This is a genomic window from Saccharothrix sp. BKS2 (genome assembly GCF_047689505.1).
GTDB classification, from domain to species: domain Bacteria; phylum Actinomycetota; class Actinomycetes; order Mycobacteriales; family Pseudonocardiaceae; genus Actinosynnema; species Actinosynnema lopnurensis.
This window is the reverse complement of sequence record NZ_JAUQOL010000017.1, coordinates 1-110,933: the sequence shown is the minus strand read 5'-3', so window position 1 is coordinate 110,933 and position 110,933 is coordinate 1. Positions and strand designations below refer to the sequence as shown.

Below are 110,933 nucleotides of genomic sequence, written 5' to 3'. Positions count from 1 at the left end.
CACGACCGCGTCCGCGGCGGCGCGCAGCGGCGACACCGCGCGCGAGGAGTCGTGGGCGTCGCGGCGCTGGACGTCGGCCAGCGTGGCGCCCAGGTCCACCTGGCGGCCGGCCGCGGCGTCCTGCTTGGCGCGGCGGCGGGCGCGGGCCTCGGCGTCGGCGGTGATGTAGACCTTGAGCGGGGCGTCGGGCGCGACGACGGTGCCGATGTCGCGGCCCTCGACCACGATGCCGCCGACCTCGTCGAGGGCGTCGGCGATGATCCGCTGCTGCTGGGCGACCACGAGCGCGCGCACCTCGGGGACGGCCGAGACCGCCGACACCGCGAGGGTGACCTCGGGGCCGCGGATCTCGGCGCCGACGTCCTCGCCGTCCAGGTGCGTGGTGGAGCGGTCGGGGCCGGTGCCCTGGACCACCCCGGCGGCGCGGGCGACCTCGGTGGCGCGGTCGGTGTCGGCCGGGTCGACGCCGGCGCGCAGCACGGCCAGGGTCACCGCGCGGTACATCGCGCCGGTGTCCAGGTAGCGCGCGCCGAGGCCGGCCGCGAGCCGGCGCGCGACGGAGGACTTGCCGGTGCCGGACGGCCCGTCGAGGGCCACCACGCCACGCAGCTCACCGTGTGCCACGGGTTGTCCTCCTCAACGCGACTGCGGTCGTCAACCCCGCAATTGTGCCCGGTGCGGGCGGTCACACCCGAACCCGGGTCGTCCCAGGTCCGCCAGCAGCAGGCCGCTGCGCGGCTTCGGCGTGAAGTAGGTGCTCTTGCGCGGCATCCGACCCCCGGCCGCGTGCACGGCGAGCACGTCGCCCAGCGGCACCGGGGCGATCAGCACGACGAAGTCCGCGCCCGGCACGACCTCGTCGGTGACCGGTCGCACGCGCGGGGCGCCGAGCCCCAGCGCCCCGGCCAGCAGCACCGACTCCACGGCCGCGTGGTCCACCCCGCCGGGCGGCAGCGACACGGCCACCGCGCCGTCCCGGCCGACCGCGACCACCACCCCCGACGACGGGCGGGCGTCCCGGGGCGCCGGGGCCACGGCCAGCCCGCGCGCCCGCCACGCGGCCGCCGCGTCGGCCACCGCCAGCCCGGTGCCCGCCACGGCCCGGTGGATGGGGCCCACGCGCAGGTCCGGTCCCGCCGTGACCAGCGCCAGCAGGCCGGGCGTGCCGGCCGCGGCGGCCACCCGGTGGTTGCCGTCGGCGACCACCAGCGGGTGCTCGCCCGCGGCGGCCAGCAGCGCGTCCTGCCGCTCGCCCGGCCCGACCAGCCACAGCCGGTGCCGCCGCCCGCCCGGGTCGACCACCGAGGCGGCGGGCTCGTCGTCCACCCCGGCCACCAGCCGGGTCAGCGACACCTCCCGCCCCACGGGCACCAGCAGCGCCGCGCTGGTCGCGCACCCCAGGCCGGCCAGCACGCGGGCCCGCTCGGCGACCACCTCGGGGTAGACGTCCTCGGTGTGGCCGACCGCGGCCGGGTCCGCCACGCACAGCAGGCCGTAGGCGGTGCCGTCCGGGCCGTCCACCCGGTAGGGGGCCACCACGTCGCGCACCTCGCGGTAGGCGGTGGCGCGCAGGCGCGCCAGGTCGGCCAGCGCCCGCGGCAGCGCGTCCACCAGCGACAGCCCCTCCGCCAGCGCCTGGGGGGTGCGGTGCGGGTGCTGCACGGCCAGCAGGGTGCCGGGGCGGGCGCGGGCCAGCGCCGCGACGACCCGCTCGGGTTCGGCGAACTCGTCCACGTCGGGACCCGGCACCCGGTCCCGCACCACCCAACCCCGGCGAACCGGACCAACCCGTACGACCATCCGACTAGACTCCCGCTCGTGAACGTCGAGGTGACGCCGCTTCCGGGGATCGGCACCCGGCAGGACTTCATGATCCGCGCCGGCCGCCGCATGGGTGTCATCACCCACCGCGACGGCAAGTTCGAGCTGATCGTCTCCCGGAAGGACGACCCGGACGACTGCATGGCGTCCATAGCGATGACCTCCGCGGAGGCCGCCACCCTGGCGGGCCTGCTCGGCGGTCCGCAGCTGGTCGCGCACCTCCAGGAGCAGCACCGCGACGTCGCGGGCATCTCCACGCAGCAGTTCCCGGTCGTGCCCGGCTCCCGGTTCGACGGCAGCCCGCTGTCCGAGACCGAGCTGCGCACCCGCACCGGCGCGTCGATCGTGGCCGTGGTGCGCGCGAACGGCGTGCACCCCTCGCCGCGCCCGGACTTCGTCTTCGCGGGCGGCGACCAGGTCGTGGTCGTGGGCACCGCGGATGGCCTGGCGGCCGCCGGCGAACTGCTGGGCGGTGGCTGAGCACCTTGCACAGCACAGCAACCGCGCTCATCCAGCTCGGCGCGGTCTTCTTCGGGCTGGGCCTGCTCGGCAAGATGGCGTGGCGGATCGGCATCTCACCCATCCCGCTCTACCTGATCGGCGGCCTCGCGTTCGGCGAGGGCGGTCTGATCCCCCTGCACGGCATCGAGGAGTTCGCGCACCTCTCCAGCGAGATCGGCGTGGTCCTCCTGCTGCTCCTGCTCGGCCTGGAGTACTCGGCGGCCGAGCTGATGACCGGCCTGAAGCGGTCGTGGATGGCCGGCGTCCTGGACATCGTGCTCAACGCGACGCCCGGCGTGATCGCCGCGCTGGTGCTGGGCTGGGGCCCGGTCGGCGCGCTCGCGATGGGCGGCGTCACCTACATCTCCTCGTCCGGGATCATCGCCAAGGTGCTCGGCGACCTCGGCCGGCTGGGCAACCGGGAGACCCCGGTGGTGCTGTCCGTGCTGGTGTTCGAGGACCTGGCGATGGCGGTCTACCTGCCGATCCTGACCGCGGTGCTGGCGGGCGTCAGCTTCGTGGGCGGGATGACCGCGGTGGGCATCTCGCTGGCCGCGATCACGGTGGTGCTGGTGATCGCGCTGAAGTTCGGCCGGTACGTGTCGGCGCTGGTGGACAGCCCCGACCCCGAGGTGTTCCTGCTCAAGGTGCTGGGCGCGGCGCTGCTGGTGGCGGGCCTGGCCTCGCAGCTCCAGGTGTCGGCGGCGGTCGGCGCGTTCCTGCTGGGCATCGCGATCTCCGGGTCCACGGCGGAGAACGCCACCCGGATGCTGGAGCCGCTGCGGGACCTGTTCGCGGCGATGTTCTTCGTGGTGTTCGGCCTCAACACCGACCCGGCGTCGATCCCGCCGGTGCTGGGGCTGGCGGTGGCGCTGGCGGTGGTGACCACGGCGACCAAGGTGGCGACCGGCTGGTGGGCCGCGAGGTGGCAGGGCATCGGCCGGATGGGCCGGGCGCGGGCGGGCGCGGCGCTGGTGGCGCGCGGCGAGTTCTCCATCGTCATCGCCTCGCTCACGGTGGCCTCCGGCGCCGTGGACGGGCGGCTGGCGGCGCTGGCCACGGCGTACGTGCTGCTCATGGCGGTGCTGGGTCCGGTGGCGGCCCGCGTGGTCGAGCCCCTGGCGAACTTCACCCGAAAGCGTGAGGCTGAACCGACCCCGGCCTGACCTGTATCCACCGGCCGGCCGGCCCCTCCACCACGGCGTGCGGACCACGCCCGCGCAGGTCCAACCCGTACGGGTGCTTGAGCGCGGGCGTGGTCCGGGGTTACACCTGACAGCCGCCACACCCCGGAGGGGGTCGTCATGTCACAGCCAACGGGTACCGAGACCACGGGGCGCTACCTGGTGCTCCTGGAGGACAGGTCGGTCGCGGCCGGCGCGGTGGAGATGAACCGGGTCGCCGGCATCTCCGCGGCCAGCACCGCGGACCACCCCACGGCGGCGGACCTCGCCGCCGCGGACGGCATGATCTTCCAGGACCTGGGCGTCGCGGTGGTCGACGCGACGCCGGAGCAGGTCGCGCGGCTCTCCCGGGCCGCCGAGGCGTCCGGCCCGATCAGCGTGGTCGAGGCCGAGCGCGTCGTGCAGGCCTACACGACCACCGAGGGGACCGCCGCCGCGGTCGACGAGGGCGTGTTCACCTGGGGCCTCCAGGCGGTGGGCGCCAACCTCTGCGCGGCCACCGGCAGGGGCGTCCGGCTGGCCGTGCTCGACACCGGGTTCACCACCGCGCACGCCGACTACGCGAGCCGCACGGTGGTCACCCAGTCGTTCATCAAGGGCGAGACCGTCGACGACGCGCACGGCCACGGCACGCACTGCGTCGGCAGCGCGGCGGGCCCGCGCAAGCCCGCCGCCGGCCCCGGCTACGGCGTCGCCCACGAGGTCGAGATCTACGCGGGCAAGGTGCTGTCCAACGCGGGCTTCGGCTCGGACAGCGGCATCCTGGCGGGCATCGAGTGGGCCATCTCCAACGGGTGCGCGGTCATCTCGATGTCGCTGGGCGCGGCCGTGCGGCCGGGCACGCCGTACTCGCAGGTCTTCGAGCAGGCCGCCACCCGCGCCCTGGCCCGGGGCGCGCTCATCATCGCCGCCGCGGGCAACGAGAGCCGGCGGCCGGGCTCGGTCAACCCGGTCGGCCACCCGGCCAACTGCCCGTCGATCCTGTCGGTCGGCGCCGTCGACGTGGACCGCGCCATCGCGCCGTTCTCCTGCGGCACGGTCGACACCATCGGCCAGGTCGACCTGGTCGGACCTGGTGTCGACGTCTACTCGTCGTGGAACAAGGACGAGGGCGCCGGCATGTACAAGCGCATCCAGGGCACCAGCATGGCCACGCCGCACGTGGCGGGCGTGGCCGCGCTCATCGCGGAGAGGTACGGCGCCCGCGGTTGGGAGCTGTGGGCGAGGCTGGTGCAGTCCGGTCGCCGCCTGGGGTTGCCTTCCACGGATGTGGGTGGAGGATTGGTGCAGGCTCCCTGACGGCACCGACGGAGGCGACCGTGGCAGGTTTTCGGCACAGGGTGGTCGTCTCGGTCGCCGACGACGGGCTGGCGGACCTGCCGGCCGTCGTCTCGGCCCTGCGCGAGGCCGGCATGGAGGTCGACGACGTGATGGAGTCGCTGGGCGTGGTCACCGGGTCGGTGCCCGGCCCGGCGGCCGGGGCGGGCGGCGCGCTGGGCGCCGTACCCGGGGTGGCCTCGGTGGAGCTGGAGCGCGAGGTCGGCCTGCCGCCCGGTGAGTGAGCGGCGGTCCCGGGCGCGGGAAAGCGGGTACGGGAAGGCGGGCGCGAGGAAGGCGGGCGCAGGAACGCGGGCACGGGAACGCGGGCGGGAAAGGCGGGCGGTCCCGGCGAGGGGCCGCCGGCCGACCCGCCCGGCCGGCGCTACGCCCCCGGCACCGGCTGCTCCCGGCGCGCCAGGTGGCACACCGCCGCCAGCCTCAGCGTCGTCCAGTCCGCGTTGGGCCAGTCCACGCGGGCGGGCTGCCGCCAGCCGTGCGACGCCGCGCCGTCCAGCACGCCCCTGGCGTACCCGGCCAGCAGCACCGCCTCGTGCGCCACGGCCGACACGCCGTGCGCCAGGATGTCGCGCACCGCCGCGCCGTGCTGGTCGACGGCGGCCAGCACCCCCGGCACCGGCGCGGTCGCGAGACCGAGTTCGTCGCTCAACCGGTCCAGGAACCGACGAGCGGAGAAGTCCCTCCACACGCTCACAAGGCGGACACCCTACGCTGTGCGGGGCACTCGACCCAAAGTCGAACAGGTGTTCTAAGATCACGCCGGGTCGAGCCGGATGCGCAGAGAGGAACCACAGGATCGTGCAGGCGGACACGCTCGCAGAACAGGAAGTGAAGGTGGACGCAGCGGCGCCCGCCGCCGCGCCCGTGCAGGAGCAGGAGGTCGCACCCGTGCCGCAGGAGCAGCAGCCCGAGGCCAAGGAGCAGCCCGAGGTCAGGGAGCCCGAGGTCAGGGAGCCCGAGGTCAGGGGCGAGGAGACCGAGGCCAAGCCCGCGAAGCGGCCGAAGTCGACCGCGAAGAAGACCCGCACGGTCGAGCTGACGCTGACCGTGACGGGCACCGCGGACGGCGAGTGGCAGGCCGACCTGGTGCACGGCACCAAGCGGGTCGTGCAGGGCCTGTCCATCTCGGCCGCCGCCGTGGCGCGGGCGGCCAAGGAGCTGCACGACGACATCGCGGGCGGCATCGAGGAGGTCATCGAGACGGCCCGCGCCCAGCACCGCACCCGCATGGAGGAGCTGGAGGCCGAGCTGGCCAAGGTCAAGGCGGCCCTGGCCGAGCTCAGCGACGAGGACTGACGTGCCGACGGGGCCGGTCCGACCGGCCGGCCCCCACCGGGACCGGGACCTCAGCGCGACGGGTCCAGCACCAGCTTGCCGGTGGTGCGGCGGGCCCGCAGGTCCTCGTGCGCCCGGCGCACCTCGGACAGCCCGTACTCGCCGCCCGGCACGGCGCGCAGGTCACCGGCCAGGACCAGGTCGAACAGCTCGGTCATGGCCCGGTGCACGACCCGGCCGGGCAGCCTGAACGCGTGCGGCAGCCACATGCCCGCCACCGCCGCGGAGCGCGCCAGCAGCTTGCCGGGCGGCACGGGCGTCGGCTGCTGCCTGCTCGCCATGCCGTAGAACGCGAGCCGCCCGAACGGCGCCAGCGCGGCCAGGCTCTGGTCGGTCACCGCGCCGCCGGTCATGTCCAGCACGACGTCCACCCGGCGCCCGTCGTTGGCCGCGCGCAACGCCTCGGTCATGTCCGGCGCGGTGGAGTCGACCGCGACGTCCGCGCCCAGCTCCAGCGCCAGCTCGCGCTTCTCCTCGCTGCTCGCGGTGGCGATGACCCGCCCCGCGCCCCACCGCTTGGCCAGCTGCACGGCCAGCGTCCCGACCCCGCCGGCGGCGGCGTGCACGACGACGCTCTCCCCCGGCTCCAGGTGGGCGCTCCGGCGCAGCAGCAGCCACGCCGTGGCGCCCTGCACGACCATGCTCAGCGCGGTCAGGTCGTCCACCCCGTCCGGCACGTCGAACGAGGTCGCCCCGGGCACCACCGCCTTCTGCGCGTACCCGCCGCCGCCGGCGGTCAGGGCGACGACGCGCCGCGGGCCCACCCGACCGACGACCTCGCCGCCGGGCACGAGCGGCAGCTCCATCTTCGCCAGGTACGAGTTCTCGGCCTGATGAGTATCAGCAAAATTCAGGCCCGCGCGGTCGACCTCGACGAGGAGTTCGCCCGGACCGGCGACGGGGTCGGGCAGCTCGACCTCGGTCAGCACCTCGGGGCCGCCGAACTCGGTGATCTGGATGGCTCGCACGGTGGTTCAGCTCTCCTCGTTGGTCAGGGCGTCGTGGCGGAGGGTGACGCGCTCGCCGGAGGCGGTGCGCGGACCGGGCGGGTTGGGGAACCGGAACGGCGCGCTGGGCCTGCCGGCCTGCACGAACCAGCATTCACCCGGCTGCCCGGAGCGCAACACGGACACGAAGGCGTCGACCACGTCGTCCACGCCCAGCACGGGCATCCCGGCCGACTCCAGGGTGTCCCTGAAGCCGGAGATGATGCCGGTGTCGGCGAACGACGGGCAGACCGCGTTGACCGTGACGCCCTCGGCCGCGAGCAGCGGGCCCAGCCCGCGCACCAGGCCGACGACGGCGGCTTTGTTGGCCCCGTAGAGGGGGTCCATCGGCATGGGCATGAGCCCTGCCATGCTGGCGGTGGCCACGATCCGCCCGCCGCGCTCGCGCAGCGCGGGCAGGGCGGCGTGGACGCCGTACACCACACCGTCGAGGTTGATGCCCATGACGTCGCGGTACCGCCCGGGGTCGAAGTCGTCGCCGAGGCCGAAGCCGGTGCCGATGCCCGCGTTCAGCACGGCGAGGTCCAGGCCGCCGAACCGCGACACGGCCAGCTCCACGGCGGCCGCGGACGCCGCGGGGTCGCGGACGTCGCAGCGGGTGTACGCGCCGCCGACCTCGTCGGCCACGGCCGCACCGCGCTCGTCGTCCACGTCGGCGACCACGACGGACGCGCCGCCGGCGGCCAGTCGGCGCGCGAGCCCCGCCCCGATCCCGTTCGCACCCCCGGTGACCAGCGCGACCTTGCCGGCGAACTCCACAGCGCCTCCCCTGGTTGACATTCCGACCAGTCGGTATGCTTCCCTCGCCCCGCCCCTGGCGTCAAGGGAACGCCGCCGGGTAGGTTACTAAGCGGTTGCTTAGGTCGTCGGCGGCGTCCGCGACCCGGGTCCGCGGCTCGTGCTCGCGGGGCGAGCCAGGGACGAAGCTCGTACATCGCAGATCAAGGAGGACTGACGTGGCCGAGACCGACAAGCGGGTGGCGATCGTCACCGGGGCCGCGCGGGGCATCGGCGCCGCCGTGGCCACGCGGCTCGCCGAGGACGGCTTCGCCGTCGCGGTGCTGGACCTCGACGAGGGCAACTGCGCCGAGACCGTCGAGACGATCCGGGCGGCCGGTGGCACGGCCCTCGCGGTGGGCGTGGACGTCGGCGACAGCGCCGGGGTCGAGGCGGCGGTCCAGCGGGTGGCCGACGAGCTGGGCGCGCCGACCGTGCTGGTCAACAATGCGGGCGTGCTGCGGGACAACCTGCTGTTCAAGATGACCGACGAGGACTGGGACGTCGTGATGGACGTCCACCTGCGCGGGTCGTTCCTGATGAGCCGGGCCGTGCAGGCGCACCAGACCAAGGCGGGCTGGGGCCGGATCGTGAACCTGTCCAGCACCTCCGCGCTGGGCAACCGGGGCCAGGCGAACTACTCCGCCGCCAAGGCCGGCCTCCAGGGCTTCACCAAGACGCTGGCGATCGAGCTGGGCAAGTTCGGCGTCACGGTCAACGCGATCGCGCCGGGCTTCATCGCCACCGACATGACCGCCGCCACCGCCGCCCGCGTGGGCGTCGACTTCGAGGACTTCAAGAAGGGCGCGGCGGCCGCCATCCCGGTCAACCGAGTGGGCACGCCCGAGGACATCGCGCACACGGCCTCGTTCCTGGTGAGCGAGGGGGCCGGGTTCGTGTCCGGTCAGGTCGTCTACGTCGCCGGCGGACCGAGGGACTGAGGACCATGCGGACCTTCGAGAACCTCGACGAGTTCGCCGCCGCCGCGGGCGAGCACCTCGGCTTCGGCGGGTGGCACGAGATCACCCAGGAGGAGATCGGCCTGTTCGCCGACGCCACCGGCGACCACCAGTGGATCCACCTCGACCTGGAGAAGGCGGCCGCGGGCCCGTTCGGCGCGCCCGTCGCGCACGGGTACCTGACGCTGTCGCTGATCCCCCTGCTGGTGCGCGACGTCTACACCGTGCGGGGCCTGCGGATGGCCGTCAACTACGGCCTGAACAAGGTCCGCTTCCCCACCCCCGTGGTCGTCGGCTCGCGGGTGCGCGCGGGGGTGGAGCTGGTCGAGGTGACCGCGGCGGCGCAGGGCAGCCAGTCCGTGGCGCGGGTGACCGTCGAGATCGACGGCAACCCCAAGCCCGCCTGCGTGGCCGAGACCGTGACGCTGCTGATCACCTAGCCGCCGACCACCCGGCCGCCGACCACCCGGCGCTGACCGCCCGACCGCCCGACCCCTAGCGGAACCGCCGGGCCAGGTCCTCCAGCCTGGCCCGGTACCCCGCCCGCGCCGCCTCGTCGCCGGGCGACATGTTGTCCCGCTCGCGGCGGTGGCCGACCTCGCCGTCGAGCTGCTCGCGCAGGACGTCGAACTGGCCGAGGTGGCGGTTGGTCTCGGCGATCACGTGCACGAGGACCAGGTGCAGCGTCGGGTGCCGCCGCTCCTCGCCCCACCACGGGACGTCGGCCCGCGCGTCGAGGTCCAGCCCCTCGACGGTGGCGTCCGCGTGCGCCCAGGCCCGCCGGTAGAAGGCGACGACGTCCTCGCGGGACTCGTCGGCCGTCGCCCACATGTCGGAGTCGGGCTCGTCGTCGTCGTAGGACAGGGGGTCGGGGAACGGGCGGTCGAACACCTCGCCGAAGTACCCGGTCTCGACGATCGCCAGGTGCTTGACCACGCCGAGCAGGTTGGTGCCGGTCGGCGTGAGCGGGCGCCGCACGTCGTACTCCGACAGCCCCTCCAGCTTCCACAGCACGGTCTCGCGGGCGGTGCGCAGGTAGTGCAGCAGGTCGGCCCGGGGGTCGGTCACCGGCTCTCCTCGACGGGTCGCAGGGATGTGAGCAGCAGGTCCGCGAAGTGCCGGCCGACCTGCTCGGCCGACAGCGGTCCGTCGGCGCTGTACCACTGTCCCAGGTGGTGCACCGAGCCGAAGAAGTAGTGCACGGTCAGGTCCGCGGGCACGTCGGCGCGGAACACCCCGGTCCGCTGCCCCTCCTCCACCAGCGCCCGGAACCGCTCGTGGTAGCGGCGGCGCTCCACCCGCATCTCGCGCCGCTTGTCCTCGGCCAGGTGGTCGGCCGAGCGGAAGTACACGCGCGCCTGGTCGAAGTTGTCCACCGAGGTGACCACCACGTCCACCGCGGCCGCGCGCAGCCGTTCCGCGACCGGGGTCGGGCCGGCCGCGATCCGCTCCAGCCGCTCGGTCTGCATCCGCAGCAGCCTGCCGTAGATCTCGTAGAGCAGGTCGTCCTTGGAGCCGAAGTAGTGGTACATGGCGCCCTTGGTGACGCCGGCCAGGTCCACGACCTCCTGCACCGCGACCCGGTCGTAACCCTTGGCGGCGAACAACCGCGTCGCGGCCTCCACCAGCCGCTCCGGTACCGATGCCATGGTCCAAGCATCGCACGCGGGGCTCGGCCGAACACCGCGGTGGGCGGGACGGGCGGTCCTCCCGGGCCGCCCGGACCCCGCCGCCGGCACCGCTCAGCCGCCCAGCGCCACGCCGCCGTCGACGACGAACGTCGCGCCGGTGGTGTAGCCGCCCGCCGGCGAGGCCAGGAACACCACGGCCGCGGCCAGCTCCTCCGGGTCGCCGATCCGGCCCAGCGGCAGCCGGGCGAGGTGCGCGTCCAGGTAGCCCTCCGGGTAGTCGTCGGTCATCTCGGAGGCGAAGTAGCCGGGCGCGATCGCGTTGACCCGGATGCCCTTGCGGCCGGTCCACTGCGCGGCCAGGTCGCGGGTCAGGCCGAGCAGGCCGGCCTTGGACGCCGAGTAGGCCGCCTGCGGCAGGCCGCCGGAGACCAGGCCCAGCACGCTGGAGACGTTGACGATCGAGCCGCCGCCGGTCATCACCGCGGCCGCGGCCTGCGCCATCCAGTACGCGCCGTTGAGGTTGACCTCCACCACGCCGCGGAACTGCTCGGGCGTCTCGCGCGAGGCGGGCACGGCCGAGGCGACGCCCGCGTTGTTCACCAGCACCGACACCCGCCCGAACGCGGCGGCGGCGCGGGCGACCTCGCGGCAGTCCTCGGGCCGCGCCACGTCGGCCGGCACGACCAGGGCGCGGCGGCCCGCCCCCTCGACCAGCGCGGCGGTGTCCTGGAGCCGGTCGGCGCGGCGCGCGGCGAGCACGACGTCGGCGCCCGCCTCGGCCAGGCCCTTGGCGAAGGCCACGCCGAGCCCGGAGGACGCGCCGGTGACGATCGCGACCTGCCCGTCGAGCCGGAACCGGTCGAGGATGCCCATCAGGAGAGCCTTTCCAGGATGATCGCCATGCCCTGCCCGCCGCCGACGCACATGGTCTCCAGGCCGAACTGCGCGTCACGGGCGCGCATGCCGTTGATCAGGGTGGTCATGATGCGGGCGCCGGTGGCGCCGAACGGGTGGCCGAGCGCGATCGCCCCGCCGTGCACGTTGAGCCGGTCCGGGTCGATGCCGAGCGCGCGTTGGCTGGCCAGCACCTGCACGGCGAACGCCTCGTTGATCTCGACCAGGTCGATGTCGCCGATCGACAGGCCCGCGTGGGCCAGGGCCTGCCGGGTGGCGTCGACCGGGCCGAGGCCCATGACCTCCGGGCTCAGGCCGGAGACGCCGGTGGCGACGATGCGCGCCAGCGGGGTCAGGCCGAGCTCGGCCGCCCTGGTGTCGCTCAGGACGACCACGGCGGCCGCGCCGTCGTTGAGGGGGCAGCAGTTGCCGGGTGTGACCGTCCCCTGTGGACGGAATGAGGGCTTGAGCGCGGCGACCGCGTCGTGGGTGACGCCGGCGCGCGGGCCGTCGTCGGTGTCGACCACCGTGCCGTCGGGCAGGGTCACCGGGGTGATCTCGCGCGCGTAGAAGCCGTCGGCGATGGCCTTCTCCGCCAGGTTCTGCGAGCGCACGGCGAACTCGTCCTGCTCGCGGCGGCCGATGCCGAGCAGCGTGGCGACGTTCTCGGCGGTCTGCCCCATGGCGATGTAGTAGTCGGGCGGCTCGCCGTCCTCGCGCGGGTCGCGCCAGGTCGCGTTGTCCGCCGCGGTGCGCTCGGTGCGGGCGCGGGCGGCGTCGAACAGGGGGTTGAGGTGCGGGTGCCCGTGGCGGTAGCGCGAGACGCACTCCACGCCCGCGCTGACGAACGCGTGCCCCTCGCCCGCCTTGACCGCGTGGAAGGCCATCCGCGCGGTCTGCACCGACGAGGCGCAGAACCGGTTGACCGTGGTGCCGGGCACGGTGTCCAGGCCGAGCTGGACGGCGACGCGGCGGGCCACGTTCTGGCCGTGCTCGTCCTGGGGTTCGGCGCAGCCCAGGTGCAGGTCGGTGATCCCGGCCGGGTCGAGCCCCGGGACCTGGTCCAGGGCCGCCCCGACCACCTGGGCGGCCAGGTCGTCCGGGCGCAGGTCGACCAGCGACCCCTTGCGGGCGCGGCCGATGGGGGAACGCGCGGTGGCCACGACGACGGCCTCGGGCATCTGCTCTCCTCCGCTCTGCGGTCCGCGGTCCCTCACAGCTCCAGGTCGCGGCCGATGAGTTCCTTCATGATCTCGTTGGAACCGGCCCAGATCTTGGTGACGCGGGCGTCCACCCAGGCGCGGGCCACGCGGTACTCGGTCATGTAGCCGTAGCCGCCGTGCAGCTGCACGCAGGCGTCGAGCACGTCGTTCTGGACCTCGGCGCTCCAGTACTTCGCCTTGGCCGCGTCGGTGGCGGTCAGCTCGCCGCGGGTGTGCGCCTCGGTGCACCGGTCCACGAACGCCTGGGTCACGTCGATCTTGGTGACCAGCTCGGCCAGCAGGAACTTGTTGTGCTGGAAGGAACCGATGGCCTGGCCGAACGCCTTGCGCTCCTTGACGTAGGCGATCGTCTCCTCGAGGATCTGCCCGGCGTGGGCCAGGTTCGCGATCGAGGAGCCCAGGCGCTCCTGCGGCAGGCGCTGCATCATGTGGACGAAGCCCTGGTCGACCTCGCCGATCACGTTCCCGTCCGGGACGCGGACGTCGGTGAAGAACAGCTCGGCGGTGTCGGACTCGGGCTGGCCGACCTTGTCCAGCTTGCGCCCGCGCTCGAAGCCCGCCATGCCGGTCTCGACGGCGAACAGGGTGATGCCGCGGGCCTTCTTCTCCGGGCTGGTGCGGGCGGCGACCACGACGAGATCGGCGGAGAAGCCGTTGGTGATGAAGGTCTTGGAGCCGTTGAGGACCCAGTCGCCGTCCCGCCGCACGGCGGTGCTCCTGAGCGCGGCGAGGTCGGAGCCGCCGGACGGCTCGGTCATGCCGATGGCGGTGACCAGCTCGCCCGAGCAGAAGCGCGGCAGCCAGCGCCGCTTCTGCTCCTCGGTGCACAGGTCGACCAGGTAGGGGGCCACGACGTCGTAGTGGATGCCCAGGCACGAGGACATGGCCGCGCTGACCTTGGACAGCTCCTCGCCGAGGACGGCGTTGAAGCGGTAGTCGCCCGCGCCGCCGCCGCCGTGCTCCTCGGGGACCTCCAGGCCGAGCAGCCCCTGGCGGCCCGCTTCGAGCCAGACCTCGCGGTCGATGTGGCGCTGCTCGATGAACCGGTCGTGGTGGGGCTTGAGGGTGCGGTCGACGAACGCCCGCACGCTCTCGCGGAACGCTTCGTGGTCGGGTCCCAACAGCGAGCGACGCACCTCTCCAGCCTCCATACTAAGCGGTTGCTTAGTCGCCAGACTGCGGTATCGTCCGTGCTCGTGTCAAGGCGCGACGAGTTCGACCGGCTGGATTCGACCTGGTCGTCGGTGACCCCGCCGGCCGCGCGCCGGATGCTCATCGCGGCCGCCGCCGCGTTCTCGGTGCGCGGGTACCACGCCACCACCACCCGGGACATCGCGGCGCAGGCCGGCATGTCGCCCGCCGCCGTCTACATCCACTACCGGTCCAAAGAGGAACTGCTGTTCCAGATCTCCCGGATCGGGCACACCACCTCGCTGGCGCTGCTGACCTCGGTCGCCGGGGACGACCCCGCGACGCGGCTGGCGTCGGCGGTGCGGGCGTTCGCGTCGTGGCACGCGGAGTACCACGTGACCGCGCGGGTGGTGCAGTACGAGCTGAGCGCGTTGACGCCCGAGCACCTGGCCGAGGTCGTCGAGGTGCGGCGGCGCATCGAGGGCGCGGTGCGGGACATGGTCGAGGCCGGCGTGGCGGCGGGGGTGTTCGACGTGCCCGACGTGCGGGGCGCGACGCTGGCGGTGCTGTCGCTGTGCATCGACGTGGCCCGGTGGTTCCACCCGGACCGGGGGCGGACGCCGGCGCAGATCGGGGACCTGTACGCCGACCTGGTGCTGCGGATGGTCGGCGCCGAGACCGCGCGCTGAAGCGCCCCGCCCGGCCCGGGTGCTCGGGCCGGGCACTCAGGCCGGGTCGCTCAGGCCGGGTCGCTCAGGCCGGGTCGCTCAGGTCGGGCGCTCAGCTCGGGTGTTCGGCCCGGGTCGCTCAGGCCGTCACCCAGCCCCGCTCCCGGGCCGGGTCCGAGCCCGCCCAGTGGTCCCCCACCGGCCACATCACCGGGATGCCCAGGTTCGCCAGGCCGTCGAGCACCCGGTCACCGGGCCGGTCCGGGAACACCACCACGTCGTCGCCCCCGGTCTCGGTGTGCGTGCGCACCAGCCGGGCCACCCACTTCACCGAGGCGTTCGGCTCCGCGAACGGCGGGTCGACCAGGAACGCCCGCCGCCGCCCGCCCGCGTCCCCGGCCCGCAGGACCACGTGGCCGTCGCCGGAGTGGTAGTCCGGGATGAGGTCGCGGGTCAGGAACACCTCGACGAAGTTGAACGCGAGCACCTGGAGCGCCGAGGTGTTCGCCTGCCGGAGCGCGCGCTCGACGTCGTCGACCGACTCCTCCCGCACCACCGGGCCGAGCAGCTCGTGCGCGTGCCGCAGGAAGGCGTCCGGCCGCATGGTGAACAGCCGCACCCCGGCCACCTCGCGCAGCTCCTCGTACAGCTCGGGCCGGGGTCCCCGGGCGTTGCCGTGCTCGTCGAGGCGCCACCAGCCCTCGGCGGTCTCGCCGGTGACGAGCAGGACGTCCCGCCCGCGCCGCGCGGCCTCCGCGAGGACCTGCCGCCACACCAGGTAGTCGCCCTCCCCGCCGGGCGGGACCCGGTCGCGGTCGCGCCCGGCGGCCTCCGCCAGCGCCGCGCGGTGCTCCTCCGGCGGCAGCGGGTCGCCGACGCGGCCGAAGAGCAGCCCGTCGAGGTCGGCGACCACCGGGTCCTCCTCGGTGTCCACCGCCGCCTCCTGGCGGGTGGCCTCGGTCAGGCGCGCCACCACGTGCTCGTGGGCGTCCCGGAGGACCCGCTCCAGCACGGGCAGCTCCTCGGGCCCGAGCGACACCCGGTCCGCCCAGGACCGCAGGCCGCGCACCGCCTGCTCCTCGGCCTTGCGCAGCGCCCTCGCGGCCCGCGCGGTCGCCTGCTCCGCCTCGCTCAGGGCCGCCTCGCGGCGGCGCCAGAAGTCGGCCAGCACCTGGTGCGGCACCCACAGCCGGCCGCGGGTGCGCCGGAGGGCGCCCAGGAGGTCGGACCGGGCCTGCGGGGTGCAGCGGTAGAGGCTGAGGAGGGTGTCGGTGTCGAGCACGACCAGGCCGCGCGCGAGCAGGTCGCGGTGGTGGTCGGGACGGGCGGTGCGGTAGGCGCCGAAGCCGTCGAGGATGCCCCTCGACTCGGCTGACGACTCATCGGCCATCCGGGAATTGTCGTACCCCGCCGGTAACGTGAAAGCAGGGGTCCCCCTGCGCGGGGGACGCCTGTCCGTCAGCGGCCCCCACCGCCCCGGGACGGGTGCGGCGCGGCCTCACCCGCCCCCACCCGGTCGACGCAGACCAGCGCCATCTCCGCGAGCAGCGGCAGCACCAGCAGGACACCGCCCAGCGCCTGGCGCAGGTCCAGGTCGACGTCCTCCTCGGCGTACAGCTCGTCGATGCCGAAGTCCTCCCAGACCCGGACCGCGGTGGTCCACAGGTCGGGGTGGGCGGGCGACATCGTCCAGACCAGGTACCCGAACACCCCCAGGTAGGCCCGCATCACCGACGTGGGGTGGCCGACCTGGTACATCCCCGTCTCCACGTCGGCCCCGTAGCCCCAGGCCAGCGGGATCAGCCGGTGCGCCCGCGCGAAGCGCTCGGCTTCCGGGCCCTGGACCGGCACCTCCACCACCAGCCCGCACTCCACCAGCGCGTCCACGATCGGGGCCGCGTCGTCGACCCCCAGCTGCTCCCGCGCCGTCCGCTCGACGGCCCGCCTGGTCGGCGGCTGCCCGTTCTCGCTCGTGCCGTGCGTGGTCAGGGTCCACACGGCGAACTCCAGGGCGCTGACCGGGAGCAGGTCGTGGTCGACCCGGATCCGCTGGGTGTCCTCCTCCTCGTCGTCCGCCAGCGGCATCCACCCCGACGGCTGCCCGACGGGCAGCAGGACCCTGGCGTTGCCCTGGAGCAGCGCCAGGCTGCGCCGGTTCTTCTCCTCCAGCGAGGAGGCCAGGACCAGGGCGGGGTCCGGTCCGGACGTCGGGGGTCGGTCCGCCATGTGCTCCCGGCCGATGGGCAGCGGTGACCAGCGCGTCGATCGCGGTCCCCCGTCGGCCCCCGACCCGCCGAGCTCGCCCAGCTGCTCTTGGGCCTGGGCCCAGGTCCTGGTCGCCGCGACCGGGGCCTGGTCGGCGTGCATGACGTCGTGCAGGTTGCGCAGCGCGGTCGCCAGCTCGATGAGGTGCGCGTCCGGGTCGCGGCGGGCCAGCTCCGAGAAGCACTGGACCGCCTCGCGCGCGGTCAGCGCGGCGGCCCGCTCCTGCCCCACCTCGGCCTGCAACGCGGCCAGGTTGTTGAGCGCGCCCGCCAGGCCGAGCGTGTTGGCGGCGGAGTCCCGCTTCACCGCCTCGCGACCGGCCCGCACGGCCTCCTCCGCGGCGGCCAGCGCCTGCTCGACCTCGCCGAGCAGGGTGTGGCAGCGGGCCAGGGTGGTGCAGATCGACGACATCTTCGGCTCCAGCACGCCGGGCATGTGGGGCGCCAACCGGCGCGCCAGGTCCAGCGCCTCCTGCCCCGCCTCGACGGCTTCGGCGACCTCGTCGGTGTCGCTGAGGAAGAACGCGACGTGCGCGCCGGCGTCGATCACGGCGAGCTGGTTCTCCAGCCGGAAAATGCCGCGCTGGACGGAGCGCTCGATGACCCACATCCACACCATCGCGGCCAGCGCGCTGGTGACCGGGTGCCCGCGCGACGCCAGGAAGCCGCGCGCGGCCTGCGCGGACGTCGGCGAGACCAGGAACTGCTCCGCGGTCCGGTACAGCACGTCGAGCCCGACGCCGTCCAGCGCCCCCTCGGCGAGGGCGCAGAGCTCCACCGGGTCCGGCAGCGCGGTGGCGACCGCCACCACCGCGGGCAGGAAGGCCGCGGGGTTGTCCGCCAGCAACGACGCGAGCAGGTCCAGCGCCGGACGCAGCGCGGCGGCGTCGGGTTCCGGGGTGAACAGCCCGGCGGCGCGGGCGATCACCGTCACCGGCTGCACGGCCCGGTCGGCGTCGAGCGGGGCGGTCACGGCCCGGATCACCGCCGCGGCACCGCCGGCCAGCAGATCCGCCAGCAGCGTCTCGCCCAGCCGGTCGGGTTGCAGGCTCGCCCAGAACCGCGTCGCTTCCGCGTGGGGGTCCGGGTACACCTCGGCCAGCAGGTGGGCCACCCGTGCCAGCTCGTCGGGGTTCCGCCCGGCGAGGGCGGGCAGCGCCGCGATCGCCGCCGCGGCCCGCCCGGCGTCCCCGACCGGGACCAGGGTGGGGACGAGCAGCACCTGGCGGACGACCTCCCCGTGCACGTCGCGGAGCAGGCCCCGGCTGGTCGCCAGGCCCGTCCACACCTTCAGCTCGTGGTTGAGCAGGCCGCGCAGCGGGTCCCGCAGCACCAGGTCCCCGGCGAGGGGAGGGTGGCCGTGCTCGCGCTCGTAGAGGACCGCGCCCAGGGCGAGCACGTGGAGGTTGAGCACGGTCTCGTGCTGCCGGGCGTGGTCGAGCACCCCGCCGGGGACCGGGCCGTCCTGTCCCAGGACGTGCCGGCGGAACCCCCGGTAGGCGGTCTCGACCAGGTGGCGCGGGTCGGCGCTGTCGGCGAGGTTGCCCAGGCGCAGCGGGTCGGGCGCGAAGATGCCCTCGGTGGTCTGGGTCGGCAGGTCCGTCCACCAGGTGCCCGGCGCGCGGGACAGCAGCAGCACCCGCACCAGCGGGCCGCCGAACCGGGCGAGCGCGTCGAACAGGCCCGGCAGCAGGTCGAGCTGCGCCTCGGCCTGGTCCACCGCGATGAACACCCGGTCGTGGCGCAGCGCCTCCGGCGGGCTGCCCCGCAGGAGCCGCGGGTGGTCGCCGGACTCGGGGAGGAGCCCGGCCACCCAGCCCTCCCCGGCCAGCCGGGCGCTCAGCTCGACCGCCAGCCGGGTCTTGCCCGTGCCGCCCGGCCCGTGCACCAGCAGCACGGCGGGAGCGGTGTCGTCGCGGGCCCACTCCAGCAGGGCGTCGAACTCCGGGCGGGCCTGGAACTCGACGACCCCGCGGTGCGGGTCGAGCCACGCCGAGGGCGCCCGGGGCGCCCCGCGCGGCGCCGGGCGCTCGAACAGGCCCTCCGCCACCTCGGCCCGCCGGGTGGCCAGGGTCCACCACTCGCCGCGGGTGGCGCGGTTGCCCTCGACGTCGATCTCGGGCAGCCGGGCCAGCTCCGACACGGGCACGATCCAGCCGCCCTCCGACGCGTGCCGGTCCCGGGACGCCTTGACCACGCCGCACACCCGGCGCGTGGACTCGTCGACCACCGGCGACCCGCTCAGGCCCGCCGGCAGCCAGTCGCCGGCCAGGCGCAGGTAGTCGCCGGACGGTCCGGCCACGTGCAGGCGCGCGACGTGCCCGCCGACGCCGGAGGGCGTGCCGGCCGCGAACCCGACGACCTCGACGGGCGTCCCGTTGGCGGGCGGGTCGTCGCCGAGCCACACCACCTCGTGGTCCACCGGTTCGGCCAGGTCGAGCACGGCGATGTCGGGCAGCGGGTAGTAGTCGCCCCGGCCCGCGCCGGCCGGCACCCGGCACCGCACGACCGCGGGCACCTCCCGGCCCCCGAAGACGACCGAGACGCCGGCGGGCGGGACCACGTGCGCGCAGGTGACCAGGCGGTTCGGCGCGACGAAGAACCCGGTGCCGCGGAAGGCCCCGCCGGCGCGCACCTGCGCCACGCACCGCCGGACGACCCCCGCGAAGTCAGTCATCGCCGTCGTCCCACTCCAGCCTGACCACCAGGCTCGCCTCGCCCGAAGCCTCGGCGACGAAGCTGAACAGCTTCCCGGCCTTCAGGCCGAACTTGAGGCCGAAGTCCAGCCCCACCCGGCTCGGCCTGCGTGGCAGCGCCGCGGTCACCGCGCCGCTGACCCAGGTCGCGATCGCGGTGATCTGGTCCTGGAGCGCCGCGGCGTTCGCCACGAGGTCCTGCGCCGAGACGTCACCCCCGGCGGGCACGGACAGTTCGACGTGCACGACCCGGTCCCCCACGACGACCGGCACGATCTCGGTGGTGCGCACCCGGACACCTCCCGATCAACGAGTGGCCACCACTGGAGACTGGCCCCGTCGAGGGGGGTGCGCAAGGAGGTTCGGGCAGCTGCCGCGGTCAGCGGACGGGTCTCACTCGATGGAGTGATTCTCGCGGTCGGGAAGGGGCTCGCCCGCGAAGCCGGCGCCGCGCGACCGAGCCCCGCTCAGGCCCGGCCCCGCTCAGGCCCGGCCCCGCTCAGGCCCGGCCCCGCTCAGGCCCGGCCTCGCTCAGGCCCGGCCTCGCTCACCTCGGTCCGCTCACCTCGGTCCGCCCGGGTGGGTCCGCACAGGTGGGTCCACCCGGGTCGATCCGCCGGTCGGCGAACCGGTCCGGTTCGCCGACCGGCCCGCTAGCGGACCGACCTCTTGCCGTAGAAGCCGGCCACGAGGCTCACGCCGACCGCCGCGATGAGCACCTGCACGATGATCTCGATCCAGTCGATGCCCCGCGTGTCCTCGACGCCGAACGCCCTGGCCACGAACGTGCCCAGGAAGGCGGCCACGATGCCGACCACGAGGGTCAGCCACAGCGGGATGGCCTGCCTGCCCGGCGCGACGAGCTTGCCGAGCAGCCCGATGACGAGCCCCACCACCAGGGCGCTGATCACACCGCCGATGCCCATGACGCCTCCCGCGGTCCGTCCACCTCGTCGGGGCCCGCGCACCGCCGGGGCCCCGACGTCCATCCTCCCACCGAACACCCCGGCGGCCGCTCGCTCAACCCACGTCACCGGGTTCGGTTCACCCGACTCGGTGAACCTCCGGGGACGACCGCCCTACAGGCCGTAACCGCCGAAGGAGCGCCGGCCCGCCACCTTCTCCATCCACTGGTGCAGCAGCGCCGCCCAGTCGGAGCGCAGCACCTCGTCGTGGGACATCGCGAAGTGCCCGAACGTGTCGCCGCCCGCGCGCAGCAGGCCGCCGCGGCGGTCGGCCTCCAGCACCACGTACAGGTGGTGCGGGTCGGTGACGAAGGTCAGCTCCAGCTGGCTGATCTTGGCCAGGAACTGCTGCGGGGGCAGGAACTCGATCTCCTGGTAGAACGGCAGCTGCTGCGGCACGCCGTGGATGCGCCCCTGCTCGGAGTCGGCCCGCTGGAAGCGGAAGCCGAGCGCGCCGAACGCGTTGAGCACGTGCTCCTGCGAGCGGGTGGGGTGCACGTTGAACAGGTCGAGGTCGCCGGGGTCGACCGCGCCGCGGACCTCCAGCTCGGTGCGCAGGCCCATGGTCATCCCGCGCAGGACCTGCCCGTGGACCACGGTCAGCGGCGTCTCCAGCGGCACCGGGAACTGGAACGGCAGCGACAGGTCCTGGCCGGGGCCGACGCCGATGCCCCGGCCGACGACGACCTGGGCGAACTCCACGTCGCGGCGGTACTCGTTGTCGCCGCTCTCCACCTCGACCTTGGTGACCAGCGACAGCTTGACGTGGTCGATGTCGACGGCGTGGTCGCCGCCGGCGATGCGGACCTCGCCGGTCAGCACCTCACCCGGCCGGACGTTCGGGTTGGTCAGCACCGTGTCGACCGTGGGACCGCCGACCCCGAACGCGCGCAACATCCTCTTGAAAACCACGGTGGTGCCTCCTGAACCGCTCCGGCGATCACGCCCTGGGACCCGAATGTCGTAATGACGCGTCGCCGGGTGAATCGGTTGCCCCTGGACGAACGCCAAGCCAGGTGCCAGTATGCGACCGGCGTCACATACTAAGCGGTCGCTCAGGAGGTTGTCGTGCCCACGCTGCTCGTCGCCAACCGGGGGGAGGTCGCCGTCCGCGTCCTGCGCGCCGCCGCCGACCTGGGGTGGGGCTCGGTCGCACTCGTCACCGACGCCGACGACGCGCACGCCCGGTTCGCCGACCGCGCGGTGCGGCTGCCCGACGCGCGGTCCTACCTGGACGTGGACGCGGTGCTCGCCGCCGCGGGCGGGTGCGACCTGGTGCACCCCGGCTACGGGTTCCTGGCCGAGGACGCGCGCTTCGCGCGGCGGTGCGCCGAGGCCGGGCTGACCTTCGTCGGGCCGCCGCCCGAGGTGCTGGAGCTGCTGGGCGACAAGCGGCGGGCGCGCGAGCTGGCCGCCGGGGTGGGCGTGCCGGTCCTGGCGGGCGCCGAGGACGGGTTCGAGGAGTTCTTCCGCGCGCACGGCGCCGTGGTGGTCAAGGCCGCGGCGGGCGGCGGCGGCAAGGGCATACGGGTGGTGCGGCACCTCGCGGACCTCGCGGCCGCCGTGCGGCGGTGCCGGTCCGAGGCGCTGGCGGCGTTCGGCGACGACGCGGTGTACGTCGAGGAGCTGGTGGAGCCCGCCCGGCACGTCGAGGTGCAGCTGGTCGGCACCACCGTGCTCGGGGACCGCGACTGCTCGCTCCAGTCCCGGCACCAGAAGCTGGTCGAGATCGCGCCCGCGCCGCACCTGTCCCCCGACCTGCGGGCGGCGCTGCACGGCGCGGCGGCCGCGATCGCCCGCGCCGTCCGCTACACCGGTCTGGGCACGGTGGAGTTCCTGGTCCGGCCGGACGGGCGGTTCGCGTTCCTGGAGGCCAACCCCCGGCTCCAGGTCGAGCACACGGTCACCGAGCAGGTCACCGGCCTGGACCTGGTGCGCGCCCAGCTGCTGCTGGCCACCGAGGTCGAACCGGACCTGGCGCACACCCCGCGCGGCTGGGCGGCGCAGCTGCGGGTGAGCCTGACCTCGACCGGCCGGCTGTCGGTGTTCGTCCCGCCGACCGGACCGGGCGTGCGGGTGGACACGCACGCGTCGACCGGCTACCGCGCGGGCCTGGGCTTCGACCCGCTGCTGGCCAAGGTCGTGGTGCACGCCGACGACCCGGGCACGCTGCTCAAGCGGGCGCGGCGGGCGCTGGACGAGTTCACCGTGGACGGGGCGAGGACCAACCTCCCGTTCCTGCGCGGGCTCCTGGACCACCCGGACGTGTGGCGGGCGACCACCGGCCTGGTGGACTCGCTGCCGCGCGAGGACACCGGGGCGCGCGCTCCCGTGCGGGGCACGGTGGTGGCCGTCGAGGACGGCGCGGTCGTCGTCGAGGCGATGAAGATGCAGCACGTCGTGCCGGTCGGGGACGGGCGCGTGCTGGTGTCGGTCGGGGACACCGTCGCCGAGGGCGCGCTGCTGGCCGAGGGCGTGGACGTGGCGGTCGAGGAGAAGGCCGTCGAGGTCGACCTGGACGAGGTGCGCCCGGACCTGGCGGAGGCGTTGGCGCGGCACGACTTCGCCCGGCCCGGGGCGGAGGCGCGGCGGCACGCGGCCGGGCGGCGCACGGCCCGGGAGAACATCGCCGACCTGTGCGCCGACTTCGTCGAGTACGGCGGGCTGGCCATCGCCGCGCAGCGCGGGCGGCGGTCGCTGGACGAGCTGGTCGAGCGCACCCCCGCGGACGGGCTGGTGGCGGGCGTCGGGCGGGTCAACGGCGAGCGGGTCGTGGCCCTGTCCTACGACTACACGGTGCTCGCCGGCACGCAGGGCATCCGCAACCACGCCAAGAAGGACCGGATGTTCGAACTGGCCGAGCGCCAGGGGCTGCCCGTGGTGCTGTTCGCCGAGGGCGGCGGCGGGCGGCCGGGCGACACCGACCACGGCGGCGTCAGCAGGCTGGACTGCGCGGCGTTCCACCTGTTCGCCAGGCTGTCCGGGCTGGTGCCGCTGGTGGGCGTGGCCTCGGGGCGGTGCTTCGCGGGCAACGCGGTGCTGCTGGGCACCTGCGACGTGGTCATCGCGACCCGCGACGCCACCATCGGCATGGGCGGGCCGGCCATGATCGAGGGCGGCGGGCTCGGCGTGTTCCGGCCCGAGGAGGTCGGGCCGGTCGACGTGCAGGTGCCCAACGGCGTGGTCGACGTGCTGGTGGCCGACGACGCCGAGGCCGTCGCGGTGGCGCGGAAGTACCTGTCGTACTTCCAGGGGCCGGCAGGGGCGTGGGAGTGCGCCGACCAGCGGGTGCTGCGGCACGCCGTGCCGGAGAACCGGGTGCGCGCCTACGACGTGCGGACCGTGGTGGAGGCGCTGGCGGACACCGGGTCCGTGCTGGAGCTGCGGCCGTCGTTCGGGCGCGGGGTCGTCACCGCCCTGGCGCGCGTCGAGGGCGAGCCGCTGGGGATCCTCGCCAACGACCCGGCGGTGCTGGGCGGCGCCATCGACTCCGACGCGGCGGACAAGGCCGCCCGGTTCCTGCGGCTGTGCGACGCGTTCGACCTGCCGGTGCTGTCGCTGTGCGACACGCCGGGGTTCATGGTCGGGCCGGACGCCGAGCGCACGGCCACCGTGCGGCACCTGACCCGGCTGCTCGTGGCGGGCGCGAACCTGGACGTGCCGTTCGGGTTCGTGGCGCTGCGCAAGGCGTACGGGCTGGGCGCGCAGGCGATGGCGGCGGGCAGCCTCAAGGCGCCCCGGTTCGCCGTGGCGTGGCCCAGCGGCGAGTTCGGCCCGATGGGGCTGGAGGGCGCGGTGCGCCTGGGCTACCGGCGGGAGCTGGACGCCATCGACGACCCGGAGCAGCGCCGCGAGGCGTTCGAGGCGATGGTCGCCGCCGCCCACGAGCACGGCAAGGCGCTCAACGTGGCCTCCGCGTTCGAGATCGACGACGTCATCGACCCGGCCGACACCCGGCACTGGGTCACCTCGCAGCTCACCTGCGGGCCCAGGCCCGCCCGTACCGGCAAGAAGCGTCCGTTCCTGGACACCTGGTGAAGGGAAAACCATGGTCACGACCGCCCCGCCCGACCAGCGCCGCACGCTGCGCAAGCTCATGGCCGCCGGGCTCGTCGGCTCCTCGCTGGAGTGGTACGACTTCTTCATCTACGCCACCGCCGCCGCGCTGGTGTTCCCGAAGCTGTTCTTCCCGGGGGCGACGCCGCTGGTCGGGCTGCTGCTGTCGTTCAGCACGTTCTGGGCCGGCTTCGTCGCCCGGCCGCTCGGCGGGCTGGTGTTCGGGCACGTCGGCGACCGGTACGGCCGCAAGCCCGCGCTGGTGACGTGCCTGGCGCTGATGGCGGGTGCGACGTTCCTGATCGGGCTGCTGCCGACCAGCGCGTCCATCGGCGTGGCGGCGCCCGTGCTGCTGGTGGCGCTGCGGTTCCTCCAGGGCATCGCGGTCGGCGGGCAGTGGGGCGGGGTGGTGCTGCTGCTGACCGAGAGCGCCGGGCCCGGACGGCGGGGGTTCGCCGGGACGTTCGGGCAGGCCGGGGTGCCGCTGGGGGTCATCCTGGGCAACGTGTCGTTCCTGCTGACCGGGGCCCTGCTGCCGGCCGCGTCGTTCGCCTCGTGGGGGTGGCGGGTGCCGTTCCTGGCGAGCGCGCTGCTGTTCCCGGTGGTGCTGTTCATCCAGCTGAAGGTCGAGGACAGCCCGGTGTTCCGGGAGATCAAGGAGCGTCGCGGGGAGGCGCCGGTCGCGCCGCTGTCGGAGGTGCTGCGCACCCACCGGCGGCCGGTGCTGCTGGGGGCGGGGCTGATGTTCGCGTCGAACGCGGTGTTCTACGTGAGCATCGCCGGCGTGCTCGACTACGCGACCCGGGAGCTGGGGCTGGCGCGCAACCCGGTGCTGGTGGTGACGCTGCTGTCGTCGCTGCTGTCCGTGCCGGTGATCCTGCTGGCCGGGCGCTGGTCGGACCGCCACGGCCGGCGGCCGCTGATCGTCGTCGGGGCGGTGGCGATGGTGGTGTGGGCGTTCCCCTACTTCTGGCTGGTCGACACGGCGTCGCTGGGGATGCTGTTCGTGGCGCTGACGGTGTCGGGGATCGGGTCGAGCCTGGTGTACGGGCCGGTGGCGGCGTACCTGGCGGAGCTGTTCGAGCCGCACGTGCGGTACTCGGGGGCGTCGCTGGCGTACCAGCTGGCGTCGATCCTGGTGAGCGGTGGGACGCCGTTCATCATGACGGCGCTGCTGGTGGCGACCGGGACCTCCCTGTCGGTGTCGGCGTTCCTGCTGGTGATGGGGCTGGTGACGTTGGCCTCGGTGCTGGGGTTGCCGGAAACGCACCGACCCGGGGTCGAAGCCTGAACGAGGGCGCGCGGAGGGGTGTCCTCGCACGAGGGCGCCCCCCGGTCACGGTGCGCACCCGGGGTGCGGTGTGCCGGGAGGACGCCAGTCGACGATCACCGCACCGCCGTGGTGGGTCGTTCGCAGGCCGGACGGGTCCGTTCGGTGGTGCCTGTGCGCCCGGCCGACCAAGATCAACGCAGCTCACCCGAGTGAACGGTCAACCGGGTGACGTGCGGAACGTTGCGCGCTTGCCGTACGTTGCCGTGCCGTGACCACTCTCCTGGGACGGTTCAAGCAGCGGCTGCGCCGGTTCGCGCAGAAGCCCGGCTCCGCCGACCTCACGCCCTACCGCAAGCTCCTCGACGAGGTGAACGAGCGGGCGGCGCGCGTGAAAGAGCTGAGCGACGAGGAGTTGACCGCGGCGGCCGCCGAGCTGCGCGGGAAGTCCGAGTTCGGCCGTCCCGAGCTGGTCGAGGTCTGCGCGCTCGGGCGCGAGGCCGCGGACCGGGCACTGGGCCTGCGGCCGTTCGACGTGCAGGTCCTCGGCGCGCTCGGACTGCTCGAAGGGCACGTCGTGGAGATGGCGACCGGTGAGGGCAAGACGCTCTCCGGCGCCATCGCCGCCGCCGGCTTCGCGCTGCGCGGCGACCACGTGCACGTCGTCTCGGTCAACGACTACCTCGCCCAGCGCGACGCCGAGTGGATGGGTCCGCTCTACCGGCTGCTGGGCGTGAGCGTCGGCTGGATCGACCAGAGCTCCAAGCCCGAGGAGCGCCGCGCCGCCTACCAGGCCGAGGTCACCTACGCCTCGGTCAGCGAGATCGGCTTCGACGTGCTGCGCGACCGGCTGGCCACCGACGTGGCCGACCTGGTCGTGCCCCAGCCACGCGTCGCGCTGGTCGACGAGGCCGACTCGGTGCTGGTCGACGAGGCGCGCGTGCCGCTGGTGCTGGCGGGCTCCACGGCCGGCCCGGCGGTCGACCCGGCGCTGGCCGACCTGGTCAAGCGCCTGCGCCGCGACCTGCACTTCGAGATCGACGACGAGGAGCGCAACGTCTACCTGACCGGCGCGGGCAGCGAGCTGGTCGAGCGCGCCCTCGGCGGCATCGACCTGTACTCCGACGAGCACGTCTCCACCACGCTGTCCAAGGTCAACGTGGCCCTGCACGCGCAGGTCCTGCTGCACCGCGACGTCGACTACATCGTCCGCGACGGCAAGGTGCACCTGATCAACGACACGCGCGGCCGGATCGCGAAGCTCCAGCGCTGGCCCGACGGCCTCCAGGCGGCGGTCGAGGCCAAGGAGAACGTGGCGACCACGGACGCGGGCGAGGTGCTGGACTCCATCACCGTCCAGGCCCTGCTCAACCGCTACCCGACGGTGTGCGGCATGACCGGCACCGCGGTGGCCGTGGCCGAGCAGCTGCGCGACTTCTACCAGCTGGAAGTGCTGGTCATCCCGCCGAACGTGCCGACGATCCGCGAGGACGAGGCGCCCCGCCTGTACGCGACGGTGGAGCAGAAGGAAGCGGCGATCGTCGCGGAGATCAAGGAGGTCCACGCCACGGGCCGCCCGATCCTCGTCGGCACGCTGGACGTGGCCGAGTCCGAGCGGCTGTCCCGCAAGCTGTCCGAGGCGGGCCTGGAGTGCGTGGTCCTCAACGCCAAGAACGACGCCGAGGAGGCGGCGATCATCGCCGACGCGGGCTCGTTCGAGCGGGTCACCGTGTCGACCCAGATGGCGGGCCGCGGCACCGACATCCGGCTGGGCGGGCACGACTCGACCGACCACGAGCGCATCGCCGAGCTGGGCGGCCTGTACGTCATCGGCACCGGGCGGCACTCCAGCAGCCGGCTGGACGACCAGCTGCGCGGCCGCGCCGGCCGGCAGGGCGACCCGGGCGGCTCGGTGTTCTTCTCCTCCCTCCAGGACGAGCTGGTCACGCAGTACGTGCCCGACCACGAGGAGCCCGCCGAGGTGGCCGAGGACGGCCGGGTGGCCGACGAGGGCACGCTGCACACCGTGGAGCACGGCCAGCGCGTGGCCGAGGGCGTGCACCTGGAGATCCACCGCAACACGTGGCGGTACAACAAGCTGATCGAGCACCAGCGCCAGCTGGTCCTGGAGTTCCGGGACAACCTGCTGCGCACCGACGCCGCCTGGCACGAGCTGGCCAAGCGCAGCCCGGAGCGCGCCGAGGAGCTGGCGGAGCTGGACGAGGAGATCAAGGTGAAGGCGGCGCGGCTGATCGCGCTGCACCACCTCGACCAGCGGTGGAGCGACCACCTGGTGTTCCTGACCGACCTGCGGGAGGGCATCCACCTGCGGGCGCTGGCCCGGCAGAACCCGCTGGACGAGTTCCACCGCGAGGCGATCCCGGCCTACCACAAGATCGTGCCGGACGCGTGGGAGGAGGCGGAGGAGACCTTCGCCAAGGTCGAGATCGACGAGGAGGGGGCGCACCTGGAGGCGGCGGGTGTGCACCGGCCGAACACGACGTGGACCTACCTGGTCAACGACAACCCGTTCTCGTCCGGGCTGGAGGAGACGTTCAAGAGCCTGGTGAAGATGGTCCGCCGCCGCTGAGGGGCGGCGCGGGGACCGACAGAGCGCGGGGACCGACAGGGGCGGGAACCGACAGGGCGCGGGGATCGACAGGGCGCGGGGATCGACAGGGCGCGGGGATCGACAGGGCGCGGGTTCCGCGGTGGGCACACCGCCGCGGGGCTCGCGCCTCCTGCTTCCCCGGCCCGGCTTTCCCACTTCCCCGGCCCGGCTTTCCCACTTCCCCGATCCGGCCTTCCCGCTTCCCGGTCCCGCCGCCGGTGGACCGACCCGGCGAGCCCGCTGCGGGCGGGACTCGCGAGGCACCCCGGCACGGGGTTCGGTGCGGGCTGGGGAGCCTCCCCAGCCCGCGGCGACCTAGTTGAGCGGTGCGGTCACCTTCGGGTTGTGGACCGGCTCGGCCTGGCGGGGCACCTTGGCCGATCTCGGCATCCGCTGCGCCACCGCCTGCTCGGTGAGCACGCGGATCTCCGCCAGGATGTCCAGGTGCTGCTGGGAGGGTGGCGGCCCCACGAGGTTGGAGTGGTCGTACGCGGTGCGCTCAGCCCGCCTGACGAGGTTCTGGATGCGCTGGATCAGGTCCCACTCCTGGTCTGTGCGCTTCGAGCGCCGTTGCTCTGTCACCCCGGAAGCAGACACCTCACGCCGGGTGAACGTAAATCACCTGGAGGTGCGAACTTCACTGCGTCAAGTCAGCTACCCCGACCAGCGCACCCAAAACGCCACGATCGTGCGACAGAAGCCCACTCAGGACGCCTGTGCGCCCCATCCCGGCCCAGCACAACCGGCTTCGGACCGAAGTGCACCGCCGGCATCAGCCGCTCGGGCGTGACCCACAACGGTGACGCGGACCGTTCTGACTCGCCGTTACCGCACCCACCCCACCCGGGTGGCGGCTCTCACCACAGCGGGAGACCGCAGCATGGCGGTGCGAACCATTACCGCGCACCGCGAACCGCCTTACGGTGCCTCGGGTGACCATCGCCGTTCCGCTGATCGCAGCGCTCCTCGCCACCACGGTGCAGGCGGTCCCCGCGCACGCGACGGGGTGCGGTCCCCTGCGCGTCCCCGGCGCCGAGCGCCAGGAGCTGACCCGCCTGGACGACCTGTCCACCGCGGGCGGGCGCACCGACCCCGCCGACTGGGCCGGGCTCACCCCGGCCGACCTCCCCGCGCCCACCCCCGTGGCGGGCGCCCAGCTCGACGGCTACTTCCCCGACACCTCCACCGGCAACACCAACCACGGCTGGGCGCACGACTCGCAGTTCGTCATCCGCCTGCCCGAGCGCTGGAACGGCGGCCTCGTCGTCACCGGCTCCCCCGGCGTCCGCGAGCAGTACGCCAACGACCGCGCCATCAGCGATTTCGTGCTGGCCCGCGGCTACGCCTTCGCGGCCACCGACAAGGGCAACACCGGCGTGGACTTCCACCGCGACGGCCGCCGCCCCGGCGACGCGATCGCCGAGTGGAACTCCCGGGTCACCCAGCTGACCAGGGCGGCCAGGGCGGTCGTGGCGCAGCGCTACTGCCGGCCGCCGGCGCGGACCATCGCCACCGGCCTGTCCAACGGCGGCTACCTGGTGCGCTGGCAGCTGGAGAACCACCCCGAGCTGTACGACGGGGGCGTCGACTGGGAGGGCACCCTGTGGTCCGCGCGGGGCCCGAACCTGCTCACGTTCCTGCCGCCCGCGCTCACCGGCTACCGGACCGGCGACCACGCGAAGGTCGTCGACGCCGGTTTCCCCGCCGAGTCGCAGTTCCTGTGGGACTTCCACCACTCGTACTACTGGGACCTGACCCAGCGGATCTACCGCGAGGAGCTGGACCCCGGCTGGGACGGCGACCGGGAGGCGGGCACACCGTTCTGCGCGCCCGGCACCCCCGCCTGCGACGCCGACTACGACTACGCCGCCCGCCCGCAGGCGCGGAAGGCCGTCGAGCGCATCGCGCTCACCGGGCGCATCGGCCGACCGCTGCTCACCCTGCACGGCACGCTGGACGTCCTGCTGCCCATCTCCCGGGCGTCCGACGTGTACGCGGACATGGTGCGCCGGGCCGGGCGCGGGGCGCTGTTCCGCTACTACCGGATCGAGGGCGGCACGCACGTGGACTCGCTGTTCGACGCGTTCCCGGACCGGTTGCGGCCGCTGACGCCGTGCCACCGCACCGCGTTCGCCGCGCTGGAGGGGTGGCTCTCGGGCGACCGGCCACCCGCCTCGGCCACCGTCCCCCGCCCGGCCGCGGTCAGCTCGACGGAGTGCGCCCTGGGGTGACCCGGCGCGCCACGCCGCCGCGGTCCTCCCGGGCCGCGGCGGCTAGCCGAGCACCTTCATCAGCTTGAGCGCCAGCTGCACCTCCAGCACGCGCTCCGGCGACTGCCAGTCCTCGCCGAGCAGGCTGCCCACCCGGTCCAGCCGCTGCACCACGGTGTTCACGTGCACGTGCAGCTCGTCCTTGGCGCGGCTGAGGTTCGCGCCGCACGCGAAGTAGGCCGTCACCGTGCGCACCAGCTCGGTGCCGCGGCTCGCGTCGTAGTCCAGCAGCGGGCCCAGCGTCGAGCGCACGTACCCGGCCACGTCGGCGCGGTCGCCCAGCAGCACCCCGACGAACCCCAGGTCGGCGAGCGTGCCGCCGGTGCCGCGCCGGTCGAGCCGCAGCAGCGCCCGCACGCACCGCACCGCCTCGGCGTGCGCGGCGGCCACCTGGCCGGGGCCCCCGGCCGGTCCCCCGGACCCCACGGTCACCGGCGCGCCGACGGCCTTGCCGAGCACGCGCGCCGCGTCCCGCGCCGAGCACGCCGGGTCCGTGCCGGGCAGCACCAGCACCACGTGCTCGCCGTGCGCGCCCGCCAGGCCGCGGCAACCCGACGCGTGGTGGGCGGCGGCGGGCAGCAGCCGGTCGCGCGGGCCGTCCGCGACCAGCACCACGTGCGGTGCGGCCAGCTCCACCCCGATCCGGCGGGCCCTGGCGCGCAACGCGACCGGGTCGAGTTCCGCGCTGGTCAGCAGGTCGTTGATGAGCTCGCCGCGGACCTTGTTCTCGGCCTCGGCGACCGTGCGGCGCAGGAGCAGCAGCAGGGCGGTGACCACGCCCGCGCGCTCGAACAGGCGGCGGTCGGCGTCGCCCAGGTCGGGCCGGTCGGTGAGGGTGAGGCTGCCGAGCAGCTCGCGGCCCGCCAGCACCGCGCACACCCACGCGCCCTCCCTCGGGACGGCCCGGCCGCCGGCGCGGGAGGCGTGCACGGCGGCGCGCGGCGCGGGGGCCGGCGCGGTGCCGATGCGGGCCAGCTCCGCGCCGTCGCTGTCGTGCACCGCGAGGCCGCCGCCGAGCACCTCCGCCACGGCGGCGGCCACCTCGGGCACGTCCGCGCCGCGCAGCACCAGGTCGGTGAGCCGGTCGTGGGCCTCCTCGGCGCGCCGCAGGGCCTCGTTGTGGGCGCGGATCACCTCGCCCGCGGCGCGCGTGCCCTCGAGCAGGTTCGCGGTGTCCAGGGCGATGGCCGCGTGGTCGGCCAGCGAGGACAGCAGCGCCACCTCGTCGGGCGGGAACCGGCGGGGCGAGCGGTTGGCCGCGTAGAGCACGCCGATGACCCGCCGGTCGAGCTTGAGCGGCACGCCCAGGATCGCGACCAGTCCCTCGTCGCGGACGGCCGCGTCGATGGGGCCGGTGTGGTCGAAGCGGTCGTCGGCGAAGTAGTCGGCGGTGACGTAGGGCTGGGCGGTCTGCGCGACCAGCCCGCCCAGTCCCTCGCCCATACCGAGCCTGACCTGCTGGAACAGCGCGGAGACCGACCCGTCGGTGACCCGCATGTAGGTGCCGCGCTCGCCCGCGTCGTTCATGCTCAGGTAGGCGGTGTCCGCGCCCAGCAGCAGCCGGGCGCGGCGCACGATCGACCGCAGCACCGCGTCCGGGTCGCGCGCGCCCGCCAGGTCGTTGGCCGTGTCGAACAGGGCCTCCAGCTCGGCCTCGCGGCGGCGGTGCGCGGTGAGCGTGCGGCGGATGCGCAGCGCCCACCCGGTGGCGCGGGCGATGCGGTCCAGCTCGTCGTCCGGCAGGCCGGCCGCGCGGGCCGCGGGGAGCACCGCCGCCAGCCGCTCGCTGCCCGCGTCGCCCGCCAGCAGCCCGAACAGCTCCAGCAGGTGCTCCACCGCGTCCGCCCCGTCGGTCATGCCGTCATGCTTCCACCGTCACGCTTTCGCGTGAGCGCGCTCGGTTCCCGTGCGGCTGAGGGAGCTGCCGCGGGTCTCCCGGGCCGCCACCACGGCGATGATGGTCAGCACGCACATGCCCAGCACGTAGAGCACGATCGGGAACGTGCTGTCGTACTCCCTGAGCAGGGCGGTGGCGATGAGCGGCGCCACCGCGCCCGCCGCGATCGACGCCAGCTGGTAGCCGATGGACGCGCCCGAGTAGCGCACCTCCGTGCCGAACAGCTCGGAGAAGAACGCCGCCTGCGGGCCGTACATCGCGCCGTGCAGGACCAGGCCGACCGTGACGGCCAGCGTGATCGGCAGGAACGACCTCGTGTCGAGCAGGGCGAAGAAGGCGAACATCCACAGCCCGATGCCGACCGCGCCGATCAGGTAGGTGGTGCGGCGGCCGATGCGGTCGGACAGCGCGCCCCACAGCGGGATCGTCACCAGGTGCACGAAGGAGCCGATGAGCACGGCGTTCAGGCCCACCGACCGGGACAGGCCCAGCTCGGTGGTGAGGTAGACCAGGATGAACGCGGTGATCACGTAGTAGGACACGTTCTCCGCCATGCGGGCGCCCATCGCGATCAGCACCTCGCGCCAGTGGTGCTTCACCACCGCCACGATCGGGGGCTTCTCGACCAGCTCGCCGCGGGCGGCGGCCTTGCGCTGCGCCTCCAGGAACACCGGGGACTCGGTCACGCTCAGCCGGATCCACAGGCCGATCACCACGAGCACGCCGGACAGCAGGAAGGGCACCCGCCAGCCCCAGGACAGGAACGCCTCGTCGCTCTGCACCGCGGCCAGCACCGCGAGCACCGCCGTGGCCAGCAGGTTGCCCATCGGCACGCCGGCCTGGGGCCAGGACGCCCAGAAGCCGCGGCGCTCCGGCGAGCCGTGCTCGGACACGATGAGCACCGCGCCGCCCCACTCGCCGCCGAGGGCGAAGCCCTGCACCAGGCGCAGGAACGTCAGCAGCAGCGGCGCGGCCACGCCGATCGCGGCGTAGGTGGGCAGCAGGCCCATGGCGAACGTCGCGCCGCCCATCAGCAGCAGGCTGAGCACGAGCAGCTTCTTGCGGCCGAGCTTGTCGCCGTAGTGGCCGAAGACCAGGCCGCCCAGCGGGCGGGCCAGGAAGCCGATCGCGTAGGTGGTGAAGGCGAGCAGGGTGCCGGTGAGCGGGTCGGAGTTCGGGAAGAACAGCTTGTTGAACACCAGCGCGGCCGCTGATCCGTACAGGAAGAAGTCGTACCACTCGACGGTCGTGCCGATCAGGCTGGCTATGACGACCTTGGTGAAGGGGCGCTTCGGTGGGGCGGCTTGGGTCATGGGTGCTCACCACTTCGTTGGGGAGGGGCCTTGCCTGGCGCTCACTGGGCGGTCCAACCGCCGTCGATCGTGAAGGTGGAGCCGGTGACGCGGCCGGAGTGCGGACCGCACAGCCACAGCACGACGGAGGCGACCTCGGCCGGTTCGACGAGCTGTTTGATGGCGTGCCGGGTGAGCAGCACCTCGGACAGCACGCGGTCGGGCTCGATGCCGTGGGCGCGGGCCTGGTCGGCGACCTGGTTCTCCACCAGCGGGGTGCGCACGTAGCCGGGGCTGACGCAGTTGCTGGTGACGCCGTGCGGGGCGCCTTCGAGGGCGACGACCTTGCTCAGGCCCTCCAGCCCGTGCTTGGCGGCGACGTAGGCGGACTTGAAGGCGCTGGCGCGCACGCCGTGCACGCTGGAGATGTTGACCACCCGGCCCCAGCCGTGCCGGTACATGTGCGGCAGGACGTGCCGGGCGAGCAGGAACGGCGCGGTGACCATGACGCGCTGGAGCAGGTCGAACCGGTCGGGCGGGAACTCGTGCACCGGGGCGACGTGCTGGAGGCCCGCGTTGTTGACCAGGACGTCGACCTCGGCGGGCAGCCGGTCCAGGTCGGGCCCGGCGAGGTCGACCACGTGCTGCGTGCCGCCGGTCTCGCGGGCGGCCCCCGCCACGGCGTCGCGGTCGCGGTCGACCAGGTGCACCTCGGCCCCCGCGCGGGCCAGCGCCACCGCGCACGCCCGGCCGATGCCGCTGCCCGCGCCGGTGACCAGGGCGGTGCGGCCGGACAGGTCGGTGCTGTGACCGGGGGCACTAGTCATGGCCCGAAACGCTAGGTGACCTGCGGTGCAGCGCCCATGTGAGCAGCCGACACAACTCACCGGTAATCAGTGTGCCCAACCACCAGCCGGCCAAAATGACATCGACTTCGTGAATACCGCATGAAGTCACCCACCCCCGCGAAGTAGGCTGCCTTGGCCCGATCGGGGGACGAACCAGCCAATGGGGGTTACCAAGTGTCACTCACGCCGATCTACGACGACCTGCTGCGCGAGTTCGAGGGCATCATCCTCGCCAGCAAGGACGTCGAGCCAGCCAAGTCCTCCACCCCTCCCCCTCCCCCTACCCCTCCCACCGTCCCCACCCCCTGACCCCGCGCGAGTCGTACGTCCAGACCTCGCGTGTCGTACGTCCAGACCCCCCGAGTTACACGTTCAGACCCCGCGAGTCGAACGTTCACGACCACCGTGTCGAACACTCGGGACAGGCGAGTTCACCATTCGCGACCGTGCGAGGGCTACCGGCGGGTAACCGCTGACCAGGCACGGAACGACGCGAATGGTGAACTCGGGGGTCGCGAACGTACGACACGGTGGGTCTGAACGTACGACTCGCGCGGGTCAAGGGGTGGGGATCAGGGTGGCTATGCCGTCCAGGAGGCGTTGCAGGCCGAATTCGAAGCGGTCGGCGGCGTAGGGGGTCACGCCTGACTGGAGGGACTTGAGCAGGGCCGGGTAGTCGGTGAAGTCGATCAGTCCGGCCAGTGCGGCGTCGCGCTCGCGGGACTCGTCCGCGTCCGGTTCGCGGGTGTCCAGGCTCAGGCGGGCCTGGCCGCGCACGTAGGCGTCCACCGACTCGACCACGGCCATCTTGTCGGCCTCGCTCAACCCGGTGTCCTCCAGCGCCCGCAGCGCCGAGTCGAGCCACCGGATCGCGTTCGGCCCGGGGAACGGCGCGGCCGCCACCAACTGGAGCACCCACGGGTGCTCGCGGAAGCCCTCCCAGTCCGACCGCGCCCACGCCTCGACCTTCGCGCGCCAGTCGCCCGGCCACTCGTGCGGCAGCGTGTCGTCCAGCGCCACGGCGTCGAGCATCAGCGCTTCCAGCTCCGCCTTGCCCGGCAGGTACGTGTAGAGCGACGCGGTTCCCACGCCCAGCTCCTGGGCCACCCGGCGCATCGACAGCGCGGCCAGGCCCTCCGCCTCCACCAGGCCGATCGCCGCCTCGACGATGCCCTCCGCGGTCAAGCCGCGCTGCGGACCCCGCGCGGGTCGGCGCGCGTCCTTCCACAGCAGCTCCAGCGTCCGCCGCCGCACGTCGTCCTTTGCACCCATGGTGAAACCCAGTATACCGTTCGGAGTTGTACGAACGGTGTTCGGAGTTTGGGGGAGAGATGACGGAGGAACGAGGAAGCGGAGGAGCGGCGGGAGGCGAGAGGGAGAGGCGGGCGTTGTGGGCGGCGACGCTCACCAACGGGCCCACCGAGCTGATCGACTTCGTGTTGCCGCTGTGGGCGGGTGCGGCGATCGGGTTGCGCGGGAGTGAGATCGGCGTGCTGCTCGCGGTGGAGATGGCGCTGTCGGTGGTGGTGCGGCCGGTCGCGGGGGTGGTGGCGGACCGGTGGGACCGCCGCTTCACCGCTGCCGCCGGGGCGCTGCTCTACGCGCTGTCCTGCGCCGGGTACGCGGTCGCCCAGTCCGCCCCGGTGGCCTACGTGGCGGCGGCGGTCGGCGGTGTCGGGGGCGCGCTGCTGTGGGTGGCGGTGCGGGCGATCGTGAGCGAGCGGTTGGCCGAGGACTCGGCGGTGTTCGCGCGCCTGCTCTCGGCCCAGGAGACCGGGGCGTGGGTGGCCTTCGTGGTGGGGCTGTCGCTGGTCGGGTCCCTCGGGTTCGGCGGCCTGTTCTGGGCGTGTTCAGGCGCGTGCGCGATCGCGGCGGTGTGCCTCCTGACGGCGCCGCGACGACCGGGGTGCGGCGGCACGGGCACCGACATGGGCACTGGCACCGGCACGGCTGCGGCCAAGACTGGAGCCGAGACCGGGCTCAGGGCGGTGGGCAAACGCTTGCGCCCCATGCTGTTCGCCGTCGTGATGACGATGGCCGCCGAGGCCGCCGTGGGGTTGCTGCTACTCCTGCACCTGCAACGCGGGTTCGGCCTGGAGGTGGTCGAGGTGGCGTGGGTGTTCCTGCCCGGCGCCGTCGCGATGAGCGTCGCGGCCGGGTACCTGCACCGGTACGTGCTGCGGTTCGGGCGGCGGCGGGTGCTGGTCACCGCCTCGACGGCGAGCTGCGCGTTCGCGGTGAGCCTGGCGTGGGCCCCGACCCCGCACGTGATCGCCGGGCTGTGGGTGCTCAGCGGGCTGGCGTGGGCGGCGGTGCTGCCGGTGCAGCAGGCCGTCATCGCGGAGGCGTCCGCCGGGCAGGTCGGCCGCGGCATGGGCGTGTACGAGTCGGCCTGCCTGGTCGGCGCGCTGCTCGGCAGCCTGGCGGCGGGCGTGCTCTACGACGGGGCGCACTGGTGGGTCGCGTGCCTGGTGGCCGCCGGGATGATCCTGGCCGGCGCGGTCGTCGTGCCGAGAGCGGTGCGGGCGCTCGGCGTGCCCGACGTGCCGGTGGAGGTCGGGCGGGCCTGACGCGGAAGAGGGCCGCCGGGGAGTGCTCCCCCCCGGCGGCCCGACGAGAGGGTCCTACTGGGGCGGCTGGAGCAGTTCGGCGGGCACCGGCTCGTCCCGCTCCAGCGCGCCGAACAGGGCCAGCGCCTGATCCCGGTTCCACTGCACGACCGAGCCGACGCCGCCGATGGTCGGGGTGCCGCCCACCGGCACGGTCACCGTGTCCACTCCCCCGCCCATCGCGAACGCCATGCCCGCGAGGTTGTGCAGGTTGTCGTCCTCCGCGATCGAGATCGAGTCCGTGCCCGCGAACAGCAGCGGGAACGCGCGGAACGGGTTGGCCAGCACGGAGGGGCTCGTCGCCTTCTCGGTCAGCGCGGCGAGGAACTTGCGCTGGTTCTCCACCCGCTGGAGGTCCGCTCGGGCGAACGCCCGGGTCCGCACGAAGCCCAACGCCTGCGCGCCGTCCAGCTCCTGGCAGCCCGCCTGGAGGTCCAGCCCGGCCAACGGGTCCTGGATCGGCTCGTCGACGCACAGGTCCACGCCGCCGACCGCGTCCACGATCCCGGCGAACCCGCCGAAGCCGATCTCCATGTAGTGGTCGACGCGGATGCCCGTGGCGCCCTCGACGGTCTGCACCAGCAGCGGCGCGCCGCCGAACGCGAACGCCGCGTTGATCTTGTTCTTGCCGTTGCCCGGGATGTCCACGTAGGAGTCGCGCGGCATGCTCACCAGCGTCGCCTTCCCGGAGCCCTCCGGGATGTGCAGCAGCATGATGGTGTCCGTGCGCCGGCCGGCCGCGTCACCGGTGGCCAGCGCGGCCTTCTGCTCCTCGGACAGGTCGTCGCGCGCGTCCGAGCCGACCAGCAGCCAGTTGGTGCCCGGCGTGTCGGCGGGCCTGCCCTCGTAGTCGGGCAGCGCGTCGATGCGGCGCAGCGACGAGTCGACGTAGACCCACATGCCGACGGCGAACACCAGCAGCAGCACCAGCACCACGCCGATGGTGCGCCCGATGCCCCGCTTGCGCCGCGGCGGCGCCTGCCGGTACCCGCCCTGCGCCGCGACGGCTTGCTGCCCGGGGTGCCGCTGCCCGGCCGGCTGGTAGGAGGGCGGCGGCCGGTGCGCGTCCTGCGGCTGCCCACCGCCGACCGGGTAGGCCCGCGTCCGCTGCTGGGGGCGCTGCGGCGGCCGCCCACCCCGTTGGTACCCGCCCTGCTGATACCCGGCGTTCATGACGACCCCGCTCCGTGTGTCGGCCACTGCTCGCACCTAAAGACGCGGCGCGCGCCAAGAGGTTGCCAGCCTAGTGGTCGGGCGGCAGCACCAGCGCGGTCAGCAGGCGGTCCAGCTCGGCCGCCGGGTCGTCGGTCAGACCGGTGTGCGCGGGCGAGGTCTGGATGATCGTCGACCGGGGCGCGGTCAGCCAGCGGAAGCGCTGGCCGGGCGACGTGCGGGACACCGGTCCCGCGGTCGGCGCGCCGTCGCAGGACAGGCCCAGGTGCGCCAGGCTGGCCCGCAGCACCTCCACGTCCAGGAACGGGTCCAGCGCCAGCACCCGCGCCTCGTCCACGTGCACGCGGGCGCCCAGGAAGTCCAGGTCCCGGCAGTAGACCAGCACGCCGACGTTGACGAACTCGCCCCGCTCCTGCCGCGGCACCGCCCGCAGCAGGGCGTACTCAAACACGTGCGGCACGCGCGGCCTCCAGCTCGTCGACCCACGTCCGCGGCCCGGCCAGGCGGGCGGCGAAGAACCGCTCGTACGCGTCGCGCACGGCCTCGGGCGTGCCGAACGCCTCGTCCTCGGCCAGCCACCCGTCCGGCACCAGCGCCAGCACCTCGCGCACCAGTCCGGGCGTCACGCGCGCGGACAGCTCGGCGTCGACCGGCCCGAGCGGGCCCGCGAACGGCGTCATCAGGTGGTCGGCGGCGTCGAACCGGTAGCTCGCCGCCGGGAACCGCTCCGGCCGCCACGAGTGGTGGAAGTACAGCGAGGCGCCGTGGTCGATCAGCCACAGCTGCCGGTGCCACAGCAGGGTGTTGGGGTTGCGCCAGCTGCGGTCCACGTTGAGGGTCAGCGCGTCCAGCCACAGCAGCCGCGCGGCCAGCTCGGCGGACGGCTCGCGCACCACCGGGTTGTAGTCGAACGAGCCGGGCAGGTAGTCCAGGCCCAGGTTCCACCCGCCGCTGGCCCTCAGCAGCTCCTGCACCTCCTGGTCGGGCTCGGACCGGCCCAGCTCGGGGTCCAGGTCCACCAGGACGAGCTCCGGCACGTCGAAGCCCAGCCGGCGGGCCAGCTCGCCCACCACGACCTCGGCGACCAGCGCCTTGACGCCCTGGCCCGCGCCGCGGAACTTGAGCACGTACATGCCGAGGTCGTCGGCCTCCACCAGCCCCGGCAGGGAGCCGCCCTCCCGGAGGGGCGTGACGTAGCGGGTGGCCGCGACCCGCCGCAGCCCGTTCATGGGTTTCACGCGGGCATCATCGCCGGTCGGCCGCGGCCACCGCCAACCGGTCAGCCGGCCGGGACGAGGGCCGGCTCCCCGGCCTCGACCGCGGCACCGCCGACCGCCGCCGCCAGCGCCGGCAGGTAGCCGGACTCCTGACCCCGGGCGGTGGGGTGGAACGACCGGTCGGTCGGGAGCAGCACCAGCCCGTTGATCCACGCGTCGGCCGCGCACGCGCCGTGGCCGGCGAACTCGTCGCGCACGTCGGCGTAGGTGAACCCGGCCTCCTCTGCCCGCGCCGCGGTCACCTCGGCCAGCACGTCCACGGCCCCGTTGAGCGCGTCCCGCTTGCGCTCGCCCATCACGCACAGCGCGCTGTCGCTGAACAGGTGCGGGTAGCCGAGCACGACCACCTCCGCCGACGTCCGCTCGCGCACCGCGGCGTAGACGCCGTCCAGCCGGGCGGGCAACTCGTCCCGGACGAACGCCTCGGCCCGCGCCACCCGCTCCTCGCACGCCTCGTCCTTGCCGAGCGCGCAGGTGGTCATCACGTCGGCGAAGCCGGCGTCGTTGCCGCCGACCGTGATGGTGACCAGCGTCGTCGCGGGGGTGATCCGGGACGCCTGCCGCGTCACCTCCACCGTGGTGGCGCCCGAGCAGGCGGCGAACACCAGTGACGCGCCGGCGCGCTCGGCCCACAGCGCGGGGTGGGCGCGGGGGCTGCGCCGGCACGAGTCCGACGACTCCCCTCCCGCGCCGAGCCCCGCCGCGTAGGAGTCGCCGAGAGCGACGTGCTCCGGCGCGGCGGGGGCGGGGGCGAGGGACATCAGCAGCGCGACCGCGATCATCTTCATGCGGTCGTCCTACCACTGTGGACAGTGGTCGGCCCGGAAGTTAACCCGTCGGGGCTTACCCCTTCAGGGCGACGCAGACCGGGATCGGCACCTCCAGCGAGCCCACCTGCCGCAGCTTCCCGGTGGTCCGGTCGACGGCGAACGAGGTGACGTCGCCGGAGTTCTGGTTGGCCGCGAGCAGGAACCGGCCGGCCCGGTCGAGGGTGATGTGCCGGGGGTACCGGCCGCCCACCGGCGTCGCCTCGACCAGCCGCAGCGCCGCGCCGCCGCGCTCCACGGCGAACACCGCGACGCTGTCGTGCCCCCGGTTGGACAGGTAGGCGAACCGGCCGTCGGCGGACACCACGACCTCAGCGGGGTAGTTGCGCGGCGAGGTGGGCGCGCCCTCGGGGAGCGTGCTGAGCTTCGGGCCGGGCGAGAGCACCCCGCGCCGGTAGCCCGCCACCACGACCGTCGAGTCCAGCTCGTTGGCGATGTAGGCGTAACGCCCGGACGGGTGGAACGCCAGGTGCCGCGGCCCCGCGCCGGGGTGCAGGCGCGCGGTGCTCACCAGGGCCAGCCTGCCGTCGTCGCCGAGCCGGTAGCCGTGCACGGAGTCGGTGCCCAGGTCCACCGCCAGCACGAACTCGCCGCTCGGGTCGGGCAGCACCTGGTGGGCGTGCGGGCCCTCCTGCCGCTCGGGGTCGGGCCCGGAGCCGGAGTGCTCGACCAGGTCGGTGCGCTCGCCCAGGCCGCCGTCGGGCCGCACCGGGTGCACGGCGACGCTGCCGGAGCTGTAGTTGGCCGACAGCAGGAACCCGCGGTGCAGCGCCAGGTGGCACGGGTCGGCGCCGCCGGTGGGTTGGCTGTTGATCACCTCCGGCACCCCGTCCGGGCCCACGGCCAGGGCGGTCACCGCGCCGTCCGCCTGCTCGTCGACCGCGTACAGGTACCTGCCCGCGTCGATCACGAAGGACGGGTTGGGCACGCCCTCCACCACGCCGGTCGCGCGCAGCCGACCGGTGGCCGGGTCGTACGAGCCCAGTCCGATCCCGCGCCCACCGCCCGGCCAGGTGGTGTAGGTGCCCAGGTAGGCGCGCACCTCCGCGCGCCCCTCTCCCGTCGCCACGCCCTCGGTCATCAGCAACCCCGCTCCCACACCAACGGCCCCCAGGAACCGACGCCTGTCCACAACCACACCGAACCTCCGCTCGACCGCCCGCGGCAGTTCCACACTGGCCCGGACCGTCGTCGATCAGCAAGAGGCGCAACGAAGATTGCGCTCAGCGCAACGGATCGTCCTCCCGGAGGCGGGCCAACTCGACCTGGGGATCGTACGAGGGCTCCGGGTACACCGGTCCGAGGTCCCGCAGGGCCTCCAGCAGCAGCCGGGCCACCGCCCAGTTCCGGTACCACTTGCGGTCGGACGGGACGACGTGCCAGGGCGCGACCGGCGTCGAGCACCGGGTCAGCGCCTCCTGGTAGGCCAGCTGGTACCGGGAGAACTTCGCCCGCACGGCCAGGTCGTGCGGGTCGTACTTCCACCGCTTGACCGGGTTCTCCAGCCGGGCGATCAACCGCTCCCGCTGCCGCTGCGGCGAGATGTGCAGCAGGCACTTGACCACCGTCGTCCCCGCCTCGGCCAGCTCGCGCTCGAAGTCGTTGATCGCCTCGTAGCGGCGGTCCAGCTCGGCGGCGGGCACCAGCTCGTCGACCCGCGGGACCAGCACGTCCTCGTAGTGGGAGCGGTCGAACACGCCGATGTAGCCGGGCTCGGGCAGCTGCTTGCGGATGCGCCACAGGAAGTGGTGCCGCCGCTCGGCCGGGGTGGGCTTCTTGAACGAGGCGATGCGCAGGCCCTGCGGGTTGACCAGGCCCGCGACGTGCCGGATCGTGCCGCCCTTGCCGGAGGTGTCGATGCCCTGGAGCACCAGCAGCACGCTGCGGCGACCCCCGCCGAGGCCCTCGGCGTAGAGGGTCTCCTGGAGCGCGTCGAGCTGCTCGCCGACCGCCGCCAGGTCCTCGGCGGCCTCGACCTTCGACGACGGCCCGACCGGCGTGGCGGCGGGGTCGACCCCCGCGAGGTCGAATTCCGGACCGACCCGGAAGGCGGTGGAGACCGACTGGACCCGCGTGGACTTCTTCGCCATCTTCGCCAAAGTAGTCGCCCCCCGGGATGAGCGCGTGCTGCGCAACGGATCACTGCGTTAACAGCGGATTGCGCAACGAATACACCGGACACGCAACGGCCGGCGGCTGAAATCGCTGGCATCCGCCCTCTAGCCTGATGACATGACCGCCACCGCCCTTCCCACCTCCGAGCAGTTCATCGCGCTCGACGACGAGTGGAGCACGCACAACTACCACCCGCTGCCGGTCGTGATCTCCCACGGCGAGGGCGCGTGGGTGACCGACGTCGAGGGGCGCCGCTACCTGGACTTCCTGTCCGGCTACTCGTCGCTGAACTTCGGCCACCGCCACCCGGAGCTGGTGGCCGCCGCGGTCGAGCAGCTGGGCCGGGTCACGCTGACCAGCCGAGCGTTCCACCACGACCAGTTCGGCCTGTTCTGCCGCGAGCTGGCCGAGCTGACCGGCACCGACCTGGTGCTGGCCATGAACTCGGGCGCGGAGGCGGTGGAGTCCGCGATCAAGGTCGCCCGCAAGTGGGCCTACCGGGTCAAGGGGGTGCCGGAGGGCACCGCCGAGATCATCGTCGCGGGCTCGAACTTCCACGGCCGCACCACCACGATCGTGTCGTTCTCCACCGACGAGAGCGCCCGCGCCGACTTCGGGCCGTTCACGCCGGGCTTCCGGGTGGTCGAGTACGGCTCGCTCGACGCGCTGCGCGCGGCGTTCACCGAGCGCACCGCGGCCGTGCTGCTGGAGCCGGTCCAGGGCGAGGCGGGCGTGGTCGTGCCCCCGGCGGGCTACCTCGCGGGCGTGCGGGCGCTGTGCGACGAGCACGGCGCGCTGATGATCGCCGACGAGATCCAGTCCGGCCTCGGCCGCACCGGCGAGGTGCTGGCGCTGGACCACGAGGGCGTGCGCGCCGACCTCTACACGCTGGGCAAGGCGCTGGGCGGCGGCATCCTGCCGGTGTCCGCGGTGGTCGGCAGCCGGGCGGCGCTGGGCGTGCTGCGGCCCGGCGAGCACGGGTCGACCTTCGGCGGCAACCCGCTGGCGTGCGCGGTCGGCCGGGCCGTGGTGCGGCTGCTGTCGACCGGCGAGTTCCAGCGGCGCTCCCGCGAGCTGGGCGCCCACCTGCACGCGCGGCTGGGCGAGCTGGTCGGGCACGGGGTGGCCGAGGTGCGCGGGCGCGGCCTGTGGGCCGGGGTGGAGATCGCGCCCGGCGGCCCGCGCGGGCGGGAGGCGTCCGAGGCGCTGGCGCGGCGGGGCGTGCTCTGCAAGGAGACCCGGGACACGACGCTGCGCGTGGCGCCGCCGCTGGTGATCACCCGCGCCGAGCTGGACCGCGGCGTGGACGCGATCGGTGAGGTGCTGACCACGCACCGCTGACCGGTGCCCGAATTGCACCTTCAGCCCGATTGCGCAGGTCACAGACGTGTCGAGGTCGCGGTGTTCGTCGACCCCGACGCCCATCATTGACCACATGGGTGAACGCAAGCGGGCCGAAGCGGCCAGGGCGCTGGGCCGGTGGACCGAACCGGAGGAGGTCCTGGCGCGCGGTCGCGAGCTGCGCGCGGCGGTGAGCCACGAGGCGCACCGCGAGGTGCCGCTCGCCCCCGACCGGCCGGGGGTGGTCGAGTTCGTCGAGGCGTCCAACGAGGGCAGGCTGCCCGAGCTGGTGCCGCTGCGGGTCGGCCGGATGCTCGCCTCGCCGTTCGCCTTCTTCCGGGGCAGCGCCGGCCTCATGGCGGGCGACCTGGCGGTGGGCGGGCGCACCGGGCTGGACGCCCAGCTGTGCGGCGACGCGCACGCGGCGAACTTCGGGCTCTACGGCACGCCCGAGGGCGCCATCGTCATGGACGTCAACGACTTCGACGAGACGCTGCCCGGCCCGTGGGAGTGGGACCTCAAGCGCCTGGCCACCTCGCTGGTGCTGGCCGGCCGCGAGGGCGGCGTGTCGGAGAAGGGCTGCCGCGACGCCGCCGAGGACGCCGTGCGCGCCTACCGGGGCGCGGCCCGGCGCCTGGCCGAGATGCCGTTCCTGGAGTCGTGGAGCGCGCTGGGCGACGAGTCGGCGCTGTCCCGGACCAAGGCCGACGACCTGCTGGACCACTTCACCAGGGCCGCGTCCAAGGCCCGCCGCAACACCAGCGCCCGGGTGGCGGCGAAGTGGACCAGGCGCGAGGACGAGCACTGGCGGTTCATCCCGGACCCGCCGGTGCTGACCCGCATCTCCCCCGGGGTCGCGCGGACCGTGGTGGACGCGCTGCCGGCCTACGTGGACACGCTGCGCGAGTCCCGCTACAACCTGATCATGCGCTACGGCGTGTCGGACGTGGCGTTCCGCGTGGTCGGCACCGGCAGCGTCGGGCTGCGCAACTACCTCGTGCTGCTGCACGGCAACGGCGACGAGGCGCTGGTGCTCCAGGCCAAGGAGGCCCGGCCGTCGGCGCTGGCCCCGTTCCTGCCCGCCGCGCCCGTCAAGCACGAGGGCAAGCGGATCGTGCACGGCGCCCGGCTGGTGCAGGCGGAGACCGACATCCTGCTGGGCTGGACCACCATCGAGGGCAGGCCGTTCATCGTCCGGCAGTTCCGCAACCGCAAGGGCGAGATCGACGCGACCACGCTCAAGCGCGACGACCTGGACGACTACGGCCGGCTCGCGGGCGCGCTGCTGGCCCGCGCGCACAGCCGGTCGCTGGACCCGAGGCTGCTTGCCGGGTACTGCGCGGGCGGCGAGGAGCTGGACGGGGCGATCGCCCGGTACGCGCTGGACTACGCCGACCGGACCTGCGCCGACCACGAGGAGCTGGTGCGGGCGGTCAGGGCCGGTCGGCTGGCCGCCGAGACCGGATGACCTGGCGGGCGACCAGGTAGAGCACCACCGCGTTCAACGCGTGCCAGGTGTAGTGCGTACCGGTCGGCCAGGCCGCGCACAGGGGCTCGTCGAGCGTGCGGAGGGTGACCGAGACGGCGAACACGGCGGCGGCCGCGGCCAGGTCGTGCCACGGCCGCCGGCGCGCCGCCGCGACCGCGGTGATCACCACCAGCGCGGTGAACGGGGCCAGGTAGATGCCCGAGCCACCCGGGACCAGCGCGCCCAGCGGCGCGGTGACCACCGCGAACACCAGGAACAGCGGGATCGCCCACCAGGCCCGCGACCAGGGGACACCCAGGTGGTGGTGGGTGAACACGGCCAGGTACCAAACCACGTAGACCGCGATGAACCCGACGTCGAACCAGTTGGTCAGCGTGGTCGCCAGGGTGTGGAAGCTCAGGCTGCCCAGGCCCACCAGGGCCAGCAGCACGGGCAGGGCGCGGAGGCTCGCCGGGCCGGGCCGGTACCGCCACCACAGCCAGGCGGCGGCGACCAGGAAGGCGGCGTTGCTCAGGGCGTTGAGCGGCTCGGCCCAGAGGCCGGGCCCCAGGCGCTCGCAGTAGGCGTCCACGTGCTCCACGGGAGGTGTTGTACCCCGTCGAGGTGAACTCCGGGGATGACGCCGCTAAGTTCGCCGGTGTGGAGTGGATCGGAGTCATCAGGCACGGCGAGAGCCTCGGCAACGTGGCCCGCGAGGTCGCGGAGTCCGGGGGCCACGAGGTCATCGACATCCCGGAGCGGGACGCGGACGTGCCGCTGTCCCCGGCGGGGGTCGACCAGGGGCGGGCGCTGGGGCGGTGGTTCGCCGAGATGCCCCGCGAGCAGTGGCCGGACGTGGTGGTGGCCTCCCCCTACCGGCGGACCATCGACACGGCCGCGCTGGCGCTGCGCGGGCACCCCCGGATGCTGGTCGACGAACGGCTGCGCGACCGCGAGCTGGGCGTGCTGGACCTGCTGACCACCCACGGCGTGGCCGCGCGGTACCCGGAGGAGCTGGTCCGCAAGCGGCGGCTCGGCAAGTTCTACCACCGGCCGCCGGGCGGCGAGTCGTGGGCGGACGTGACGCTGCGGCTGCGGTCGCTGATGCGGGACCTGGAGGGTCGGCGCGTGCTGCTGTTCGCGCACGAGATCACCCACTTCCTGCTGCGCTACCTGCTGGAGCACCTGCCCGAGAAGGACCTGCTGGCCTACGCGCACAACTCGCTGGTGCCGAACGGGGCGCTGACCTCGTGGCGTCGGGACGGCGATCTGTGGGTACTGGAGGAGGAGTTCCAGGCAGACCAGCTGCGCGCGCACGGCGCCGAACCCACGGAGACAGAGGATGCCACGATCAGGTCCACCTGAGCCCGTCACGTCCGCGCTGCTGCGCGAGTGGCTGCCCGAGCGCGAGGACCGCGGCACGGTGCTGGTGATCGGCGGGTCGCGCCGGGTGCCGGGGGCGGTGCTGCTCTCGGGCATCGCGGCGCTGCGGACCGGCGCGGAGACCCTCCAGCTGGCCATCGCCGAGCGGCACGCCTCCGGGCTCGGGCTGGCGGTCCCCGAGGCCCTGGTCGTCGGGCTGCCCGAGACCGACGGGGGCGCGGTGTCGCGCGAGGCGGTGGACGTGCTGGGCGACCTGGTCGGCGAGGCGACGTCGGTCGTCGTCGGGCCCGGCCTGGTGGACCCGGACGAGACGGCCGCCCTGCTGGAGCGGCTGCTGCCGCTGGTGCGCGGGCCCGTGGTGCTGGACGCGTTCGCGCTGGGCGCCCTGGGCACGCACCCCGGGCTGGGCGACCCGGTGCGCGGGCGGATGGTGCTGACGCCGAACACGGTCGAGGCGGGATACCTGCTCGGGGCCGAGGTCGAGGACCACGTGGAGGCGGCTGCGGCGATCGCGGGGAAGCACGACGCGGTGGTGAACCTGATGGGCGTGGTGGCCGCGCCGGACGGGCGGGTGTGGCGCGACAGCACCGGCCACATCGGACTGTCCACCTCGGGCAGCGGGGACGTGCTCGCGGGCCTGGTCGGCGGGCTGCTGGCCCGGGACGAGGACCTGGCGCGGGCCACCTGCTGGGCCGGGCACGTGCACGCGATGGCCGGGCAGCGGCTGGTGCCGCGCACGGGGCTGACCGGCATGCTGGCCCGCGAGCTGCTCGACGAGGTGCCGCACGTGCTGGTGGAGCTGCGGTCGCGCTAGCCGCGGGCCGCGGGCTCGTCCCGCTGCCAGAGGGCGGCGAGCACGACGGGCACGGCGCCGCCGAGGGTGACCGCGACGGTCAGCGCCCGGCCCGCCGTCCCGTCGAGCAGGACCTGGGCGAGGGTGGCGAGGGTGGCGAGGGTGGTCAGCACGAGGACGGCGGCCAACGCGAGCCAGAACCGCCTGCTGTATCGGCGTCTCATGTACCCAGGGTCCTCCCGCGGGCCGGGCGCGTCATCACCGGAACGGGTTGAACGCGGACCACGACGCGCGTGGTCGCCGCCACGACCAGGGCGGCGACCACCACGTGCGCGGCCACCAGCGGCACCGGCAGGGCCAGCGCGCCCTGGACCGCGCCGATCGCGCCCTGCGCGAGGGTGAGGGCGAGCAGGGCGACCGCGGCCCGGTTCCGCAGCCGCGCCACCGCCACGGCCTGGAGGACGAGCAGCACGAGCACGGCCGCCGCGTGCGCCGACGTCACCACGACCGCGTCCAGGCCGAGCCTGCGGGCGTCCTCGTCACCCGCGTGCGGGCCGCTGCCGGTGACCAGCGTGCCCAGCACCAGGACCGCGGCGAGTGCCGCCGGCAGCGCCAGGACCCACCGCGGCGGCCTGCCCGCGGTCCCGCGGAGCAGGTCGACCAGCACCGTCAGCGCCGCGACCAGCACCATGCTGAACAGGAAGTGCGCGGCGACGACCTCGGGCGCCAGTTCCCACCGCACGCTCAGCCCGCCGACCAGCCCCTGCACACCCACCCCGACCAGGACGGCGACCGCCAGGGCCAGGGCGCCGCGCGGGCGCTCGCGGTGCCGGGCCACCGCGACCACCAGGACCAGCACCACCAGGCCCACCACGACGCCCAGCACCCGGTTGCCGAACTCGACCACGCCGTGCGCGCCCATCTCGGGCGTGGTCACGAACGAGTCGCCGGTGCAGCGCGGCCACGTCGGGCAGCCCAGGCCCGAGCCGGTCAGGCGCACCAGCGCGCCGGTCAGCACGATGAGCACGTTCGCCACCAGCGCCGCCGCGGCGGCGGCACGGGCGGCGTGTGCGGTGCGGGTGGCACCGGCGGCGTGGGCGGCTTGGGCGGTGGGCGACTGCACGACGGTCACGCCGGGCAGCCTAGGGAGCTAGCGGACGCGCTCCACGCGCGCCTCGTCCCACACCGGCTCGTCCACCTCGACCACCCGGCCGTCGGAGCGGAACAGCAGGAAGCGGTCGAAGGAGCGGGCGAACCAGCGGTCGTGCGTGACCGCGACGACCGTGCCGGTGAACTCGTCCAGGGCCTGCTGCAACGCCTCGGCCGAGTTCAGGTCCAGGTTGTCGGTCGGCTCGTCCAGCAGCAGGAGCGTGGCGCCGGACAGCTCCAGCAGCAGCACCTGGAACCGCGCCTGCTGACCGCCGGACAGCGTCTCGAACCGCTGGTCGCCCTGCTTGCCCAGGCCGTAGCGGCTCAGCGTGGCCATCGCGGCGCCCCGGTCGCGGCCCGCGCGGCCGTCCTCGCCGTGCCACAGGACGTCGACCAGGCTGCGGCCGATCCACTCCGGGTGCTGGTGGGTCTGCGCGAACAGGCCCGGGACCACGCGGGCGCCCAGCCGCGCGGTGCCGGTGTGGGCGACCTCGTTCCCGCCCAGCAGGCGCAGGAAGTGGCTCTTGCCGGAGCCGTTGGAGCCCAGCACGGCCACCCGGTCGCCGAAGAAGACCTCGAGGTCGAAGGGCTTCATCAGCCCGGTGAGCTCCAGGTCCGCGCAGGTGATCGCGCGGACGGCGGTGCGGCCGCCGCGCAGGCGCGGGGCGACCTTCTCGTCGGTCGGCAGCTCCGGCGGCGGGCCCGCCTCCTCGAACCGCTCCAGCCTGGCCTTCTGCACGCGGTACTTGGCCGCCATGACCTCGCTGATCCGCGCCTGGATCTGGAGGGTCCGGACCAGGTCCTTGAGGCGCTCGTGCTCCTCGTCCCAGCGGCGGTGCTGCTCGGCGAGGCGTTCGACGCGGTGCGCGCGGGCGGCGTGCCAGGTGCCGAACGAGCCGGCGTGCGTCCACGCGGACCGGGCCTCGACGGTGACCACCTGGGTGGCGGCGATGTCGAGCAGCTCGCGGTCGTGGCTGACCAGCAGGACGGCCTTGCCGGTCTCGGTGAGGCGGGTCTCCAGCCAGCGCTTGCCCGGCACGTCCAGGTAGTTGTCCGGCTCGTCGAGCAGCAGCACCTGCTCGGGGCCGCGCAGCAGGGCCTCCAGCACCAGGCGCTTCTGCTCGCCGCCGGAGAGCGTGCGGACCTCGCGGAACCGGGCCCGGTCGAACGGCACGCCCAGGGCGGCGACGGTGACCGTGTCCCACAGGACCTCGGCCTCGTAGCCGCCGGCCTCGCCCCACGCGGTGAGCGCGTCGGCGTAGCGGAACTGGGTCGGCTCGTCGTCGGTGTCCATGAGCTGGAGCTCGGCCGCGTCGAGGGCCTCGGCGGCGGCGCGCAGGGGGTGCGGCGAGGCGGCCAGGAGCAGGTCGCGGACGGTGCTGCCGTCGCGGACCGAGCCCACGAACTGCGGCATCACGCCCAGGCCGCCCTGCACGCGGACGCTGCCCGCGCCGGGTGTCAGCTCGCCGGAGAGGATGCGGAGCAGGGTCGTCTTGCCGACGCCGTTGGCACCGACCAGCGCGACGACGCTGCCCGCGCCGACCTTGAACGAGACGTCGCGGAACAGCTCGCGGCCGTCGGGCAGGCGGAAGGCGAGGCCGTTGGCGTCCAGGAATCCCACGACCGGCATGGTCCGGCATGGGAGGGGGCGGTGGCCAGCGCTTTTGCCCCGGTGTCGGCGAGGTCATGGCGGTGCCGCGCCGGTGGTCGGGCCCGGTGGTCACCGGCCGCGCGTGGATGAGCACGCCGCAACGGCCGGTCCCGGTCGCACCGGGCCCTGGTGGCGCGGTCCGCCTAACGCCAGGTGTACCCGCGCGTCAGCACCAGCACGGCGGCGAACCCGAGCGAGCCCAACGCCGGACCGAAGGACCCGAGCACCAGCAGCAGCACGCCCAGGGCGGCGAACACGGCGATCAGGGCGTAGCTCAGGACCGGGTTGCCGGGCTTCCCGGCGACGAGCGCCGAGGCCAGGCCCGGCTCCTCGTCCGCGAGTCTCATCTCGATCTCACTCAGGGTGCGGCGTTCCGCTTCGCTCATCACGGGCGAGGGATACCCGGCCCCAACCAGGCAAAACCAGCCCCGAACGGGGGGTCCACAGGCCCCGAACGGCCGACACGGCACCGCCCCGAACGTTGAACTCGGGGGTCCTGAACGTACGACACGGCAGTCCCGAACGTACGACTCGCGCGCGAGTCGAACACTCGCGCCGCGCGAGTCGTACGTTCAGACCGCGCGAGTCGTACGTTCAGGACCCGCGAGTCGTACGTTCAAGTCGGGTGAGTTGAGCGTTCAGGTCGGGTGGGTCAGCGCGAGAGGGCTACCAGGCGGGAGATGGCGCGCAGGTACTTCTTGCGGTAGCCGCCGGTCAGCATCTCGGGGGTGAAGAGGTCGGAGAGGGGGGCGCCGGAGACGGCTACCGGGATGTCGCGGTCGTAGAGGCGGTCGCCCAGGGCGACGAGGCGCAGGGCCACCGACTGGTCCGGGGCCGGGTGGACGCCGCTGAGGTGGACCGCGGTGACGCCGTCGACCAGGCGGCCGTAGCCGGCCGGGTGGAGGCGGGCCAGGGAGCGGCACAGGTCGGCGAAGTCGTCGAGGGTGCTGCCGGGGGTGCTCGCGGCCTTGGCGCGCAGGTCCTCGTCGGCCATCGGCGGCGGGGCGTCGGGCAGGCCGCGGTGGCGGTAGTCGGGGCCGTCGACCCGGACGACCGCGAACCTGGACGACATCGACTGGATCTCGCGGAGGAAGTCGGCGGCGGCGAAGCGGCCCTCGCCGAGCTTGTCCGGCAGGGTGTTGGAGGTCGCGGCGACCGAGACGCCCGCCGCCGTCAGCTCCTTGACCAGGCGGGTGACCAGCATGGTGTCGCCCGGGTCGTCCAGCTCGAACTCGTCGATGGCGAGCAGGCGGTGCCCGGACAGCCGCCGCACGGTCTCGGCGAAGCCCAGCGCGCCGACCAGGTTGGTCAGCTCCACGAACGTGCCGTAGGACTTCGGCCCCGGCACGGCGTGCCAGGTCGAGGCCAGCAGGTGGGTCTTGCCGACGCCGAACCCGCCGTCCAGGTAGAGGCCCGGCTGGTCGTCGGGCCGGGGCGAGCGCTTGAACAGCGAGCCCAGCCAGCTCTGGCGACCGTCCCCGGAGACCCGCTCGGCGAACCCGCGGCACGCCGCCACGGCCGCCGCCTGGCTCGGCTCGTCCGGGTTGGGCTCGTAGGTGTCGAAGCGGACCCCGTCGAACCTGGGCGGCGGGACCATCGCCGCGACCAGCTCGTCCGCCTCGACGTGCGGGGTTCGGTCGGACAGGCGCGTGGCGGACATGCCCGAAGCCTAATGGCGTGCTGGGATGTGGTCGTGCGGATGTTGTGGCCACCACGTGACGGCGGGACCCCCGGCGGGAACAGCACCGGCGAGGAGGTCACCGACGAGGAGCTGGAACGGCTCTACGACTACCCCGACGGGCTCGACCGGCCCTGGGTGCAGGTCAACTTCGTGTCCAGCGTGGACGGTGCGGTGGCGGTGGGCGGCCGGTCCGCCGGGTTGGGCAACGCCGCGGACAAGAAGGTCTTCGTGCTGGGCCGCGACCTGTGCGACGTGGTGCTGGTCGGGCACGGGACAGCGGCGGCGGAGGGCTACCAGGGGGTCCGGGTGGGCGAGGTCCGCGCCGAGCGGCGGGCCCGGCTGGGGCTGGCGCCCGTGCCGCCGATCGCCGTGGTGACCGCGCGGTGCTCGGTCGAGCCGTCGTCCCCGCTGGTGGCCGGCACGCCGGTCCCGCCGATCGTCATCACCACGGCCGCGGCGCCCGAGGGCAGGCGGCGGGCGCTGGTCGAGGCCGGGGCGGACGTGGTGGTGGCCGGTGAGGCGGAGGTGGACCTGCGCGTGGCGCTGGCGGCGCTGGACGAGCGCGGGCTGCGGCGGGTCGACTGCGAGGGCGGGCCCGCGCTGTTCGGCTCGCTGGTCGCGGCCGACCTGGTGGACGTGCTGTGCGTGACGTTCTCGCCGCTGCTGGTGGGCGGGGACGCGGGGCGGATCGCCACCGGCCCGGAGGTGCCCCGGCGGCTGGAGCTGGCGTCGGTGCTGCACGCCGACAGCGCGTTGCTGCTGCGGTACCGCCGGGCGCTCGCGTGACACCGGACCCGGAGCCGGAGCCGGACCCGGCGGGTGGGGAGGTGGCCGGTCCGGCGGGTGGCACGCGTGACGCGGGTGGCGCGGGGGTTGTGGCGGCCGGTGACGCGGAGGTCGGGACGGCCGGGGCTGCGGAGGACGGGCCGCTGCTGGCGGCGGCCGTGCGCGGGGACCCCGCGGCCTTCGACGAGCTGGTCCGCCGGCACACCGGGCGCATGTACCGGGTCGCGCTGCGGGTCGTGGGCGACCCGGTCGAGGCCGAGGACGTGGTGCAGGACGCGTGGATCTCGGCGTGGCGGGCGCTGCCCCGGTTCCGGGGTGACGCGGCCGCCTCGACGTGGCTGTACCGGGTGGTGACGAACGCCGCGCTGGTCCACCTGCGCCGGGCGCGGCCGACCGTGCCGCTGGAGTCCGCGCCGGAGCCCCGGGCGGACGGCGGGCCCGAGGTGGCCCTGCTGCGCAACGAGGTCACCGACGTGGTGCTGCGCGCGATCGCGACCCTGGAGCCCACGCAACGGGTGCCGCTGGTGCTGCGCGAGCTGGAGGGGCTGAGCTACGAGGAGGTGGCCGAGGTGCTGGGCATCCCGGTGCCGGCCTTGCGCTCGCGGCTGCACCGGGCGAGGGTGGCGCTCATGGCGAAGTTGGGGGACCGGCGGTGAGCGTGCTCCCCTGCGGCCGCGCTGAGGCCGACCTGGTGCGCCTGGTCACCGAGGGTGATGACGCGGAGCTGGCCGGGCACGCGGCCGGGTGTCCGTTCTGCGCCGCCGAGGCGGACGTCCTGCGCGAGCGGTGGCGGGCGGTGCGGCGGACGGCCGTGACGCCGGTGCCGACGCCGCCCGGCCTGGTGGACCGGGTGCTGGGCGCGGTGCGCGGCGCACGGCCCGTCGGCGAGCCGGTGGTGCTGGAGCAGGAGGGCGGTCGGCTGACCGTCTCCGCGGGGGCGGTGCTCGCGGTGTCGCGGCGGCTCGCCGTCGACCTCGCGGCGGGGTTCGACCTGCGCGTGCGCGGCGCGGCGGTGGAGGCCGGCAGGCTCCAGGTGCTGGTCGCCGCCCGGTACGGCACGGCCGCGGTGGAGGCGGCGGACGCGCTGCGGGTGCGGCTGGCCGCGGAACTGGCGGCGCGGCTGGGCGCGGTGGCGCCCGCGGTGGACGTCCACCTGGTCGACATCGAGTGACCCCGGTCACATCACCGGCATGACCCGGTGACGGTCCGCATCCGATCGTGCGCACAACGATCCGGAAAGGACCCGCCATGGCTCAGGGCACCACCAGGCCGGAGGGCAACGTCCCCGCCCGCTTGGCCGACGACACCGCGCAGGGCAAGACCACCATCGCGTCGTCGGTCGTGCAGAAGGTCGCGGGCATCGCGGCACGGGAGATCTCCGGCGTGCACGCGCTCGGCGGCGGCGTCTCCCGCGCGTTCGGCGCGCTGCGCGAGCGCATCCCCGGCGCGGGCACCGCGAACACCGCGGGCGTCGCGGTCGAGGTCGGCGAGAAGCAGGCCGCGATCGACCTGGACCTCGTGGTCGAGTACGGCGCGGGCATCGTCGACCTGGCGCGGGCCGTGCGGCGCAACGTGATCACCGCGGTCGAGCGGACCACCGGCCTGGAGGTCATCGAGGTCAACATCGCGGTCAACGACATCCACCTGCCCGAGGACGACGACGACCGCGACCGGTCCGCCGGGCCGGGCCGGGTCGAGTGACGGACGTGTCCGAGGGCGTCGAGGCGGCGGTGCTCGCGCACCCGGCCGTGGCGCGGCTCGACGACGCCTTCGCCTCCTACCTGCCGGGGCGGCGCGTGGTCGGCGTCCGGGTGGAGGGGCGCGTGGGCGTCGCGGTGGTGCTGCGGCTCGGGCGCCCGATCCCCGAGGTGGTCGACGAGCTGCGGGACCGGGTGCGGGCGGTGACCGGGCCGGCGCCGGTGGACGTCGTGGTGGCCGACCTGGTGGCCGCGTGAGGCGCCGCGGCGCGGAGTTCCGCGCGTTCGTGCGGGCCCATCACCCGGACGTGGGCGGCGATCCCGAGGCGTTCGCCCTCGGGCTGGCGGCGCTGCGCGACGAGCTGGGCGCCCGCTGGGACGCGCCGGTCGTGGTGGAGCGCCGGCCCTGGTGGCGCCGGTTGCGCCGGCGGCCCCGTCGAGACCTGGAGTAGGAGAGCTGATGAGCGCGACGCAGGTGGGGTTGTTGGCGGGCCTGGTGCTGGGCCTGGCCGCGACGAGCGGGTTCACCGCCTTCCTGGTGACCCTGGCGGTGGGGGTGATCGGGCTGGTCGCCGGCCGCGTGCTGGACGGGCGGCTCGACCTGGGCGACCTGCTCGGCCGGGGCCGCGACCGGTGAGCGGCACCCTGGAGATTCACCCGTCCGTGGTGCGGAAGGTGGCCGAGCACGCGGTGGGCCTCGTGCCCGGCGCGGAGCCGGCGGCGGTGCGGGTGGACCGGACGGAGGACGACGTGGCGGTGGCGGTCCGGGTGGCGCTGGGCTGGCCCGCGCCGGTCCGGGAGGCGGCGGCGGAGGTGCGGCGCAGCGTCGTCGACGAGGTCGAGCGGATCACCGGCTACCGGGTCCGGTCGGTGGCGGTGACGGTGGCGGAGCTGCGCACCGGGCCGCGGACGCGGGTGGGGTGAGCGGTGCGCGTGCTGCTGCGGGTGCTGTCGCCGCCGCTGGGGTTGGCGCTGGCCGCCGCCGGGCTGCTGCTGGTGGCCGAGGTGGTGTGGCGGTGGGCCGGTCGCGGTCCGCTGACCGGGGTGTCCCTGGCGGGCTGGGCGTGGACCGACCGGCCGGTGGCGCTGGTCGGCGCGGGCGTGGCGGCCGGCGGGCTGGTGCTGCTGGTCCTGGCCCTGACCGCGCGGTCGTCGGAGGTCCCGCTGGACGAGCCGGCCGCCGGCGTGCGGGTGGTGACCACGCCGACCTCGCTGGCCCGGGTGGTCGGCCACCGGGTGCGGGCCGAGGAGGGCGTGTCCGGCGCGTCGGTGACGGCGTCGCGCCGCCGGGTGCGGGTGCGGGTGACCAGCCGCGTGCACGACGAGGCGTCGCTGCGCCCCCGGCTGCTGGAGGTGGCGCGGTCGGCGGTCGAGGAGCTGCCGATGCCGGTCCGGCCGAAGGTGTCGGTGGTGGTCCTCTCCCCGAAGGACCGGGCCGCCCGGCCCCTCGTGCCCGGGGAGGTCCGGTGAACCGGGCGAACGGCGCCGAGCGGGCCGCGGCGTTCCTGCTCGGGCTCGTCGCCCTGCTCGTGGGGGGCGGGGTGGTGGCCCTGCACCGGTGGCGGGTCGACCGGCCGGTGCTGGACCCGGTGGTGCTCGACCTGGTCGACCGCCACCTGCCGTGGGTGCGGGTCGGCCTGGTCGTGCTGGGGCTGGTCCTGGTGGTGCTGGGCCTGCGGTGGGCGTGGCGGGCGGCGCGGCCCGAGGCCCACCCCGACCTGGTGCTGGACGAGCGGCTGGTGGTGACGGCGAAGGCGCTGGCCGCGGCGGTCCGGTCGGACGCCGAGCGGATCGGCGGGGTGTCCCGGGCGCGGGTGCGGGTCGTCGGCACGCCCGCGCTGCGGGTGCGGCTGACGCTGCGGCACGGCGCGGACGTGCGGGCGGTGTGGCGGGAGCTGGACGACCGGGTGCTGGTCCGGGCCCGCCGGGCGCTGGGCGTCGCCGCGCTGCCCGCCACCGTGCGGCTGGACCTGGCCGCCGAGGAGCGCGAACGCGTGCGCTGAGGCGGCCGACCAGGCAGGATGGCCGGCGTGGCGCTCCCGCTGAACCCTCCCCTGCAACCGATGCTGGCCACCGCCGTCGACACCATCCCCACCGACGCCGGCCTGCTGTTCGAACCGAAGTGGGACGGCTACCGGTGCGTGGTGTTCCGCGACGGTGACGAGGTGGTCCTCCAGTCGCGCAGCGGCAAGCCGCTCAACCGCTACTTCCCCGAGGCGGAGGCCGCGCTGCGGCGCGCCCTGCCGCCGCGGGTCGTGGTGGACGGCGAGCTGGTCGTGGCCAAGGACGACCGGCTGGACTTCGACGCGCTGTCCGACCGCATCCACCCGGCGGCCAGCCGCATCGCGCTGCTGTCCGAGCAGCAGCCCGCGAGCTTCGTGGCGTTCGACCTGCTCGCGCTGGGCGACCGGGTGCTGCTGGACGAGCCGTGCGCGAAGCGGCGCGAGGAGCTGGAGGGCCTGATCACGCCCGGCGACTCGCTGTACCTGACGCCCTCCACCCCGGACGCGGCGGTGGCGGGGCAGTGGTTCGAGCTGTTCGAGGGCGCGGGCCTGGACGGGGTCGTCGGCAAGCCCGCGGCCGCGCCCTACTCCCCCGGCAAGCGCGTCATGATCAAGGTCAAGCACGCCCGCACCGCCGAGTGCGTGGTCGCGGGCCTGCGCTGGCACAAGGACACCGAGCCGGGCACCGCGGTGGGCTCGCTGCTGCTCGGCCTGCACGACGACGGGGGCGTGCTGCACCACGTGGGCGTGGTCGGGTCGTTCAAGGCCGCCGAGCGGCGGGCGCTGGCCGCCGAGCTGGCCGGGCTGATCACCGAGGACGACCACCCGTGGCTGGTCGAGCCGGACGGCCGCCGGCTGCCCGGCGAGATCAACCGGTGGCGCGGCAAGCAGGCGGGGTGGGTGGCGCTGCGGCCCGAGCGGGTGCTGGAGATCTCCTACGCGCAGACCGAGGGCGCCGCGCCCGCCCGGCTGCGGCACAACGGCCAGTTCCGGCGCTGGCGGCCCGACCGGGAGCCCGGGTCGTGCCGCTACGACCAGCTCGACCAGCCGGCCCGTTACGACGTGGAGTCGGTCCTGCGCGGAGAGGTGCGACCCGCGTAGTCTCCCGGTCGTGGTGGGGGACGCGGACGCGCTCATCGGCGAACTGGACCAGCGGATGCGGCGGGACTGCCGCCGGCTGACCCTGTGGCGCAACGTGCACCGCACGACCGGCGTGGCTTACACGGTCGTGCTGATCCTGGTGCCCGCCGTGCTGGCGGTCGGCTTCACCTCGTCGGAGACCGCGCTGGGCAAGGTGCTGCTGCTCGCGGCGGCCTTGGTGGGCGGGCTGAACGTGACGTTCAAGCCCTACCTGCACAGCCGGCAGCGGCGCGGCGACGTCAACGCCATGCGCCTGCTGCACGACGAGTTCCGGGCCGAGGTCGCGGCGGGCGGCGACCGGCTCGCGCTGTTCCGGAAGTACTCCGCCGCCTACGCGGGCGAGTTCGAGCAGCGCGGCGGCGAGCTGCTCGACGGCAGGCTGGGCACGGAGGAGCCCCCGGAGAAGGCCGCCGAGAAGGTGCCGGAGAAGGCCGGTCCCGAGCGGTCCTGACCTCGCCGCTACACCTCCGGTCGGGCCGTCCGCGTCGCCCCGACCGACGCCAGCACCACGCAGAACACCGCCGCCCACTGCGCGGGGTGCAGGGCCTCGTGGAGCACGACCAGGCCGGCCAGCGCGGCGACCGCGGGTTCCACGCTCATCAGGATGCCGAACACGCGCGGCGGGATGCGGCGCAGCGCCTCCAGCTCCAGCGAGTACGGGACGACCGAGGACAGCAGCGCCACCGCCGCGCCCGCGATCAGCACCACCGGGTCCAGCAGCGCCGTGCCCGCCTCGGCCACGCCGAACGGCAGCGCCAGCGCCGCGCCGAACACCATCGCCAGCGCCAGGCCCCGGCCGTCGGAGGTGCGGCTGCCCAGCGCCGCGCCCAGCAGGATGTACCCGGCCCAGCAGGCGCCCGCAGCCAGCGCGAACAGCACGCCTGCCGGCTCCAGCCCACCGTCCACCCTGGTCAGCATCAGCACGCCGGCCGCCGCGAGCAGCGCCCACAGGCCGTCCAGCCAGCGGCGCGAGCCGAACACCGCCACCGCCAGCGGGCCCAGGAACTCGAGGGTGACCGCCGCGCCCAGCGGGATGTGCTTGATCGCCTGGTAGAAGCACAGGTTCATGGCGCCCAGCACCAGGCCGAACGAGGCGATGACCACCCAGGTCCGGCGGTCCAGCCGCAGCGACGGGCGCCACACCACCAGCAGCACCAGCGCGGCCAGCACGAGCCGCAGCGTGACCGTGCCGGCCGCGCCCGCCAGGGTGAACAGCTGCTTGGCCACCGCCGCGCCGACCTGGACGCTGATCACGCCCAGCAGCACCAGGGCGGGCGGCGGGACCGCGCCGAACGCCCTGGACGCGAACCCGACCGGCCCCGAGCGGTGATACCTGCGTTCGGGGATGCCTTCGACGTGCACCGTGACCACGTCACCCATCCTGACAGCCCGCTCACCGGGGCCTCACCTGGATTGTGTGAGGCTTGGCCCACGCTGTTGGGAGAGAGCGAGGACCTGCTGTGCCGCGTCGGCGTCACGCCGCCCTGATCCTGGTGGGACTGACCGCGCTGGCCTCGTGCAGCGCGGGGCCGTCGACCCGCCCGGTGATCGCCGTGCACGGCGACGGCGGGCAGACGTCGCAGGTCGTGGTGCCGCCCGGTCCGCGCGAGGTCCCGCCGCTGGCGAACTACGAGCGGGACGCCCTGCCCTGGTCCTCGTGCACCGGGGAGACCCGGGACCGGATGGGCGGCACCGCGCCCGCGGGCGGTCAGGAGTACGAGTGCGCGCGGCTGACCGTGCGGCTGGACGTGCCGAGCAGGCCCGGCCGCGGCAGCCTCACCACGGCGCTGCTGCGCGTGGGCACCGGCGGCAGCCCGCTGGTCGTGGTCGGCGACGCGGAGGGCGAGCCGGGCACGCTGAAGGCCGCGCGGCTGGCGGCGACGCTGCCCGCGGAGCTGCTGTCCACCTACACCCTGATCGGCGTGGACCGGCGGGGCACGGGCCGGTCGGACGGCGTGCAGTGCGTGCCGGACTCGTCGCGGGAGGCCATCGTGGAGGCCGACCCGGGCGAGCCGGGGTCGGAGGACCTCCAGGACGCGCTGACCAGGGCGAGCCAGGAGTGCGTGATCGACCTGGAGAACAGGCTGCCCGCGGTCGACTCCTGGCGCGCGGCGGCCGACCTGGAGCAGCTGCGCGAGGTGCTGGGCGTGCCGCACCTCAACGCCATCGGCGTCGGCGAGGGCTCCGGGGTGCTCACCCTGTACGCGAGCCGGTACCCGGACCGCATCGGCCGGATGGTGTTCGACGGCGCGCCGGACCCGACGCTGGACGCGCAGGGCGTGGCCGAGGCGCGCGCGGTGGCGGCCGGTGAGGCGTTCGCCGCGTTCGGGCGGGACTGCGCGGTGCGCGGGTGCCCGCTGGGCGGGGACGCGGAGGAGCGGTTCACGGCGCTGCTGGAGGAGCTGCGGGACGAGCCGCTGCGCGGGGCGGACGTGGACCTGACCCCCGGCACGGCGACGGTGGCGGTGCTGGCGGGGTTGGCGGACCGGTCGCGCTGGCCGGCGCTGGCGGACGCGCTGGTCGCGGCGGAGGGCGGGGACGGGAGCGCGTTGAGCGCCTTCGTCGAACCGCTGCTGCTCGACCAGGACGACAGCCCGCCGTGGCTGGACGCCGGGATCATCACCTCGTGCAACGACACCACCACGCGGATCCCGCCGGAGCGGGTGAACAGCGTGGCGGAGGACTGGCGGGGCAAGCACCCGCTGTTCGGCGCCCACTTCGCGCGCAAGCTGCTGACGTGCGGGCCGTTCCCGGTGCCGCAGGAGGTGGACGTGCCGAAGCCGGCGGGCGCGCCGCCGGTGCTGGTGCTGACCACGGCCGCCGACCCGGTGACGCCGGCGGCGGGCGCGGAGCGGGCGGCCCAGTCGCTGCCGGCCGGGGTCGTGGTCGGCTGGCAGGGCAGCGGGCACGGGGCGCTGGGGCAGTCGGCCTGCGCGACGGCGGCGGCCCAGGCGTTCCTGGTCGACGCCCGGGTGCCGAACTCGGGCACGGTCTGCCCGCCCTGATCGGGGACGGTGGTCGCCGGCACCGGCCTCGGCCCCGGCGCGCCGAGCGGCCGGGGCCTGGTGGTCGGCCGGTCGGCCGCTAACAGCTCGAACAGCACCCGCAGCCGGGACCCGTGCACCCGCCGCAGCAGTTGCAGCCGTCGAGCCGGACCTGCTCCGGAGTCGTGCTCTCCACCATGATGACCTCCGTGGTTCGGGCGGATACCCCTGCGACCGAAGGTATTTCGCCCTCGCGGTGCGCCCTACCGCTGGGCGTGGGACGCCCCCTCACTCGATAGCGGAACGCCGACCGCCGAGCGGTTGCACTACGTGGTCGGCCTCCCGTCAGTCGGACAGCTCGTCCAGCGCCCGCTGGGCCGCCTCCAGCTCCGCGCGCAGCTGCTCGACGCGCGCGAGGTGCCGTTCCCGCGCGGCCGTCAGCACGCTGTCCACCGCCTCGTCCACCTCCGGCGGCAGCAGCTTCGCCGCCTGGGCCACCGCCGAGGCCGCCACGGGCGCCGACCTCAGCGTCCGCTTCGACCCCCACTGCACGTCCACGGTCCACTCGCCCTCCGCGGTGGACACCAGCGTCACCGTCACCTCGGCGGGCTTGCCCTTGCGGGCGCCGGGCGGCTTCGCGGCGGGCGCGGGCCTCGGGGTCGGCGCGGGCGCGGGCTTCGGCTTGGGCGGCGGCGGCGCGGGCGTGTAGATGTGCTCGACCGGCGCGGGCGCCGCCGGCTCGGGCTCCTTCGGCGCGACGGGCGCGCGCTTGCGCGGGGCGGGCTTCTCCACGGTCAGCTCGCCGGGCGAGAACGACAGGTCGTCCCGGTCCCCCGTCGGCCGCACCTGGATGAAATCGCCCTCCTCCGGTTCGGTGAACGCCATCACCTTCCCCGACCGGCCGGCCTCCACCCCCACCGCGGCGGAGGTGAACCAGACCGCGGGCGGCCGGCCCGCGGTCAGCTCCGCGCGCAAGTGCTCGATGTCCTCGGGGGACAACGAGTTCGGCTTCCCCTTCGCCATCTCGGCCACCTCCACAACTCGCACAAGTGTTCGGTCGTGAAGTTTGCCCTATGCCACCGACAGTGCCGGAGGTCGGTGGTGTTCCCCGCGGGCGACCCCGGAAAAAGGGGTGAGGGGCCCCGCGCGGACGTCGCCGTCCACACGGGACCCCTCACCCGGGGGTGCCGGCTCAGGAGCCGAAGGTGATCCAGTTGACGTTGACGAAGTCCGCGGGCTGGCCGCTGGTGAACGTCAGGTAGACGTCGTGGCGGCCGGTCAGCCCGGAGATGTTCGCCGGGACCGTGCGCCAGCTCTGCCAGCCGCCGGTGTTGGCGATGGAGAAGCTGCCGACCGGGGTGGCCGTCGGGCTGCCGACGCGGACCTCCACCAGGCCGCTCACGCCGCCCGACGCGCCGCTGGCCACCCGGGCGGTGAACTGCCTGCCGGTGCGGGAGCCGAAGTCGACGCCCCGGTACAGCGCCCAGTCGCCGTTGGCGATGCCGGCGATGTTCTCGCCGCCTCCGGTGTCGGAGGTCGTCTCGCGGACCAGGCCGCGGTGCTGGTCGTGGGACTCGGCCTGGATGGTGCCGAACGCGTTGCGGGACGTGGGCGGCGTGGTGGTGGTCGTCGTCGTGGTCGTGGTGGTCGTCGTGGTGGTGGTGCTCGTGGTCGTCGTGGAGGTCGGGACCACGCCGCCCGAGCCGGTGTCGGTGCCGCTGCCGGCCGGGCCGCGCCACGCGGTGGACGACGCGGGCACGCTCAGCGTCTGGCCGTCGGAGAAGGTGACCGTGGTCGCCGCGGTGCCCGGGTTGTAGGCGACGTAGGTGCGGGCGCCGTTCTTGGTCAGCACGGCGTGCGTGGGCACGTTCGCGGTGACCGAGGTGTCCGGGGTGCCGAAGGTGTTCAGCGAGGTCAGCCAGTGGTGGGCGTGGGCGCGGGAGTCACCGCTCTCCGGCTCCAGGCCGCTGCCGTACTGGGACAGCGCCTGCGCCGGGTCGGCCAGCGCCAGGAACTGGGTGATGACGTCCTTCCACTCGACCTCGGTGCCGCCGTTGTTGGCGCGCAGCTCGTTGATGTTCTGGAGGATGTCGGCCTTGTAGTCGGCGTGGTAGAGCGAGCCGCCGGTGATCGGCAGCATGTTGATGCCGTGGATCTCCTCGGGGTTGGCCGTCCACCACGTGCTGTAGCTGCCGCCCGCGCCCCAGACGATGCCGAGGGTGTCGTGCCCGTAGGCCGACGGGAAGACCGCGTTGTCCTTGTCGAACCAGTACTGGCCGATCGTGGTCTCCTGCGTGGTGTGCAGGTAGATGCCGGCGTCGCGCAGCCCGGTGTCACCGGTGGCCTGCCCGAACAGCACGGCCGCGGTGGCGTACATCATCGCCTCGGACGAGGACTCCTCGTTGTTGCCGTGCGCGAAGCCGGCGTGGCCGGAGGCCCAGCCGTGGCCCGCGTAGGCGTCGAAGTTGCGCAGGAACGGGAAGCGCGACTCGGACCGGTCGTGGTTGTTGGCGTCCTTGAGGATCAGCTTGACCATGCCGCCGTAGCGGGAGTCGCTCGCCCACGCCGCGTCGTGCTGCGCGACGATCGCGGCGGCCAGCGCGTAGTAGCCGTAGTGGAAGTGGTGGTCGTTCAGCTCGGCGTCGGTGCCGTAGCCCGCGGGGTAGCCGATGAGCGTGCCCCACGTGGCGTCGTAGGCGAAGTGCCGGCCGGACTCGCCGGAGGAGGCGGTGAGCCAGTCGGTGAGCCGGTCGCGGACCAGGGTCAGGAGCCGGTCGCGGCCCTCGGTGTAGCCGATCTGGTTGGCCACCGGCACCAGCGCGGCCAGTCGCCACAGCGCCTTGCCGGTCCAGTAGGTGTCGACCGCGCCCTTCCACGGGTCGGCGGCGTTGAGCTCCTGGTCGATCTCGGCGCGCAGGCGGTTCTTGTCGGCCGCCGGCGACAGGGGCAGGGCCGGCAGGACGCCGTTGAACGCGCTGCGCGTGGTGAACGAGGCGCCCTCGCGCAACCGCATCTCACCGCGCGGCGAGGTGTAGCGGTAGCCGGTGGTGGCGTCGGTGGAGTTGAGCCACTGGTGCCGGTAGAGGGCCTGGAGGGTGCCCGTCTGGGTGCCCTGGCGGGCGGTCGTGGTGGCCGTGTAGGTGGCGCTGAGCTGGGCGTTGGCCGAGTTGTACGACCAGCTCACCTTCGTGTCGGTGACGAAGGAGAACGCGTAGCGCTGGAACAGGCTCAGCGCGTCCCGGCTCGGCAGCACCGCGACGGAGAAGAACGACGCGGGCGAGGTGGCCTCGGCGGTGCCGGTGACCGACCAGTTCGCCGGGGAGAACAGGGCGTAGTCGTGGCCGTTGACGGTGACGCCCAGGGTGGTGCCGGTGTTGCTCCAGATCGTCGTGGACCCGTTGAAGCCGACCCGGGCGTTGCCGCCGGTGGCCTCCGCGTAGACGTACGGCGAGCCGTGGCCGATGGTGGTGCGCAGGGTGCGGGTGCCGTCGGTCCACAGAGGAGTGACGGTCCAGTCTGACCAGCCGTCGACCTGCGTGCGCGGCGCGTTGAGGCCGCTCACGCCGATGAACAGCTCGTCCTGGTGCATGAACTCGTAACCGCGGCCGTCGGGGGTGATGACCGGGTTGGTCGGGTAGCCGACGCCCAGGCCCTGCGCGGCCGCGTGGAAGGTCAGCGGGTGGGCGTACATGTTCTCGGAGTACGGGTTGCCCGCGTAGCGCTGGAAGGCCAGCGAGGACCACCAGTCGTTGGTCGGGACCGGGCGGCCGGCCACGCGCGAGGTGACCTTCGGGGAGACGGCCGCGCCGTCGGAGTTGGTCGGGCCGGTGGTGCCCGCCGGCCGGGTGGTGGCGTAGCTGCCGGAACCGACGGTGACGGCGCCGGCGGTGCCGGGCAGGGCCAGCGGGATGGCGGCGGCCGCGGCCACGGCGACCGCCAAAGCCGCCAGGTGTGGGCGAATCGAACGCACGGGAACCTCCAGCAGGGACTCACAGCTCTGTGAGCGGAAGCGCATGAGAGCGCTCTCACACCTGTGAACGGTAAACGCCCGGTTGCCCGCCTGTCTACGGTTGACCGCGACTTGCGGTGTCAAGGCGTCTCACCGCGCCGCCCCCGTGACGTCGTGCGACGCCCCTCGCGGTCCGGTCAGGACGCGTGGTCGCCCTCGCCGTCGACGGCGTCCTCCGGGCTTTCGGAGGGGTCTTCGGCGGAGTTCCCGGCGGGGTTCCCGGCCGGGGTCTCGTCCGGGGTCTCGTCCGGGTCCTCGTCCACCCGGAGGCGGTACTCGCAGCCGTACTCGACGGCGTACTCCAGGTCGTAGTGGTGGACGATCTTGGGACCGCCGTGGAGGTGCACGTGGGTGAGCGTCTGCTTCGGCGAGGCCGGCGGTCCGGTGCGCGAGTCGACCCGGCCGTCGAGGGGACCGCCGACGAACCGGACCACGTACGCCTGCGTCATCGGTGTGCCTCCCTCTCCCGGCGTTCCCGTCCATGGTACGGGCGGACCAGTCGGACCAGGGCCGATCCGCTGTCGGGAACAGCCGGTCGGACCAGTGCCCGAACCGGTGTCAGGACAGGTCGGCGGGGGTGTCGGAGGTCGTGGGGACCCCCGGTCGGGTGCCGGTCGGGGCCGAGGTGCGCGGGACCGGCGGCCTACTGCTGGTCCCGCTTGCGCGAGGGCTGCACGCGCGGCGGCTCGCCGGGCATCTTGGGGTAGTCGGGCGGGTAGGGCAGCTCGCCGCGCTCGTCGCCGGCGTACCAGTCCAGCAGGGTGTCGAGGCCGAACGCCTCGTCGTCCAGGCCGGCGTGCGGGTCGCCGTGCTCGGCCAGCCGCGCCGGCGCCGTGAGCACGTCGAAGTCGTCCGGGTCTACAGTGGACAGCTCGTCCCACGTCACGGGCATCGACACGGTGGCCCGGGGCGTGCCGCGCACCGACCAGGCGGACGCGATGGTGCGGTCCCGCGCGGCCTGGTTGTAGTCCAGGAAGACGCGCTCGCCGCGCTCCTCCTTCCACCACGACGTGGTCGCCCGGTCCGGCGCCCGGCGCTCCACCTCGCGCGCCAGCGCGATCACCGCGTGCCGCACGTCCACGAAGTCCCACTCCGGCCGGATGCGCACCGCCACGTGGACGCCTCGACCCCCGGAGGTCTTCGGGTAGCCGACGAGACCGAGCTCGTCCAGCACCTCGCGCAGGACCAGCGCCACGTCCACGGCGTCCCGGAAGTCGGTGCCCGGCTGCGGGTCGAGGTCGACGCGCAGCTCGTCCGGCCGGTCGGTGTCGGAGCTGCGCACGGGCCAGGGGTGGAAGTCGAACGTGCCGAGGTTCGCCGCCCACGCCAGCACCGCCGGCTCGGTCGGGCACACCTCGTCCGCGGGGCGTCCCGAGGGGAACTTGATGCGCGCCGTGCCGACCCACTCGGGCGCCCCCTTGGGCAGCCGCTTCTGGTAGAACGCCTCCCCCTCCACGCCGTCCACGTAGCGCTTCAGCGTGGTGGGGCGGTCGCGCAGCACACGCAACAGCGGTTCGGCCACGGCCAGGTAGTACTCGACCACCTGGAGCTTCGTGATCCCTCGTTCGGGGAAGTACACCTTGCCCGGGTTGGACACCCGGACCACGCGCTCACCGACGCTCAGTTCCACCGCTTGGGCCACCCGGGTGAGCCTAGTCCCGATCGGCCTCGACGTCGGGGAGGACGTTCGCCGCACAGTGCGTGCCGGGTGGGGATTCCACCCGCGCTTAACCCGATCGCATGCAAGTGGTCGAACGCACGCCTGCCCCGACCGCGCTCCGATAAAGTCCTGAGCCGACCACGGAGCGCAATCGGGGAGGTTTGTGCCGTGACCGGCGAGAGCGGGGGTTCGACGGGGGACGTCGGCCAGTACGCCCTGGACCAGTACCGCCGGCAGGGTGGGGGTGGGCTCATGAGCGTGTTGACCATGGGCTTGAGCGACGTCGTCGCCGCCACCAAGGCGGTCGCCGCCGCGAACGAGGCGCAGGCGCTCTCGGTGGACCCCCACGCGGTCGACTCGATGCTGCACAAGCTCACCGAGATGCAGGACGCCCTGGACGGGATACAACAACGCGCGGACATCCTGATCACCCAGACCCCCATCGGGCGCGGGTACGCCGAGGAGATCGGCAGCGTGAACAAACAACTCGGCCAGCAGGTCGTCAGCGAGCTGATCCCGGAAATGGTCAAAGCGATCGGGGACCTCAAGGACCAGGTCGACAAGAGCCGGACCTCCTACCGGAACGTCGACGAAGCCAAGTCGCAGGCGATCAACAACCTCTGACAGGACGACGCAACTCCCATGAACCGCGAACTCGCCCGTCTCCCGATCGCCTGCCTCGCCGGACTCGCGTTGCTGGCCGGCGCGGCTTGCTCCGGTGACGGCACCGCGGGAACACCGACGCCCGTGCCGACCACCGGGACCACGACAGGCGCCTCCACCCCGAGCAGTTCGCCCGCCGGTGACGACGCCTTCGCCGGCATCGCACCGTGCGACCTGCTGACCAGCGGCGAAGTGACCCAGTTGGGCCTGACGAACCCGGGCGAGGCCGATCAGATCGGTGGTGCCGAGGCGTGCGGTTGGAAGGTCAGCGGGAACGGCGGCCTGCTCGCCGCGCTCAACCCGACCAAGGGCTTCGCGGACCTCGACTACGAGGGCGAGAAGACCTCACCCGTCAAGGCCGGGCGGTACGACGCCGTCCTGGTCGAGGCACATGCCGGCGCCGAGAACATCTGCCACGTGGTGATCGAGGTTTCCGGCTCGTCGAGCCTCCAGGTTATCTCGAACCTCACCGCCGGCTCCACCGACACCGCCGCGGCCTGCGAGCGGGCGACCGACGCCGCCGAGTTGATCGCACCCAAGCTGCCCTGACCCGCAGTCCGACGCGTCCCGAGGGGGGATGACATGACGATGGAGAAGCCTCCGGTCCCCGAACCGACCGCGAACTACCCCGCGCACCGGCACGAGGACATGAAGCGGCAGGTCGAGGAGAACTTCAACCCCGGTTCGGCCGGTGAGATCGCCGGCGAGTGGGAGTCGATCGGCGCCACCTTCACGCAGCTGGCGGTCGACTTCCAGGTCATCGTCAGCGGCTCGGAGTCGGGCTGGACCGGCAGCGCCGGGGAGGGCGTCCGGGCGGCCCTGGCCAAGGTCGGCCGGTTCAGCGACATGACCGGCGACCACTTCACCGCCACGGGCACGGCGCTGCACCACCAGACGACCGCCGCCTCCGAGGCGAAGACCCGCATGCCCGACCCGGTCGAGTACGACCCCCGGAAGATGTTCACCGACGCGATCGGCAGCGGCAGCCTCTTCCAGCTCGCCGCGCTCCCGGTGACCATGCCCCTGCAGAAGGCCAGGTCCGAGAACGCGAAGGCCGAGGCCGTCCAGGTGATGCAGGTCCGGGACGACACGATGCGGTCCGCCACCTCGTCGATGCCGGCCTTCGCCGAGCTCCCGACCGTCACCCGGGACCAGGGCACGGCCACCACCTCCAACCGGGCGGACTCCTCGGTCACCACGCACTCGGTCGACCCGACCTCGCGGACCGGCTCGCCGGAGACGGCGGGCACCCGGCGCGGTGACAGCGGGGGCGACGACACCGGCACCACCCACGCCTCGTGGACCACGCCGTCGAACGTCACCCCGCCGACCGTCACGCCCCCGGTCGCCCCGCCCCCGATCACGACCGCGCCGCCGATCCAGCCCCCGTGGGTGCCCCCACCGGGCGCCCGGCCGCCGGGCGGCAACCAGAACGTCCCGCCCCGCCGGCCCGTCCCGCCACCCGGTGTCCGGCCACCCGGCACGCGTCCCGGGCCTTCCGGGAGCGGCACCGGACGCGGCGGTCCCGGCGGGCTCGGCGGTCCGGGCGGCCGTCCCGGTGGGCCCGGTGGGATGCCCGGCGGCGGCGTGCCGGGTGGCGCCGGCGGCGCGGGTGGACGGGGCGGGTTCGGTCCGCTGGGCGCGGGCGGCCAGTCCGGGTTCGGCCCGACCGGCACCCCCGGACCGGGCGGGCAGGGCGGGCACGGCGGACCGGCGGGCGGTCGCGGGGCGGCCGGGACGCCGGGCGCGGCGGGCGGCGCGGGCGGCATGGGTGCCGGAGCAGGCGCCGGCCAGGGGGCCGAGGACCAGGAGCACCAGTCCAAGTACCTCATCCCCACCGACGACTACTTCGACGACGAGCGGCTCGTCGCCCCACCCACCATCGGCGAGTAGAGGCGAATGAGCACCATCGCGACGCTGTCCCCGCCCGCGTTCGAGGTCCTCTGGGAGGACCTGCGGGCGGGCTCGGTGCCCTACCCGTTCGACATCCCCCCGCACGGCGCGACCCTGGACGAGCGCGCCCGGATCCGGGCGGACGTGCACACCGACCTCGAACGCCGTGGCCTGGCCCGCCGCGGCCGCCCGGAACCGGACCTGGAGGACGCGCTGCGCCTGCTGACCGACCCGGAGACCGCGATCACCGTGCTGGGCGTGCCGGACGTGGCGAAGGACGACCTGCTGCGCGCCCTGGTGGCGGCGCGCGGCCGGTACGCGGTGCTCGCCGTCCAGGGACCGGACGGCGTGCGGCTCGACCTGCTGCGCGACGTCGGCCTGGCCCAGGCGGCGGTGAGCGTGCTGCCGCCGCGCCCGCCGGGTCCCGGCCGGCCGGTCACCGTGCCGGCCTCGGCCCTCCAACCCCAGCCGCAGCAGGGCTTCCGGCAGACCGTGCGCGGCGGGAACGACGACGTCCGGGTGCTGCGGGAGATGCTGGCCGGCCCGATCACGGGCACCGGCCACCTCACCGCGACACCCCGGCGCCGAGCGGACCAGCCCGCCCCGCCCGCCGTCACCTGGATCGACACGCCGCGCGGCCGGTACGCGAGCATGGGCACCGACTGGCTCACCGTCGCGCCGGCCGACCACGGGGGGCTCGTGCGCAGGCTCAGCCAGGCGCTCGCGCCGACAGCCCGGTGACGAACGACTCCAGCGCCAGCTCGAAGCTGTCGTGGTCCAGCTCCTGGGCCACGCCCGGCAGCAGGTGGGCCTTGTCCAGGTTCGGGTACCGGCCCCGGTAGAGGGTCTGGTCCTCGGAGAAACCGCTGGAGAACGTGCTCAGCGCCGCGCCGAACACCAGGTACATCAGCCCGGCGGCGATCATGGTGGCCTCCCGCCGCGACCAGCCGGCCGCCACCAGCCCGCCGTGCACGAGGTCCAGGCGCCGCAGGGACGCCTCGCGGTGCGCGGGTCCGTAGGCGAGGAACGGGACGATGTTGGGGTGCCGGGCCAGCGCCGACCGGTAGGACCACGCGGCGCTGCGCAGGCCGCCGCGCCAGTCGCCGCCGTCGAAGCCGGACACGTCGACCTTCTCCAGGATCTCCGCCGCGACCTCGTGCAGCAGGTCGTCCTTCGTGCTCACGTGCCCGTACAGGGACGCCGCCTGGACGCCCAGCTCGCCGGCCAGTTTCCGCATCGACAGGCCGTCCAGCCCGTCACGGTCGATGATGTGCAGGGCGGCGGTCCGGATGCGCGAGGCGCTCAGGATCGGGTTCCTCGGCATGTCGCTCCCCTTGCCCACAGGTCTGGTCCGCGCCTAGGTTAGATAACCTAACACCGTTCGTTTAGGAGGACACCGGGGTGGATCTGCGCATCTCCGACGAGCACCGGCAGCTGCGGGAGCTGGCTCACCGGTTCACCGAGGAGCGCGTCGTCCCGCACGCCGCCCGCTGGGACCGCGACGAGGCGATCGACCGCGACCTGGTGCCGGCGCTCGGCGAGGTGGGCTTCCTGGGCCTGGGCGTGCCCGAGGAGCTCGGCGGCTCGGGCGGCGACCACCTGGCGTACTGCCTGGTCCTGGAGGAGATCGCGCGCGGCGACTCGGCCGTGCGCGGCATCGTCTCGGTCTCCCTCGGCCTGGTCGCCAAGTCCATCGCCGGGTACGGCACCGACGCCCAGCGGCAATGCTGGCTGCCCGACCTGTGCGCGGGCCGCGCGCTGGGCTGCTTCGGCCTCACCGAACCCGGCACGGGCTCCGACGCGGCCTCCCTGACCACCAGGGCCGTGCGGGACGGCGACGACTGGGTCGTCACCGGCCGCAAGGTGTTCATCACCAACGGCACCTGGGCCGACGTGGCCCTCGTCTTCGCCCGGACGGGTGGCCCCGGCGCGCGGGGCATCACCGCCTTCCTCGTGCCGACCGACTCGCCCGGCTTCACCGCCACCGAGATCCGAGGCAAGCTCGGGATGCGCGGCCAGGCCACCGCCGAGCTGGCCCTCGACGGCGTCCGCGTCCCCGACGAGCACCGGCTCGGTGAGGAGGGGCGGGGCTTCCGGATCGCCATGGCGGCGCTGGACCGCGGCCGGATGTCCGTGGCCGCGGGCTGCGTCGGCGCGGCGCGCGGCGCGCTGGAGGCCGCCGTGGGCTACGCCAAGCAGCGCGAGCAGTTCGGCAAGCCCATCGCGAGCTTCCAGCTCGTGCAGGAGCTGCTCGCCGACATGGCCGTGGAGACCGACGCGGCCCGCCTGCTCACCTGGCGCTGCGCCGACCTGGCCGACCGGGGCGAGCCGTTCGGCACCGAGGCGTCCATGGCCAAGCTCTACGCCAGCGAGGCCTCCGTGCGGGTGGCCGACCGGGCGGTCCAGGTCTTCGGCGGCTACGGCTACACCGACGAGTACCCGGTGGGCAAGTACCTGCGGGACACCCGGGTCACGACCCTCTACGAGGGCACCAGCCAGATCCAGAAACTGCTCATCGGCCGGGCGCTGACCGGCATCAACGCGTTCGCCTAGGAGGACGGCATGGATTTCGGGCTCGACGAGGAGCAGCGGGAGATCCGGGAGTGGGTGCGGACCTTCGTGCGCCGGGAGGTGGCGCCCCTGGAACCGGAGGTGCTGCGCCGGGAGCGCGCGGGACAGCCCGGCCTGACCCGGGACGAGCTGAAGGAGCTCCAGGACAGGGCCAAGGCCGCGGGCTTCTTCGGCCTGCTCACGCCCCAGGAGTACGGCGGCATGGAACTGGGCGCGGTGATGACCGCGCTGGTGGAGGCCGAGCTGGGGCGCACCTTCGTGCCGTTCCGGTTCGGGGGCTACGCGGACAACATCCTGTTCCACGGCAACGAGGAGCAGAAGCGGCGCTACCTGCTGCCCACGATCTCCGGCGAGCGGGTGTCGTGCTTCGCGATCACCGAGCCGGGCGCGGGCTCGGACGCCAAGGCCATCCGCACCTCCGCCCGCCGGGAGGGCGGTGACTGGGTGATCAACGGCGAGAAGACGTTCATCACGCAGGGCAACGAGGCCGACTTCGTGATGGTGTTCGCGGTGACCGACCGGGAGAAGGGCGCGAACGGCGGCGTCACCTGCTTCCTGGTCGACCGGGACATGGGGTGGAAGTCCGAGCCGATCCAGACCATGGGCCAGTGGGGTCCGGCGGCGCTGGTGTTCGACGAGGTGCGCGTGCCCGAGGAGAACGTGCTCGGCGAGGTCGGCAAGGGCTTCGACCTGGCCATGCAGTGGATCGGCCAGGGCCGCTACCTGCTGCCCGCGCGGGCGCTGGGCTCGTGCGAGCGGCTGGTGGAGATGGCGGTCGAGCAGGCCAACAACCGGGTGACGTTCGGCCAGCCCATCGCCTCCTACCAGGCGATCCAGTGGATGCTGGCCGACTCGGCGGTGGAGATCGAGGCGCTGCGGTGGCTCGTGCTGCACGCGGCGTGGCTGGTGGACCAGGGCGCCGACTCCCGGCACGCGCAGAGCATGGCCAAGCTCTACGGCGGCATCAAGGCCAACGAGATCGTCGACCGGGTGCTCCAGATCCACGGCGGCATGGGGTACACGCGGGAGCTGCCGGTCGAGCGCTGGTACCGCGAGCTGCGGCTGCTGCGGATCTACGAGGGCACGGACGAGATCCAGCGGCGCACGATCGCGCGCAACCTGCTCAAGGGGCACGCGAAGGTGACCGGCAGCCTGGGCTGAGCCGTGGTGCCCGGCGCGGGTGGTCTCCCCCCGCGCCGGGCACCGCGACGGCGGTCACGTGGACGACCCGCCGCCGGCGCCCGGGTCCGGGTCGGCGACCCCCGCACGGGTCCGGGTCGGGCGGGTCCGGGTGGACTGGTCCGAGGTGGACAGGTCCCGGTCGGACCGGTCCTGAGTGGACGGACCGGTAGTCGGTGGGTCCGGTGTGGTCGGTGTTCGTGTGGTTCTCACCAATCCGGACGAGGCCGGCCTCAACGGCCCACCTGTGCCCGCCGCGTGAACCGCCGGTGAACCCATCGGGACGCCGTCAGCCCAGGCTGGTGAGCATCTGCGCGCACACCCGCGCCAGGTGCCGGCGCATCGCGTCCGAGGCGGGCCCCGGCTCCCCCGCCGCCACGGCGGCCACCAGCGCGTCGTGGTCGTCGAGGGAGGCGTGCTGGTGCGGCGGGTCGTCGCGGAGCCCGCTGCGCAGCAGCACCACCCGCTGCTGCACCAACCGCACCTGCTCGGCGATCCGGGGGCTGCGGGCCGCGTCCAGCAGCGACTGGTGGAACGCCAGGTCCAGCCGGTAGGGGAAGCGCTCCCCCGCCGAGTAGGCCCGGCGCGACTCCTCGCACACCGCCCGCAGCCGCACCACGTCCGCCTCGGTCCGCCGCGACGCCGCGAGCCCGGCCGCCGCGCACTCCAGCGCCGTGCGCAGCTCGAACAGCGCCCGCACCTCGTCCGCGTCGGCGGTCGGCACGGACGCGCCCCGGTGGGGCACCAGCACCAGCAGTCCCTCCGACGCCAGGTGGCGGATCGCCTCGCGCAACGGCCCGCGCGAGATGCCCAGGCGCTGGGCCAGCTCGACCTCGTTGACCCGCGCCCCGGCCGGGATCTCGCCGGTCAGCACCAGCTCGCGGAGCACTTCCACGGCCTGGCCGGCCAGGCTCAGGTGCAGGGGTGGTGTCACGTACGTCTCCTAGCGCCGACGGACCACCCCCATGTTAACTGTCGACAGTTGGCAGCGGCGCTGTGGAGGGACGCATGGCACACGATCTGGTCGCCGAGGTCTGGCGGAACGGGTTCCTGGAGTCCGTGCACCACGGCTCGGTCATCGCGCTGGACCGGGACGGCCGCGAGGCGCTGGTCGTGGGCCAGCCCCACGACACCGCCTACCCGCGCTCGTCCAACAAGCCGGTCCAGGCGCTCGCCATGCTCCGCCACGGCCTCGACCTCGACGGCGAGCTGCTGGCCCTGGCGTGCGCGAGCCACTCGGGCGAGGACTTCCACGTGGCCGGCGTGCGCCGGGTGCTGCACGCGCACGGCCTCGACGAGGACGCGCTCCAGTGCACCCCCGGCCTGCCCATCGGCGAGGAGGCGCTGCGGGCCCACCTCGCCGCCGGGCGCGGCGCCGCCCCCCTCTACATGAACTGCTCGGGCAAGCACGCCGCCATGCTCGCCACCTGCGTGGTCAACGGCTGGTCCACGCGCGACTACCTCGACCCGGGCCACCCGCTCCAGCGCGCCGTCCGCGACACCCTGGCGGAACTGGCCGGCGAACCCATCGGCGCCGAGGGCGTGGACGGCTGCGGCGCGCCGCTGCTCGGCATCAGCCTCAAGGGCCTGGCCAGGGCGTTCAGCACGATCGCCAGCGCCGCCGAGGGCAGCCACGAGCACCGCGTCGCCCGGGCCATGAGCCGCCACCCGGAGTGGGTCGGCGGCACGGGCCGCGACGTCACCGAGCTCATGCGGGCCGTCCCGGGCTCGGTGGCCAAGGACGGCGCCGAGGGCGTGTACGCGGTGGGCCTGCCCACCGGGGAGGCCGTGGCCTGCAAGATCGCCGACGGCTCCAGCCGCGCGCGGGTCGTGGTCGTGGTGGCCGCGCTGCGCAGGCTGGCCGTGGACGCGCCGGACGGGCTGGCCACGTCCCCGGTGCTCGGCCACGGCCGCGTGGTCGGCGCGGTGCGGCCGTCACCCGTCCTCACCGGCTGACCCGGCACGGGTTGAAACGCCGGCTACCCTGGCTCCATGGCCAGTGCCCGAGCCGCCGACTTCCCCGACGACCGGCCGCGCGACCCGTCCGAGGACCGGTTGGACGACGAGCTGATCGGCCTGGACCCCGACGACCCGGAAACCAGGGCGTTCGCCGACCACCTGGGCCGGATGCAGCGCGTGCAGCCCAACTTCACCGTGGAGGGCTCCCTCGCGGGCGTCTCGGACTTCGCGGACTCCGCCAACCGGGCCGGTGGGCTCCGGCGGCTCATCGCCGTGGTCGTGGTGGGCCTGATGCTGCTCGGGGTGGGTGTGAGCGTCTGGTACTACCTCGGCGACCTGCTCGCCGTCCTGTTCGGCTGACATCGATTAATGTGGAGGTATGGAACCTGTCGTCGGCGCCACCCCGAAGGTGGTTCGCTCCGAACTGGAGTGGCGGGAGATCCTGTCCCCCAAGGAGTACGCGGTGCTGCGCGAGGCGGGCACCGAGCCCGCGTGGACCGGTGAGTACACCGACACCAAGGCCGAGGGCGTCTACGCCTGCCGCGGCTGCGGGACCGAGCTGTTCCGCAGCGAGACCAAGTTCGACTCGCACTGCGGCTGGCCGTCGTTCTACTCGCCGCAGGCCGGTGACGCGGTGATCCTGCGGGAGGACCGGGCCCACGGGATGGTCCGCACCGAGGTCCTGTGCGCCCACTGCCACAGCCACCTCGGGCACGTCTTCGAGGGCGAGGGCTACGCCACGCCGACCGACCAGCGCTACTGCATCAACTCGGTCAGTTTGCGTCTGGTCGAGCACCCCGCCGATCCAGCAGACTGATGGTCCTGCTCGGAACGGTGGCGGAACCCACACTGGGAGGAAACATGCTCATCTTCAAGGGCACGGACGGCGAGGGCTCCGGCGGCGTGGACGGCGCTTCGTCCTCCTGAGATCGACCGAGGCCCCGGGACCCGGACGCCCCGCGGCGTCCCCGGTCCCGGGGCCTTCTCGCGGGTCGGGTTGTCAACCCTAAGGCTTGCTCAAGCACTCTTGATGGCGTGTGGTCTTGAGCACACCATTACCTCCTGGCTGGTGGACCTCTGGTTCCACCAAGGCCCACAGGGGGTGGACCGTGGAGCGACCGTGGGGCTTGTCCGGCCCGGAGTTCCTGGAGTGGTACTGGATCGCGCTGGCGGTGTCGTCGGCGTTCGCGGTCCTCGTGCGGGTGTTCCTGAGGAGGACGCGGGGAGGCTTCTCCGCGCACGTGCCCGACCTGCTCGACATCGCCTACCTGACCGGCGGTCCGCGCCGGGTGGTGGAGGCGTCGGTGGCGCGGCTGATCGCGTCGGGCGCGCTGGTGCCGGCCCGGAGCGGGGCCGTGCGGATCACGGGTGCGCCGAAGGCCGGGCACCCGGTCGACCGGGCCGTGCTGGCGGACGTGGCGCACTACCGCAAGAGGACGCTGCACCTGCTGTTCGAGTCGGCGTCGGAGCTCGCGGCGGCGCGGGCGGTGGGGAACCGGCTGGTCCACGAGGGATTCCTGGTGGAGCCGGGTCGGGCCAGGTGGGCGGTGCGCCTGGGGGCGGTGCCCGCGGTGCTGGTCTTCGCGGTCGGCGTGGTGCGCTGGTCGACCGAGCTGGCCGCGGGCCTGGCGGTGTGGGGGTTGACGTTGTCGCTGCCGGTGGGCGGGTTGCTGGTGCTCCTGGTGGCGAGGGTCCGGGTGCCGATGCCCACCGCGCGCGGTGGTGTCGCGGTGTCGAGGGCTCGCGCGGGGGAGGTCGGCGGGGGGTGGGACTCGGCGGGGGAGGCCGAGGCGGTCGCCCTCAAGGGTTTCGACGCCCACCCGAACGTCGTGCTGCGCGCCGCGGCCCGCACGCACCCGTTCGCCGCGGCCCGGGTGTCGGTGGGCTCGCGCCCGGGGCGGTCGCGGTCGTCGGCGTCCGGTTCGGCGGTGCTGGGCACCGGCGGCGGTTGCGGCGGGGGCGGCAGCAGTTGCGGCGGTGGTAGCAGCTGCGGCGGCGGTGGGGGCGGCTGCGGTGGGGGCGGCGGCGGCTGCTGAGCGGGCAGGCGGTCGTGGGCTTCCCGTGGTGGTACGGCGCGGCGTTGGCCGTCGCGGTGGTGGTCGCGCTGGTGGTCGGGCTGCGGCTCAAGCGGGTCACCGGTGCCGCGCCCGGCCGGGTGCTCGGGTTCGAGGAGGTCGGGTACCTCGGGGGCGGGCCGGTGCGGGCGGTCGAGGTGGCCGTGGCGGGGTTGGTCGCCGACAACCGGGCGCGGGTCTCGGGCTCGGTGGTGACCGCGGTCCCGGCCGTGGCCGGCGACGGGAGCGGTCCGACGACGGCGTTGCAGGCGGCGGTGCTCGCCCGGCTGCCGCGGGACCTGGACGACCTGGTGGTCGGTGCGGCCACCAGCGGCCCGGCGCGGCGGATCGGCGCGCGCCTGGTCGCGGAGGGCCTGCTGGTGGCGCCCCGTCGCCGCCTGGTCCGGGCGGTGTCGGCCGTGCTGCCGCTCGGGCTGGTGGCGGTGGCGGCGGTGCTCGCCGGTCCCGGCGGTTGGCCGACGGTGACCGCGCTGTCCGTCACCGGGGTGCTGGCGGTCGTGCTGCTGTTGGGCCCGCCACCCGTGCTGACCAGGCACGGAGCGCGGGCGTTCGCCCAGGCCACGGTAGGTCTGGCCCCGGTCGACCCGGCCGAGGTGACGGCCCGTTACGGCCTGCCGCGAACCACCGCCCCGTCCGTGCCGCACAGGGGGTCGGCACGGACGGGGACGGTGGGTCACGACGTGGTGTTCGACGGGGAACGGGCGGAACCGATCACCCGTCCGGACGCGTCTGACGCACCGCGTCCGCGGCGCGGACGTGCGTCGGCGGTGGAACCGCGGCGCTGGAGCCGCCGCAACGGGTGGTTGGTCGCGGGTGGGTGGTTCGCGGGCGGCTGGTTGGCCGGCGAGTACCTGACGGGTGATGGGTGGGAGGGCGACGACGGTGGTGGATTCGTGGATCCCGGCTCCGGCGGGTTCGACGGGGGTGGGGGGTTCGGCGCCTGAGCCGGGGCTGGAGGAGCAGGCGCTCCTGATGGCCGGCCCGGGGCGCGCGGCGGAGGTCGCGCTGGTGTCGCTGGTCGAGGCGGGCGCGGTGCGGATCTCGCGCGACGGCAAGGTCAGCGCGGTGCACGTGCCCGGTCGGGCGTGGAGCCCGTTGCAGGCGCGGGTGCTGCGGACGCTGCCGCAGTCGATGGTCGCGACCGTCGCCGCGGTGGCGGCCGGCGAGGAGGTCCAGGCCATGCGCCGGGACCTGGTGGCCCGCGGCTACCTGACCTCGCCGGGGCAGCGGGTCGCGGTGCGGTGGCTGCGGCGGTCGCTGCTGCTGGCGGCGGCCGTGCTGCTGGTGCTCAACTTCTCGCTGGACGTGCCGTTCGTCGTGGCCGCGGCGGGGCTGGTGGGCGCGCTGGTCACCTCGCTCGTGATCGGCCGGGCCGGGCGGCCGCTGACGGGGGCGGGGCTGGAGGTGGCACGCGGGCTGCGGCTGGCGGCGGCGGGAGCGGCGGACCGGCTGGTGGGGTCACCCGCCGCGCGACCGAAGTCGGCTCCGGACTGGATGGCGTCCCCAGGGTGGACCGCGGCGGACCGGCTGGTGCTGGTGGCCTGCCACGGGCTGCTGGGTCGGATCGGGTCGCGGTACGTGTGGCAGGTGCTGCGCATCGAGCCGAGGGTGGCCGCGACGCTGCGCCAGCGACGGCGGGGTCAGGGCGGTGACGGCGGGGCTTCCTCGTGCGGTGGTGGGTGCGGCAGTGGCAGCGGCTGTAGTGGTGGGGGCGACAGCGGGTCGAGCAGTGGTGGGTCGTCCTGCGGCGGCGGTGGGGGCTGCGGTGGCGGTGGTGGGGGCGACTGATCCGGCCGGGCCGGGCCGGCTGACCGGCCGGCGGGGTGGGTCGGCGGAACGGGCGGTCGTGGTGGGGTGATCGATCGCGTGCGGGTCGGGTCAGGTCGAGGCCGCGTGCGGGGCGGGTCGGGTTGGGTGGTGCGGTGGTTGGCGGGGGTTCCTTCATATTTAACCGAGTGGCTTGACCCCCGTTTCCGTACATCGATCACTCGATCGTGTATCAAGAAATACATAACAGCAGGTCAGGGAGGCAACCGTGCAGAGGCTGGGTGTGGGCATCGGGTGGCGGCCCGAGATCGACCTGACCGTTGAGCGCCTCCCCGGCGTGGATTTCGTCGAGGTGGTCGCCGAGAACCTCCACGTCGGCCACCTCCCCGAGTCCGTCCTGCTCCTGCGCGAGCGCGGCCTCCCCGTCCTCCCCCACGCGGTCTCGCTCTCGCTGGGCGGGGCCGACCCCGTGGACGCCGACCGGGTCGCCCACCTCGCCTCCCTCGCCGAGGCCCTGGACGCCCCGCTGGTCAGCGACCACGTCTGCTTCGTGCGCGCGGGCGGCTTGGACTCCGGCCACCTCATGCCCCTCCCCCGCACCCGCGACGCCCTCGACGTCCTGGTCGCGAACGTCACCGCGGTCCAGCGCGACCTGCCCGTCCCGCTCGCCCTGGAGAACGTGGCCGCCCTCCTGGAGTGGCCCGACGGGGAGCTGACCGAGGGCCAGTTCCTCGCCGACCTGGTCGAGCGGACCGGGTGCCACCTCCTGATCGACGTGGCGAACCTCTACGCCAACGCCCGCAACCTGGGCACCGACGTGGACCGCTTCCTCGACGAGATCCCGCTGGAGCGCCTCGCCTACGTCCACGTCGCGGGAGGTGCGGAGCACGCCGGGCTCTACCACGACACCCACGCCCACGCGGTCCCGCCGGAGGTCCTGGACGTGCTCGCCCGCCTCCGTGCCCGCGTCGACCCGCCGGGTGTGCTGCTGGAGCGCGACGACGACTACCCGTCCGACGCGGAGCTGGCCGGCGAGCTCGCCGCGATCCGGGCGGTGCTGGGGTGACCCAGCCCCAGCGCGACCGGCTGGCCGCCGCCCAGGCCGAGTTGCTCCGAGCCCTGCTGGCGGGTGGTTCCGCCCCGCCGGGGTTCGCCGCCGACCGCGTCGAGGTCGAGCGGCGGGCGCTGCTGAACAAGCGCCGCGGCATCGTGGCCTCGTTGCGGCCCGAGGTGGCCGCGGAGCTGGGGAACCGGTTCCGGCCGCTGTTCGACGAGTACGCGGGGCAGCACCCCAGGCAGGTGGGCACCCGGTTCCGGGAGGACGCCGCCGCGTTCGCCGAGTGGGCCGCCGCACGGGGTGAGCTGTCGCCCCCTCCGAGGAAGCGGTGGTGGCGGATCAGGAGCCGGGCCACCTGAAGCCAGGCCACCTGAGCAAAACCGCGCAACCTCGGCGAGGCCGCGTTCCGTCCTGCGGGTGTGTCCAAGCGAAGCTCGGGACGTAAGGCGGGCCAGGTGCCGGGGCGCACGGGAAACCGCCTGCCGAAGCCGGTCGCGGTGACGGCACTGGCGCTGGCCCTGACCTCGGGGTGCGGCGGGGAAGCCGCCCACGGCTGCACGTTGATCGGCACGGCGGTGGGCATCGCGATCGACGTCCGCCACCCCGGCGTGGGGGACGTGGCCGTCGAGGTCTGCCGGAACGGCTCGTGCGCTACCCCGGTCGTGGTGCTGCACCCGTCCGACCGGGTCGGCGCGACGACGTGCTCCGGCACCGCCCCGGACGACACGTGCGGCGCGCGGTTGGAGCCCACCGGTGAGCGGAGCGGTTTCGCGCAGGTGCCCGACCTGCCCGCCGAGCCGGTGCGCGTCCGCCTGTCGCTGACGGACCGATCCGGTTCTCCGCTGCCGGCGCGCGAGATCGTGGTGACGCCCGAAATGGCCTACCCCAACGGTCCGAACTGCCCAGCGGGTGGGCCGCAGGCACGTATCTCCCTTGGGCCCGACGGCTCAGTCACCGAGCGGTAGGTAACCGGTTGCCGCGCTGAACCAGCCGGCCCTTCCGGCATCTGGCGAACGCTCGCGTCGGGGACGGGCGTGCGCAAGGTGTGGCTGGACGGCGTGCGCCGGCCGACCCCGGACCGCTCCACCGCGCAGGTCGGCGCGCCGACCGCGTGGCGGGCCTGCCTGACCGGCAAGGGCGTCACGGTGGCCGTGCTGGACACGGGCGTCGACGCCGACCACCCGGACCTGGCCGGTCACGTGGTGGGGGCGGCGGCGCTGCCGGCGCAGCGGAACCCGGCGTGGACCGGCGCGCAGCTCAAGGCGGCCCTGATCGCCTCGGCGCGCGACAACCCGGAGCTGACCCCGTTCGACCAGGGCGCGGGTCGGGTGGACGTGGCCCACGACGACGAAGCCCCGAGCACCAGGACCGTGACCTACCGCAACAGCGGCACGTCCGCGGTCGCGCTGGACCTGGCCTCGGGCCGGAGCCGGCGGACCGGGAGTTCGGCTACGGCGGCAACCCGATGACCCCGGAGGGCGTCGGCGGCTGGACGTGGACCGCGGCGCCGGTGTCGGGCGGGGTGGCGCAGGTCGCCAACCCGGACGCGGCCGGGTACGGGTCGGTGCGGGTGAAGGCGACCGACAGCGCCGGGAACACCCCGAAGCACACCGCGGTCCGCGCCTACCGGATCGGCCGGCGGGGAGGGGCGTGCCGGGAGGGTGGGGGTCCTCCCGACTCGCCGCCCACCACGCAACGCGACCACCGGTGGTGCTTTCGGGTGACCGAACACCCCTCCAAGAGACGCTGACCTCACCCTGACGGGTGGATAGCGTCGAGGGCCGTTGGGGGGCTCCGCCACTTCCGGTCCACCGCCACCGCGGGTCTGCGGCGCCTCCCGATCGCGCGATCACCAGCGCACCACCGGATTCGGGAGACACCTGTGTTCAGACCACGAAAGCGCGGTAAAGCCCCCTGCGCGGCCGTCCTGGCGGCCGTGCTCGCCGCCGGCGCCGCCACCGCCACGACCGCGACCGGCGCCGGGGCCGCTCCCGGCGCGCAACCGTCGGGGGCGCCGCCGCAGCAGCACACCGTCACCCTGGTCACCGGCGACCGGGTCGTGGTGACCGGCGAGGCGGTCGGCGCGTTCCGGCCGGGCCCCGGCCGCGGCTCGGTCGGCTTCCACTCGCTGCACCGCGACGGCCGGTTGCACGTCGTCCCGGACGACGTCGCGAAGGACCTCGCCCGGGGCAGGCTCGACCCGCGGCTGTTCGACGTCACCGGCCTGGTCGAGGCCGGCTACGACGACTCCCGGCGCGACACCGTGCCGCTGATCGTCACCGGCGACGCCGCCGGTCCCCTCGCCGCGACCGCCGCCGGCTCCCCCGCCGCCCTGGCGCTGCCCGCCGCCGACGCGGTGGCCGTGCAGGTGGCCAAGACCGGCGCGGTGTTCCGGGACCTGCTCGACGACCCGGGCGTGCGCAAGATCTGGCTGGACGGCGTGCTGCGCCCCACCCTGGACCGCTCCACCGCCCAGATCGGCGCGCCCACCGCGTGGCGGGCCGGCCTGACCGGCGAGGGCGTGAAGGTCGCCGTGCTCGACGGCGGCGTGGACGGCGACCACCCCGACCTCCGGGGCCGGGAGGTCGCCCAGCGGAACTTCACCGACCACCCGGACAGCGCCGACCTCGACGGCCACGGCACGCACGTCGCGGCCACCATCGCCAGTCGTGACCGCCGGTACCGGGGCGTGGCCCCCGACGCGCGCATCCTGGACGGCAAGGTCTGCGTCGACAACGGCTGCCCCGAGTCCTGGGTGCTGGCCGGGATGCAGTGGGCCGTCGAGCAGGGCGCGGACATCGTGAACCTCAGCCTCGGCGGCTACGACTCGCCCGGCGTGGACCCGCTGGAGGAGGCGGTCAACCGCCTGAGCGAGGAGACCGGGACGCTGTTCGTCGTCGCGGCGGGCAACTCCGGCCGACGCGGCTCGATCAACTCGCCGGGCAGCGCGGACGCCGCCCTCACCGTCGGCGCGGTCCGGCACGACGACGACCTGGCCCACTTCTCCAGCCGCGGCCCCCGCAACGGCGACGGCGCGGTCAAGCCCGACCTCACCGCGCCCGGCCTGAACATCGTCGCCGCCCGCGCCGCCGGGGCCACCACCGGCACCCCGGTCGGCCGGCGGCACCTGTCCCTGTCCGGCACCTCGATGGCCACCCCGCACGTCGCGGGCGCGGCCGCGCTGCTGGCCCAGCAGCACCCCGACTGGACCGGCGCGCAGCTCAAGTCCGTGCTGATGTCCTCCGCCAAGCCCCACCCGGACCTGACCGTGTTCGACCAGGGCACCGGCCGGGTCGACCTGACCCGTGCCATCTCCGCCACCGTCGGCGCCGCGCCGGTCGGCGTCACCTTCCCCGAGCAGCAGTGGCCGCACCACGACGACGCCCCCGCCACCAGGACCGTCACCTACCGCAACAGCGGTGACCGGCCGGTCACCCTCGACCTCTCGGTCGACCTGCGCGGCCCCGACGGCCGGCCCGCGCCCGAGGGCCTGCTGACCGTCAGCCCGACCACGCTCACCGTGCCCGCCGGCGGCGAGGCCACCACGACCGTCACCGCGGACACCCGCGTGGGCGCGGTGGACGGCGTGTTCTCCGGCGTCGTGGTCGGCGGGCCCACCCGCACCCCGGTGAGCCTGGCCCGGGAGGTCGAAAGCTACGACGTGTCGATCTCGCACGTCGACGCCGAGGGCAACCCCGCGGTGGACCACACGACCGCGATCGTCGGCATGGACAACGACGTCTACGAGACCCTGTACGACTTCGACGGCACGCCCACCGTGCGCGTGCCCAAGGGCGAGTACCTGGCGCGTTCGGTCGTGCGCACCGGGGACCGGGTCGCGGTGCTCGGCCGGCCGGTGCTGACCGTCGACGGCGGGCACACCTCGTTCGGCTTCGACGCGGGCGTGGCGCGGCCGATCCACGTCGCGCCGCCCGCGCCGGGGGCGGTGGCGGCGATCAGCGACATCAACCTCTCCCGGGTGTACCGGGGCCGGCGCGTCACCCTCAACACCGCGTTCCTGTCCGGCTTCGACGGCATGTCGCTGGGCCACGTCGGCCAGACGCTGCCCCCGGAGGAGCTGACCGTCTCGGTCGGCGCGCAGTTCGGCACCCCGCCGGTCGACGGCACGCCGGTGCACTACCGGTTCCGCTGGGTCGAGCAGGGCGCGGTGCCCACCGGCTACACCCGCACGCCCACCGAGGACGAGCTGGTCGAGGTGCGCACCGACTTCGCCCCCGCCCCCGCCGACCGGCTGCACCTGCACAGCGGCAGCGCCGGCCCCCTGGACGGCTCGGGCGGCTGGTCGGCGCTGCTGCCCGTGCCCGCGGGCGGCGAGGTGGTCGACCGCGTCACGCCGGACGGGCTGACGTGGGGCTGGTCCTACCTGAGGCAGGCCCCCGACTACCGGACCGAGGCCGACTACTCCGGGCCGAACCGCGCCTACCGGGCGGGCGGCGACTACGCGGAGCGGTTCCTGCACCCGGTGCTCGGCCCCGGACTGTCCGCGTTCTCGGCCACCTACCTGGGCCTGCACGAGGACCGCATCACCTCGCAGGTGCCGCTGTTCAACGACCGCGACGGCAACCTGGGCCGCGCCAACGGCACCTCGGCGCGCACCGCCCTGTACCGGGACGGGCGGCTGGTCGGGCTGGCCAAGGCCCCGGTGGCCGAGTTCAGCGTGCCGGCGGGCGAGGCCCGCTACCGGGTGGAGCACGAGATCACCCGGGACCCCGCGGCGTTCGAGCTGAGCACGCGGGTCGACGGCGCGTGGACGTTCCGCACGGACGTCCTGCCCGACGGCCAGGGCCGCAGGCTGCCGCTGTCGGTGGTCAGGTTCACCCCGGAGCTGGACGACACCGGCGGCGCGCCCGCCGGGCGCGTGCTGCGGGTGCCGCTGACCGTGGAGCAGCAGGACGGCGCGGACAACGGCGAGGTGCGCCGGGTCCGGGTCGAGGTGTCCTTCGACGAGGGCGGGAGCTGGTCGACGGTGCCCGTGGTGGGCGACGCCGCCCTGGTCCGGCACCCGCACCGGGCCGGCTACGCCTCGCTGCGCGCCAGTGGCTCCGACAGCGACGGCAACACCTTCGAGCACACCGTGATCCGCGCCTACCGGATCGGCTGACCGGCACGGGGGCGCTCGCCGCGCGGTGGGCGCCCCCACCCCGGGAACGGCGTGCCGGTCACCGCCTCCCCGCGCGGACCACCGTGCCCGGCGGCGCGGCGGCACGCCGGTCTGCCAGCTCGAGGTCGGCAGGCTCGGGGTCTGCCAGCTCGAGGTCGGCAGGCTCGAGGTCGGCAGGCCCGGCGGCACCTCCGGGCACACCGCGGTCCGCGCCCGCCGGATCAGCCGGCGGGAGGCGTCACCACGCGTCCCGGCGGCAGGTCACCACACGTCCCGGGGGATCACCACGTGTCCCGGCGGAAGATCGAACCGGTGCCCTCGTCCGGGTCCTCCTCCGCCGGCCGCCGCGCGGGCCGCGCCTGCGGGGCCGGGGGCTGCGGGGCGGGCGGCTGCTGCACCGGGGGTTGGGCGGCCGGGTAGGGGGCCTGCTGCGGCGAGGCCGACTGGAGGAACTGGCCCTGCTGTTGCGGCTGCTGCGGCGGCGGGAACCCCGGCGGCGGGGCCTGCACCGGCGGCGTGGCGGAGACGCCCAGCTGCGCCGGGTCGATCGAGCTGTCCTCCAGCAGCGGCGCGGCCAGGCCCTGGACCTGCTGGGCCGCCGCCGACGACGCCTGGAAGACCAGGTTCAGCAGGGTCGAGGCGAGCTGGCGGCCGCCGGCGCGCAGCGCCCGGTCGTCGATGCGCAGGTCGACGAGCTGGCCGTTGGCGGTCACGGTCGCGGTCAGCGTCCCGTCGGGCGACTGCCGGGTGACCCGCAGGTCGGCCAGCTGCCCCCGCAGGTCGTCGGCCTGCTGCTGCTTCTGCGCGGCGAGCCGGGTCAGCCGGTCCAGCTTCTGCTCCAGGTCTTCCCGCATCGCACCCTCGCTCCGTGGTCGGTGTCGGGTGGCAGGCTAGTGCACCGAACGGTGGATGATTTCCGGATCCGGTGGAACCGGCGCGGGCCTCCCGCCGTCGGAGCAACCGCAGCCGAAAGGGGGCGTGATGACGGCGAAGTTCGACGTCAGGCTTGAGGGCATCCTCGATTTCGCGGGCACGTCGGACCAGCGCGGGGACCGGTTCGACCAGGTCGTGGCCGCGCTGGAGGCGGCCCGGGTGGGGCGCGAGTCGTTCGGGAAGATGCCGTCCAGCGGCGAGATCTACGCGACCTACGAGGAGCGGGTGAACTCCACGCTGGCCGACCTCAGGGAGTGCGCCGAGGCGATGCGCGACATCGCCGAGTCGGTGCGCGACACCCACCAGGAGTACGTCAACCACGACACCGGCCTGGGCGCGCTCATGGACCAGGTCGCGCAGGGCCTGTCCGGCATCACCGTCCCGAAGGTGGGTTGATGAGCCCCAGCACGACCGTCGAGGTCAACAACAAGATCGAGACCTTCCTCAACGGCTGCCCCGGCCCCGTCCAGGGCATCATCCGGCCGCTGCTCACGCCGTTCCTGGAGGCGATCGACTGGGTCGCAGGCGACCCGGACGACCTGATCCGCGCCGCGGACGCGTGGGAGAAGGCCGCCACCGACATCCGCGCGATCGTGTCCGACGAGGCGAGCGCCCGGCAGGCCGTCACCGGTGTGTGGCAGGGCCCGGCGGCGGACAGCTTCAACGCCAAGCTCACCGAGATCGAGGAGCAGGTCGACCAGCTCGCCCAGAACGTGCAGGACACGTCCGGGATGCTGGTGGAGGCCGCCAAGGGCTGCGTCGACGCGGCCAACCTGATCATCGACCTGGTGATCGACCTGATCATGATGCTGGTGACCGACCTGCTGGTCAGCCTCTCGCTGTCGGTGATCAGCTTCGGCGCCTCGCTGGCCGCCGGCGCCGCCGCGGCCGCCGCGAAGGCCGCCGCCACGCTGGGCAAGGTCATGAAGATCGTGAAGAAGCTGGCCGACCTGCTGATGAAGCTGTCGAACCTGCTGCGCAAGCTCGCCGACGCCGCCAAGGCGTACAAGGAGGGCCTGAAGGCGATCAAGGCCCTGAAGAAGGCCGCGGGCACCTTCAGCAAGGAGGGCATCGCCCTCGGCGTGATGAAGTCGATCTACACCGCGCCGGTGCGCATCCCGCTCGGCCAGGCGATCGGCGAGCCCGTGCCCGGCGGCCCCGCGGGCGGCCTGCTCAACATGGGCAAGGAAGTCTACAACTACGCCACGGACGACAACTGATGCCGTTGGTCGACGACCTGGAGGTGTGGGGCGAGGACGCGCGGGCGGCGCTGCCGCCCGGCGAGGCCCTGCTCGCCCTCGCCTCGGTCGGCGTGGCCTACGGGGCGCGCGGCGGGGCCGAGCCGGACTTCTGGACCACCCCGGTGGGCCGGGCGACCGACCGGCTGGCCCGCGCGGTGCCCACCGAGGGCTGGGTCGGCAAGGCCGTGTCCGGCATCGGCGGCGTCGCGTTCGCCGCGCCGTCGCTGGACCTGCCCGCCGACTTCCCGGAGCGCTGGATCGGCGGGCGCACCTGCTTCGGGCCGGCCGGGTCCCTGGCCAGGCAGGTGGAGGCCGCCGCCACCGGGCACAGCTTCCTGGCCGTGACCGCGCGGCGGGTGGTGGTGCTGGTCAAGGACGACGAGCGGCTGCGGGAGGTGTGGAGCGCGCCGCGCGGGGACGTGGTGGCCGCCGAGCGCCGCCCCCGGCTGCTCGCGCGGGGGCGGTTCGGCCTGGTCTTCCGGGACGGCTCGTGGCTGGTGCTCGGCACGTTCGGCGCGCACGTCGGCAGCGCCCACGCCCGGAGGGTCGTCGCCGCGCTCGGCGGGGCCACGTAGCCGGCCGCGCTCGGCGGGGCAGTGTGACCCGGTCGCGCCCGGACAGCGTGACCGGTCACCCCCCGGGCCGCGTGATCCGGCCGCGCTCGGCACCGCGGCCCAGCGGCCCAGCCCGCCTACGGCAGGTTCGTGACCAGCTCGGCGGCCGGCACCCGGGTGCCCGTGTAGAACGGGATCTCCTCGCGCACGTGGCGGCGCGCCTCGGTGCCGCGCAGGTGCCGCATCAGGTCCACGATCCGGTGCAGCTCGTCGGCCTCGAACGCGAGGATCCACTCGTAGTCGCCCAGCGCGAACGACGCGACCGTGTTCGCCCGCACGTCCGGGTAGTCCCGCGCCTCCTTGCCGTGGTCCGCGAGCATCTTGCGGCGGTCCTCGTCGGGCAGCAGGTACCACTCGTAGGACCGCACGAACGGGTACACGCAGATGTACTTGCGCGCCTCCTCACCGGCCAGGAACGCCGGGATGTGGCTGCGGTTGAACTCCGCGGGCCGGTGCAGCGCGACCTGGCTCCACACCGGCGTCGAGGCGCGGCCCACCGCGGTGCGGCGGAACCCGGTGTAGGCGTGCTGGACCTGCTCGACCTCCTCGGCGTGCCACCAGATCATGAAGTCGGCGTCCGCGCGCAGGCCCGCCACGTCGTACACCCCGCGCACCACCACGCCCTTGGCGGCCAGGCCGTCCAGGTACTCCTGGGCCTCCGCGGCGGCCGGGCCGCGGTCGTCGGGCAGCCGGCCGGGCTCGACCCGGAAGACGGACCACATGGTGTAGCGGATGGTGTCGTTGAGCTCGTTGTAGTTCAGGCGGGCCATGGCCCCATCCTCCCACTCGGGGTGTTCACCGGATCCGGCCCAGCACGTGAGAGGCGACACGGGCCGCCGCGGCGTCGCCGGTGGCGATGCAGGCGGGGATGCCGACGCCGTGCAGCGTCGCGCCCGCCACGGCCAGGCCGGGCACCGCGGCCACCGCGTCCTCGATGTCGCGCACCAGGTCCAGGTGGCCCACCCCGTACTGGGGCAGGCCGCCGCCCCACCGGGTGACGACCACGTCGACCGGCCGCGCCTCCACGCCGGTCAGCCGCGCCAGGTCGTGCCGGACCGCCGCGACCAGCTCGTCGTCGTCGCGCTGGAGCAGGTGGGCCTCGCCGTGCCGGCCGACGCTGCCGCGCACCAGCACCGGCTCGCCCGACAGGTGGTCCCACTTGCGGCCGGAGAAGGTGAACGCCTTGGCGGTGAACGGGACGCCGTCCGCGTCGCGCTCGCCCTCGGCCAGCAGCACGCCGGAGCGCTCGGGCAGCCCGGTGCCGGGCGGCAGGGCCAGCGCCACCACCGCCATGGACGCCAGCTCGACCTCGCCGTAGCGGCGGGACGCGGCGGGCGCGACGTCGGCGAGCAGCCGGCGCGCGGCGGGCGCGGGCACGGCCAGCACCACGCCGTCGACGTCCAGGTGCTCCGGGGCGGCGGCCGAACCGATCTCCAGCCGCCAGCCGTGCCCGGCGCGGGCCAGGGCGCGCACCGGCAGGCCCAGCCGCAGCCGCGCGCCGGACACCTCGGCCAGCCGGTCGACCAGCGTCGACAGGCCGTCGCGCAGCGTGCCGAAGACCGGCGGCCGGGGGACCCCCGACCGGGGCGGCGCGGGCATCGCGGTGGCGGCGGCCGCCAGCAGCGAGCCGACGCCCGAGTCCAGCGCGGAGGCCAGCTGCGGCATGGTGGCGCGCAGGCCCAGGTGCTCGGTGCGGCCCGCGTACACGCCGCCCAGCAGCGGCCCGACCAGGCGTTCGCCCACCTCGGGGCCGAAGCGCTCGGTCAGCAGCGCGCCCACCGCGACGTCACCGCCGTCGAGCCGGATCGGCGGCAGGGTCGGCTCGGCCGCGACGCGCCGCACGCCCTCCGGCGACAGCACGTGCCGCACGGCCTCCACCGACGCGGGGACACCCATCAGGGTGTGGGCGGGCACGGACCGGGTGGCGCCGCCCGCGTGGATGCTCGCCGCCGCGCGGCCCGGGTGCACCAGCCGGTCGCCCAGGCCCAGCTCGGCCACCAGCTCGGCGGCCTCGGGGCGGCGGTGCAGGAACGCCTCCGCGCCCACGTCGTAGGCGCGACCGCCGACCTCGGCGGTGCGCAGCTTGCCGCCCAGCCGGTGGGCCTGCTCGACCACGGTGATCTCCGCGGCGGGACCGAGCAGGTGGCGCAGGCGGTGCGCCGCGGCCAGGCCCGAGACCCCGCCGCCGACCACCGCGACGCGCAACGCCCTCACCTCGTCCGGTGCACCAGCTCGACGGCCCGGGTGATCACGTCCGGGTCGGTGTCGGGCAGCACGCCGTGGCCGAGGTTGAAGATGTGGCCGGCCGCGGCCTCGCCCTCGCGCTTGATCCGCTCAACCTCGCGCTCCAGCGCGGGCAGGCCCGCGAACAGCAGCGCCGGGTCGAGGTTGCCCTGGACCACCGGCTTGGGCAGGTGCGGCGCGGCGGCCTCCAGCCGCCTGACCGCCACGTCCAGCGGGGTGCGCCAGTCGACGCCGACGACGTCCGCGCCGGCCTCGCGCATCGCGGGCAGCAGCTCGGAGGTGCCGACGCCGAAGTGGATGCGCGGCACGCCGGTGATCCCGCCCAGCACCCGGGTGGAGTGCGGGAGGACGAACTCGCGGTAGTCGCGCTCGGACAGCGCGCCCGCCCACGAGTCGAACAGCTGCACCACCTTGACGCCCGCCGCGACCTGCACCCGCAGGAACTCGGCGGTGATGCCGGCGAGCTTGTCCAGCAGCGCGTGCCACAGCCGCGGGTCGCCGTGCATGAGCGCCTTGGTGCGCTCGTGGTGCTTGCTGGGCCCGCCCTCGACCAGGTAGGAGGCGAGGGTGAACGGGGCGCCCGCGAAGCCGATCAGCGGCACGTCGCCCAGCTCGGCGTTGAGCAGCCGGATGGCCTCGACCACCGGCCGCACCTGCTCCTCGTGCAGCTCGGGCAGCCGGTCGACGTCGGCGCGGGTGGCCACCGGCTCGGCGACCACGGGGCCGGTGCCCGGCACGATGTCGAGGTCGACGCCGGCGGCCTTGAGCGGCACGACGATGTCGGAGAACAGGATCGCGCCGTCCACGTCGTGCCTGCGCACGGGCTGGAGGGTGATCTCGCAGACCAGCTCCGGGTCCAGGCAGGCGTCCAGCATCGCGGTGCCCTCGCGCAGCTTGCGGTACTCGGGCAGCGAGCGGCCCGCCTGGCGCATGAACCAGACCGGCGTCCGGGACGGCCGGCCGCCGCGCGCGGCCACGAGCAACGGGGCTTCGGTGATGTCGTTCATCTCGCCCGACATCGTCCCACGGGTTGGTCGGCGGGCCGGCCGGGGTCCGGCGTGCCGCGCCCGCGCGGCGCCGCGCGGGGCCTACAGTCCGTGGTGTGACGGAGCCCGAACTGTTCCGGCGTGCGGTGGCGACGCTCAGGTCGGTGCGGACCCGGCCGGAGCTGGAGCTGACCGAGGTGCGCCCGCCGCAGCGGCTGGCGCCCTGGGCCTTCGCGCTCACCGCGGAGGTGACCGGGCCCGGCGACGAGCTGTCCACCGGGCGGCTGGTGCTGCTGCACGACCCGGAGGGCGTCGAGGCGTGGTCGGGGGTGTTCCGGCTGGTCGCCTACGTGCGGGTGGAGCTGGACGCCGAGCTGGCCGCCGACCCGCTGCTGCCGGAGGTCGGCTGGTCGTGGCTGGCCGAGGCGCTGGAGGTGGCGGGCGCGGGGTTCCTGGCGCTGGGCGGCACGGTGACCCAGACGTCCTCGGCCCGGTTCGGCGACATCGCGGGCCCGGCGCGCACCGACGACCTGGAGCTGCGGGCGTCGTGGACGGCCCGCACGGAGGACCTGTCGGCGCACGGCACGGCGTTCTACGACCTGATGGCCACCGCCGTCGGCCTCCCGCCGATCGGCGTGACCTCGCTGCGGTAGCCCGGCCGCCTCACTCGTTGTCGCGCAGCACCCGCAGGGCGTTGCGGCCGGCGAGCCGGGCGCAGTCGTCCTCGCTCCACCCCCGGTCGAGCAGCGCCGCGAACAGGTAGGGGTAGCCGGAGACGTCCGCCAGGCCCTCGGGCTGGGTGGGCACGCCGTCGTAGTCGCCGCCGAGCCCGATGTGGTCGACGCCCGCCACCTCGCGGGCGTGCTCCAGGTGCGCCACCACGTCGTCGATCGTCACGCGGGGCGTGGGCTCGGGCCACCCCGCGGCGAACCGGTTGCGGGCGACCAGGTCGTTGTGGCGCTCCCCGGCCGCGTCCATCGCCTCCTTGAGGCGGGCGTCCCAGGCCGCGTAGGCGGGGGAGACGAACTGCGGGACGAAGGTGATCATGCAGACGCCGCCGTTGGCCGCCAGCCGCGCCAGGACGTCGTCGGGGACGTTGCGGGGGTGGTCGGCCACGGCCCGGCAGGACGAGTGGCTGAACACGACCGGCCGCGAGGTGGTGTCCAGCGCGTCGCGCATGGTGGTCGCGGCGACGTGGGACAGGTCGACCAGCATCCCGAGGCGGTTCATCTCCCGCACCACCTCGCGCCCGAAGGCGGTCAGGCCGCCGTGGACGGGCTCGTCGGTGGCCGAGTCGGCCCACGGGGTGTTCTCGTTGTGGGTGAGGGTCAGGTAGCGCACGCCGAGCCTGCGCAACGCCCGCAGCACGCCCAGCGAGCCGTTGATGGAGTGCCCGCCCTCCGCGCCGATCAGCGAGGCCGTCCGCCCGTCCGCGAACGCCCGTTCGGCCTCGTCGGCGGTCGTGGCCAGGCGGAGGTGGTCGGGGTAGCGGGCGACGAGCTCGTGGACCAGTTCCACCTGCTCCAGCACGGCGGTGACCGCTGCGTCGCCCGCCGGTCGGCAGGGGACCCAGACGGACCAGAACTGCATCCCCAACCGGCCCTCGCGGGCCCGGACCAGGTCGGTCTGCAACGCCGGCTGGCGCGTCGTCAGGTCGACGACCGAGGCGTTCGTGGTCGGATCACCGGGCGTTGACTTTTCACTCAACGGCCCCGCGGCGGCGAGCTCGCGCAGCGCCCACGGGAGGTCGTTGTGGCCGTCGACGAGGGGCACCCGGGCCAGCAGTTCCTCGGCCCGGCCCCGACCCGCGCTGCTCGGCACGCCCAACTCCTTGATGTCGTCGTGAGAACGGTTCGCGTTACGCGACCGTTCGAGTTGTCCACCGATCGTGTGACAACGAGAGCCATCAGTGACAACTCATTCGGGATAGATACCCGATTGATCGTCCCGTAGACCCGCTTGGGCGGCTACGCTGCCCCAGACGACACCACTTTCGGTCGATCAGTGGCGCGGCTGATTGGACGAAAGTCCCGGTGCCGGTCGGGGGGCACGACCGACTCCAGGGAGGTAGTGACGTGGCTGCCGTCGGCTTAGGTCAGGCCGTTCGTACCACGCCAGCCGGCTCGTTGCCGGCGAACATGGTCCCGCACCCGCGGGAGGAGCTTTTTTCGGTGTTGGTGGTCGACGACCACCCGCTGCTGAGGGAGGCGATAAGCGCCCGGCTCACCCAGATGGGAGCCGGGACAGTGCATGAGGCGGCTTCGGTCGCGGAGGCTCGGGCGCGGGCACTCGCAACCGGACCGTGTGATCTCGCGATCCTCGATCTGGGTCTGCCGGACGGCACCGGCATCGACCTGGTCACGGAACTCCGTGCCCAGGGCTGGCCCCGCATCGTGGTCCTCGCGTCCTCCGACGACCCCTACGCGGTCAGGTCGGCCTTCCAGGCGGGCGCCCAGGCGTACCTGCTGAAGTCCGCCTCGCCGATGGTGGTCACCGACGGGGTGCGCAGGGTCCTCGACGGCGGCGTCTACGCAGACCCGAGCGTCGCGCCCGTGCTCGCCGCGGGCACGAGGGTGCCGGGCACCGACAACACGCCGCGGGAACTCTCCGCGCGTGAGGTCGAGGTCCTCCAGCTGGTCGCCGATGGCCAGAGCAACAAGGAGATCGGCGAAGCGCTCAGCCTTTCCGCGCTGACGGTGAAGTCCCACCTGTCGCGGATCGGGCGCAAGCTGGGCACCGGGGATCGGGCTCAGATGGTCGCGCTGGCCATGCGTGCCGGCGTGATCCGCTGAGGCGGGTTACCGCACTGAACCGGCCGAACACACCCGCGAGTGGTGCGTTCGTCGTAGGGTCTTCCGCCGTGGACGTACCCTCCGACGAGCCAACCGAACCAACCGGGGCTGATCCGGTGCCGCTGGTGGAACCCGCTGACGGGGTACCACCGGTCGTCGCCGACGCTCCGTCGCTCCGGCGTGCCGCTGAGGCGCTCGCCGGAGCGACGGGTCCGGTCGCGGTGGACACCGAGCGAGCCTCGGGCTACCGCTACTCGCAACGGGCCTACCTGGTGCAGTTGCGCCGGGCAGGCGCCGGGACCGTGCTGGTCGACCCGATCGCCCTGGGCGGTCGGCTCGACCCGCTGGTCGAGGCGCTGGACGGGACGGAGTGGGTGTTGCACGCGGCGTCCCAGGACCTGCCGTGCCTCGCCGAACTCGGGTTGCGTCCGAGCGCGTTGTTCGACACCGAGCTGGCGGGCAGGCTGGCCGGTTTCGAGCGGGTGGCGCTGGGCACGCTCGTCGAGCGGCTGTTGGGCTTTCGGTTGGAGAAGGGGCACGGTGCGGCCGACTGGTCGCGCCGGCCCCTGCCCGCCGACTGGCTCAACTACGCCGCACTCGACGTCGAACTGCTGGTCGAGCTGCGGGACGTGCTCGAACAGGAGCTCAAGCGGCAGGGGAAGCTCGGGTGGGCGCTCGAGGAGTTCGAGGCCGCCCGCACGGCTCCCCTGCCGCGCCCGCGCGCGGAGCCGTGGCGCCGCACGTCGGGCATCCACCGGATCCGCAGCCCGAGGCAGCTGGCCGCGGTGCGCTCCCTCTGGGAGGCCCGTGACGCCCTCGCCCGGGAACGCGACATCGCGCCGGGCCGGGTGCTGCCGGACTCGGCGCTGGTCGAGGCCGCCTCCCGCAACCCCGCGGACGAGCCGGCCCTCCTCGCCCTGCCCGTCTTCCGGGGCCGGGCGCAACGACGCATGGCCGGGGTGTGGATGGGGGCGCTCCAGCGCGCCGCGGCCCTGCCCCGGACCGAACTCCCCGAGGCGTCCCAGCAGCACGACGGCCCTCCCCCGCCCAACCGGTGGGCGGACAAGGACCCGGCCGCCGCGGCCCGCCTGGCCGCCGCCCGCGCGGCGCTGACCGCCATCGCGGAGGCCAACACCCTGCCCGTGGAGAACCTGCTGCTCCCGGACCTGGTGCGGCGCACCTGCTGGCAACCGCCGGCCGACGCCACGCCCGCCGGCGTGGCCGAGACCCTGCGCGAGGCCGGCGCCCGCACCTGGCAGGTCGACCTGACCGCCACGGCCCTCTCGGAAGCCCTGAACACCCCGACACCCCCCGAACGCTGAACTCGGGTGTCCTGAACGTACGACTCACCGGTCACGAACGTACGACTCGCCGAAGCTTCCCCCAAAGCCCGGCGAGTCGTACGTTCCGGCCGGGCGAGTCGTACGTTCGCGACCCCCGAGTTCAACGTTCGCGACCCCCGGGTTCAGCCTTCGGGATCGGCCTCGGGGTCCTGTCGGCGTTCGGAGACCTCGTGGCGGGCCATCGCGCGCAGGGCGGCCACGGCCGCGTCACCCAGGACGGTGCCCACGACGACGCCCTCCAGCGCCTCGTCCTTCGAGTCCATCCGCAGCACGTAGTCCAGGTCGACCTCGGCGAGCTGGAGGCAGGCCCGCGCGTAGTCGTCCAGCAGGTCGACGAACCGGCGCTGCCCGACCTCGCGCGCCGTGGCCAGCACGTCGACCAGCGCCGTGAACGCGAACGAGTCCTGCGCGCACTCCCAGCCCTGCCGCTCGACGAACGCCAGCGCCTGCTCGTGCGCCACCTCGTCGGTCACGTCGGGGTCCGGTGACGCCACCGCGGCCGTGACCGTGCCCATGGCCTTGTGCAGCGACATCTCGGGGTCGTCCAGCGTCCCGAGCACGTCGCGGACCGCCGCGATCGACAGTCCGCCCATCTCGACCATCGCCCGCACGAGCCGCAGCCGGTGCAGGTGGGCGTCGGCGTAGCGCGCCTGGTTGGGGCTCGTCAGCTCCCCGGCCGGGAGCAGCCCCTCCCGCAGGTAGTACTTGATCGTCGGCACGGGCACACCGCTGCGCCGGCTCAACTCCGCGATGCGCATGGGCCCGCGTCCCTTCCCCTGAGGACTTCCGATATGGATACTGGTGCTATCCACTAATGGACAGTATCACTATCTGTTTTAGGAGTACGAGATGGTCCGCTTACTCCGGTGGCACCCGCCGTTGATCGTGTTCTCCCTGCTCATGACCGCCCTGGCGCTCGTCTCGTCGATCGGCATGGTGGTGGACGACCGGGTCCTGGTCGGGTCACCCATCTGGTTCAAGCCCTTCAAGTTCAGCGTGTCCCTCGCCCTGTACGGGGTCACGCTGGCCTGGATGCTCACCTTCGTCACCCGCTTCCGCCGCACCGCCCGGTGGGCGGGCACCGTCATCGCCGTCGCCCTCACCGCCGAGATGGCGGTCATCATCGTCCAGGTGCTGCGGGGTGAGCGGAGCCACTTCAACACCGCCACCCCGTTCGACCAGCTCATGTGGAACGTCATGACGGTCACCATCCTCACCATGTGGATCATGCACGCGGTGATCTCGGCGGTGCTGGCCCGCACCCGCTTCACCGACCGCGCGGCGGGCGCCGCGATCCGGCTCGGCCTGGCGCTGGCCCTGGTCGGCCTGGCCCTGGGCCTGCTGATGACCGCCAACGTGGACTCCGCGGAGATCGCCGCGGGCATCGTCGGCTCGCACAGCGTCGGCGTGCCCTCCGGCGGCGAGCAGATGCCGCTGACCGGCTGGAACACCACGGGCGGCGACCTGCGCGTCCCCCACTTCGTCGGCATCCACGCCCTCCAGGTGCTCCCGCTGGCCGTGATCCTGTTCCGCCGCCGCGCGACGGTCTCGTTCGCCTGGGCGGTCGCGATCGGCTACGCGGGCCTGATGGCCCTGGTGACCTGGCAGGCGCTGCGCGGCCAGCCGCTGCTGCGGCCGGACCTGCTCACCGCCCTGGGCGCGCTGGTCGTGGCGACCTGGACCGTCGGCGCCTCGGCGCTGGCGCTGCGGGCGCGGCAGCCGGAGCGGGTCCGGGTCGAGCGAGAGGCGGTGTCGGTGTGACCGGGTTCCTGTTCCAGCTCACGTTCTGGCTCACCGCCCCGTTCTGGGCCCTGATGATCTTCGCCCCGGCGTGGTCGTGGACCGCGCGGATCGTGTCCTCGCCGCTGATCGCGGTGCCGCCGGTGGCCATCTACGCGGTCCTGGTCGCCGGGCACATGCCCGAGCTGCTGACGGCGGTGAGCAGCCCGGAGCTGGGCTCGATGCGGGAGCTGGCGGCCTCGGCGTGGGGCACGTCGGCGTTCTGGGCGCACGTGATCGCCTGGGACCTGCTGGTCGGCGCGTGGATGTACCGGGAGGGCCGCAGGCTGGGTGTGCACCCGCTGCTCATGGGCCCCCTCCTGGTGGCCACGATCCTCGTCGCGCCGCTCGGTTTCGCGGTCTTCCTCGTCGTCCGGCGCCTCTGTGACACACCCGACAGGGCCACCAGTGTGGTTACCCATGAGTAACTGGGGCTAGAGTTGTGTTACCGATCGGTAGGAGAGGAGACGCCGTGGCCGCACCAGTAGCGCCGGCACGCGTTCGCAACGTGGTCTTCGTGGACGGTGTGCGCACGCCGTTCGGCAAGGCCGGCCCCAAGGGAATCTTCGCGGAGACCCGTGCCGACGACCTGGTCGTCAAGGTGATCCGCGAGCTGCTGCGCCGCCACCCCGAGCTGCCCCCGGAGCGGGTCGACGAGGTGGCCATCGCCGCCACCACGCAGACCGGCGACCAGGGCCTGACCATCGGCCGCACCGCGGCGCTGCTCGCGGGCCTGCCGAAGTCCGTGCCCGGGTACGCGATCGACCGCATGTGCGCGGGCGCCATGACCGCCGTGACCACCTCGGCCAGCGGCATCGCGTTCGGCGCCTACGACGTGGTGATCGCGGGCGGCGTCGAGCACATGGGCCGCCACCCGATGGGCGAGGGCGTCGACCCCAACCCGCGCTTCCTGTCCGACAAGATCGTCGACCCCTCGGCCCTGGTGATGGGCTCCACCGCGGAGAACCTGCACGACCGGTTCCCCGCCATCACCAAGGAGCGCGCCGACGCCTACGCCGCCGCCTCGCAGGCCAAGTACGCCGACGCGGTGAAGAACGGAAAGATCGGCCCCGAGCTCGTCCCGGTCGCCACCCGCTCCGCCGAGCACGGCTGGGGCCTGGCCACCGCCGACGAGCCGCCGCGCCCCGGCACCACGGTCGAGGACCTGGCCCGGCTCAAGACCCCGTTCCGCCCGCACGGCCGCGTCACCGCCGGCAACGCGGCGGGCCTCAACGACGGCGCCACCGGCTGCATCCTGGCCGAGGAGGAGACCGCGCGGGAACTGGGCCTGCCGGTCGGGATGCGCCTGGTCGGCTACTCGTTCCTGGGCGTCGAGCCCGAGGTCATGGGCGTCGGCCCGGTGCCCGCCACCGAGAAGGCCCTCCGGCGCGCCGGCCTGTCCATCGAGGACATCGGCCTGTTCGAGATCAACGAGGCGTTCGCCGTGCAGGTGCTCGCCTTCCTCGACCACTTCGGCATCGCCGAGGACGACCCGCGGGTCAACCAGTGGGGCGGCGCGATCGCCGTGGGCCACCCGCTCGCCTCCTCGGGCGTGCGCCTGATGACGCAGCTGTCGCGGCAGTTCGCCGAGCGCCCGGACGTGCGCTACGGCATCACCACGATGTGCATCGGCATCGGCATGGGCGGCACCGTGATCTGGGAGAACCCGCACTGGAACGGAGAAGCCAAGTGACCGCGTTGACCGCCGACGAGGCCAGGGCCCTGTTCCCCGACGAGGTCGTCACCACCGCCCGGACCCGGTTGCTGACCGTGCCGGGCCTGACCGGCCAGGTCGCCCTCATCACCATCGACAACGGCCACGACCACACCCGGCCGTCCACGTTCGGCCCGCAGTCCCTGGTGAGCCTCGGCCGGGCGTTCGACGAGGCCGCCGCGGCGAACCCGGTGGCCATCGCGGTGACCGGCAAGCCGTTCGTCTTCGCCGTCGGCGCGGACCTGACCGCCGTCGAGGGCGCGTCGGAGCGCGAGCAGGCGCTGACCACCGGCCGGCTCGGGCACGACGTGTTCCGCAGGTTCACCGAGTCGGAGATCCCCACCTTCGCCTTCGTCAACGGCGCGGTCATGGGCGGCGGCCTGGAGCTGGCGCTGTCCTGCCACTACCGGACCCTGGCGTCCAACGCGGCGGCCATCGCGCTGCCCGAGGTGTTCCTGGGCCTGTTCCCGGGCTGGGGCGGCACGCAGCTGCTGCCCAACCTGATCGGCCCGAACGACGCGGTCACGGTGATCTTCGAGAACGCGTTGAACCAGAACAAAATGCTGCGGCCCAAGCAGGCGCTGGAGCTGGGCATCGCCGACGTGCTGTTCGACTCCGCGGACTACCTGGAGCAGTCGCTGCTGTGGCTGGCCTCCGTGGTGCGCGGCGAGACCACCCCCGCCCGCCGGGAGATCGACCGCGGCGAGGGCTGGGACGCGGCCGTGGCCCGCGCCCGCGCCATCGTCGAGGGCCGGACCAAGGGCGCGTCGCCGGGCGCGCTCAAGGCCCTGGAGCTGCTGGAGCTGGCGCGCGAGAACGACCTCGACCGCGGTTACGCGGCCGAGACCGAGGCGCTGGCCGACGTCGTGATGAGCGACGAGCTGCGGGCCGGGCTGTACTCGTTCAACCTGGTGCAGAAGCGGGCCAAGCGGCCCGCGGGCGCGCCGGACCGGTCGCTGGCGCGCAAGGTGACCAAGGTCGGCATCGTCGGCGCGGGCCTGATGGCCTCGCAGATGGCGCTGCTGTTCGCGCGGCGGCTGGAGGTGCCCGTCGTGCTGACGGACGTCGACCAGGCGCGCGTGGACAAGGGCGTCGGGTACGTGCACGGCGAGGTCGACAAGCTGCTGGGCAAGAAGCGCGTGTCCCCCGACCAGGCCAACCGCCTCAAGGCGCTGGTGACCGGCTCGCTGGACAAGGCCGCGTTCGCCGACGCGGACTTCGTCATCGAGGCCGTGTTCGAGGACCTGGGCGTCAAGCGGCAGGTGTTCGCCGAGGTCGAGGAGCACGTCTCGCCCGAGACCGTGCTGGCCACCAACACCTCGTCGCTGTCGATCACCGAGATGGCCTCGGGCCTCAAGCACCCGGAGCGGGTCGTCGGGTTCCACTTCTTCAACCCGGTGGCGGTCATGCCGCTGCTGGAGATCGTGCGCGCCGACCGGACCGACGACGCCACCCTGGCCACCGCGTTCGCGGTCGGCAAGCAGCTGAAGAAGTCCTCGGTGCTGGTCAAGGACGCGCCCGCGTTCGTGGTGAACCGGCTGCTGACCCGGTTCATGGGCGAGGTCGTCAAGTCCATCGACGAGGGCACGCCGTTCGAGGTGGCGGACCGGGCCACCGAGCCGCTGGGCCTGCCGATGTCCCCGCTGGTGCTGCTCCAGCTCGTCGGCCCGCCCGTGGCCCTGCACGTGGCCGAGACGATGCACCGCGCGTTCCCCGACCGCTTCGGCGTGTCGGCGAACATGGCGCGGTTCGTCGAGGCCGGCAAGGCCGCGGTGTGGCAGTGGGACTCGACGGGCCGGCAGACCGTCGACCCCGAGGTGCAGGCGCTGTGGCAGTTCGGCGACCAGCCCGCCACCGGCGAGGAGGTCTTCTCCCGGGCGCTGGAGGCCATGGCCGAGGAGATCCGCGTCATGCTCGACGAGGGCGTGGTGGCCGAGGCGCAGGACATCGACCTGTGCATGATCCTCGGCGCGGGCTGGCCGTTCTGGCTGGGCGGCATCACCCCGTACCTGGACCGCTCGGGCATCTCGGAGAAGGTGACGGGCAAGCGGTTCCTCGCCCCCGGCGTCGCCTCCGTCCCGGCGTAGCGGACCCCACCGCCGAGCCCGGTCGCACCTCGCGGCCGGGCTCGGCGGCGTTGACGGCGCGTGTCGGGGCGCCCGGTCCTCGGCAGCGCCGGTGCCCTGACACCCGGTGTTCGTCCGCTGGTGCGTCCGGCTGGAGCCGGGCGCGCAGGCGGGTGAAGCCCTCGCGGGGCCCTGTACCCGCCCCGATGTTGGGTGGCATGAGCCCCCACCGCCTCAGGTCACGTGCCCGCCGCCCGCGCCCCGACCCCGTGCGGGTGGAGGAGCTGGTCGCCTTCCTGCGCTCGGACCGCGGGTGGCGCGACGAGGTGGCCCGGCGGCTCGTCGCCAAGCTGGACCAGCGGCTCGTGCGCTCGGCGCGGGCCGGCGGGTGCCGCCCCATCGCGCACGTGGCCGAGGAGCTGGACAGCCAGGCGTGCGTCGACCTGGGGCCCGGCGCGCCGTACCAGCTGGCGAAGGCCGTGTACGGGCAGGTGCGGTTGCGGGGCGCGGCGCGGTTGCGGCAGACGGCCCGGAGCCTGCGGGTGCTGGGGGTGTACCTGTGCGGCAGCGACCTGGCGGGGTGCCCGTGCACCGAGGCGCTGGCCCGGGACCCGCAGCAGGCGCGGGTGGACCGGGTGGTGACGGGGGCGCTGGACGGGGCCGGGTTCTGACGGCTGGTTCCCGGCGGCCGGTCCGGGGTGTTTCGCCGGCGCGGGATTCGGGCACCTCGGTCCGCATGGGCACGATCAGGGTGGGCACGTCGGGCTGGCACTTCCCCGAGTGGCGCGGCGACTTCTACCCGCGGGGCCTGCCGCAGCGCACCGAGCTCCAGTTCCTGGCGAACCGGCTCGACACGGTGGAGATCAACGGCACGTTCTACGGCCTGCGCAAGCCCGCCGACTACAAGTCGTGGTTCGAGCGCGTGCCGGAGGACTTCGTGTTCGCGGTCAAGGGCCACCGCGAGGTGACCCACCACAAGCGCCTGGAGGACGTCGACCGGGACGTCGCGGAGTTCTACGAGTCCGGGGTGCTCGACCTGGGGACCAAGCTCGGGCCGGTGCTGTGGCAGCTGCCGCCGACCCTGCCGTGGCGGGCCGAGCGGCTGGCCGCGTTCCTCGACCTGCTGCCCGGCCCGCCCGTGCGGCACGCGCTGGAGATCAGGCACCCCGGCTGGGACCACCCCGAGCTGGTCCGGATGCTGACCGAGCGCGGCGTGGCGCTGTGCGTGGCCGAGTCGGCGGGTCGGTTCCCGCAGCCGGTGGAGGTGGGCGCGTCGGACTTCGTGTACGTGCGGCTGCACGGCGACCAGGAGCTGTACGCCAGCGCCTACACCGACGCGGCGCTGGACCGGTGGGCGCGGCGGGTGCGGGAGTGGGCGCGGGACCGCGACGTGTACGTGTACTTCGACAACACGATGCGCGGCGCCGCGCCGCACGACGCCCAGGCGTTGGCGGAACGGGTCGGCTGAGCCGGGGTCCGGCTCGACGCCCGAGGTGCCCGGCGCGGGCGTCGGTCGCGCGGCCGACCTCCGACATCGGGTGCGGTGGGGGCCGGGCGGGGTACCCGCGTGCCATGGCCGGACAGGTGCGGATCGGGACGTCGGGGTGGGTGTACCCCTACTGGCGGCGTGGCGCGTTCTACCCGGAGGGGCTGGTGCAGCGCCGGGAGCTGGAGCACCTCTCGCGACTGATGGGCTCGGTCGAGCTGAACGGCTCGTTCTACTCGCTGCAACGGCCGTCCAGCTACCTGGCGTGGGCGGCGCAGACCCCGGCCGACTTCGTGTTCGCGATCAAGGGCGGGCGCTTCATCACGCACCTCAAGCAGCTGCGCGACGTGGAGACGCCCCTGGCGAACTTCTTCGCGTCCGGAATCCTGGCCCTGGAGGAGAAGCTGGGTCCGTTCCTGTGGCAGCTGCCCCCTCGGACGGCCTACGACCCGGACCGCCTGGCGACGTTCTTCGACCTGCTCCCCCGCACCACGCGGGAGGCCGCCAAGCTGGCCGAGCACCACGACGAGCGCCTGCCGGAGGAGCGGTCGTGGACCACCACCGAGGCGGACCGGCCGCTGCGGCACGCCCTGGAGGTCCGGCACCCCTCGTTCGCGCGCCCGGAGTTCTCCGACCTGCTCCGCGCGCACGGCATCGGCCTGGTCGTGTCCCACTCGGCGGGCACGTACCCGTACCTGGAGGACGTGACGGCCGACTTCGCCTACCTGCGCCTGCACGGCAACCAGGCGCTCTACCACGGCAGCTACACCGACGCCGAGCTGGACGCGTGGGCGCGGAAGGTGCGCGGGTGGTCGGCGGACCACGACGTGTACACGTACTTCGACAACGACACGGACGCGGCCGCCCCGCACGACGCCGTCAGGCTCGCCGCCCGCCTGGCCGATGGCTGACCCGCTGCTGGACCGCGCCGCCCGCCTGACGCTGGCCATCGCCCGCGACGGCGACGACTGCGCCTGGTGCCGCCGCCCGTTCAGCGGCCAGGTCACCCCCACCACCGACCACCTGGTCCCCCGCGTCAAGGGCGGCCCGTCGTGGCTGGAGAACGAGGTGGCGGCCTGCCGGCGCTGCAACCGCGCGCGGGGCCACCTGTCGCCCTCCGACTGGCTGGCCGAGTGCGAGCGGCGCGGCTGGCACCCGGACGCCGACCGCGTGACCCGGGTCCTGACCGCGCTGGCCGGGGCCATCGCCGTCCGGGGCGGCCAACGCCGGGCGAGGCCGTACCTGGAGGGGCAACTGCGCAGGTTGAGGCGCCGCGCCGCCTGAAAACGACACGAACCGGTGAACCGGCGCCCAAGATCGCGACAAGGTGCCCGGGTTTGTGGAACCTGGAGCCATGAAGACGATCACGGCCCTCATCGCCACCACCCTCCTGACCAGCGGCACCGCGTCCGCGCAGACCGCGCAGGCCGCTCCCGAGTGCGACCGCGGCGAGTTCTGCGCGTGGTCCGGGGCCGACTACGCGGGCCAGGCGCACCGCCTCGACCTGGAGACAGCCAACCCCGGCGAGTGCATACCCCTGCCCGACGGGTTCGTGGCCAGGTCGTTCGTCAACCACCTGACCCGGGACACGTCGGTGTACCAGGGGGCGGGGTGTTCGACGGAGGCGGAGTTCACGACCTACCCGGGCAAGGGCACGTACGTGCCGGACGCACCTTTCGTGGTGAGAGCCGTGCAGGTGTGGGAGTCGTGATGCTCCCGCCCTGAACGGCGGTGGCGCGGTGGGGTGACCGGCTCTCCACCGCGCCCGGTGTGGCACGCCCCACGAGCACCGATCCCGACCTCACCCCCGGCGCGGCACCCCCACCGCCAGCACCGCCGTGTCGTCGTCGACGCCCTCGCCGAGCCGCGCGAGCAGGCCCCGGATCGCCTCCACCGCACCCGCCGCCGTGGTGGGGGCGATGCGGGCCGCGAACTCCAGCAGCGCCTCCTCCTCGTAGCGGGTGTCCGGCCCGGTCCTGGCCTCGGTGAGGCCGTCCGAGTACAGGATGAACGTGTCACCCTCACCCAGGCGCACCTCGGTCTTCGCCATCACCGCGTCGGGCAGGGCGCCGACCAGCTGGCCACCCGGCATGTCCACGTACCCGGCGCCACCGTCGGCCCTCAGCAGCAGGCCCGGCGGGTGGCCGCCGGTGGCCAGGGTGAGCACCCCGCCGCCCGGTTCGACCGCCAGCACGCCGAAGGTGACCGTGCAGAAGCGCGAGACCGCCTGGTCCTGCTCCTGGTTGAGCACGGTGTTGAGGTTGTCCAGCACGGTGACCGGGTCCGGGTCGTACACGGCCGCCGACCGCAGCGCGTAGCGGGTCAGGGACGTCACCGCCGCCGCCTTGGCGCCCTTGCCGCACACGTCGCCCAGGAACAGCCCCCACCGGCCGTCGGCCAGGGGGAACACGTCGTAGAAGTCGCCGCCGACCTGGTAGTGGGACGCGTGGTGGTAGTGGGCGGCCAGCTCGACGCCCGGGATGGCCGGCAGGACCGGCGGCAGCAGGGTGCGCTGGAGGGTCGTCGCGAGCTCCCGGACCTCGTCGCGCTCCTTCTCGGCCTGCCGCCGGGCGCGCAGCAGCTCCTTCTCGTACGCCCGGCGGTCACCGGCGTCGAACACCGTGGTGCGGATCAGCACCGGCTGTCCCCCGGCACCCGTCCGGACCGTGGAGCTGACCAGGACCGGCAGCCGGGTGCCGTCGGCGGCGACCATCTCCAGCGCCACGCCCCGCACCTCGCCGTGCATCCGCAGCAGCGGCGCGAAGTGGGTCTCGTGGTAGAGCCGGCCGCCGACGTTGAGCAGGTCCGCGAACCGCCGCCGACCCACCAGCTCCTCCCGCTCGTAACCGAGCCAGCGCAGCAGGGTGTCGTTCACCTTCGCGATCCGCCCGTCCAGCATCGTGGACAGGTAACCGCACGGCGCGTTGTCGTAGAGGTCTTCCGCGTCGTCCTCCAGGAGGGCCGAGAAAGCCGCGTGGTCGTGGTCGGGGTGGCTCCCGGCACCGCAGATCACGCCGTGACCACCACGGAGCCCGCGCGGCACGTCGCGGGAGTCGTGCCGGTCACGACCACGTCGTCGCCGTCGCGCGCGTCCATGGACCCATCTTCTCACCCGGACCGCGACCCGGCGGGACCACGAGCCCGCCCACCCGAAAATTGTCGGTCCCCGCGGCTACCGTGCGGGTCATGCAGATGTCGAACGCCGCCGAGCTGACCGCGGACCACCACGCGCGGCTCGCCGAACTCGGCCTGCGCGTCGACCACCTGGACGAGGCGATCTGGGCGGGCGTGGACGCGCGGGCCTCCGCGCCTCCCCTCGGCCCGACCAACGGCGCCGGGCTGCTCGACTGGATCCACCGCGTCGGCAAGCTGCGGGAAATCCTCGTCGACGAGGGCTGGACCAGGGTCGACAAGTGGAACGCGGGCCTGGTCCAGCACCCGGCCAAACCGGTCGTGCTGGGCACCCTCCAGGGCAACCGGCACACCGGCACGGACGGTGCCCCGCTGCGCAGCGACTACGCCAAGGGCCCGGCGATCGCGGCGATGATGCGCGGCAACGACCGCGACCAGTTCACGCTGTTCGACTCGCTGCACACCCACGAGCAGAAGCTGTGGTTCCTGGTCACCTACCCGCACCAGCGGGGCGACCGGCTGGTCGTGCTCCGCGAGGTCGCCCAGCCGGAACCGACCCCGCAGGGCCAGGTCGTCGACCGCTGGGCCAGCCGCATCACGCTGCCGCCGCTGGTGTTCGGGCCGCTGCCGACACCGCGGGGCGCCGACGGGCCCGACGACGTGGAGGTGAGCGTCGCGCTGAAGCGGTAGTGCGAGAATGGCGCGATCATGCTCACGCCGTCGCGCCTCGCCCTGGCCCGCACCCGGCGCGGTCTCACCGCGGCGGAGCTGGCGCACAAGGCCGGCACGAGCCCGGCGAGCATCGGCGACTACGAGCACGGCCGTCGCCGACCCCGACCCGGGACCACCGCCCGGCTGGCCGCCGCCCTCGGCTTCCCGCCCGCCTTCCTGGAGGCCGGGGACGTGCCCGAGGTCGAGGTCGCGTTCAGCCGACCGGCCGCGCGGCGGCAGCGGGACGCGGCGACCGGCGCGGCGCGCCTGGCGATCGGCTTCGCCGGCTGGCTGGCCGGCGCGTTCACCCTGCCGGACCCGGATGTGCCGACGTGGGAGCAGCCCGACCCGGAGACCGCGGCCGGGATGCTGCGCGCCCGCTGGGGCATCCCCCACCGCCCGGCGCCGAACATGGTCCACCTGCTGGAGGCGCACGGGGTGCGGGTGTTCTCGCTGCCCCCGGACTGCGCCGCGGCGGGCCCGTTCTCCTGCCGCCACGACGGCACCCCGTACGTCTTCCTCGACCCGACCGCCGCGCCCGCGCGGACCCGCGTCGACACCGCGCGCGAGCTGGGCAGGCTCGTCGGCGCCGACGACGTGGACGCGTTCGCCACCGCCTTCCTGCTGCCCCGCGCCGGGGTCCTGGCCGCGGTGCCCAGGGGCGCGCTGACCGAGCAGGTCGTCGCCCACGCCGCCACCTGGCACGTCGACCCGCTCACCCTGGTCCACCGCCTGCGCGACCTCGGGCTGCTCACCCCCGTCCAGTACGCGGCCGTGTGCCGGCACCTGGCCCGCCGCCCGGCCGACGCGCCCCGCCGTGAGACGTCCCAGCTGCTGGCCAAGGTGTTCCGCGCGTTGCGCGAGCAGGGCACCACACCGCACCGCGTGGCCCGTGACCTGCTGCTCGACGTGGAGGAGCTGAACGGTCTGGTGTTCGGCCTCGTGCTCACCGCCCTGCCCGGTGAGGGCACCGGCGCGGACCACCCCCGGCCGCGCCTCGCCCTGGTCCGGGGAGCGGGGTCGGGTGCGGGTTCGGGAGCGGGCGGGGTGCCCGGACCGGCGCCGGGGGTTCCGACCGGGGACTAGGCGTTTCGGGGCAGGCGGCGGGCTTGCCAACCAGGGACCAGGCGCCGGACCGGCGGCGGGGTTCCGGGCAGGCGCCAGGTGTTCCGACCCGACGCCGGGGTCCCGACTCGGCGCTAGGCGTTCCGACCCGCGACCAGCAGAATTCCACGGGGCGCGGCCCGACCGCGCCCGGACGGAGGAACACCGTGAACCAGCCGCTCACCGCCGCTCAGCTGTTCGACGCCGTCGGACGCGGGTACGAGGATGCGTTCGGGCGCCCGCCCGCCGTGGACGAGGCGGTCCGCCTCCTGCTCGAACGCCTGCCCGAGCGGGCCCGCGTCCTCGACATCGGCAGCGGCACAGGCCGCCCCGCCGCCGAGGACCTCGCCGCCGCCGGGCACCGGGTGCTCGGCATCGACGTGTCGAGCACCATGGTCGAGATCGCCACCGAGCAGGTGCCCGGCGCCGAGTTCGTCCAGGCCGACGTCCGCGACTGGGAACCGCCGCACCGGTGGGACGCCGTCTGCGCGTTCTTCCCCTTCCTCCAGATGACCCGCGACGAGGTCGAGGCCGTGCTGGGCCGGATCGCCCGCTGGCTGGAGCCGGGCGGGCTGCTGGCCCTGGTCACCGTCCCGATGGACGTCGAGGAGGTGGAGGTCCCGTTCCTCGGCCACACCGTGCGCCTGACCAGCTTCGCCGCCCCCGACCTCCTGCGCCGCGTCGAACGCGCCGGGCTGGTGGTCGTCGAGTCCCGCACCACCACCTTCTCCCCCGACCGCGAGGGCCAGCCCGACGAGGAGCACCTGCTGGTGCTCGCCCAGGCCAAGGTTCAGGCCCAGGCCGCGGACGCGCCCTTGGCGTAGTCCGCGAACGACCGCCCGCCGTGGCCCAGCACGGCGGGCACCCCGTCGGACAGGTGCGCGTCGTGCCCGTCGCGGATCGCGGTCAACGAGCCGGTCAACAGCTCGGCGTAGTCGGGCGCCATGCCCCCGTCGACGAGCATCGCGGTGAACGCCGCCGGCGGCACGTCGACCAGCCGGATCGCGCGCCCGGCCTCCTCCCCGACCTGCCGCAGCACCGAGGAGAACGTCAGCGCCTCCGGCCCGGACAGCTCGTGCACCACGCCCGCGTGCCCGTCCCGCGTCAACGCCGCCACCGCCACGTCGGCGATGTCCCGCGCGTCGATGAACGGGTGCGCGCCGTCCGCGTCGATGAACGGGTGCGCGCCGTCGCCGCCCGCGGGCAGCACGACCTCGCCCGCCAGCACCTGCGGCAGGAAGAAGTCCTCGCTGAAGTTCTGGGAGAACCACGTCGGCCGCAGCACCGTCCAGTCCACACCGGACTCCCGCACGGCCCGCTCCCTCCCGTCGTCCTCCGGGATGCCCCGCGCCGACAGCGCCACGAACCGCCGCACCCCCGCCGCCACCGCGCGCGGCACGAACGCGGTCACCTCGGTGTCGTCCAGGGTCAGCGCCGGCGGCACCAGGTACACGGCGGTGGCGCCCGCCAGCGCGGGTTCCCAGGTGGTCTCGTCGAACCAGTCGAAGCGGGTCCCCGAACCCCGGGAGGCGGGGCGGTGGTCGACGCCGAGCGCGTCGAGGGCCGCGGTGACGCGGCGGCCGGTCTTGCCGGTGGCTCCGATTACCAGGATCGTCATGCCGCAAGCCAATCAACGCCGGCGCGGACCGGACATGGCCCACAGTCGACGATGCATGTTCAATCGTCTACGTGGACGCTCTCACCGAACTGCTGCGCGGCGTGCGCGCCCACGGCGCCCTGGTCTGCCGCTCGGTGGCCACGCCGCCGTGGTCGCCGGCGTTCACGGCCGCCGCGCCGCTGACCCTCGTTACCGCCGCCAGAGGTGAGGCGTGGCTGTTCGAGGTGAGGCGTGGCTGCTCGCCGAGGACGGCACCCGGGTCCACATGCGACCCGGTGGCATCGGGTTGATCCGGGGCCGCTGCGGTTCGTGCTGGCCGACGACCCGGCGACGCCGCCCCAGGTTTCGGTCGGGGAATCCGACTGCGACCGCCTGCTGATCGGCACCCGCACCTACGGGGTGGCGCCGGCCGGCGGGTTCGGCGGTGGGCACGGTGGCGGGTCTGACGGCGGATTTGGAGGCGGGCCTGACGGCGGGTTCGGCAGCGGGTTCGGCAGTGACGCCGTGGTGATCACCGGCAGCTACAAGGACCAGCCGGGTCAGGACATCGTGCTCGACCGGTTGCTGGACCTGCTGCTGGTGTTCGCGCTGCGCGAGTGGTTCGACCGGCCCGAGGCGAACACGCCCGCCTGGTACCGGGCGCTGGGCGACGACGTCGTGGAGCCCGCGTTCAGCACGGCGTTCAAGCGGGTGTGCGGTGCGCGGTGCGCGGCCCAGCGACCACCGTGTGGTAGCTCTGCGGGCATGAACAACCTGGAAGAACTGCGGGACGCCCTGCGCCGGTTCGCCGCCGCGCGCGACTGGGACCGGTACCACACGCCGAAGAACCTCGTGATGGCCCTGTCCGGGGAGGTGGGCGAGCTGACCGACCTGTTCCAGTGGCTCACCCCCGAGGAGGCCGCCCGCGCCATGGAGGACCCCGAGCTGGCCTGGAACGTGCGGGACGAACTGGCCGACGTCGTGCACTACCTGGTGCGCCTGGCCGACAAGCTCGACGTGGACCTGGTGGAGGCCGCGTTCGCCAAGATCGAGCGCAACGAGCGCCGGTTCCCGGCGGGCAACGGGTCGCTGGAGCCGGTGGAGTGACGGCGGGCCCGTGAACGACGGGGCTCATCGGTCACACCGGTCACCCGGTCACACCGGTCAGACATAGGTGAGCAGGAGCAGGACCAGCGCGACCAGCAGCACCAGGGCGAGCACCACGGGCGCCCACATCGGTGGCGGTGAACCTCGCGGGACACGTGAGTGCCTGCCCCGTCGTCCCTGCGATCGCCACGGCACTGGAGACCTCCCCGTCCACGGATCGGTGCTCGTGCGGTTACCGTAGGGACGGATTCCGGGCGGGGGCGTCCCGTCACCCGCTCGCCTCGGGCACGTCGCCCGGTCAGCGGTCCTGCCCACCAGAACGTGACGACTCTTCAGGGGGCCCGGCGGTGCGGGTTGTGGTGGTGGGCGCGGGAATCGCGGGCCTGGCGTGCGCGCGTGCGCTGCTCGACGCGGGGGTGGACGTCGGCGTCGTCGAACGGTCCCGCGTCGTCGGCGGCCGGATGGCGACCAAGCGCTACGACGGACGTCGGGCCGACATCGGTGCCGGGTACTTCACCGTGTCGGACCCCCGGTTCGCCACCGTCGCACGGCGGTGGCGGGAGGCCGGGTTGGCCCGGGAGTGGACGGACACCTTCGCCGTGCACTCCGGGGACGAGGTCTCGCGGACCACCGGGCCCGTGCGGTGGGCGGCTTCGAGTGGGCTCCGGTCGCTGGTCGAGGAGCTGGCTTCGGAACTGGACGTGGTGACGTCCCGTGCCGTCGAGTGGATCGAACCCGGACCGCGCGTGGACGGCACGGCGGTGGACGCCGTCGCCCTCGCCATGCCGGGTCCCCAGGCTGCACGCCTGCTCGATCCGCGCCTGCGTGGGACCTGGGCGGCGGCCGACGGGCAGGTGTGGTTGCCCTCGCTGGTCGCCACGCTGGTGTACGAGGAGCGGACCTGGACGGAGTTCCACGGGGCGTTCGTCAACGACCACCCGGTCCTGACCACCCTGTTCGACGACGGCAGTCGACGCGGGGACGGTGCTCCGGTGCTCGTCGCGCACACCGGGGACGCCTTTGCGGAGCGGTACGTGGCCGATGCCCTCGCCGCTGGTGAGGAGATCGAGGCGGCGGTGCGGGAGTTGCTGGGGCTGCCTGCTGCTGTGGGGGTTCACGTGCACCGGTGGACGTTCGCCCGGCCGAGCGAGGAGGGGCAGGCGCCGTTCCACCTCGATGACGGGATGGTGGGTATCGCCGGTGACGCGTGGGGCGTGCCGAGGGTCCAGACGGCGTGGCTCTCGGGGACCTCGCTGGGTGAGGCCATCGCTGCTCGGCTGTCCTGAGCGTTGGTGGTGTTGAACGCAAAAAGCCCTCAGGGGCACCCGTATCACGGATGCCCCTGAGGGAAAGAATGTTCGGCGGCGTCCTACTCTCCCACACCCTCACGAGTGCAGTACCATCGGCGCTGGAA

Annotated in this window: 117 protein-coding genes and 1 pseudogene (1 of these 118 running past the window's edge); 70 read left to right on the top strand and 48 right to left on the bottom strand. The window is 74.2% G+C overall.

The annotated features are described in order from the left end of the window. Both cmk and Q5530_RS31430 read right to left on the bottom strand, forming a co-directional pair. A protein-coding gene (gene cmk, locus Q5530_RS31435) for a (d)CMP kinase (protein WP_415366446.1) crosses the window boundary here: on the bottom strand, positions 1-624 show its 5' portion. Its footprint begins 105 nt before the window's first position; 624 of the gene's 729 nt are visible here — the first part of the coding sequence; its start codon is at positions 622-624; its stop codon lies off the left edge, out of view. A gap of 30 nt (positions 625-654) precedes the next feature. Continuing rightward, entirely contained in the window at positions 655-1,800 is a 1,146-nt protein-coding gene (locus Q5530_RS31430) for a DUF1015 family protein (protein ID WP_415366445.1), read from the bottom strand. Between the two features lie 18 nt (positions 1,801-1,818). Here Q5530_RS31430 and Q5530_RS31425 point away from each other — a divergent pair, with 18 nt between their 5' ends. The 4 genes from Q5530_RS31425 to Q5530_RS31410 all read left to right on the top strand — a co-directional run bounded on the left by Q5530_RS31425 (position 1,819) and on the right by Q5530_RS31410 (position 5,068). After that, positions 1,819-2,301 (top strand): cation:proton antiporter regulatory subunit, encoded by a 483-nt coding sequence (locus tag Q5530_RS31425; protein WP_415366444.1) that lies wholly within the window; start codon positions 1,819-1,821, stop codon positions 2,299-2,301. A 5-nt stretch (positions 2,302-2,306) separates the two neighbouring features. Then, entirely contained in the window at positions 2,307-3,488 is a 1,182-nt protein-coding gene (locus tag Q5530_RS31420) for a cation:proton antiporter (RefSeq protein ID WP_415366443.1), read from the top strand. 138 nt (positions 3,489-3,626) lie between these two features. Continuing rightward, positions 3,627-4,805 (top strand): S8 family serine peptidase, encoded by a 1,179-nt coding sequence (locus Q5530_RS31415; protein WP_415366442.1) that lies wholly within the window; start codon positions 3,627-3,629, stop codon positions 4,803-4,805. 20 nt (positions 4,806-4,825) lie between these two features. Continuing rightward, a complete protein-coding gene (locus Q5530_RS31410; RefSeq protein ID WP_415366441.1) occupies positions 4,826-5,068 on the top strand; it encodes a hypothetical protein in 243 nt (80 codons plus the stop codon). A gap of 140 nt (positions 5,069-5,208) precedes the next feature. Here the strand turns inward: Q5530_RS31410 and Q5530_RS31405 are convergent, their stop codons facing one another. Continuing rightward, the gene (locus Q5530_RS31405; protein ID WP_415366440.1) at positions 5,209-5,538 is read right to left on the bottom strand and encodes a DUF6401 family natural product biosynthesis protein; all 330 of its coding nucleotides are present in this window, start codon (positions 5,536-5,538) and stop codon (positions 5,209-5,211) included. Between the two features lie 140 nt (positions 5,539-5,678). Here Q5530_RS31405 and Q5530_RS31400 point away from each other — a divergent pair, with 140 nt between their 5' ends. Beyond that, complete coding sequence (locus tag Q5530_RS31400; RefSeq protein WP_415366439.1) at positions 5,679-6,140, top strand: DUF6319 family protein; 462 nt, start codon at positions 5,679-5,681, stop codon at positions 6,138-6,140. 50 nt (positions 6,141-6,190) lie between these two features. On the opposite strand, the gene Q5530_RS31395 is transcribed toward Q5530_RS31400, so the two are convergent. Further along, positions 6,191-7,147 (bottom strand): quinone oxidoreductase family protein, encoded by a 957-nt coding sequence (locus Q5530_RS31395; protein ID WP_415366438.1) that lies wholly within the window; start codon positions 7,145-7,147, stop codon positions 6,191-6,193. A 6-nt stretch (positions 7,148-7,153) separates the two neighbouring features. Next, the gene (locus Q5530_RS31390; RefSeq protein ID WP_380640961.1) at positions 7,154-7,945 is read right to left on the bottom strand and encodes an SDR family NAD(P)-dependent oxidoreductase; all 792 of its coding nucleotides are present in this window, start codon (positions 7,943-7,945) and stop codon (positions 7,154-7,156) included. 197 nt (positions 7,946-8,142) lie between these two features. On the opposite strand from Q5530_RS31390, the gene fabG reads away from it, so the two are divergent. Next, complete coding sequence (gene fabG, locus Q5530_RS31385; protein WP_415366437.1) at positions 8,143-8,904, top strand: 3-oxoacyl-ACP reductase FabG; 762 nt, start codon at positions 8,143-8,145, stop codon at positions 8,902-8,904. A gap of 5 nt (positions 8,905-8,909) precedes the next feature. After that, positions 8,910-9,362 carry a MaoC family dehydratase gene (locus Q5530_RS31380; RefSeq protein WP_415366436.1) on the top strand — a complete coding sequence of 151 codons (453 nt, stop codon included), beginning with the start codon at positions 8,910-8,912 and terminating at the stop codon, positions 9,360-9,362. Positions 9,363-9,417: 55 nt separating this feature from the next. Here Q5530_RS31380 and Q5530_RS31375 read toward each other — a convergent pair whose 3' ends face one another. The 5 genes from Q5530_RS31375 to Q5530_RS31355 form a co-directional block, all read right to left on the bottom strand. Beyond that, positions 9,418-9,990 carry a DinB family protein gene (locus Q5530_RS31375; protein ID WP_415366435.1) on the bottom strand — a complete coding sequence of 191 codons (573 nt, stop codon included), beginning with the start codon at positions 9,988-9,990 and terminating at the stop codon, positions 9,418-9,420. Continuing rightward, positions 9,987-10,571, bottom strand: a complete 585-nt coding sequence (locus Q5530_RS31370; RefSeq protein WP_415366434.1) for a TetR/AcrR family transcriptional regulator — start codon at positions 10,569-10,571, stop codon at positions 9,987-9,989. Before Q5530_RS31370 ends, Q5530_RS31375 begins: the two co-directional genes overlap by 4 nt. A gap of 93 nt (positions 10,572-10,664) precedes the next feature. Next, a complete protein-coding gene (locus tag Q5530_RS31365) occupies positions 10,665-11,426 on the bottom strand; it encodes an SDR family NAD(P)-dependent oxidoreductase (protein ID WP_415366433.1) in 762 nt (253 codons plus the stop codon). Further along, the gene (locus Q5530_RS31360) at positions 11,426-12,628 is read right to left on the bottom strand and encodes an acetyl-CoA C-acetyltransferase (RefSeq protein ID WP_415366432.1); all 1,203 of its coding nucleotides are present in this window, start codon (positions 12,626-12,628) and stop codon (positions 11,426-11,428) included. Before Q5530_RS31360 ends, Q5530_RS31365 begins: the two co-directional genes overlap by 1 nt. 32 nt (positions 12,629-12,660) lie before the next feature. Next, positions 12,661-13,806 carry an acyl-CoA dehydrogenase family protein gene (locus Q5530_RS31355; RefSeq protein ID WP_415366431.1) on the bottom strand — a complete coding sequence of 382 codons (1,146 nt, stop codon included), beginning with the start codon at positions 13,804-13,806 and terminating at the stop codon, positions 12,661-12,663. Positions 13,807-13,866: 60 nt separating this feature from the next. On the opposite strand from Q5530_RS31355, the gene Q5530_RS31350 reads away from it, so the two are divergent. Further along, positions 13,867-14,490 (top strand): TetR/AcrR family transcriptional regulator, encoded by a 624-nt coding sequence (locus tag Q5530_RS31350; RefSeq protein WP_415366430.1) that lies wholly within the window; start codon positions 13,867-13,869, stop codon positions 14,488-14,490. Positions 14,491-14,608: 118 nt separating this feature from the next. On the opposite strand, the gene Q5530_RS31345 is transcribed toward Q5530_RS31350, so the two are convergent. The 5 genes from Q5530_RS31345 to Q5530_RS31325 all read right to left on the bottom strand — a co-directional run bounded on the left by Q5530_RS31345 (position 14,609) and on the right by Q5530_RS31325 (position 21,306). Further along, complete coding sequence (locus Q5530_RS31345) at positions 14,609-15,859, bottom strand: PIN-like domain-containing protein (protein WP_415366429.1); 1,251 nt, start codon at positions 15,857-15,859, stop codon at positions 14,609-14,611. Positions 15,860-15,927: 68 nt separating this feature from the next. Next, complete coding sequence (locus tag Q5530_RS31340; RefSeq protein ID WP_415366428.1) at positions 15,928-19,410, bottom strand: trypsin-like peptidase domain-containing protein; 3,483 nt, start codon at positions 19,408-19,410, stop codon at positions 15,928-15,930. Continuing rightward, a complete protein-coding gene (locus Q5530_RS31335) occupies positions 19,403-19,720 on the bottom strand; it encodes a CU044_2847 family protein (RefSeq protein ID WP_415366427.1) in 318 nt (105 codons plus the stop codon). The genes Q5530_RS31340 and Q5530_RS31335 overlap by 8 nt, the downstream gene beginning before the upstream one ends. Positions 19,721-20,082: 362 nt before the next feature. Then, positions 20,083-20,355: a GlsB/YeaQ/YmgE family stress response membrane protein gene (locus Q5530_RS31330; RefSeq protein WP_380640979.1), complete on the bottom strand. Its 273-nt coding sequence runs from the start codon at positions 20,353-20,355 to the stop codon at positions 20,083-20,085. Positions 20,356-20,508: 153 nt separating this feature from the next. After that, positions 20,509-21,306 (bottom strand): sporulation protein, encoded by a 798-nt coding sequence (locus Q5530_RS31325; protein ID WP_415366426.1) that lies wholly within the window; start codon positions 21,304-21,306, stop codon positions 20,509-20,511. 156 nt (positions 21,307-21,462) lie between these two features. Here Q5530_RS31325 and Q5530_RS31320 point away from each other — a divergent pair, with 156 nt between their 5' ends. From Q5530_RS31320 to secA2, 3 genes are all read left to right on the top strand, one after another. Next, positions 21,463-24,432, top strand: a complete 2,970-nt coding sequence (locus tag Q5530_RS31320) for a carboxyl transferase domain-containing protein (protein ID WP_415366425.1) — start codon at positions 21,463-21,465, stop codon at positions 24,430-24,432. A 10-nt stretch (positions 24,433-24,442) separates the two neighbouring features. Continuing rightward, positions 24,443-25,741, top strand: coding sequence for an MFS transporter (locus Q5530_RS31315; protein WP_380640985.1), 1,299 nt, complete (start codon positions 24,443-24,445; stop codon positions 25,739-25,741). Positions 25,742-25,991: 250 nt separating this feature from the next. After that, entirely contained in the window at positions 25,992-28,310 is a 2,319-nt protein-coding gene (secA2, locus tag Q5530_RS31310) for an accessory Sec system translocase SecA2 (protein WP_415366424.1), read from the top strand. 336 nt (positions 28,311-28,646) lie between these two features. Here secA2 and Q5530_RS31305 read toward each other — a convergent pair whose 3' ends face one another. Next, positions 28,647-28,913, bottom strand: a complete 267-nt coding sequence (locus Q5530_RS31305) for a hypothetical protein (protein ID WP_380640989.1) — start codon at positions 28,911-28,913, stop codon at positions 28,647-28,649. Between the two features lie 341 nt (positions 28,914-29,254). Here Q5530_RS31305 and Q5530_RS31300 point away from each other — a divergent pair, with 341 nt between their 5' ends. Further along, positions 29,255-30,562: a tannase/feruloyl esterase family alpha/beta hydrolase gene (locus tag Q5530_RS31300; protein ID WP_415366423.1), complete on the top strand. Its 1,308-nt coding sequence runs from the start codon at positions 29,255-29,257 to the stop codon at positions 30,560-30,562. 42 nt (positions 30,563-30,604) lie between these two features. Here the strand turns inward: Q5530_RS31300 and Q5530_RS31295 are convergent, their stop codons facing one another. Genes Q5530_RS31295 through Q5530_RS31285 form a run of 3 tightly spaced genes read right to left on the bottom strand, consistent with a single transcriptional unit; the run spans position 30,605 to position 34,617 of the window. After that, on the bottom strand, positions 30,605-32,458 hold the full coding sequence (locus Q5530_RS31295; protein ID WP_415366422.1) for a helix-turn-helix domain-containing protein: 1,854 nt from the start codon (positions 32,456-32,458) through the stop codon (positions 30,605-30,607). Positions 32,459-32,476: 18 nt separating this feature from the next. Beyond that, positions 32,477-33,811 carry an MFS transporter gene (locus Q5530_RS31290; RefSeq protein WP_415366421.1) on the bottom strand — a complete coding sequence of 445 codons (1,335 nt, stop codon included), beginning with the start codon at positions 33,809-33,811 and terminating at the stop codon, positions 32,477-32,479. Positions 33,812-33,852: 41 nt separating this feature from the next. Continuing rightward, positions 33,853-34,617, bottom strand: a complete 765-nt coding sequence (locus Q5530_RS31285; RefSeq protein WP_415366420.1) for a 3-hydroxybutyrate dehydrogenase — start codon at positions 34,615-34,617, stop codon at positions 33,853-33,855. A gap of 195 nt (positions 34,618-34,812) precedes the next feature. Here Q5530_RS31285 and Q5530_RS31280 point away from each other — a divergent pair, with 195 nt between their 5' ends. Then, positions 34,813-34,947: a hypothetical protein gene (locus Q5530_RS31280; RefSeq protein WP_415366419.1), complete on the top strand. Its 135-nt coding sequence runs from the start codon at positions 34,813-34,815 to the stop codon at positions 34,945-34,947. A gap of 249 nt (positions 34,948-35,196) precedes the next feature. On the opposite strand, the gene Q5530_RS31275 is transcribed toward Q5530_RS31280, so the two are convergent. Continuing rightward, a complete protein-coding gene (locus Q5530_RS31275) occupies positions 35,197-35,910 on the bottom strand; it encodes a TetR/AcrR family transcriptional regulator (RefSeq protein WP_415366418.1) in 714 nt (237 codons plus the stop codon). Between the two features lie 116 nt (positions 35,911-36,026). On the opposite strand from Q5530_RS31275, the gene Q5530_RS31270 reads away from it, so the two are divergent. Continuing rightward, positions 36,027-37,208 (top strand): MFS transporter, encoded by a 1,182-nt coding sequence (locus tag Q5530_RS31270; protein ID WP_415366417.1) that lies wholly within the window; start codon positions 36,027-36,029, stop codon positions 37,206-37,208. A gap of 54 nt (positions 37,209-37,262) precedes the next feature. On the opposite strand, the gene Q5530_RS31265 is transcribed toward Q5530_RS31270, so the two are convergent. The 6 genes from Q5530_RS31265 to Q5530_RS31240 all read right to left on the bottom strand — a co-directional run bounded on the left by Q5530_RS31265 (position 37,263) and on the right by Q5530_RS31240 (position 42,614). Beyond that, positions 37,263-38,420 carry an LCP family protein gene (locus tag Q5530_RS31265; protein ID WP_415366416.1) on the bottom strand — a complete coding sequence of 386 codons (1,158 nt, stop codon included), beginning with the start codon at positions 38,418-38,420 and terminating at the stop codon, positions 37,263-37,265. A 70-nt stretch (positions 38,421-38,490) separates the two neighbouring features. Next, positions 38,491-38,880, bottom strand: a complete 390-nt coding sequence (locus tag Q5530_RS31260; protein ID WP_415366415.1) for a DUF3037 domain-containing protein — start codon at positions 38,878-38,880, stop codon at positions 38,491-38,493. After that, a complete protein-coding gene (locus Q5530_RS31255) occupies positions 38,864-39,649 on the bottom strand; it encodes a HipA family kinase (protein ID WP_415366505.1) in 786 nt (261 codons plus the stop codon). Before Q5530_RS31255 ends, Q5530_RS31260 begins: the two co-directional genes overlap by 17 nt. Before the next feature lie 50 nt (positions 39,650-39,699). After that, positions 39,700-40,485: an SGNH/GDSL hydrolase family protein gene (locus tag Q5530_RS31250; RefSeq protein WP_415366414.1), complete on the bottom strand. Its 786-nt coding sequence runs from the start codon at positions 40,483-40,485 to the stop codon at positions 39,700-39,702. 55 nt (positions 40,486-40,540) lie between these two features. Then, entirely contained in the window at positions 40,541-41,605 is a 1,065-nt protein-coding gene (locus Q5530_RS31245; protein WP_415366413.1) for a lactonase family protein, read from the bottom strand. A gap of 142 nt (positions 41,606-41,747) precedes the next feature. Further along, complete coding sequence (locus Q5530_RS31240; RefSeq protein WP_415366411.1) at positions 41,748-42,614, bottom strand: PPK2 family polyphosphate kinase; 867 nt, start codon at positions 42,612-42,614, stop codon at positions 41,748-41,750. Between the two features lie 142 nt (positions 42,615-42,756). Here Q5530_RS31240 and rocD point away from each other — a divergent pair, with 142 nt between their 5' ends. Both rocD and Q5530_RS31230 read left to right on the top strand, forming a co-directional pair. Beyond that, complete coding sequence (gene rocD / locus Q5530_RS31235; RefSeq protein ID WP_415366410.1) at positions 42,757-43,980, top strand: ornithine--oxo-acid transaminase; 1,224 nt, start codon at positions 42,757-42,759, stop codon at positions 43,978-43,980. A gap of 94 nt (positions 43,981-44,074) precedes the next feature. Beyond that, complete coding sequence (locus Q5530_RS31230; RefSeq protein ID WP_415366409.1) at positions 44,075-45,448, top strand: DUF2252 domain-containing protein; 1,374 nt, start codon at positions 44,075-44,077, stop codon at positions 45,446-45,448. Here Q5530_RS31230 and Q5530_RS31225 read toward each other — a convergent pair. Next, the gene (locus tag Q5530_RS31225; RefSeq protein WP_415366408.1) at positions 45,414-46,049 is read right to left on the bottom strand and encodes a hypothetical protein; all 636 of its coding nucleotides are present in this window, start codon (positions 46,047-46,049) and stop codon (positions 45,414-45,416) included. The two genes, Q5530_RS31230 and Q5530_RS31225, sit on opposite strands and share 35 nt — an antisense overlap. A gap of 59 nt (positions 46,050-46,108) precedes the next feature. Here Q5530_RS31225 and Q5530_RS31220 point away from each other — a divergent pair, with 59 nt between their 5' ends. Both Q5530_RS31220 and Q5530_RS31215 read left to right on the top strand, forming a co-directional pair. After that, positions 46,109-46,813 carry a histidine phosphatase family protein gene (locus tag Q5530_RS31220; protein ID WP_415366407.1) on the top strand — a complete coding sequence of 235 codons (705 nt, stop codon included), beginning with the start codon at positions 46,109-46,111 and terminating at the stop codon, positions 46,811-46,813. Then, entirely contained in the window at positions 46,791-47,645 is an 855-nt protein-coding gene (locus Q5530_RS31215; protein WP_415366406.1) for an NAD(P)H-hydrate dehydratase, read from the top strand. The genes Q5530_RS31220 and Q5530_RS31215 overlap by 23 nt, the downstream gene beginning before the upstream one ends. On the opposite strand, the gene Q5530_RS31210 is transcribed toward Q5530_RS31215, so the two are convergent. The 5 genes from Q5530_RS31210 to zapE all read right to left on the bottom strand — a co-directional run bounded on the left by Q5530_RS31210 (position 47,642) and on the right by zapE (position 52,084). Then, a complete protein-coding gene (locus Q5530_RS31210) occupies positions 47,642-47,848 on the bottom strand; it encodes a hypothetical protein (protein ID WP_415366405.1) in 207 nt (68 codons plus the stop codon). The two genes, Q5530_RS31215 and Q5530_RS31210, sit on opposite strands and share 4 nt — an antisense overlap. Next, positions 47,845-48,756: a COX15/CtaA family protein gene (locus Q5530_RS31205; RefSeq protein ID WP_415366404.1), complete on the bottom strand. Its 912-nt coding sequence runs from the start codon at positions 48,754-48,756 to the stop codon at positions 47,845-47,847. Before Q5530_RS31205 ends, Q5530_RS31210 begins: the two co-directional genes overlap by 4 nt. 18 nt (positions 48,757-48,774) lie before the next feature. Continuing rightward, a complete protein-coding gene (locus Q5530_RS31200; RefSeq protein ID WP_415366403.1) occupies positions 48,775-50,403 on the bottom strand; it encodes an ABC-F family ATP-binding cassette domain-containing protein in 1,629 nt (542 codons plus the stop codon). 164 nt (positions 50,404-50,567) lie between these two features. After that, entirely contained in the window at positions 50,568-50,810 is a 243-nt protein-coding gene (locus Q5530_RS31195) for a DUF3040 domain-containing protein (RefSeq protein ID WP_415366402.1), read from the bottom strand. A gap of 266 nt (positions 50,811-51,076) precedes the next feature. Continuing rightward, the gene (gene zapE / locus Q5530_RS31190) at positions 51,077-52,084 is read right to left on the bottom strand and encodes a cell division protein ZapE (protein WP_415366401.1); all 1,008 of its coding nucleotides are present in this window, start codon (positions 52,082-52,084) and stop codon (positions 51,077-51,079) included. A 39-nt stretch (positions 52,085-52,123) separates the two neighbouring features. Between zapE and Q5530_RS31185 the strand changes: the two genes are divergently transcribed. The 12 genes from Q5530_RS31185 to Q5530_RS31130 all read left to right on the top strand — a co-directional run bounded on the left by Q5530_RS31185 (position 52,124) and on the right by Q5530_RS31130 (position 58,182). Continuing rightward, on the top strand, positions 52,124-52,891 hold the full coding sequence (locus tag Q5530_RS31185) for a pyrimidine reductase family protein (RefSeq protein WP_415366504.1): 768 nt from the start codon (positions 52,124-52,126) through the stop codon (positions 52,889-52,891). A gap of 89 nt (positions 52,892-52,980) precedes the next feature. Further along, a complete protein-coding gene (locus Q5530_RS31180) occupies positions 52,981-53,547 on the top strand; it encodes an RNA polymerase sigma factor (protein WP_415366503.1) in 567 nt (188 codons plus the stop codon). Beyond that, on the top strand, positions 53,544-54,062 hold the full coding sequence (locus tag Q5530_RS31175; RefSeq protein ID WP_415366400.1) for a hypothetical protein: 519 nt from the start codon (positions 53,544-53,546) through the stop codon (positions 54,060-54,062). The genes Q5530_RS31180 and Q5530_RS31175 overlap by 4 nt, the downstream gene beginning before the upstream one ends. 77 nt (positions 54,063-54,139) lie before the next feature. Beyond that, a complete protein-coding gene (locus tag Q5530_RS31170) occupies positions 54,140-54,592 on the top strand; it encodes an Asp23/Gls24 family envelope stress response protein (protein ID WP_415366399.1) in 453 nt (150 codons plus the stop codon). Between the two features lie 5 nt (positions 54,593-54,597). Continuing rightward, positions 54,598-54,846, top strand: a complete 249-nt coding sequence (locus Q5530_RS31165) for a hypothetical protein (protein ID WP_415366398.1) — start codon at positions 54,598-54,600, stop codon at positions 54,844-54,846. Further along, positions 54,843-55,040 carry a hypothetical protein gene (locus tag Q5530_RS31160; protein WP_415366397.1) on the top strand — a complete coding sequence of 66 codons (198 nt, stop codon included), beginning with the start codon at positions 54,843-54,845 and terminating at the stop codon, positions 55,038-55,040. The genes Q5530_RS31165 and Q5530_RS31160 overlap by 4 nt, the downstream gene beginning before the upstream one ends. An 8-nt stretch (positions 55,041-55,048) precedes the next feature. Next, positions 55,049-55,225, top strand: a complete 177-nt coding sequence (locus Q5530_RS31155) for a hypothetical protein (RefSeq protein ID WP_380643016.1) — start codon at positions 55,049-55,051, stop codon at positions 55,223-55,225. 38 nt (positions 55,226-55,263) lie between these two features. Beyond that, the gene (locus Q5530_RS31150) at positions 55,264-55,512 is read left to right on the top strand and encodes an Asp23/Gls24 family envelope stress response protein (protein ID WP_415366396.1); all 249 of its coding nucleotides are present in this window, start codon (positions 55,264-55,266) and stop codon (positions 55,510-55,512) included. A 3-nt stretch (positions 55,513-55,515) separates the two neighbouring features. Continuing rightward, positions 55,516-56,058: a DUF6286 domain-containing protein gene (locus Q5530_RS31145; protein WP_415366395.1), complete on the top strand. Its 543-nt coding sequence runs from the start codon at positions 55,516-55,518 to the stop codon at positions 56,056-56,058. After that, entirely contained in the window at positions 56,055-56,591 is a 537-nt protein-coding gene (locus tag Q5530_RS31140; RefSeq protein ID WP_415366394.1) for an alkaline shock response membrane anchor protein AmaP, read from the top strand. The genes Q5530_RS31145 and Q5530_RS31140 overlap by 4 nt, the downstream gene beginning before the upstream one ends. 18 nt (positions 56,592-56,609) lie before the next feature. Continuing rightward, complete coding sequence (locus Q5530_RS31135; RefSeq protein WP_415366393.1) at positions 56,610-57,692, top strand: ATP-dependent DNA ligase; 1,083 nt, start codon at positions 56,610-56,612, stop codon at positions 57,690-57,692. Positions 57,693-57,702: 10 nt separating this feature from the next. Further along, the gene (locus Q5530_RS31130; protein WP_415366392.1) at positions 57,703-58,182 is read left to right on the top strand and encodes a hypothetical protein; all 480 of its coding nucleotides are present in this window, start codon (positions 57,703-57,705) and stop codon (positions 58,180-58,182) included. Between the two features lie 8 nt (positions 58,183-58,190). Here the strand turns inward: Q5530_RS31130 and Q5530_RS31125 are convergent, their stop codons facing one another. Then, positions 58,191-59,111: an EamA family transporter gene (locus Q5530_RS31125; protein WP_415366391.1), complete on the bottom strand. Its 921-nt coding sequence runs from the start codon at positions 59,109-59,111 to the stop codon at positions 58,191-58,193. Positions 59,112-59,191: 80 nt separating this feature from the next. Between Q5530_RS31125 and Q5530_RS31120 the strand changes: the two genes are divergently transcribed. Continuing rightward, the gene (locus Q5530_RS31120) at positions 59,192-60,736 is read left to right on the top strand and encodes an alpha/beta hydrolase (RefSeq protein WP_380643029.1); all 1,545 of its coding nucleotides are present in this window, start codon (positions 59,192-59,194) and stop codon (positions 60,734-60,736) included. Positions 60,737-61,060: 324 nt separating this feature from the next. On the opposite strand, the gene Q5530_RS31115 is transcribed toward Q5530_RS31120, so the two are convergent. The 4 genes from Q5530_RS31115 to ligD all read right to left on the bottom strand — a co-directional run bounded on the left by Q5530_RS31115 (position 61,061) and on the right by ligD (position 66,366). Next, entirely contained in the window at positions 61,061-61,738 is a 678-nt protein-coding gene (locus tag Q5530_RS31115; RefSeq protein WP_415366390.1) for a DUF6319 family protein, read from the bottom strand. 169 nt (positions 61,739-61,907) lie between these two features. Further along, complete coding sequence (locus Q5530_RS31110; protein WP_415366389.1) at positions 61,908-64,685, bottom strand: glycosyl hydrolase; 2,778 nt, start codon at positions 64,683-64,685, stop codon at positions 61,908-61,910. Between the two features lie 176 nt (positions 64,686-64,861). Beyond that, entirely contained in the window at positions 64,862-65,173 is a 312-nt protein-coding gene (locus Q5530_RS31105) for a hypothetical protein (protein ID WP_415366388.1), read from the bottom strand. A gap of 194 nt (positions 65,174-65,367) precedes the next feature. After that, positions 65,368-66,366 carry a non-homologous end-joining DNA ligase gene (gene ligD, locus Q5530_RS31100; protein ID WP_415366387.1) on the bottom strand — a complete coding sequence of 333 codons (999 nt, stop codon included), beginning with the start codon at positions 66,364-66,366 and terminating at the stop codon, positions 65,368-65,370. Positions 66,367-66,552: 186 nt separating this feature from the next. Here ligD and Q5530_RS31095 point away from each other — a divergent pair, with 186 nt between their 5' ends. From Q5530_RS31095 to Q5530_RS31080, 4 genes are read left to right on the top strand one after another with little or no spacing between them, the layout of a single operon-like run. Then, on the top strand, positions 66,553-67,008 hold the full coding sequence (locus Q5530_RS31095) for a hypothetical protein (RefSeq protein WP_415366386.1): 456 nt from the start codon (positions 66,553-66,555) through the stop codon (positions 67,006-67,008). Positions 67,009-67,026: 18 nt separating this feature from the next. Further along, positions 67,027-67,596, top strand: coding sequence for a DUF3558 family protein (locus tag Q5530_RS31090; RefSeq protein ID WP_415366385.1), 570 nt, complete (start codon positions 67,027-67,029; stop codon positions 67,594-67,596). Positions 67,597-67,629: 33 nt separating this feature from the next. After that, the gene (locus tag Q5530_RS31085; protein ID WP_415366384.1) at positions 67,630-68,940 is read left to right on the top strand and encodes a hypothetical protein; all 1,311 of its coding nucleotides are present in this window, start codon (positions 67,630-67,632) and stop codon (positions 68,938-68,940) included. 6 nt (positions 68,941-68,946) lie between these two features. Continuing rightward, positions 68,947-69,681, top strand: a complete 735-nt coding sequence (locus Q5530_RS31080; RefSeq protein WP_415366383.1) for an ESX secretion-associated protein EspG — start codon at positions 68,947-68,949, stop codon at positions 69,679-69,681. On the opposite strand, the gene Q5530_RS31075 is transcribed toward Q5530_RS31080, so the two are convergent. Next, entirely contained in the window at positions 69,650-70,264 is a 615-nt protein-coding gene (locus tag Q5530_RS31075; RefSeq protein WP_380642678.1) for a TetR family transcriptional regulator, read from the bottom strand. The genes Q5530_RS31080 and Q5530_RS31075 overlap by 32 nt on opposite strands. 77 nt (positions 70,265-70,341) lie before the next feature. Here Q5530_RS31075 and Q5530_RS31070 point away from each other — a divergent pair, with 77 nt between their 5' ends. Both Q5530_RS31070 and Q5530_RS31065 read left to right on the top strand, forming a co-directional pair. Continuing rightward, entirely contained in the window at positions 70,342-71,493 is a 1,152-nt protein-coding gene (locus Q5530_RS31070; protein ID WP_415366382.1) for an acyl-CoA dehydrogenase family protein, read from the top strand. A gap of 9 nt (positions 71,494-71,502) precedes the next feature. Beyond that, on the top strand, positions 71,503-72,672 hold the full coding sequence (locus tag Q5530_RS31065) for an acyl-CoA dehydrogenase family protein (RefSeq protein ID WP_415366381.1): 1,170 nt from the start codon (positions 71,503-71,505) through the stop codon (positions 72,670-72,672). 307 nt (positions 72,673-72,979) lie between these two features. Here Q5530_RS31065 and Q5530_RS31060 read toward each other — a convergent pair whose 3' ends face one another. Further along, positions 72,980-73,624 carry a GntR family transcriptional regulator gene (locus Q5530_RS31060; RefSeq protein WP_415366380.1) on the bottom strand — a complete coding sequence of 215 codons (645 nt, stop codon included), beginning with the start codon at positions 73,622-73,624 and terminating at the stop codon, positions 72,980-72,982. A 74-nt stretch (positions 73,625-73,698) separates the two neighbouring features. On the opposite strand from Q5530_RS31060, the gene Q5530_RS31055 reads away from it, so the two are divergent. The 10 genes from Q5530_RS31055 to Q5530_RS31010 all read left to right on the top strand — a co-directional run bounded on the left by Q5530_RS31055 (position 73,699) and on the right by Q5530_RS31010 (position 81,017). Further along, on the top strand, positions 73,699-74,646 hold the full coding sequence (locus Q5530_RS31055; protein ID WP_415366379.1) for an asparaginase: 948 nt from the start codon (positions 73,699-73,701) through the stop codon (positions 74,644-74,646). A 36-nt stretch (positions 74,647-74,682) separates the two neighbouring features. Next, a complete protein-coding gene (locus Q5530_RS31050; protein ID WP_380642688.1) occupies positions 74,683-75,009 on the top strand; it encodes a hypothetical protein in 327 nt (108 codons plus the stop codon). Positions 75,010-75,028: 19 nt separating this feature from the next. Then, positions 75,029-75,466: a peptide-methionine (R)-S-oxide reductase MsrB gene (msrB, locus tag Q5530_RS31045; RefSeq protein ID WP_380642690.1), complete on the top strand. Its 438-nt coding sequence runs from the start codon at positions 75,029-75,031 to the stop codon at positions 75,464-75,466. 292 nt (positions 75,467-75,758) lie between these two features. Continuing rightward, positions 75,759-76,685, top strand: a complete 927-nt coding sequence (locus tag Q5530_RS31040; protein ID WP_415366378.1) for a TIGR04222 domain-containing membrane protein — start codon at positions 75,759-75,761, stop codon at positions 76,683-76,685. A gap of 14 nt (positions 76,686-76,699) precedes the next feature. Then, positions 76,700-77,668: a TIGR04222 domain-containing membrane protein gene (locus Q5530_RS31035; RefSeq protein WP_415366377.1), complete on the top strand. Its 969-nt coding sequence runs from the start codon at positions 76,700-76,702 to the stop codon at positions 77,666-77,668. Continuing rightward, entirely contained in the window at positions 77,586-78,512 is a 927-nt protein-coding gene (locus Q5530_RS31030; RefSeq protein ID WP_415366376.1) for a TIGR04222 domain-containing membrane protein, read from the top strand. The genes Q5530_RS31035 and Q5530_RS31030 overlap by 83 nt, the downstream gene beginning before the upstream one ends. Positions 78,513-78,759: 247 nt before the next feature. Further along, entirely contained in the window at positions 78,760-79,557 is a 798-nt protein-coding gene (locus Q5530_RS31025; protein WP_380642698.1) for a DUF692 domain-containing protein, read from the top strand. Beyond that, complete coding sequence (locus Q5530_RS31020; protein ID WP_415366375.1) at positions 79,554-79,907, top strand: hypothetical protein; 354 nt, start codon at positions 79,554-79,556, stop codon at positions 79,905-79,907. Before Q5530_RS31025 ends, Q5530_RS31020 begins: the two co-directional genes overlap by 4 nt. Before the next feature lie 138 nt (positions 79,908-80,045). Beyond that, complete coding sequence (locus tag Q5530_RS31015) at positions 80,046-80,513, top strand: hypothetical protein (protein WP_415366374.1); 468 nt, start codon at positions 80,046-80,048, stop codon at positions 80,511-80,513. Positions 80,514-80,582: 69 nt separating this feature from the next. Further along, positions 80,583-81,017, top strand: coding sequence for a S8 family serine peptidase (locus Q5530_RS31010; RefSeq protein WP_415366373.1), 435 nt, complete (start codon positions 80,583-80,585; stop codon positions 81,015-81,017). Here Q5530_RS31010 and Q5530_RS31005 read toward each other — a convergent pair. Then, the gene (locus tag Q5530_RS31005; RefSeq protein ID WP_415366372.1) at positions 80,998-81,147 is read right to left on the bottom strand and encodes a hypothetical protein; all 150 of its coding nucleotides are present in this window, start codon (positions 81,145-81,147) and stop codon (positions 80,998-81,000) included. The genes Q5530_RS31010 and Q5530_RS31005 overlap by 20 nt on opposite strands. 283 nt (positions 81,148-81,430) lie before the next feature. On the opposite strand from Q5530_RS31005, the gene Q5530_RS31000 reads away from it, so the two are divergent. Then, positions 81,431-84,670, top strand: a complete 3,240-nt coding sequence (locus tag Q5530_RS31000) for a S8 family serine peptidase (protein ID WP_415366371.1) — start codon at positions 81,431-81,433, stop codon at positions 84,668-84,670. A gap of 281 nt (positions 84,671-84,951) precedes the next feature. Here Q5530_RS31000 and Q5530_RS30995 read toward each other — a convergent pair whose 3' ends face one another. Next, positions 84,952-85,524 carry a YbaB/EbfC family nucleoid-associated protein gene (locus Q5530_RS30995; protein ID WP_415366370.1) on the bottom strand — a complete coding sequence of 191 codons (573 nt, stop codon included), beginning with the start codon at positions 85,522-85,524 and terminating at the stop codon, positions 84,952-84,954. 127 nt (positions 85,525-85,651) lie between these two features. Here Q5530_RS30995 and Q5530_RS30990 point away from each other — a divergent pair, with 127 nt between their 5' ends. The 3 genes from Q5530_RS30990 to Q5530_RS30980 are packed head-to-tail and all read left to right on the top strand — an operon-like array spanning position 85,652 to position 87,419. After that, positions 85,652-85,999 carry a hypothetical protein gene (locus tag Q5530_RS30990; RefSeq protein ID WP_380642708.1) on the top strand — a complete coding sequence of 116 codons (348 nt, stop codon included), beginning with the start codon at positions 85,652-85,654 and terminating at the stop codon, positions 85,997-85,999. After that, complete coding sequence (locus tag Q5530_RS30985) at positions 85,999-86,823, top strand: WXG100 family type VII secretion target (protein WP_415366369.1); 825 nt, start codon at positions 85,999-86,001, stop codon at positions 86,821-86,823. The genes Q5530_RS30990 and Q5530_RS30985 overlap by 1 nt, the downstream gene beginning before the upstream one ends. Further along, positions 86,823-87,419, top strand: coding sequence for a hypothetical protein (locus Q5530_RS30980; RefSeq protein ID WP_415366368.1), 597 nt, complete (start codon positions 86,823-86,825; stop codon positions 87,417-87,419). Before Q5530_RS30985 ends, Q5530_RS30980 begins: the two co-directional genes overlap by 1 nt. A 116-nt stretch (positions 87,420-87,535) precedes the next feature. Here the strand turns inward: Q5530_RS30980 and hemQ are convergent, their stop codons facing one another. Genes hemQ through hemE form a run of 3 tightly spaced genes read right to left on the bottom strand, consistent with a single transcriptional unit; the run spans position 87,536 to position 90,721 of the window. Then, positions 87,536-88,228, bottom strand: a complete 693-nt coding sequence (hemQ, locus tag Q5530_RS30975) for a hydrogen peroxide-dependent heme synthase (protein ID WP_380642714.1) — start codon at positions 88,226-88,228, stop codon at positions 87,536-87,538. Between the two features lie 25 nt (positions 88,229-88,253). Then, entirely contained in the window at positions 88,254-89,672 is a 1,419-nt protein-coding gene (gene hemG, locus Q5530_RS30970; protein WP_415366367.1) for a protoporphyrinogen oxidase, read from the bottom strand. Next, on the bottom strand, positions 89,669-90,721 hold the full coding sequence (gene hemE / locus Q5530_RS30965; RefSeq protein ID WP_415366366.1) for a uroporphyrinogen decarboxylase: 1,053 nt from the start codon (positions 90,719-90,721) through the stop codon (positions 89,669-89,671). Before hemE ends, hemG begins: the two co-directional genes overlap by 4 nt. A gap of 83 nt (positions 90,722-90,804) precedes the next feature. On the opposite strand from hemE, the gene Q5530_RS30960 reads away from it, so the two are divergent. Further along, on the top strand, positions 90,805-91,341 hold the full coding sequence (locus Q5530_RS30960; protein ID WP_380642720.1) for a DUF3000 domain-containing protein: 537 nt from the start codon (positions 90,805-90,807) through the stop codon (positions 91,339-91,341). A 10-nt stretch (positions 91,342-91,351) separates the two neighbouring features. Here the strand turns inward: Q5530_RS30960 and Q5530_RS30955 are convergent, their stop codons facing one another. Beyond that, the gene (locus Q5530_RS30955; RefSeq protein ID WP_415366365.1) at positions 91,352-92,509 is read right to left on the bottom strand and encodes a dipeptidase; all 1,158 of its coding nucleotides are present in this window, start codon (positions 92,507-92,509) and stop codon (positions 91,352-91,354) included. Positions 92,510-92,826: 317 nt separating this feature from the next. Here Q5530_RS30955 and Q5530_RS30950 point away from each other — a divergent pair, with 317 nt between their 5' ends. Further along, positions 92,827-93,480, top strand: coding sequence for a response regulator (locus tag Q5530_RS30950; protein WP_181320591.1), 654 nt, complete (start codon positions 92,827-92,829; stop codon positions 93,478-93,480). A gap of 68 nt (positions 93,481-93,548) precedes the next feature. Further along, on the top strand, positions 93,549-94,802 hold the full coding sequence (locus Q5530_RS30945) for an HRDC domain-containing protein (RefSeq protein ID WP_380642724.1): 1,254 nt from the start codon (positions 93,549-93,551) through the stop codon (positions 94,800-94,802). Between the two features lie 143 nt (positions 94,803-94,945). Here the strand turns inward: Q5530_RS30945 and Q5530_RS30940 are convergent, their stop codons facing one another. Further along, positions 94,946-95,581, bottom strand: coding sequence for a MerR family transcriptional regulator (locus Q5530_RS30940; protein WP_380642726.1), 636 nt, complete (start codon positions 95,579-95,581; stop codon positions 94,946-94,948). Positions 95,582-95,672: 91 nt separating this feature from the next. On the opposite strand from Q5530_RS30940, the gene Q5530_RS30935 reads away from it, so the two are divergent. The 9 genes from Q5530_RS30935 (at position 95,673) to Q5530_RS30895 (ending at position 103,579) form a co-directional block, all read left to right on the top strand. Next, positions 95,673-96,584, top strand: a complete 912-nt coding sequence (locus Q5530_RS30935) for a hypothetical protein (RefSeq protein ID WP_415366364.1) — start codon at positions 95,673-95,675, stop codon at positions 96,582-96,584. After that, on the top strand, positions 96,581-97,030 hold the full coding sequence (locus Q5530_RS30930; RefSeq protein ID WP_415366363.1) for an ABA4-like family protein: 450 nt from the start codon (positions 96,581-96,583) through the stop codon (positions 97,028-97,030). The genes Q5530_RS30935 and Q5530_RS30930 overlap by 4 nt, the downstream gene beginning before the upstream one ends. Before the next feature lie 44 nt (positions 97,031-97,074). After that, positions 97,075-98,295, top strand: coding sequence for a thiolase family protein (locus tag Q5530_RS30925; RefSeq protein WP_380642732.1), 1,221 nt, complete (start codon positions 97,075-97,077; stop codon positions 98,293-98,295). Continuing rightward, complete coding sequence (locus Q5530_RS30920) at positions 98,292-100,403, top strand: 3-hydroxyacyl-CoA dehydrogenase NAD-binding domain-containing protein (RefSeq protein ID WP_415366362.1); 2,112 nt, start codon at positions 98,292-98,294, stop codon at positions 100,401-100,403. Before Q5530_RS30925 ends, Q5530_RS30920 begins: the two co-directional genes overlap by 4 nt. A 197-nt stretch (positions 100,404-100,600) precedes the next feature. Further along, positions 100,601-101,053, top strand: a complete 453-nt coding sequence (locus Q5530_RS30915; protein WP_415366361.1) for a hypothetical protein — start codon at positions 100,601-100,603, stop codon at positions 101,051-101,053. A 65-nt stretch (positions 101,054-101,118) separates the two neighbouring features. Continuing rightward, on the top strand, positions 101,119-101,850 hold the full coding sequence (locus tag Q5530_RS30910) for a DUF72 domain-containing protein (protein WP_415366360.1): 732 nt from the start codon (positions 101,119-101,121) through the stop codon (positions 101,848-101,850). A gap of 104 nt (positions 101,851-101,954) precedes the next feature. Continuing rightward, the gene (locus tag Q5530_RS30905; RefSeq protein WP_415366359.1) at positions 101,955-102,779 is read left to right on the top strand and encodes a DUF72 domain-containing protein; all 825 of its coding nucleotides are present in this window, start codon (positions 101,955-101,957) and stop codon (positions 102,777-102,779) included. Further along, positions 102,772-103,152 (top strand): HNH endonuclease, encoded by a 381-nt coding sequence (locus Q5530_RS30900; RefSeq protein WP_415366358.1) that lies wholly within the window; start codon positions 102,772-102,774, stop codon positions 103,150-103,152. The genes Q5530_RS30905 and Q5530_RS30900 overlap by 8 nt, the downstream gene beginning before the upstream one ends. 70 nt (positions 103,153-103,222) lie before the next feature. After that, entirely contained in the window at positions 103,223-103,579 is a 357-nt protein-coding gene (locus Q5530_RS30895) for a peptidase inhibitor family I36 protein (RefSeq protein WP_415366357.1), read from the top strand. A gap of 90 nt (positions 103,580-103,669) precedes the next feature. Here the strand turns inward: Q5530_RS30895 and Q5530_RS30890 are convergent, their stop codons facing one another. After that, on the bottom strand, positions 103,670-104,881 hold the full coding sequence (locus tag Q5530_RS30890; RefSeq protein ID WP_415366356.1) for a PP2C family protein-serine/threonine phosphatase: 1,212 nt from the start codon (positions 104,879-104,881) through the stop codon (positions 103,670-103,672). A 173-nt stretch (positions 104,882-105,054) separates the two neighbouring features. Between Q5530_RS30890 and Q5530_RS30885 the strand changes: the two genes are divergently transcribed. From Q5530_RS30885 to Q5530_RS30875, 3 genes are all read left to right on the top strand, one after another. Next, positions 105,055-105,690 carry a hypothetical protein gene (locus Q5530_RS30885; RefSeq protein WP_415366355.1) on the top strand — a complete coding sequence of 212 codons (636 nt, stop codon included), beginning with the start codon at positions 105,055-105,057 and terminating at the stop codon, positions 105,688-105,690. An 18-nt stretch (positions 105,691-105,708) separates the two neighbouring features. Then, positions 105,709-106,797 (top strand): helix-turn-helix domain-containing protein, encoded by a 1,089-nt coding sequence (locus tag Q5530_RS30880; RefSeq protein WP_415366354.1) that lies wholly within the window; start codon positions 105,709-105,711, stop codon positions 106,795-106,797. Positions 106,798-106,982: 185 nt separating this feature from the next. Further along, positions 106,983-107,639 (top strand): class I SAM-dependent methyltransferase, encoded by a 657-nt coding sequence (locus Q5530_RS30875; RefSeq protein ID WP_415366353.1) that lies wholly within the window; start codon positions 106,983-106,985, stop codon positions 107,637-107,639. On the opposite strand, the gene Q5530_RS30870 is transcribed toward Q5530_RS30875, so the two are convergent. Continuing rightward, complete coding sequence (locus tag Q5530_RS30870; protein ID WP_415366352.1) at positions 107,606-108,433, bottom strand: NAD(P)H-binding protein; 828 nt, start codon at positions 108,431-108,433, stop codon at positions 107,606-107,608. The genes Q5530_RS30875 and Q5530_RS30870 overlap by 34 nt on opposite strands. 71 nt (positions 108,434-108,504) lie before the next feature. Between Q5530_RS30870 and Q5530_RS30865 the strand changes: the two genes are divergently transcribed. From Q5530_RS30865 to Q5530_RS30850, 4 genes and pseudogenes are all read left to right on the top strand, one after another. Further along, positions 108,505-108,723, top strand: a complete 219-nt coding sequence (locus Q5530_RS30865; protein ID WP_415366351.1) for a cupin domain-containing protein — start codon at positions 108,505-108,507, stop codon at positions 108,721-108,723. Positions 108,724-108,958: 235 nt separating this feature from the next. Next, a pseudogene (locus Q5530_RS30860) lies at positions 108,959-109,093 on the top strand (cupin domain-containing protein); the annotation flags it as partial. Between the two features lie 84 nt (positions 109,094-109,177). Beyond that, positions 109,178-109,519: a nucleotide pyrophosphohydrolase gene (locus Q5530_RS30855; RefSeq protein WP_415366501.1), complete on the top strand. Its 342-nt coding sequence runs from the start codon at positions 109,178-109,180 to the stop codon at positions 109,517-109,519. A 347-nt stretch (positions 109,520-109,866) separates the two neighbouring features. After that, positions 109,867-110,805: an NAD(P)/FAD-dependent oxidoreductase gene (locus tag Q5530_RS30850; RefSeq protein WP_415366350.1), complete on the top strand. Its 939-nt coding sequence runs from the start codon at positions 109,867-109,869 to the stop codon at positions 110,803-110,805. Positions 110,806-110,933 lie beyond the last annotated feature (128 nt).

Excerpts from the sequence above, each read along its gene's own strand:
- Q5530_RS31430 (WP_415366445.1), bottom strand. The coding sequence starts at position 1,800 with ATGGTCGTACGGGTTGGTCCGGTTCGCCGGGGTTGGGTGGTGCGGGAC.
- Q5530_RS31415 (WP_415366442.1), top strand. The coding sequence starts at position 3,627 with ATGTCACAGCCAACGGGTACCGAGACCACGGGGCGCTACCTGGTGCTC.
- Q5530_RS31380 (WP_415366436.1), top strand. The coding sequence starts at position 8,910 with ATGCGGACCTTCGAGAACCTCGACGAGTTCGCCGCCGCCGCGGGCGAG.
- Q5530_RS31370 (WP_415366434.1), bottom strand. The coding sequence starts at position 10,571 with ATGGCATCGGTACCGGAGCGGCTGGTGGAGGCCGCGACGCGGTTGTTC.
- Q5530_RS31365 (WP_415366433.1), bottom strand. The coding sequence starts at position 11,426 with ATGGGCATCCTCGACCGGTTCCGGCTCGACGGGCAGGTCGCGATCGTC.
- Q5530_RS31360 (WP_415366432.1), bottom strand. The coding sequence starts at position 12,628 with ATGCCCGAGGCCGTCGTCGTGGCCACCGCGCGTTCCCCCATCGGCCGC.
- Q5530_RS31345 (WP_415366429.1), bottom strand. The coding sequence starts at position 15,859 with ATGGCCGATGAGTCGTCAGCCGAGTCGAGGGGCATCCTCGACGGCTTC.
- Q5530_RS31340 (WP_415366428.1), bottom strand. The coding sequence starts at position 19,410 with ATGACTGACTTCGCGGGGGTCGTCCGGCGGTGCGTGGCGCAGGTGCGC.
- Q5530_RS31330 (WP_380640979.1), bottom strand. The coding sequence starts at position 20,355 with ATGGGCATCGGCGGTGTGATCAGCGCCCTGGTGGTGGGGCTCGTCATC.
- Q5530_RS31315 (WP_380640985.1), top strand. The coding sequence starts at position 24,443 with ATGGTCACGACCGCCCCGCCCGACCAGCGCCGCACGCTGCGCAAGCTC.
- Q5530_RS31295 (WP_415366422.1), bottom strand. The coding sequence starts at position 32,458 with ATGACCGACGGGGCGGACGCGGTGGAGCACCTGCTGGAGCTGTTCGGG.
- Q5530_RS31290 (WP_415366421.1), bottom strand. The coding sequence starts at position 33,811 with ATGACCCAAGCCGCCCCACCGAAGCGCCCCTTCACCAAGGTCGTCATA.
- Q5530_RS31285 (WP_415366420.1), bottom strand. The coding sequence starts at position 34,617 with ATGACTAGTGCCCCCGGTCACAGCACCGACCTGTCCGGCCGCACCGCC.
- Q5530_RS31275 (WP_415366418.1), bottom strand. The coding sequence starts at position 35,910 with ATGGGTGCAAAGGACGACGTGCGGCGGCGGACGCTGGAGCTGCTGTGG.
- Q5530_RS31265 (WP_415366416.1), bottom strand. The coding sequence starts at position 38,420 with ATGAACGCCGGGTATCAGCAGGGCGGGTACCAACGGGGTGGGCGGCCG.
- Q5530_RS31255 (WP_415366505.1), bottom strand. The coding sequence starts at position 39,649 with ATGAACGGGCTGCGGCGGGTCGCGGCCACCCGCTACGTCACGCCCCTC.
- Q5530_RS31250 (WP_415366414.1), bottom strand. The coding sequence starts at position 40,485 with ATGAAGATGATCGCGGTCGCGCTGCTGATGTCCCTCGCCCCCGCCCCC.
- Q5530_RS31245 (WP_415366413.1), bottom strand. The coding sequence starts at position 41,605 with ATGACCGAGGGCGTGGCGACGGGAGAGGGGCGCGCGGAGGTGCGCGCC.
- Q5530_RS31240 (WP_415366411.1), bottom strand. The coding sequence starts at position 42,614 with ATGGCGAAGAAGTCCACGCGGGTCCAGTCGGTCTCCACCGCCTTCCGG.
- rocD (WP_415366410.1), top strand. The coding sequence starts at position 42,757 with ATGACCGCCACCGCCCTTCCCACCTCCGAGCAGTTCATCGCGCTCGAC.
- Q5530_RS31230 (WP_415366409.1), top strand. The coding sequence starts at position 44,075 with ATGGGTGAACGCAAGCGGGCCGAAGCGGCCAGGGCGCTGGGCCGGTGG.
- Q5530_RS31215 (WP_415366406.1), top strand. The coding sequence starts at position 46,791 with ATGCCACGATCAGGTCCACCTGAGCCCGTCACGTCCGCGCTGCTGCGC.
- Q5530_RS31210 (WP_415366405.1), bottom strand. The coding sequence starts at position 47,848 with ATGAGACGCCGATACAGCAGGCGGTTCTGGCTCGCGTTGGCCGCCGTC.
- Q5530_RS31200 (WP_415366403.1), bottom strand. The coding sequence starts at position 50,403 with ATGCCGGTCGTGGGATTCCTGGACGCCAACGGCCTCGCCTTCCGCCTG.
- Q5530_RS31195 (WP_415366402.1), bottom strand. The coding sequence starts at position 50,810 with ATGAGCGAAGCGGAACGCCGCACCCTGAGTGAGATCGAGATGAGACTC.
- zapE (WP_415366401.1), bottom strand. The coding sequence starts at position 52,084 with ATGTCCGCCACGCGCCTGTCCGACCGAACCCCGCACGTCGAGGCGGAC.
- Q5530_RS31185 (WP_415366504.1), top strand. The coding sequence starts at position 52,124 with ATGTTGTGGCCACCACGTGACGGCGGGACCCCCGGCGGGAACAGCACC.
- Q5530_RS31170 (WP_415366399.1), top strand. The coding sequence starts at position 54,140 with ATGGCTCAGGGCACCACCAGGCCGGAGGGCAACGTCCCCGCCCGCTTG.
- Q5530_RS31155 (WP_380643016.1), top strand. The coding sequence starts at position 55,049 with ATGAGCGCGACGCAGGTGGGGTTGTTGGCGGGCCTGGTGCTGGGCCTG.
- Q5530_RS31135 (WP_415366393.1), top strand. The coding sequence starts at position 56,610 with ATGGCCGGCGTGGCGCTCCCGCTGAACCCTCCCCTGCAACCGATGCTG.
- Q5530_RS31125 (WP_415366391.1), bottom strand. The coding sequence starts at position 59,111 with ATGGGTGACGTGGTCACGGTGCACGTCGAAGGCATCCCCGAACGCAGG.
- Q5530_RS31115 (WP_415366390.1), bottom strand. The coding sequence starts at position 61,738 with ATGGCGAAGGGGAAGCCGAACTCGTTGTCCCCCGAGGACATCGAGCAC.
- Q5530_RS31105 (WP_415366388.1), bottom strand. The coding sequence starts at position 65,173 with ATGACGCAGGCGTACGTGGTCCGGTTCGTCGGCGGTCCCCTCGACGGC.
- Q5530_RS31090 (WP_415366385.1), top strand. The coding sequence starts at position 67,027 with ATGAACCGCGAACTCGCCCGTCTCCCGATCGCCTGCCTCGCCGGACTC.
- Q5530_RS31085 (WP_415366384.1), top strand. The coding sequence starts at position 67,630 with ATGACGATGGAGAAGCCTCCGGTCCCCGAACCGACCGCGAACTACCCC.
- Q5530_RS31080 (WP_415366383.1), top strand. The coding sequence starts at position 68,947 with ATGAGCACCATCGCGACGCTGTCCCCGCCCGCGTTCGAGGTCCTCTGG.
- Q5530_RS31075 (WP_380642678.1), bottom strand. The coding sequence starts at position 70,264 with ATGCCGAGGAACCCGATCCTGAGCGCCTCGCGCATCCGGACCGCCGCC.
- Q5530_RS31065 (WP_415366381.1), top strand. The coding sequence starts at position 71,503 with ATGGATTTCGGGCTCGACGAGGAGCAGCGGGAGATCCGGGAGTGGGTG.
- Q5530_RS31055 (WP_415366379.1), top strand. The coding sequence starts at position 73,699 with ATGGCACACGATCTGGTCGCCGAGGTCTGGCGGAACGGGTTCCTGGAG.
- Q5530_RS31050 (WP_380642688.1), top strand. The coding sequence starts at position 74,683 with ATGGCCAGTGCCCGAGCCGCCGACTTCCCCGACGACCGGCCGCGCGAC.
- msrB (WP_380642690.1), top strand. The coding sequence starts at position 75,029 with ATGGAACCTGTCGTCGGCGCCACCCCGAAGGTGGTTCGCTCCGAACTG.
- Q5530_RS31030 (WP_415366376.1), top strand. The coding sequence starts at position 77,586 with ATGGGTGGGAGGGCGACGACGGTGGTGGATTCGTGGATCCCGGCTCCG.
- Q5530_RS30995 (WP_415366370.1), bottom strand. The coding sequence starts at position 85,524 with ATGCGGGAAGACCTGGAGCAGAAGCTGGACCGGCTGACCCGGCTCGCC.
- Q5530_RS30990 (WP_380642708.1), top strand. The coding sequence starts at position 85,652 with ATGACGGCGAAGTTCGACGTCAGGCTTGAGGGCATCCTCGATTTCGCG.
- Q5530_RS30985 (WP_415366369.1), top strand. The coding sequence starts at position 85,999 with ATGAGCCCCAGCACGACCGTCGAGGTCAACAACAAGATCGAGACCTTC.
- Q5530_RS30980 (WP_415366368.1), top strand. The coding sequence starts at position 86,823 with ATGCCGTTGGTCGACGACCTGGAGGTGTGGGGCGAGGACGCGCGGGCG.
- hemQ (WP_380642714.1), bottom strand. The coding sequence starts at position 88,228 with ATGGCCCGCCTGAACTACAACGAGCTCAACGACACCATCCGCTACACC.
- hemE (WP_415366366.1), bottom strand. The coding sequence starts at position 90,721 with ATGTCGGGCGAGATGAACGACATCACCGAAGCCCCGTTGCTCGTGGCC.
- Q5530_RS30950 (WP_181320591.1), top strand. The coding sequence starts at position 92,827 with ATGGTCCCGCACCCGCGGGAGGAGCTTTTTTCGGTGTTGGTGGTCGAC.
- Q5530_RS30940 (WP_380642726.1), bottom strand. The coding sequence starts at position 95,581 with ATGCGCATCGCGGAGTTGAGCCGGCGCAGCGGTGTGCCCGTGCCGACG.
- Q5530_RS30935 (WP_415366364.1), top strand. The coding sequence starts at position 95,673 with ATGGTCCGCTTACTCCGGTGGCACCCGCCGTTGATCGTGTTCTCCCTG.
- Q5530_RS30915 (WP_415366361.1), top strand. The coding sequence starts at position 100,601 with ATGAGCCCCCACCGCCTCAGGTCACGTGCCCGCCGCCCGCGCCCCGAC.
- Q5530_RS30910 (WP_415366360.1), top strand. The coding sequence starts at position 101,119 with ATGGGCACGATCAGGGTGGGCACGTCGGGCTGGCACTTCCCCGAGTGG.
- Q5530_RS30905 (WP_415366359.1), top strand. The coding sequence starts at position 101,955 with ATGGCCGGACAGGTGCGGATCGGGACGTCGGGGTGGGTGTACCCCTAC.
- Q5530_RS30900 (WP_415366358.1), top strand. The coding sequence starts at position 102,772 with ATGGCTGACCCGCTGCTGGACCGCGCCGCCCGCCTGACGCTGGCCATC.
- Q5530_RS30895 (WP_415366357.1), top strand. The coding sequence starts at position 103,223 with ATGAAGACGATCACGGCCCTCATCGCCACCACCCTCCTGACCAGCGGC.
- Q5530_RS30885 (WP_415366355.1), top strand. The coding sequence starts at position 105,055 with ATGCAGATGTCGAACGCCGCCGAGCTGACCGCGGACCACCACGCGCGG.
- Q5530_RS30880 (WP_415366354.1), top strand. The coding sequence starts at position 105,709 with ATGCTCACGCCGTCGCGCCTCGCCCTGGCCCGCACCCGGCGCGGTCTC.
- Q5530_RS30870 (WP_415366352.1), bottom strand. The coding sequence starts at position 108,433 with ATGACGATCCTGGTAATCGGAGCCACCGGCAAGACCGGCCGCCGCGTC.
- Q5530_RS30855 (WP_415366501.1), top strand. The coding sequence starts at position 109,178 with ATGAACAACCTGGAAGAACTGCGGGACGCCCTGCGCCGGTTCGCCGCC.